The sequence below is a fragment of the Candidatus Saccharimonadales bacterium genome (assembly GCA_035758565.1).
GTDB lineage: Bacteria > Patescibacteriota > Saccharimonadia > Saccharimonadales > UBA10212 > DASTXL01.
Genome location: DASTXL010000002.1, coordinates 1 through 115343, shown reverse-complemented (window position 1 = coordinate 115343; position 115343 = coordinate 1). Strand labels below are relative to the sequence as shown.

Below are 115343 nucleotides of genomic sequence, written 5' to 3'. Positions count from 1 at the left end.
GAAAGCTGAAGACAAGAAGGCCGCGCCCAAGCGGACCAACAAAACTTATGATAAAGAAATTACCCAGTTGCTCGAGCAGGGTAAGAAAGACGGTAAACTCGATCAGCGCGATATTTTCGCATTGATTCCAGACGCTCCGGCAAATATCGATGTGCTGGAACGCCTATATGCCGAAATGACCGAAAACGACATCGAACTGCTGCCGGCTACCGAACCTGACGCCGTAGAACTGAGCGATTGGGAAGAAGAGGAAGCCGAAGAAGAACTTCTAAAAGAGGACAACTCTTATATAGACGATATTGCCGATGACAGCGTGCGTCTTTACTTGCGCGAAATCGGTAAAATCCCGCTTTTGTCCGCCGAAGAAGAGTTGGCGCTGGCTAAAAGGGTCGTGTCCGGCGACAAACGGGCCAAAGACCAAATGGCCGAAGCCAACATGCGTTTGGTAGTCTCTATTGCTAAGCGTTATGTAGGCCGTGGCTTAGACCTGCTTGATTTAATCCAAGAAGGCAACACTGGTTTGTTGCGCGCAGTAGAAAAATTCGATCCAGAACGCGGTTTCAAATTTTCTACTTATGCAACTTGGTGGATTCGCCAAGCTATCACCCGGGCCATTGCCGACCAGGCCCGCACCATCCGTATTCCGGTGCACATGGTCGAAACTATCAATAAGCTGCTGCGCACCCAGCGCCGCCTGACTCAGGAGTTAAACCGCGAACCGACCAACGAAGAAATTGCCGTTGCTATGGAGATGGATGTCGACAAGGTCGAGCACATCATGAAAATTAAACAAGATATCAGTTCGCTCGATGCTTCGGTCCGCGACGACGAAGAAGATAGCGTTTTGGGCGATTTTATCGAGGACGAAGACCAAAAAAGTCCTACCGAGTCTGCCAGCGAACAGCTGCTCAAAGAACAAGTTCGTCAAATCTTAGGCACACTAACCGAGCGCGAACAAAAGATCTTAAAGCTACGTTTTGGCCTAGAGGACGGCAAAAGCCACACTCTAGAAGAAGTCGGTCAGGAGTTCAGCGTTACCCGCGAGCGCATCCGTCAGATCGAAGCCAAAGCCCTGGCTAAACTGCGCAAGAACAAAGAAACCCGCCGTCTGCACGAATACCTGCAGTAAATGCTCATGGTTAGCTGCAAAAGCTGTAGTATAGTGAGCCTAAATGGAATTCGGGCCAAGTTTTAATACTAGTATTGCTCCGGAAGAAGACGGACCTGCCGCCTACTATTCGCAGCCACACCTAGAAGTGGTAGGTGGCGGTTATGAATCAGGAATCGACAATTATGCGGATCTTTTAAGTCAGCCAGAGATAAGCTCTTTACTCGAGTCGGCCCAGAACCACGGCCTTATTGATCTAGAATCAATTACCAGTGCCTGTGACGGCTTAGGTTTAGAGGATCACGATGTTAGCCGGGTGATTCACATGATCGAACAATCGGGGGTGACTATCAACGGCGACCACGAGGGTGAGGAGCAGGAAATTGATGAGCTGATTAGGAGCGGCTCGCTGGATAGTTTACAGCTTTTCTTAAGAGAGGTAGGTAAACACCCTTTACTGACTGCGGATCAAGAGGTGACTCTGGCCAAAAGAATTGAGAGAGGCGATGCGGCGGCCAAGGAAAAAATGGTAGAGAGTAACCTGCGCTTAGTGGTTTCTATTGCCAAGCGTTATCGAAACCAAGGCCTGCCCTTTTTGGATTTAATTCAAGAGGGATGCATCGGGTTAAATCGAGCCACTGAAAAGTTCGACTGGCGCAAAGGTTTCAAATTCTCTACTTACGCTACCTGGTGGATTCGCCAAGCTGTAGCCCGGGCCCTGGCCGACAAGGCCCGCACCATCCGTATTCCGGTGCACATGGTTGAAAAACTCAACAAAGTTGTGAAAGCCGAACGCGACTTGGTTGTGGAGCTAGGGCGCGAACCGACTAACGAAGAAATTGCCGACAAAGCCGTTCTGTCGGTTCAGGATGTCGAGGAAGTTAAGTCTCTGGTAAGAGCTTCTGTATCTTTGAACATGACCGTTGGCGAAGAAGACGATGCTGAGCTTGGCGACATGATAGAAAACGATTCCGAACCCCCTGTCGAAGAAACCGTTCACGAGGATATTCGCCGTGAGCGTATCCGCGAACTCGTAGACAGCTTGCCCTATATGGAAAGAAAAGTTATATCAGCCCGCTACGGGTTTGAGGGCGAGCCTCAAACTTTGGACGAAATCGGAAGAAGCTGGGGAATGGCCAGAGAAAGAATTCGAAAAATAGAAAGAGATGCCCTGAATCATCTAGAGGGTATGCAAGAAGCACAAGAGCTCAAGGATGCGTAAGCCGCTCCAGTTAATTGGTATTTCTGGTACAAACGGCTCTGGCAAAGATACTCTGGGTCAAATTCTCGCCGAAGATTATGACTGGCTGTTTGTTTCTGTGTCGGATTTGCTGCGTGACGAAGCCAGGCGTCGGAATTTGCCAATCGAGCGCCAGAATTTAAGGAAAATTAGCGCCGAGTGGCGCCGGGAATTTGGCCTAGGAATCCTCATGGATAAAGCGGTTGAAGTTTTTAAAGCAACAGACGGCAAATACGCTGGCTTGGTTATCTCTAATCTTAGAAACGCCGGCGAAGCCGATGAAATCCACCAATTGGGCGGCAAAGTAGTTTGGGTTGATGCCGATCCTAAACTGCGTTACCAGCGCGTTTCTTCTAGGTCGCGCAGCGCCGAAGACCAAAAAACGTTTGATCAATTCCTGAAAGAAGAAGAGGACGAAATGCACGAAGGCGGCGATGCGGCTACCTTGAGTATGTCGGCTGTCAAAGCCAAGTCTGATATTTTTTTAACCAACAACGACAATGATTTAGAGGGTTTTAAATTACAGATTAAATCAACTCTGAACTTATAATTTAAATATGGCAGAAGATTTGCCCACACCAATTGACGGCGAAGTGCAAAGTCAACTCGAGCGGCTTAGGCAGCAGCAAACTGCTAACGAGAGAGATATCTGGACGCTCGAGGACCAAACTAAACTCGAACAAGAACTGGCTCAAATCACTCCCAATCCTCTATACGTTAACGAAGATTTTCCTGATATAGAAGTTGCGCTTGGTGGTGGCCAAAAAACTATGGTTCACGACGTCAATAATTTTCCAATGATCTTAGCGGCTATAGATACTCTGCGCCGTGGAGAAGTTCCAGAGGATGTGTTTAGCCGAATGTTCGCTCACCTGGCGTCGGAGCGTAAGTATGTGGAGATATTTGAAACTTTAGAGGCAAGGTTCCCGGCGGGCTATAAAAGAATTAGACTTTTGGAAGCCGCTCGCATGAAAAAAGATTCCGCAGAACTTCAAAAGACCAAGGAGGAATTAGACGAAGAGCGGTATCAAAGATCTCAAATTTACACAGCCGCCGCCGATATTGCCCGAGAACTAGACCCGAACTATAATCTGGCTCTATTAACGCGCACTTAAATCATAAGCAATCGCGTGCTTATATCCGAAGGTATATAATCTAGCCTAATGGCGGAGACCCCGGCACTAAAAACTTGAGACTTCATAATCTGATTACAAACTACTCCGCTCAGGTTTTAGTGCGGGGCAAGGGCGAGGTAATATGGCGCAAAGAAAAAAGCTAGCAATTATTGACGGTAAAAGCGTGTTTTACCGTGGTTATTACGCCATGCCGAATTTATCTACCAAAGAGGGTATTCCGACCGGCGGTGTATTCGGTTTTGTGACCATGGCGCTAGAGCTTATCAAGAAACTCCGGCCGGATTATGTCTGTGTTGCCTGGGACAAACCAAAAACCAATATCCGAAAACGCCTGGAAATCTATCCGGACTACAAGGCCGGGCGCAAGCCGGCGCCGCCCGACTTTTATACGCAGATTCCAATCCTCCACGACGTGCTGGCCGCGCTCGGCTGGCCGCTTTACGAACTCGATGATTACGAGGCCGACGACATCATGGGCACGCTGGCCGCCCAGGCCAAGACCAAAAATATCGAAACCATGCTTATAACATCCGATCTCGACGCGCTGCAACTGATTAACGGCCACGTGAACGTTTATGCCTTGAAGCGCGGTTTTTCCAATATAGAAGAATTCCATCCCGAAAGTTTCGAAGCTAAATACGGGCTAAAGCCCGAACAATTCCTGGACTTAAAGGCGCTAAAAGGCGATAGTTCCGATAATATCCCCGGCGTGCCGGGCGTTGGCGAAAAAACGGCCATCCAACTGCTGCAGGAATACAAGACTCTCGACGGCGTCTACAAACATCTGCCGGATATTAAGGAGTCATTGCGCAAGAAACTTGAAGCCGGCAAGGATTCGGCCTATATGAGCAAGACAGTGGCAGCCATTTGGTGCGACGCGCCGATGAAGTTGAATCTTAGCGAGATGGACGGTACGAAAATCGACACCGCCAAACTGCGCAACCTGCTGGAAGACCTGGAGTTTCGGAGCTTGCTGCGTAATTTGCCAGACAATATGCAGGATACAAAAAAGGCCGATAATACTGGTGCCAAGCTGGATTTGCCCAAGAATCTAATTATCAATAAGGACGAAAAACTGGCTAGTTTAAAGCTGAATAATTCAGAGCCGATCTTCGTTTATTCTCGGGCCGCCGGGCCGCATGGCAGCCAGCCTAGGGTGCTAATTGTCGGCGATAATAATTCCGCCTATACGCTTGATTTACCGAGGCTAGACAAAGCTAAGGTTGCCTCCGTGTTGAAAGATTTGTTCGGCAAGGCTGACAAAGGCATCGTTGGCTACGACACTAAAAGCACACTAAAATTGCTCGCTCATCTCGGCGTTGAATTTCCACCAGTTTGCCATGATATTTTGGTCGGAGCCTTTCTAATTAACCCGCTAGTTCGCTCACAAAGTTTGAATGATCTCGCTACCGCCGAAATGGCTTACAATTTGCCGAGTTTTGACGACGTGCCGACAGAAGAGCTTATCGAACGGGCCAACGAGTTTATTGCTGTAATGCGCGCGCTTTACCATGGCCAAGTTGAAGCGCTCGAGCAAGTGCCTAAACTCTATGATTTAGCCCAAAATATCGAATGGCCACTAACGCCGGTGCTGGCCGACATGGAACTGACCGGCATCAAACTGAATACCAAATATCTTAAAAAGTTCTCCGCTCGTCTCGAAGGCAGCATTAGTGACCTGGAACAGCAGATTTATGGCTACGCCGATCAGGAGTTTAATATCAGCAGTCCGAGTCAGCTGGCCGACATCTTATTCGAAAAATTAAACTTGCCGAAGCAGGGAATTAAAAAGGGTAAGACAGGATTCTCGACTGCTGCTAGCGAGCTAGCCAAACTGCGGGGAATGCACCCGATCATTGATTTAATTGGCCAGTACCGTGAGGTCACCAAATTAAAGAATACGTATGTTGATACTTTGCCGAAGCAAGTCGACGAGCGCAGTCGCTTACACACAACTTTTAACCTGACAATTGCGCCGACTGGCAGGCTGTCTAGCGCCGATCCGAACTTGCAAAACATTCCGGTCAAAACGGACTTAGGCAAAAATATTCGCACGGCGTTCGTGGCCAATGAGGGCAATTTGCTGGTCAGCGCCGACTACAGCCAGCAGGAACTGCGTTTAGCGGCCTCGCTGGCCAACGATCAAAACATGATCGACGCCTTTAACAAAGACCGCGACATTCATGCCGAAACAGCCAGCGAACTTTACGGAATTCCGGCGGATAAAGTTACCAAGGCCCAACGCTCCAGCGTTAAAGCCGTAAATTTTGGCATTTTGTACGGTCTAGGCCCACATGCATTATCCGAACAAACCGGCATGAGCTTTGGTGAAGCACGCGACTTTATTAAAAAGTATTTTGAAATCCGACCGAAGCTCAAAGAATACATTGAAAAAACTCGTAAACAGGCAGAAGAGCAGGGTTACGTAGAAACATTGCTGGGCCGACGCCGCCCCACGCCAGATGTAAAATCGAGCAATTTTGTAGTGCGCGAAGCCGCTTACCGCGCGGCGATTAACATGCCTTTGCAGGGTAGCGCTGCCGACATTACCAAAATGGCCATGATTGAGGTTTATAAGAACCTCAACAAGCTGAAAGCTGAAAGCTCAAAGCTGAAAGCCGAGCCAAAAATCTTGCTACAAATTCATGACTCCATACTCCTGGAGTGCGCTAAGGAAGATGCTGAAGAGGTTGGCAAAATGGCCAAAGAAACCATGGAAAACGTCTACACTGACCTGCCGGTGCACCTTAAAACCGATGTTTCCATTGGCAAAAACTGGGGCGAGCTATGAGCTTAGGTGTTCATCGGGAAAAAGTCCGACTCGAACCGCATGATCCAAATTGGGCGCTCGCGTTTGACAAAGAAAAGGATGAACTTCAGAAACTTTTAAAAAATTCTTCTAACATTGAAGAAATCATGCACGTGGGTAGCACCAGCATCCCTGACATTATGGCTAAGCCTCTGTTAGATATCTTGATGGTTGTGAAAGATTTAGATGAAGCCCGCAGCTGGGTGCCAGTTTTGGAGGCTGCGGATTATCACCTAAGGGATGATATGTCAGATCATTTAATGTTCGCCAAAGGACCCGAAGATAACCGAACAGTCCATTTGCATGTTGGCCAAAAAGGGGAAGAATACATCGACGTGACAACCCTATTCAAAGAATATTTATTAAAAAACCCAGCCGCCGCCAAGGATTATGAAAAGTTAAAGATAAAGCTGGCCGCTAAATATCCTAACGACCGAAAATCTTACTCACCGGCAAAAAAAGATTTTATTCAAAATGTTTTAAAAGCCGCCAAAGCTGGTAGAGACTGGAGTTAACTTAATGGAGCGGGATTTGTATTTTGTGGCAGTCAAATTGTTGCTAAGAGATGGCGGTAAGCTGCTAATTACGCATGATGTGTTTGGCGATTGGGATATTCCGGGCGGACGGATTCGAGAAAACGAGTTCGACGCTTCACTAGAATCTGTGATTGAGCGCAAAATCAAAGAAGAACTCGGACCCGAAGTTAAATACAAACTCGGCGAGCCAAAAGTCTTCTTCCGACATGAGCGCAAAGAAATGAAATTGGGCGAAATGGTCCGAATTTTTGCCATTGGCTACGAAGGCAAATACATAAGTGGCGATATAAAACTCGGCGATCATCACGATAAATACGAATGGGTAGATGTAAAGACTTTCCAGCCGGAAGATTATTTCACCGGCGGCTGGCTCAAAGGCATTAAAGAATATTTATCGAGAATAACTCATGACTAAACTTACGCCTCAGGAAGAAATTACAAAACAAAGTTACGATTCTGTTGCCGCTGATTGGGCAGACACTCACAAAACTGTTAAGTTTTGGCAGGATAATTTTGATGAATTTTTCCGGCTATTGCCATCAGGACGTCTTTTAGAAATCGGCTGCGGGTCTGGCCGCGATGCCCGGGAATTAATTGGCCAAGGCTACGACTACGTGGGTACCGATATCTCGGGTCCGCAATTGGAGCAGGCCAGAAAAAATAATCCTGGCGCAGATTTTAAGCAGGTAAGTCTATATGATCTAGACTTTGATAAACCTTTTGATGGTTTTTGGGCGGCGGCGGTATTAATACATGTGCCAAAAAGCCGTATAGACGAAGCTCTAAGCTCGATTACCAAAAATATGAAAGCTAAAGCCATCGGCTTTATTGCCATGAAAGAAGGTGAAGGCGAGGAGCTTCAAACCAAAGATTATCTAAAGAACACGCCATACTTTTTTGCTTTTTGGCAACGGGGAGAGTTCAGAGAGGTTCTGACTCGCCACGGCATGACTACCCTCCACGAAGACTACATTCCTATGAGTCACGGTACAAAATGGTTAACTTATATCGTAAGATTTGACGGTTCGCCAGAAGAATAAGTTTTAGCGGCCGGTTCTAATAACTAAACGTTTTTTAATGCCACACTCTCGGGCAACTTTATCGCGCTCCAGCTGAAGCGTGGCCGCCAGGGCAGAGCTCGGCACGCTTAAAATCACATTATTATCATCGACTTTTATGCGGCCCTCGGTGTTGTATTTGCGCAACAAATAATCCTTGAGCGCTTTGGCTTCGTCCGGCGCCTCAAAATGGTGGTTGGCCATAATATTTTGCAAACTGTCCATGTAAGACAAGGATAACATTTTACGGATAAGAATTATCGTTATAGAGTTAGCCTATGAGTTATCAAGAGAGGTTAAGGCCGCAAGCTTTTAACATGCAAGATGCTTTGCGCGGCCAGCTGCCGACGGTTGACGTAATCGAGCAGAACTTTGCCGATCTAGCGAGCCGCAGCGCCAACCCGCAACAACGGGCAGAGATGCTCATTAGGGCCACTCAGCGCTACGGCCTAGACAGCCTTTCGATTGACCCTATGTCGGAAACTTATGGCTCGGATGTGGTCTCTTCTTTGTTTATCGATGCGGTTGCTTTACTAGCGTATTCTCAGCTTGCCGATCTGGCCATCCCCAGCGAAGAAAGCAAGTTTAAGGGTAGGCGCAAATCTCGTTTTATAGGCCATGTGCTCAAAAAAATAGAATCAAAGAAAAACTTTCTGCAGCATCTCCAAGACTATGTCGGCGCCTTTGAGGGCGCGGGCGACCCTCTGCTGTTGGAAGGCTTAAGAACAGTAATGTATGAAGCCAAGTGTTTATTAGAGGACGACTTAGATATAACTTATAGTCGAATCAACCAAACTAACGGCGAGTTGATAGGTATGCTAGCCGAGCATAAAATTTTGATGGCGTTAAGGGCCAGCGGCTGGGAACTTGCTACCTATGCGTCGGCCGAAGAAGATCTGGCTCAGACTGACATAAAATTGCCGTTTGTCACTAATCGAAGATTAGAGAGCTTAGCCGTTCAGGTTAAGGCTAAAAAGGGCGCGGACCCAGGATTGGACATAGTTCATACCCCTGACGGATTTATCGTACGGGTTCCTATGTCTAGATCGAGTTTGAATTTGCCCTCTGACGAAGCTGGTCAACTAGAGCAGGCTGTCCTAGCTAAGTTAGATATTTTGGCCGGCGTCGCGCTTTAGCTTGCCTATATTTGAAAAATGATGTAAAAATTGTAAAATTAGGCCAAATTTGGATTATTTATGAAAAAGTCAGGCCAATTTGATCCCGGGCTTCCAACCCCTAAACCAGAGGTTTCTGAAACATGGGGTGTTCTTTTGAACAATCTTGGCTATGGCATAAGACCCACCGAAAGAGCGACCAGAGCCGCATCCCTTGCGCGAAAGCTTTTTGAGTACCCAAGTTTTGAGCTTCCAGTAGTGGCCAGAAGTTACGAATCAACCATGACGGACTTTCATAACCGATTTATGGTGGCGGGAGTGTTATACCTCAGCAACTCGGATATATATGAATCTGGTGGCCACAGCGACCACCTAACAGAGTTGAATACGGGTAAGGTTAGCTTTCAATATCTTATGCGCGAATATTGCGAGACCTTTCCGCTCAAAAGCAGCCGCGACACCTACGATATGCTTAAGGCAATTTTGAGCAACGCCAGAACGCTAGTTTCGGGCATTCCACCAAATGAAACTCCGCTACAAAGGGCCGCCAGAGGTGCCAGCGTTAGCCGAATTTTGTCAGGAATAGTGGCCGAATACATCGGTTGCGAAGGGTTTAAAAAGATTGGCTTTCCGCTAACAACATATTCACCGTCTAGACACGACATAGATTTTGCTGAAGATATAATGGTTCGCGCACAAGACGGAGCCACGAGGTCGTTCCAGATCAAAACCAGCCAAACTCCTCTTGAAATTGATCGTCAAAAGCGGCCAACAATTCTTCGAATTCCCTTAGATATTGATGCGCGCAAGCCAGGCTTTGCCTTGCATCCTCACGAAGCCGCGGCCTTCAGAGATGAAGTACTGCAGCAAGCCGCCTAGTATAATAATTAGCGCATGCCGGAGTTACCCGAAGCCTGTCCCGCGCTAAGTCCTGAAATGGAGCAGTCTGTAATCAGATTGCGGAATATCAAGATTTTAGTGCTGGGATTGAAACAGAAGAAGAGGTCAAGGTTATAATGCCTGAATTGCCAGAAGTGGAGACTATCCGCATAGGCTTAAGCCGCCTTTTGCCAGGCTTGAAAATTAAAACTGTCGAGCACGATTGGCCGAAGTCTTTTCCGAATGCGCCAGCCGATGTAGCGCGTTTTTTGGTCGGCGCCGAAGTAGTTGGCGTTAGGCGCAGAGCAAAGGTTTTGATCATCGATCTTTCTAGTCAATACTCTCTGATAATCCACTTAAAAATGACCGGCCAGCTGGTTTTTGTCGGCCAACAAAGGTTTGGAGCCGGGCATCCGAACGCCGACTTAGTGAACGACCTGCCCGCGAAATCTACGCGTGTAATTATTACATTTGAGCCTAGAAAAGCGGAAATAACCGATGGGCTTGAGCCGAGTGCTAGGAAGCGACGAAGCGCGGAGCAAATCGTACAAAAAGTACGAAGCGTGAGCACTGGAGTCGCTGACGAGGCAATCGGCCAAGAGCGTGGGCGGAGTTTTGGGCTTCGCCCAAAAGTAGGCCCACACGGCCCGCAGTTGTTTTTCAACGATCAGCGCAAGTTCGGCTGGATGCGCCTGATGCCGACTATCGAAATCCCAGAAATAGATTTCTTTAAAAAGGTTGGCCCGGAACCGCTAGAAGACGACTTTACGGTTGATATGTTTATTGAGCGTATTATGCGGCGCAAGAACAGCAACATTAAAGCCGTTTTGCTGGATCAAACAGTGCTTGCCGGCGTGGGTAACATTTATGCCGACGAATCGCTGTGGCTGGCCAAAATTCACCCGGCAACCATAGTTAGCCAAATCCCTAAAACCAAGCTCATGGCTCTTTATAACGGATTGCTGCAAGTGCTAAGACTATCTATAGAAAAAGGCGGCAGCACTGATAAAAACTATGTCGATGCCGAAGGCAACAAAGGTAGCTACCTAAGCTTTGCCAATGTGTTTAGAAAAGAAGGCCAGCCGTGTCCGCGCTGCGGCACGATTATCGAAAAAACCCGTGTAGCTGGCCGAGGTACACACTTTTGCCCGCACGACCAAATCTTGCCTTAGTTAACGGCCGGTTGAGCCGTAAGCGCCGTCGCCGCGGTGAGAGCTGTTTAGCTCGTCGGTTTTTATAAGCTCCGCGTCTTCGACCTTCATAATCACTAGCTGGCCAATACGGTCGCCAATTTGATAAGCCGTTTCGACAATATTTTCCGGATTCAAAATTCTGAACATAAACATAATTTCGCCGCGGTAATCAGAATCTATTACTCCTGTAGTGTTAGCCATAATCAGCGGCATTTTAGCAATGCTTGAACGGGCAAAAGCCAGCGCCACACAACCTTCAGGCAACTCTATAAAAATGCCCGTCCTATAGCGCACCAAGTCGAATTGCCTAGCTTCGGTTGGTTCTATATTTTTAAATTCGCCGTTTTCAACTTTAAAAAACTCTCTTTTAATAGCCACAAAATCTAAACCGGCTGCTCCTGGTGTTGCTTTTTTGGGCAGCACTGTACCGCTAGTTAGCTTAGCCGGAATTTTATGTTTGTTCGCTCCCATAATCTCTCCAATGATATCATTTCTAAAGATGATAATTTCTTTGTGCGGGAGCAATAGCTTTGAATTAAGCCGCCGACTCAACCAGTTGGTTGACGACTTTATTGCTGAACACGGCGATTTGGCCGTAGAGCGTATCGACGGCGAAGAAGTTAGCGCCCAAAACGTAATTGACGCTGTGCAAAGTTTACCTTTTTTGGCAGCTAAGAAATTAGTTGTTTTAAGAAACTTCGCCGCCAACAAATTGGCTAGCGAGACCATTGAACAAATTATTGAGTCAGCGGCCGATTCTACTAACCTTGTTTTTTACGAGCCGGCAATTGATAAGCGCTCCAGTTATTATAAAACCTTAAAATCCAAGACGGCACTTGAAGAATTTAATTTGCCAGACAGCCGTAGTTTGGCCAAGTGGCTAGTGGATTATGCCAAAGAACAAGGCGGCTCGATTAGTTTAAGTGACGCTAATTATTTGGTTGGCCGGGTAGGCGACAACCAACAAATTCTAGCTAGAGAAGTAGAAAAATTAGTAACCTACGACCCCGCGATTAGCCGGCAGACAATTGATCTATTGACTGAAAAAACACCTCAAAGCAAAGTTTTTGATTTGCTAGATGCGGCCTTTGGCGGTGATAAAAAGCGGGCGCTGGAACTGTACGACGAACAACGAAGCATGCGCGTAGAACCGCAAGAAATTATGGCCATGTTAGCTTGGCAGTTGCGAATTTTGGCGCTGGCCAAATTAGGACAGCAAAAGTCAGCCGCCGAGATCGCAGCCGATGCCGGTCTTGGCCAGTTTCCGGTGAGCAAAGCTCAGCCGCTGGCCAAAAAAATAACTGTTCACAAACTGCAAGAGCTAGCTTCCGAGGCCGAAAAAATCGACCGGCTAGGAAAATCCAAACCGGTCGATCTCGACGAAGCAATTCGTACTTATATCACCGCTATTTAGCGGCTTTTTTGGCAGCTGGCTTTTTAGCAGCAGCCTTCTTGGCGGCCGGCTTTTTGGCAGTGGTTTTCTTAGCGCCGGCAGCCTTGGCTTTAGCAGACAATGCGGCCTTTTGGCGAGCAGCCTTGTTTTTGTGAATAACGGCCTTTTTGGCAGCCTGGTCAATGGCGCTGACAGCCTTGCGCTCAGCCTCAGAAATTTCGGCCGGGGTACCGCTAGCCAACACCTTAGCAAAAGCTTTCAAAGCCTCACGCATTGAACGCTTAGTTTTTACGTTGCGCAAGTTAGCTTTCTGGGCAACCTTTACGCGTTTTTTCGCTGATTTAATAATAGGCACTTAAACTTAACTCCTTAACGAGTGATTAAACTTGATACAAGCAATGACTATACCTTTAAGGTGTTAATTTGTAAACCCAGCACTTAGCTTCAAATCTTTCATAATAGCCGCTTTAAGCGGCTGTCTTGAAGCTAAGTGCTGGGTAAAGAAAATAGCTTGCTTATGCTTAACTTCGGTGATAATCTGACTACAGAAGATTCTAAAATAAAAACGTAAACTACTTATATGGATCCGGCAGCCGCAAAACAACAGATTGTAGAAAGAGTCCGCCAGGCGACTAATGTTTTAGTAACTGTCAGCACTAACCCCACTGTTGACCAGTTGGCTGCGTGCATTGGTTTGACACTGTTGCTCAACAAAATGCAAAAACACGCCACAGCTGTTTTTTCGGGGCAAGTGCCCTCGACCCTAGAATTTTTACAACCCGAACGAACAATCGAAACAAATACGGACAGTCTACGCGATTTTATAATCAGCCTCGATAAAGAAAAGGCCGACAAGCTGCGTTATAAGGTCGAGGACCAAGTAGTCAAAATCTTTATAACTCCTTATAGAACCAGCCTGACCGAAAAAGACCTAATGTTCGGCCAAGGTGACTTTAATGTCGAGGTGGTTATGGCGCTTGGCATCAAAGACCGTAATCAAATTGACGCTGCTATTTCGGCTCACGGTCGAATTTTGCACGACGCCACGGTTATTTCGTTGAACGCCGGACAGGGCAAGGCGCCGGATGTTGGACAGATTAACTGGCAGGATACTTCGGCCAGCAGCTTGTCCGAAATGCTGGTCAGTATCTCGGAAGCATTTGGCGGGGGCTTGATTGACGGCCAAATAGCTACGGCTTTCTTAACCGGTATCGTTGCCGAGACTGCCAGATTCGGGAACGCCAAGACTTCGCCAAAAGTTATGACAATGAGCGCCCAGTTAATGGCGGCGGGCGCTAACCAGCAGCTCATTGTCAGCAAGCTCGACCAAGCCGCACCGCCTCAAGCTGCTAAACCGGTTGCCGAAAAAACCGAAGAATCAGAAGTAGACGAAGACGGCACCCTGAGCGTCAAACACGATCTTGAGGCCAAACTCAAAGAATCCGAAAGAAAACAAAAAGAAGAAAAAGCCAAAGCCGCCGAATCCGACGAGATCCACATAGACGAACAGGGAAATCTAAAAACAGCCGGCGAACTCATAAAACCTATTGAGAGCGAAAAAAAAGAAGATGACGACGACGATAGCGACAAAGGTCCAAAGTCGCCGCTAGAAGCCGTAACTTCAACAGCCGAAGAGTCTAAAAAATCTGAAGAGAAAGAAGCCGAGCCCGATCCTTCGGAAATGCCCGGTTCGCATACTTTATTAAACCCTGCCACTAAGCATCCGTTCTTAGAAAGTCCATTAACGGCCTCTACTATGCCAGAATGGCAGGATCCTTATGACAGTGTGCCGATTGATCCCCTGAGTGGTGACGGCCCCGGCAAAGAACAGATTTTCGAGCATAAAACCGTTATTAAGCCACTCAGTGAACAGACAGCCGCCAAGGCCGAAAAGACCGAGGATAAACCAGCTGCTCAAGCCCCGGCCACCGATGTTAATGCCGCTCGTAATGCTGTAGAAAGTGCTCTATCGAGCGTGCCATTTGACCCAGCTAATAATCCTGTAGAGAGCTTGGGCGCTACCGAGTTGGCCGAGCCTGCCCACGAACAGCCCGCCGCAAAGCCAGAGCCTAACGGTACGCCTAGTTTGCCGATCCCAGGCTCGACTACGCCAACTCCTACAGATAAAGCAGACAATAAGCCTACCAATTCAACTGCCCCGCCACCAGTACCGCCACCGTTTATGCCGATGAGCACGCCACCTTTTGGTAACCACGCTGGCTAGATAAGAAGTAAATCTTTATACTCTTAGCCATCATGGACGGCTTTTTGTTAGTTAATAAACCTGCTGGAATCTCAAGCTTTGGTGTGGTTGCTCGCGTGCGGCGCGCTTTAAGTGAAGCCGCTGGGTATAAAGTAAAGGTTGGGCATACTGGCACGCTGGATCCGGCCGCCTCCGGCTTAATGGTTTTAGTTATTGGTAAGTATTGCAAACGGGCCAACGAATTTTCTAAGCTCGATAAAACATATGAAGTAGAAGCAGCTCTTGGCGCTACAAGCTCAACAGGAGATATCGAGGGTGAAATAACCAAAAAAAGTACTCAGCGCCCAGATGAAACCGAGGTGCGCATGGTATTGAGCAAATTTGTGGGCAATATTTACCAGACGCCCCCGATTTATTCGGCTATCAAAGTCAACGGCCAGCGGGCCTACAAACTAGCCAGGGTGGGCAAAGAGGTGAAAATTGAGCCGCGTCAAGTCACGATTAATTCCATAGAAAACATTGAATACAAATATCCAAAATTAAGCTTCACCACCTCTGTTAGCAGCGGTACTTACATCCGCAGCTTAGTAGAAGATATCGGCGCAAACTTAGGTACCGGCGCCTATATGTCTGCACTCAAACGAACAAAAATTGCAGACTATAAAATAGACGATGCGCTCGAGATTGAGCCACTGAACGCAGAAATTATTCAAAGGAGTGTTCAGACCTTGCCAAAACACCTTTAATTTGCTAAAATGACCCCAAGAATGATAACTAGTGAGAAGAAAGCCGCGGTCGCGAGTGACCACAAGGCTCACGATAAAGACACCGGTAGCCCTGCTGTGCAGGTAGCTACTTTGACTGCCCGGATTGCCGAACTAACAGATCACATGAAGCGCAATAAGCACGATTTTGCGGCTCGCCGCGCGCTTCTGCAGATGGTTGGTAAGCGCAAGCGTTTGCTTAAATACATTGCCGCTCGTGACGGCGAAGCCTACCTTGCTTTGATTAAAAAGCTCGGCATTCGCCGCTAAAGTGCCCAGACTCTAATCCGCCAGTTGGCGGACAAGCTTGTGCACATTAAGTAACCCCACAAGTTAAAATCTGTGAGGACCAATAAAGTAAGTTTCGCGGCAGAGATTCAGATATATGACAGGATCTGCACAAGCAGCCATATATTTGCCCTCTGAACGCGAAGCCAGAAAGGAAACTCTCTAATTTATGGGTGAAATAATCAACCCGTATGGTAAAAAAATAACTAAAGTCAGTACCGATTTTTGCGGTCGTGAACTCAGCCTTGAAGTAAACCGCGTGGGTTTTAGAACTTCCGCCAGTGTACTGGTGACTTATGGCGACACTGTCGTACTTGGCACAGCTATGGTCAGCCCGGAAAAAGTCCAAGGACTGGATTTCTTCCCGCTAAGCATTGATTACGAAGAAAAATTTTATGCCGCTGGCAAAATCAGCGGCAGCCGCTTTATTAAGCGCGAGGGCAGGCCAAGCGACGAAGCCGTTTTGATTGGCCGCCTGATTGACCGCCCAGTCCGTCCGTTGTGGCCGAAAGGCTACCGTCACGAAGTTCAGGGCGTGGCCACCGTACTTTCTATGGATCCGAACTTTCGCCCGGACGTTATTGCCATGATTGCCGTGAGCACCGCCTTTATGCTGACTGGCGCGCCGTTTGACGGCCCGGTAGCCGGTGTACGCGTTGGTTTGAAAGGCGGCAAGCCGCAAGCCTTCTTGTCTAGTGAAGAGCTTGATAACGGCGATCTCGATCTAGTTGTTGCCGGTACCAAGGATGCCATCATGATGGTGGAGGCAGGGGCCCGCGAAGTTAGCGAAGAGCAGATCGTAGAGGCTCTGACTTACGCTCACGCTGCTATCCAGCCAGCTATTGAACTGCAAAACAAACTTTGCCAAGCAGTCGGTGTGCAGCCACAGGAATATGAGCTTCTAAAGCCCGATGAAGAGGTCCAAAAAGCCGTTGATAAGTGGGTCGAAGGCAAATTAGGCCACCCGCTGCGAGCACCTTATCCGGAGCGCAATGAGTTGGTCAACGACCTGCGCGAGCAAATGCGCGAATACTTTGCCGAGAAACTAGGTGAAGAATTTGAGGATCAAAAGAGCGACTACGACGAAGCCTTGCAGATGGCCATTCATAAGGATGTTCGTCAAGGTATCGTAGAAGATGGCATTCGTCCGGATGGCCGTAAGCTTGCCGAAATTCGCCCGTTATCCAGCGAGGTGGGTCTATTGCCCCGAGCTCACGGTTCTAGCATATTTACTCGCGGCATGACGCAGGGTATGAACATTGTTACCTTGGCGCCATTAAGCTACGCTCAGCTGGTAGACACCATGGAAGTAAGCGACGGTGAACGTCGTTACATGCACCACTACAACGCTCCCGGCTATACGGTTGGCGAAGTTCGCCGCCTTGGCAGCCCGGGCCGCCGCGAAATCGGTCACGGTTATTTGGCGGAGCGCGCTCTATCGGCCGTACTGCCAAGCGAAGCCGAATTTCCATATGCTATTCGTTCTGTAACCGAAATTATGAGCCAGAACGGCTCAACATCTATGGCGGCTACCTGTTCGTCTTGCTTGGCTTTGATGGATGCTGGCGTGCCTATTAAAGCGCCAGTTAGCGGCATTGCTATGGGCTTAATGCTCGAAGACGGTAAGGCCTACATTTTGAGCGACATTGCCGATGCCGAAGACTTTGCCGGCGACATGGACTTTAAGGTCACCGGTACTTCAAAGGGCATCACCGCTCTACAGATGGACATGAAGGTTCACGGCTTGCCCGTAGAAGTACTCAAAGACGCCCTAGAGCAGGGCAAGGAAGGCCGAGCTAAAATCTTAGAGCATATGCTTGAGACCCTGCCAGAACCTCGTAAAGAACTGAGCCCGTACGCTCCGCGGGTAGAAACTATGACTATTAACCCGGATAAAATTCGCGAAGTGATCGGCAAGGGCGGTGAAACCATCCAGAAAATAACCGGTGAAACCGGCGCTGAAATCGATATTAAAGACGACGGCACGGTTATGATAGCTAGCCCCGACAAAAAAAGCATTGATGCTGCCCGCCAGTGGATTGAATCCATTACCGCCGAGCCGGAAGTCGGCCATATATACAAAGACGTTCCAGTGGTGAATGTTATGGACTTTGGTGCCTTTGTTCAGATACTGCCGGGTAAAGACGGCTTGGTGCACGTAAGCGAGATTCGCGAAGAGCGCGTCGAAAAACCAAGTGATGTTTTGAAAGAAGGCGATAAAGTTACTGTTAAACTAGTAGCTATAGATGATCGTGGTCGTTTGCAGCTTTCCATGAAGGCCGCTGCCCGCGAGCTAAGCAAAGACAAGTAGGGAGGTAGAATGGGTATTTCAAGGGAAAAGAGTAGCACCGATCCGGCAATTGCCGGATTTGGATTTATTCCAAAAGGTGCGTTGAGGAAAACCGGGGTCCCTGCAAAGTTTACTTTGTGGGGTGATGGTACCGTAGGTTGTCCTCAAAAGCCGGAGGCGCAGTAAAGTGGCACGAAGAGTTAGCCGTCGTTCGCAAAACGAGCTAATAGTTCATAAATTGTGGTTTAACATTGTAGCGGCAATCGTCATCCTGTTAATCGGCTACGGATTCGCTTCCTGGGCAATTAATACCGGCAACCTGCTGCTTTACGCCATTACATTGTTTTGCTTGACCTTGGCCGTTCGGCGAGTGGAGCTCGGTATCCGTTATTCAACAAATCGTTAAAATGTCATCCAAACAGCAAGAGCTAGATAAGATCAAAGCAGAAATCCTGGCCAACAACATTTGTCCGGAACTAGCGGCTACAGCTACTCAGTTGGTGTTTGGCGATGGCAACCCGGATGCCGAGATCGTTTTTATCGGCGAGGCACCGGGCAAGAACGAAGACGAGCAAGGCAAACCTTTCGTAGGCGCCGCTGGCAAGTTCTTAAACGAAATGCTTGAAAGCATAGGATTAGAAAGATCAGACGTGTACATTACCAACATAGTTAAGTACCGGCCACCGAACAATCGGGATCCATTGCCGGAAGAAAAGAAAGCATTTCTGCCTTACTTGCAGGCCCAGCTAGACGCTATCAAGCCCAAGCTGGTGGTCACCCTTGGCCGCCACAGCATGGATAGCCTCTTGCCGGGACTTGTAATAAGCCGCTGTCATGGCCAGCCCAAAAGGTTCAACGGCCAAGTGTATATGCCGCTTTTTCACCCCGCCGCCGCTCTTTATAACGGCGGTATGCGCCAGACGCTGTTAACCGATTTCTCTCGTATCCCACGCGTCCTGGCCGCCATTAATTAAAGAAATTCATTTTAAAAATCTTAAAGAAAAGAAAGGACAACAAATGAATCCAAAAAGTAACAATAAGCCCAAACCGGGCAACCAGCGTTCTGGCAACAACCGCCCGCCACGTAACAATAACGGCGGCGTAACGGCCACTGGCCGCAGTGTTAGCCGCGGTGCCGCGCTGCGCGCCCAAAAGCAAGCCGTACAAGACGCTAACCGCATTGCCAACCAGTATTCTGACGCCAGCAACATGCAGAGCGATCAGCCTAAGCGCCGGGCTAACTTTATCGACGATAGTCCCCGGCTCAAGATTATCGGCCTGGGCGGTTTCGACGCCGGTGGGTCTAAGAATATGCTGGTTATCGAATATCAAAATGACGCCATCGTTATCGACTGTGGCAACGACCTCGGCGTTGATCTGCCGGGCATCAATTACGGTATTGCTGACACCACCTACCTAGACCAAATCAAATCCAAGTTGCGCGGTTTCGTGATCAGCCACGGCCACCTAGATCATATGGGCGGTATGCCGCACATTTTGCCAAAATACCCGGGCGTACCGGTTTACGGCAGCCGTTTTACCATTGGCCGAGTTGAGGAAATCTTCCAGAACTTTGGCTTGCCGATGCCAGAAGGCTTTGAACTTAAAACCGTTGCCATGAACGAAGACACTCACGAGCGCCTAAAACTCGGTGAATTTTATATCGAGCTGGTGCGTGTCACGCACTCTATCCCAGGCAGTACCATGATTGTGGTCGATACGCCGGTTGGCCGTTTGGTGAACACCGGCGACTTCCGCCTAGACCCAAATCCGCTTGATCACGAGCGCACTGACACCGAACGCCTGCAAGAACTGGCCCGTGAGGGCGTGTTGGTCTTGATGAGCGAATCAACCACCACCGAACGCCCCGGCCGCACGCCGAGTGAATCAACTATCGAACAGAGCTTCGTAGATATTATGGAACAAGCGCCGGGCCGCATCTTTGTGGCTATCTTCTCGACCAACGTCAACCGTATTCAGATGATTGTTAACGCCGCAGTGAAGCATAATCGCAAGATCGCGCTTGATGGTCGCAGTATGATTTCTACGCTAGAAATGGCGGTGCGCAATGGTTTCATGAAGATTCCAAAAGGCACTTTTGTGCCGATTGCCAGTGTGCCGAACCTCAAAGACAACGAAGTTGTCGTAGTTTGTACTGGCGGGCAGGGCGAGCCCAACTCAGCCTTGAACCGCATGAGCTTGGGCGAACACAAGTATGTCAGCCTGAAAGAACAAGACACGGTTGTGCTGTCTAGCACGCCAATTCCAGAATCTGGTAACGATGCCTTAATTGGCGTTATGGTCGATGATTTAATGCGCAAAGGCGTGCATGTCTTTGAGCACCGTAATCACGACATCGACCACATTGGTCCGCTGCATGTTTCTGGTCACTCTAGTCAAGAAGAATACGGCGACATTATCGAGATGCTAAAGCCCAAGTTCTTTATTCCGATCTGGGGACCATATCGCTCTAAGAAGCGTCACATCGATATTGCCGTAGAGCGTGGTATGCAAAGAGCCAACTGCGTAAATGCCGAAAACGGCGATGTTATTTGCATAACTCGCGACAAAATGGAAATCGACGGCCAGGTGCCCCGCGGCACTGTGTTGGTCGATCAAACCGGCTCAATTGTCTCTAGCGTGGTAGTAAAAGACCGCGTGCTTCTAAGCGAAGAAGGTTTGGTAGCCGTGGTTCTAACGATAGATAAAAAGACCGGCGCATTGCTGACTAGCCCAGACATCATCAGTCGCGGCTTCATTTACATGAAGGACTCTGAGGAGCTGATGAACGCTTTTAGAGCCGAGCTAAGAAGGGCAGTGCAGCAACGCTATAAACGCGTTGATCTAGATCGCTTTAAGGCTGAGCTCAAAGATTACGTTACCCATTTCTTGTACGAGCAAACTCAACGTAGCCCAATTGTAATTCCGGTGGTCAACGTCATAGGTGGCCGATCAGAAAAGGTCAATAACGACATGCACAAGCCAGGTAACGACAATGCTGAACCTCAGCGCGAGAAGACGCCGGAAGAGATTGCATTAGAGCAACAGCGCCGATTTGCAGCTATGCGCCAACGCTTGCTCAACCAAGACGCCCGCGTCGATTAAAGAGCTATCGTCGCTTCTGTCGCAGGGTTGAAGTATAATCTTCGGCAGAAGAGGAGTGCTTTATGGGTCGACAGATAATTTTACGCGGCGAAGGCGTAGATAATACACCCGAGGAAGAAATGCCCGAGTTTCTTCGTAATTTGGGTTGCACCGCGGGTTCTGATGTCGAGATAATCGTCGTGGAGACTGAGGACGATTCTGACAGATCATTGACAGAATAAGCGTAAACATGTTATAATTACAACAACGTTAGGATCTATAATCCCCTAACGCTTAAGGGTATAATGGTTTAAAGATGGCTAAAAAATCAAAACGCGGTCGGCCCAAAGGTAGTGGCGCCAAAAAGAAAGCAGAGAAGAAGAACTCTGGTTTTTGGCGCGGCGTTGGTGCTGTTGCCTTAATAGTTGCTGCTATTGTGCTAGCCTTTGGGGCTTTTGTCAGTGCTCCGTTACCGCATAGCTTATGGCACGGGGCCTGGTGGGCCTTTGGCATCGCCGCTATTATTTTGCCCTTGGCTTTGCTTTATCTTGGATCACTGAAGTTTTTGAGCGAAGACCAGCGCATACCCCTGCCTAACATGGTGGGTACAATAGCGCTGTTGGTTTTTACAGCTAGTTTTTTCAACACCTTATTTATTAGTCATGCAGCCCTTAATGCCCCTGATCCCAGCGCTTGGGTCGGCGGTCACGGTGGCCAGGTGGGACAAGCTGTTGGCGAATCTCTAGCCGGAGCGCTTGGCAAGTTCTTGGCAAGTCTGGTGTTCTTTATTTTGAGTATTTTTGCCGTGTTCTTTACGTTTTCTATCGAACCAAAAGCAATTCTTAAGCTGGCCGAACTATTTAAGCGTGAACCTAAAGAAGCCGAAGAAGATCTGGCTCAGCTCAAGAAGAAAATGGAACCGAGCTTCGAGCTTCATGAAGGAGTGCCGGTTGAGCACCACGCTGCCGTAGCCGGGGCGCCACGTATGTCTTCTTTGCGTAACACCGCCGAAAAGTTGGCGCCAACCCAAGACCACGCTGCTTTAACTACGGCCAGCGACCCTGATTGGAAATTCCCGGGCCTAGAATTGCTTAACTCTAAACAAGACAAAGCCGATGCTGGCGACGTTAAAGGTAACGCCGAGATTATTAAAGAAACCTACGCCAACTTTAACATCGACGTAGAGGTTGAGGGCGCCAATGTGGGCCCGCGCGTTACCCAATACACGCTCAAACCGCCCACAGGCGTTAAGCTGACCCGCATGACAGCCTTAGAGAATAACCTGGCGTTGGATCTAGCGGCTACTAGCATTCGAATGGAAGCACCAATCCCGGGTAAAAGGGCAGTGGGTATTGAGGTGCCGAACGTCAAGGCGGCTACCGTTACCTTGCACGGCCTGCTTTCTAGCAGTGAATGGCATGGCTCCAAGGGGTCTTTAAGTTTTGTAATTGGCAAAGACATTACCGGCCTGCCGGTCGTTGGCGACCTGGAACGTATGCCGCACCTTCTTATTGCCGGCCAGACTGGCTCGGGTAAGTCTGTTATGATCAATGCGCTTCTAACCAGTTTGCTGTACCGCAACTCGCCGTCTGATATGAAACTAATCTTGGTTGACCCTAAACAGGTAGAAATGGCGCCTTACCGGGATATTCCACATCTGCTGGCACCTGTGATTACCGAGCCAGAGAAATGTATCAGTGCTCTTAAGTGGGCTGTGGCCGAAATGGAGCGCCGACTTAAAGCCTTTTCTGAAGTTGGCAAGCGCAATATCGGCGAGTACAACGACCTCAAAAAAGAGGAAGGCATGCCTTATATAGTGATAGTTATTGATGAGCTGGCTGATCTAATGATGATGGCTGCCCGAGATGTGGAAGCCTTGATTGTGCGTTTGGCGCAAAAAGCCCGTGCTGCCGGAATCCACTTGGTTGTGGCCACCCAGCGCCCGAGTGTGGACGTGATTACCGGTTTGATCAAGGCTAACGTGCCGGCGCGCATCGCCTTTACTACGGTTAGCCAAGTCGATAGCCGGACGATTATCGACCAAGTTGGTGCCGAAAAGCTGCTTGGCCGAGGTGATGCCTTGTTTAACATTCCGGAATTCACTAAACCTAAGCGTGTACAGGGTGCTTTGATTAGCGACTCCGAGACGAGCAAGATTTGTGACTTTTTGCGAGCTCAGCGTCCGCCGCAGTATGACGACGAAGTTATCTCTCAACCAGTGCAGCTCAACGGCAAGGGCAGCGTGGTGGCGAGCATGGACGGCGGCGACGATGACGATATGCTCAAAGACGCCGTGGGCGTTGTAGCCACCGCTGGTAAGGCCAGCACCAGCCTGCTACAGCGCAAACTGCGCATTGGCTATGGCCGGGCTTCGCGCCTGATGGACATCATGGAAGAGCGGGGCATAATTGCTCCAAGCGACGGCACTAACCGACCGCGTGAAGTATTGGTGTCGGGTGCTGATGATGTATTTGGCAGCAGCGAACCAGAGCCTGCCGGTATAGCTCCGGCCGGCGAAGGCGATGTCTATGACGACCTCGACACTGATTCTTGATATTTCGAAATAGAATTATTCATTCTCTTCTACATTCAGGAATCGCTGCGGGGCAAGCATGTCAGACGAATAATAAAGGACTAGGATTTATAAAACAGGGGTGAGACGTGGCCCGGATCGCTTGCGAGCGACCCGGGCTCACGCCACGGTCTTGAACAGGATTTGCCGGAACTCCGCGAATACCTCTTGGATCTTCTCCGGGCTGAAGACCAGCCGGTCACGGACGGTGAAGATCACCGGGTTGGCTACGAAGCCCACGGCGCCGAGGATGTAGCGGGCGTGCATGGTGCCGACGCCAGCCGGATGCATCAACATCCAGGCCAGTGCGGCGTTGAAGGCGAAGAACGCTGCCCACGCGCTGAAATTGCGTTTGCAGCTCTTCTTGATGCCGACATTGCGCTTGCGCCAGATCCAGAGCTTGTTGATGGCGTACGTAACGCTGTCCATCCCCAAGCTGACGCCGACGCTCACGTACCAGCCGTGACCGAGCTGGTGCAGCAGACGGGAGATGACCAAAGTGGCCAGCACCCAGAAGGCGGCACTCTGCAATGCGCTCTTCTGCCACTCCCGGTTGTGAAACATGCGCCACAGCCAGCCGATCAGGTCTTTGCGCGGGCGAAGCCGACTGTCCAGCCAGGTATGCAGCCGTCCGAGCGGACGACGTGCAGGTGTTGCTCGCGACCAGAGAAGGCCGGCGAATTCTGTCATTGCGCTCAAAGCCGAGCCTCCTTCTGTGCCTAGTTGTTTAAGACCGATAGCTCCTCCGCTAAAAAACTCCAGCGACCAGGAACCTAAGCTCACAATACTCCTAAAACAGGTTAGTAACAATTGTAAATTTTATAATTGTCAAATAAGCACGAGCTTAATAGAATTAAGTCGTAGAGGTAAAACAAATATGGTAGAAAGTTCATGTCCGAGCAATTAAAGCTCACCACTGCCATGTCGCCGGCCATAGAGCCGGTTCAATTTGAGCCCATTTTTTCAACTTCACCAGAAGAGCCCCCGCGGGCTCTTTTTAGTGACGATGATAGCTTGATAGTCAGAGAGTTAACACAGGCAGAGATTGATTCAAAACTTTTCCCGGTGGATAGCCTCGGAATGCCTTTGGTTTTGTTTGTGCCAGCTAGCCATAGGACAGAATTTCAAAATGAAATGCTGGTTAAAGATGAAGAAGGTACCAGTCGTGAAGAACAAGGAGAGGATGATAGTCAAGACAGACACCACCTTTACGGCCCCGAAAACGAACTCCGGAAAAAGGGCGACAACTTAAACAAAGCGCTCCGATACTCCAGGGTGCAGCGCGTACCTGTAAAACTGCATAAAAGATTTACTAAAGATTTCGAACGGACGCCGCTCCCAAAGACTAGGATTGCGCGAATAGGCAAACTTCTCCTTATGGCAGCCAGGTACATCGGTCCAGAAGCAGTGGATGTCAGACCGTCTATACCAGTAATAAGGCGGCTCACCTTAGCCGAGCGGCAATATATGTGGGCTCACAACGAAGTCTGGGTAGAAAATGTTAAAAAAGTCCAAGACATAATTATTAACCAAGTGGTTAAACAAAAAATTCCAGACATTCATAAATACCAAGACGAGGTGCTCGATTTCCTTACCTGTACTAATGAGGAAGACAAGATTAAGCTAGGCCGGAGACTGTTCAGAGTCGCGGCCAAAGCCGCAGTAGAACCTATTGAGATTGATTACTTGCGGGCCTGGGACGGCGGCTTATTGCCCCGACAACGGTTAGATCCTCCAAAAAAATCTGAACCGGCAGCTACCGGCAAGCGGAAGAAAAAGAACAATAAAAAACAGGGGATTTCTACGCCAAGAGCATACCCCAAACAAGCTCATATTTTTATAGCTCGCCACGTAGTTCAGGATCCATACAAAGAAAAAGAGGTAATCAAATCTCTTAGCAACGAGCTTGATAAACGCCTAGGGCACAGACTGGCCGTTTAGCAGTTGATTTATAAGGGGTAAAGTGCTACAATTTGCCTACTAAAAACTAATTCAGGTTGGGACAACTTAATTAGGTGCTCAGCCGAAGCCAAGGTTTTAGTTTTGGATGAAATGCTAGGAGCTAGCGAGGAGTGAGCGAAGCGTATAGAAATACGTTGAGCGAACGACTGAGCATAAGCGACAACGCAATTCGCCAAAAGCATCAGCGGAGCTGCTGGCTTTGCTAGCAGACAGGCTGATGCGAACTGAAAGCTTGGAGCCAAAGGAAGGAGTTCGTTATTAACACATACGAAATTGCTGTGCTTTATCATCCTGATCTAGAAATTGATCTAGAAAAGGCCGAGACCCGCATCAAAAAAATCATCACCGACAATGGCGGTAAGATCGAAAAAACCGACAATTGGGGCAAACGTAAGTTAGCCTACCCAATTAAAAAACAAGACTTCGCCGTATACGTTTTTTATACGGTTGAGATGCCGGCCGAGAACGTCGCCCGTGTTGAACAAGTTTTCAACATTACCGACGAGATCATTCGCTTTTTGATCACCAAGCCAGATCTGAAAGCTATCGCCAAAGCCGAAGCCGCCAAAGCCGATAAGGCTAAGAAGGCAGCTGAGCGCGGTTCTAACGATGACGACGATAACGATAACGAAGAAGAGTAGAATAGGGATAAGTAAAGAAAAGGAGGATGTTTAGGCGACAAAGTACAAGGAAAGCCCGAGTAGCGGACTAAGACGTAGGAACTCTACTTCGCAGGAGCAACGGAAGGCTTGACGCCGTAATTTGGAAGCATAAACATGCGAACCATGGCAAGAAGTTTTAATCAAGTAATTCTAATGGGCAACCTAACGCGCGATCCAGAACTGCGTACTACGCCAAATGGCAATAACGTTTGCAGTTTTAGTCTGGCGCTGAACCGCAGCTATAAAAATAGCGATGGCGGCTGGACCGAAGCGACCGATTATATCGACATCGTGGCTTGGGGGCCTTTGGGCGAACGCGTTGCCCAGTATCTGACCAAGGGCCGCCCGGCGTTAGTTAATGGCCGTTTGCAAAGCCGTAGCTGGGAGCAAGATGGTCAAAAACGTAGCAAAGTTGAAGTTGTAGCCCAGGACGTTACATTCTTGGGTGGTCCTGGCGGCAGCGACGGTGGTGGCTCAAGCGCGCCTGCAAGTTCCAGCAAATCAAGCAGCAAAGCTAAGGATGACGAGGAAGTAGTTATCGAGGATATTGGCGATGAGCCGATCAACCTCGACGACATCCCATTTTAAGGAGATTTATGGAAGGAATATTAACGCCCGCCGAAGCTAAAAGCGTGCCTTTATCTCGTAGGCCTATCAAGAGATATGGTCAGGTGCTCAGAGGACTGGCAGAGCTCGAGTCGAGTTCGGGCGTACATATAGCGAGAATAAGAACACTCATGCCTTTTAGCAGAGAAACTCTTGTCCTGGCGGCTAGTGGCGTTGAGAGTGCACTAGAAAACGGACTTACTGAAGTAGATTTACCTACAGAATTTGATATTAAAATAGCCTCAATAGTTAACGGAGAATAATTTTTAATGGCAAAGATTTTTAAACACCGAACTGACGTAGCATTTTTTGACTACAAGGATTTTAAAACCTTGCAGCGCTACATCAACCAGTACGGCCAGATAGAACAGCGCAAAAAGACTGGTCTGACTGAGTCTAAACAACGCCAATTAGCTCGTGCAATAAAGCGCGCTCGGCATATCGCGTTGCTACCATTCGTCGCAACCAACTAAAGCTAAATTATTCGTGGCGAATTACGGCGTCAAAACCTGCGCGTTTCACTCACCGTATGTTAAATACGGCTCATTCCAATGCTCGCTTTTTCCTTGTACTTCATTCACGAATGAATTTACCATGGGAGTATATGGAGAGTAGTCAATCGCTATCGGTTTTGGTCAAGCGCTTGGATAGCGACGTGCGGCAGATTTTGCGTAAGGTTAATTTTGGGGAGTTAAGTTCTAAGAACCGCGAACTTCTTTCGGACCTGCAGCAAGATTTAGTAGATGCTCGGATTTACTCTAATGCCTATGAGCTTAGCGAAACCAGGGAAGATCAGCTCGATAACGCCAAGCGAGCAAAATCTTGGCTTAACAAAGCTAAGAAATGTATTTTGACCGCCAGTGAACACAATATTTTTGAAGCGATCGACGTGGCGCATTTGTCGGCAAACATTGAACAAATAATTGATAAATTGGAGTAGAAATCATGACATTATCTATAACAAATTTGCGTAAGGGCACGGTTTTCCAGCTAGATGGAATACCCTATCGCGTGACTGAATATAGTCAAAAAGTTATGGGCCGAGGCGGCTCAACGGTTAATGTTAAGATCAAAAGCCTGATCGACGGCAAGGTTCTGTCTAAAACCTTTCACGGCAACGACACTGTTGATAGCGCCGAAGTAGAGAACCGACCGGTTCAATACCTATATAATGACGGTGCCATTTTTTTCTTTATGGATAATGACAGTTTTGAGCAATTCGAAGTACCAGCCAGCGACATGGAAGATAAAGCTGGCTTTATGCGTGAAGGCGACCAAGTCACCGCTCAATTATTCGAGGGGCGGGTAATCAATATTGAACTACCAAAGAATTTGCCCTTAAAAGTTACCTACACCGAAAACGCGGTGAAGGGCGATACCTCGAGCGCCATTACCAAAGACGCCACGCTGGAAACCGGCATAACGATCAAAGTGCCGGCATTTATTAAAACCGGCGACTTAATCAGCGTAAATACTGAAACCGGCGAATACCGCGAGAGGGTAAAATAGGAAACTTAAAATGTCGGCGCCACTCGAGCATACTCTGGTTGCCGTGACGTTTGAGCGCTACTTCAGTGGCGAGACTTTCGACAAGGTGCCTCCACACATAACAATTTTGCCGTGGTTTGATGCTCGTGGCAGGATGTGCGTTATTGATGAAGTAGTAAAAGAAACCGAGCCTTTTAGCATAGTTCGAGACGGCCCGATGACTGTAGGGGGTCAAGGTCATGAAAAAAAGGCGGTGAGTGTTAAATCACCGGCCTTGATCAAGCTCCACGAAGAATTATTCAAAAGGCTAGTGGAAAATGGTGTAGAATTTTCTCACCCGCTGTGGCTGGGCAGTCAGTATACTCCACACTATCGAAAGCTTGAGGATCGGGACCCGTTTGACGAGCATCCAGAGATGGTAATAAATGAGATTGCTATCTTTGACAATATTGCTGTTCGAGGCTTATCCAAGGGCAAAAAGATAGTCACGTATTTGAGGATGGGTGATGCCTAAGCGCAACGAGCATCTTGTGGTTATTTTGTTAGAACCTGCCAGATTTAATGTAGAATTCGAAGTTTGGCCGCAGCACATAACAATCGTACCCTGGTTCCCGTGCGACGATGAAGATCGTCTTGATAAGATCCTTCAGGCCGTTGCGGTTCGCCACAAAAGTTTTGAAGTAACGGCCGGCAAAACCGAAGACTGGGGCAGAGAAGACAGGCTCCAAGTCATAACCGTCAATGATTACCTGGAGCAACTTAAAAAACTACATCTGGATATCTTTGAAAGCTTAGAAAACAACGGTTTCCCAATTCATCAAAAAGATTTTTTGGGCGAAAAGTATCGACCGCACGTTACCTTACGTAATAATCTTCAGAAAAATGAGCGGCAAATATGGGAAGGGCAATCTATTAAGGTAGTAGAATTTTCGTTAATAAGCCAGGTGAGGTTAAAAAGATCAGGCCGCATGATTAAGAGGGTAAAGAAAAATTATGAACTCGCGCAGTAGATTAGACAAAGAATTAGTAGCTCGCGGTTTAGTTACTAGCCGTTCGCAGGCTGAAAGCTACATTAAGCTCGGCAAGGTAAAAGTTAACGATCAAATCCAAGATAAAGCCGGGCTTTTAGTTGGCCAAAAAGACAGAATAAAACTGATCGCAGAGGAACAATATGTCAGCCGGGCAGGTTTGAAGCTGGCTAGCGTGGCTCAAAAATTAAATATAGATTTTAAAGACAAAGTTGTTCTGGATGTGGGTAGCAGCACCGGCGGATTCACGGATTATGCGCTCAAACACGGGGCAAAAAAAGTTATCGCCGTAGACGTTGGCACCGACCAACTACACCCGAGTTTAAGAAGTGACGAACGAATAGAGCTACACGAAAAAACTGATATTCGTGACCTTAAATCGCTGAGCAGCCCGGTGGATATTGCGGTAATAGACGTGAGTTTTATTTCTTTGCGTGACATTTTGCCAGCAGTTGCCAAGCTGGCTAACAAAAATACTCAAATTGTGGCCATGGTAAAGCCGCAGTTCGAAGCCGGCGCTAACCAAGTAAATAAAGGTGTAATTAAAAACGATAAAATCCGGCGGCAAATTCTAAAAGATTTTGAGAGTTGGAGCCGAAAGTATTTTGCAACTGTCGATAAAGCCGACAGCGAAGTTGCAGGTGCTAAAGGCAACTTAGAGCGATTTTATTTACTAAAAACATTCAAATAAAAATATTCAAGTCTTGAAATAACAGATATAAAACGATACCCTAACAGTGGCGGTTGTTAGACCGATGCGACGAATAATATTTATCATGGAGCGGGTAAACCTCCCGCGCAAACTTGATAAGTTCGCATCTTAAGCCTAGCCGTTAGGGAATTTAGAGTTGTTTTGCTAAAAGACATTTCTAAATTCTCTAGCGACAATGATGGCTTACAAACTAGTAACCAGAACAAAGCGTGGGCTAGTTTTTCATAGCCTCGAGAACCTGAAAAATCGACCGAAGGGAGACGACGTGGTTCGTCGGTTCATTCTGATCTTGGCTGCGGCTATTGCCGCGGCAGCGCTCGCTGCCTTCACCTCGGTGGAGCAAGCGGATGCCCAGAGTTCCGTGGCCGCGGCGGCGGTCCACCATTGCAGCCAGGTCAAGGCTGCCTCTAGCCATAGGGACAAGAGCCTGCGGGTTCTTAGCTCCGCTAAGCTCAGCAAGGCTCGGCGCATGTGCGCTGAGGTGCGTCGTCGAGTGGGCACTGTCCACTACTGGAACAACCCTCAGCGTCGCTGGACGCTGTACCGGCACTACCAGCGCTACACCTGCTGGGATCTGCGTCGCAAGCATCTGCTCGAGGGCCCGGAAGGGCTCTGCGCAGTTGCCCGCGGTGCGGTGCGAGTAAGCACGGAGCGACTGGTCAAGCTGGACAAGCAGATCAAGCCGCTCCTGCCACAACCGAAGATCAAGCACGATTGGCTGTATCACGGCTTCGTTTGCATCCACGGCTTCGAAGGAGCATGGAACGCAAACACCGGCAACGGTTACTACGGCGGTCTGCAGATGGATCTGCCGTTCCAGAACCGTTACGGAGCTGACTTCATGGCGCGATGGGGTACGGCCAACAACTGGCCGGCCTGGGCGCAGATGATCGCCGCTTCGCGAGCCTACTACTCGGGCAGAGGGTTTGACCCTTGGCCCAACACGGCTCGTGCCTGCGGCTACTCGACAGCGCCAATTTCGTCTCGATCGGTGTAGACGGTGGCGCCCCACAACCGGGGCGCCACCTCCACCACCTAGTTGTTTAATAACCGCCAATTTAACCATAAGAGTATTGATTTTTATTTTGCGCTAGTCTATCTTAAAACTAGACGTACCTTTAGAGACAAAAACAATTTAAAACAAAACAAAGTGAAAAAATTAGCCCCGGCTAGGTGGAGTAGTCCATCTTATAGTTATAGCTTACGGCGGGGTATAGTCCGTCGGCGCTCCATACCGGTCATCTTATATTTAATGGCCGTTAGTATTCCTATGGCCGCCGCAGTATTTTTTGCCCACTTGCAGGTGAGAACCGATGCTCACGGATCTAAAGCGGGTTTGGCCGCAAGCGCGCAGGTCAAAACACCGGCTATTCAATCGAAAATCGATACCTCGCCGGTAGTCTCTGTTAACGACCAAGACAACAAGCTGCAAAACATCATTAATCAATTCGTTGATTCGCATCCGGGCCACAAGTGGTCGGTGCAAGTTCAGGGTCTGGGCGATGATGAGCGTACTGCTAGCTACAGTTCAACGCATAGTTATCGTTCGGCTAGCATGTTCAAATTGCTTTTGATGTACCCGTTAATCCAGAAAACACCCATGAGCCAATGGTCGTCGACTGATGTTCAGGTCAACGGCCAAAGCCGAACATTGAGCGACTGCGTGAGCGCTATGCTCAAGGTATCGGACAATCCTTGCGGCGCTGCTGTTGGCGATTATGTGGGCTGGGAAGATGCCGACGTGCAGTTAAATTCAATCGGTCTACAAAACACAGATTTAAATAACCCTCAGGGTCCAACTACCTCTGCGGCCGACATTAGCTATTATCTTCAGGGTTTGTATAACGGCAAGTGGTTTGATGGCGCCACCAGGAGTTTTATTATTAATATTTTGCAGCAGCAGGTTCTTAGGAGTGGCATTCCGACCGGTTGCGGCAGTCAGTGTAAGGTAGCCGACAAAACTGGCGACCTAGGCTATGTACGCCACGACGCGGGCATTGTGCGTTATCCTGGCGGGCAATATGTGCTGTCGATTTTTACCGACGGAGCCAGTTACTCTCAAATCGCGCAATTAGCCGGTCAGCTTCAAACCGCAATGCTTAGCCACTAGCCCAAATAGGCTTCCAAGGCCGCCTTGTCTTTGAGTGTGATGTAAAACTGCTTACTGCCGACCAAGCCTTTGCGCTCGAGTATTGATAGCTGTCGGCTAGCAGTTTCCCGCGTAGAGTTGATGGAGCTAGCTATGTCTTGATGGCGAAGTGGCACATTGATCCTGACGCCGTCAGAGACCTCGCTGCCAAAGCGTGCCGCCATAGTCAGCAGGAATGAAATTAGGCGCTCGCGAACTGTTCGATATTCAAGATTTAAAATTCGTTCCGAGTGAATCCTATACATTTCGGTAACCATATCCAGGATCGGAGGCAGGGCGCTAGGGTGGCTGCGCAGAAAGTCTAAATATGTCTGTTGATCGAGCCGCCTTATAACGCTTTGGGTCATGGCCTGATAAATAATGTCGCGCTCCTGGCCGGTAATAGCCCAAATCAGCGGAAAAATCTCGTGGCTTTTGCGAATAATAAGCAGATTTTCTTCGCCGTACTTACTAATGTTATAGGCCTTCACTAGGCCGCTTTCGATAAAAAAGACATTGCTTGGTGATTCGCCCGGACGGATGATAAATTCACCTTTTTTATAAACGAGTTTAGTCCCACCCTGAAACAGGTTAACGAGTGCTGCGAACTGTCTTTTAGTCGCTAGCATACCTTTATTGTGGCACAATAACTCCTTATGTTGAAATTTTCGTGATAAAAATCATAATTCTCAAGTGCTTAAAATTACTGAGAAGGCGTTAATAAACAGGCATCATATAGTTACTTAAGTCGAGGAGGCGGATATGGTGCACGCGAGTATTATAGAGGCCCGGTTATCCAAACTGGGAGTGAGAATTTCTCGTTGGTTTCGAGCAGAAATAAAAGAACTTCAAAATATATTAATGGACGGTGAGGAAATTATAAGCGTAGTTCCTGGTAGATACTTTGGCGGCTACGCTATTTTAATCGCTACTGACCAGCGCCTGCTTTTGATCGATAAAAAGACCTTCTTTATGAACCTAGAAGATATCCGCTACGACATGATCAGTGAGGTGGACTATAGTAGCCGCATGTTCGACGCAACCATTACGATCTTTACCCTTAACAAGCAGCACAAATTTACCAGCACAAAATATAAGAGACATCTGCGCCAACTGACTGGCTTTGTGCAGCGACAGGTGATGGCCATCAGGCAGTCGTACCAGCAGCCAAACCCGGCAAGTATTGTCAGCGCTGGCCAAAATCAGCCGCCCTCTACCACTCAAATGCCTGCTGATCAGGCAACGGCTACAGCCGATAACTCGCATCCGTCATTGCACCAGCATCACTTGCACCGGCCGGCCTTCTTGCGATCGCCACACACCCCTAAACTGGTGGGCGCCACTGCGATGTTGGCAGCCCGGCGGGCACCGACGCCGTATACCATGGGTTCGCTCAGTACGCATAACGCGTCTGGTTTTGGCAGTAGCAACTTAGTACACGATTTTTAGAAAGCTTAAAAACCGTACTCCAAAAGAGTCTCTAAAACGGGACTCTTTTTATACGTTAAAACGGAATTCAACTACGTCATTTGGCTGCATAACGCTGAATAAGACACCCCTCCAGGGTTTCTTATCGCGCCGGGCAAATTGTGTGAAATTTGCTCGGGCTATCTTCCCGAGAAACTATACATTAAAACGGAATTCAACTACATCGTTAGGCTGCATAACGTAATTTTTGCCTTCGGTTCGTAGTTTGCCGGCTGCTCGCGCCGCTGTTTCTGATCCGGCAGCCATCAAGTCGTTATAATCGATTACTTGGGCGGCAATAAACCCTCTTTCGAAATCGCTATGGATAACGCCGGCTGCTTGAGGAGCTGTGGCGCCAACTGGCACGGTCCAGGCGCGAACTTCTTTCTCGCCGGCTGTTAGGTAGCTTTGCAAGCCTAATGCCTGATAGGCGGCGTGGATAAGCAAGTTCAAGCCGCTTTCATCTTGTCCGTAGCTGGCCAAAAGTTCGGCCTGGTCGCTGGTATCTAAACCCCGGAGTTCGCTTTCTAGTTTGGCACTAACAAACACGGTCGGACAGGGAGCGACTATTGCCCTTAAATTTTCTTTAAGCTTTTGATCATTCAACTGCTGTTCGTCCAAATTATAAACAATGATAAAAGGCTTAGCAGAAAGAAGCTGCAGGTCGGCAATAGCCTCTAACTCTTCTTTGTCTAAAAATGACCCGGCAAGCTTGCCCTCGCTAAGGCCCGCCTTGAGCTTTTCTAATGTGGCGACCAAAGGCCTAAGCTTAAGATCAGCGCGGGCTTCTTTTTCGAGTTTAGGCAGGCGTCGCTCCACGGTTTGTAGATCGGCTAGAATTAACTCGGTATTAACTACTTCAATATCACGCTTGGGGTCGGCCTGGCCGGCTACGTGCTGAATATTTGGGTCATCGAAAGCTCTGACTACTTGGCAAATAGCATTACAGCTTCTGATATGGCTCAAGAACTGGTTGCCCAAACCTTCGCCTTGACTAGCCCCAGCCACTAGACCAGCGATGTCGGTAAATGTAACAGTAGCCGGAGCAATTTTTTGAGAGTGGTAAAGTTTAGCCAGCTTCTCTAGCCTTGAGTCAGGGATTGGAACAATCCCTGTGTTCGGTTCGATTGTGGCGAATGGATAATTAGCTGCCAGCGCCTCGGCGTCGGTTAGTGCGTTAAAAAGAGTGGACTTGCCGACGTTAGGCAGGCCTACAATCCCAATAGATAAAGCCATATCAGCTATTTTAACAGATATGCAAGTTATGGTGGCGTGGTAAGATAAAAGAATGTTTGGGGGTAGAAAAAAAGGCCCGGTTTATCGTGATCAGCCAAAGGTCTGGGTGCCTGCTTGGTTTAAAAAATCAATGGTGGCGGCGAGTGCATTGATGCTTTTGGCTACCGTTGGTGGCATTGGCTATACTTATTACTCCGATCAAAACTCAACCACAAAGCCAATTGCTACGGCCGCTGCCGCACCGGAAATACAAGAGCCAACAATTACGCGCGCGGCTCCGACTCCAAATACACCGGTTGGAGTTTCGATTGAAGCCATAGATTCCATGGTGGTGGTTAATACTCAGGCTTCGGTTAGCGTTAGAACCACTCGTGGTGCCGCCTGCATGATCAAGGTGCTCTATAACAAAGTTCCGGCCCACGATTCCGGACTTGTTCCAAAAACAGCTGATGATTTCGGCAACGTTACTTGGACTTGGTTAGTGGGTGCGGATACGCCGCCGGGTATGTGGCCGGTCACCATAACTTGTGCTCTGAACGGCAAGAGCGGTGTGGTGCAGGGCAATTTAGACGTGACGGCTAGCGGCGGTCTGCAATCGACTACTGCAGGGAATTAACGTAACTTATCCATTGCTCGTTAGTAATAAACGACGTGGACTTTATAAGAATTAACAACTTCTTTTTAGTTAAAATAACTGACTGCGGACCTTCGGCCGAGGTGCCGATATAAACGGCTGTATCACCGGCCATTACTTTATCGTTGGCGCTAAAGTTTTGGGCCAGCTGAGCAATCTGACCGTCTGTATTATTTTTGAAGTTGGCCGGCAGCGGTTGTTCGCTAACGTCAACTCGAACGTCGCCGATCTTATCGACGTAAGCATAAACCGGACTGCGCCCAGGCGGGCTAACGCGTGCCCAACCACCAAGCTGCTGAATTGTTTTACCAGTCGGTAGGGCGGTCGAATATTTAGGCGTCCCGCGGGTTAGGGTGGGTTGATCTTGACCACTGCTAGCGGCAACCGGCTGATTATTATTCCCCCCAAATATCGTTAAGATAGTCACTAAAGCTATCAGGGCCAAGCAGACCGCTAGACTCAAAATTTTCTTACGCTTTGGCAGCGCCCTGAATCCAGAAAAGATTTTTTTAAGAGGGTTTTTAGACAGCGAGGGCAGGCTGATATTTATCTCAACGGTTTTAACCTGGCCTAAAGCCTTATCCTTCTTTTTTGATTCGTTGGGTGCGTGGGCAAACCTTAGAATGACTTTGTCTAAGACACGTTTCCACGCTGAATTATTTTGCTGAGCCACTTCGCTCTCGCCAAGATCAACAACTTTGATCTGAATAGCGCCTAGCGGCTTACCCGTATCATCCCGAACTTGTATTCTCATCTCTATCTACTATATCAGTGAGTGTAATATGGCGTATCGTCGGGCATCTGCAAACCACCGGTGAAGGTACGGCCATGCATTAAGTGTTTAGACGGGTCGGCAGTAAATTGTAGTGTTAGGTCTGTAATAGTCGGCCCACGCGTAACGTCGTCCGGATAACCATAAGCCTGCGAGCTGTCAACGGTAACGACCATATCGAAGAATCTGGCGCAGTTAGTGTTCGTGCCGCTGCCATTTTTGGGTATGTAAGCTCCTGGCGTGCCAAGTGTCACATTGCCAAAATTAGTAACTTGCCCCCATGTGGTCATTGCCGGTGAAGTACAGAAAGTAGTGGTGTTAGTCATAGATCGGTAGCTAAGCTGCCACTTGGCGCCAATTGAGTTGTCTACGCCGTTAAGCAGCCAGGTGCTAGGGAAAACATCAGAATCGGTATCGAACATAATCGAGTATTTTGCCACTTGAGGCTGGGATAGCAAGGCCGTTTGCTGAGTTACGGGACTGGCATAGGAAAGGGTGCTGCCACAGGCGCCGCCCAGCACATATGCCTTGCCTTGATAATATTCCGCATTATTGCCATAGCGGTTACCAGTATATTTCTGATTGGTCGAGAACCAAGTACCGATACCGGTCGGATGGTTACCAGTAGCGACAGGTGTATTGGCACTGATTGGGGCCACCAGAGTTGTAGGCGTGCATGATGTCGCCGACGAGCGTCCGCCGAACAGATACATATAACCATTGGCGGCAAAACCGTCGCCTTGGGCGAGCGGCGTCGGCAGGGTGGTGGAGTAAGACCAGGAGCCAACCGATCCGTCACTGGAATTAAGTTGGGCATACTGGCTGTCGCTGTAATAATTTGTTCCGTCAGTGCCCCCGAAGATATAAAGATTGTTGGCGTAGGCCACGGCCGTCAGGCCGCTGCGCGGAGTATTAAACGAACTGCTGCTGGTTGTCCAGGCCGAGGTTATATCGCCACCGGCATTAAGCTGCGGGCTGATATAAAGAGACGCCGTGCTGCCGTAAGATATCACGACTAACCCGGCATTACCGGCCGAGCCAGTTTGGCCGGCATTGCCGCCGTTACCACCGTTGCCAGCCGAGCCGCGCGAAGCATCGCCGGAATTACCAGGTGTCTGCCCGCTGCCCGCTTGGGCGGTTTGATTAATGCCGCTCAAATACTCAGAGCCGCTACCGCCACCACCAGCAGCATAGAAGTAGCTACCAAAGCCGTAGTATCCACCGCCCGATCCACCGCCACCACCGAAGTAACCAGCACCACCGCCACCACCACCGGCGTAGCCATTTGTAGCGTCGTGTGAGCCACCAGCGGCACCACCCTCAGTACCACCAGCAGCGCCGCTACCATCGGCTCCTTCGGCGCTACGGCCGTCAGCACCAGCACCACCAGCTAAAGAACTACCATTCGAGCCGCTGTTGCCACCGCCCGATCCACCACTACCACCGGCTGTCGTACTTGCCCCACTACCACCATTGGCACTCCCGCTGCCTGAACCATCTTGACCGCCGCTATCATCGCCACCGGCTGCACCAGCACCACCAGCTTGGGTAAAGCTACCACCGTTACCACCGCCACCACCAGCACCACCAGAAGCTATCAATAACTGGGTGCTGCCACGGGCAACGCTGGAATATCCGCCGCCACCACCGCCACCGCCGGTGTTGTTGCCGCCAGAGCTGCCCGTGCCACCACCGCCACCACCACCGACGTAGACATTCAAACTTTCGCCTGGCGTGACGGTTAGAGTTGAACTTGCATAGCCACCAGCTCCACCATCACCACCGCCTCCACGGGCACCACCGCCTCCACCGCCACCACCGCCGCCCCAGGCTTTGACAGTGATGGCGCTGATGCCGTTAGGTACACTAAAGGTATGAGAGCCAGAGGTGGAATAACTTGCTGAACCGGCAGTCGAGTTAACCCCGCCCACCACATAAATACGGTTATTCCAGACAGTCGCCCCGAAATTTGCCCTGGCTGCCGGCAAGCCATTGCTGGCTGCCCCCCACGACGTGACGTTGCCGGATGACGGCGTGGCGTAATAAACCGTCGATTGCGGCGCGCCGGAACTATCCTGGCCGCCGACAAAATATAATGATCCGCCGGCAGTAACCAATTTGCCCCAAGTGCGGGCCGCCGGTAGAGCAGCGGAAGTGCTGGCCCAGGCACCAATGGCACCCTGAGCATCAATTTGGGCGTAAGAAACATTAGTCGTAGCGGTGGTGCAGTCAGTAGTGCTAGTACAGCCGCCGGCCACGTATATGTAGCCATTTAATACAGTAGAACCCGCCCCGAGTCGGTTGGCGCTGGTTGTATAGGTATGCGAAGCCGTTGAAAAGCCGGCCGCCGCGCCGCTGTCGTTATTATAGATCTCAATCTTATCCACGCTGGGTTCCATGCTGGTGCAACCGGTTGGCGCCGATCCGGTTCGGCAGCCCCCGACAACGTAGGCGTAGGAGCTGGAAACCGGAACCTTCAACCCCCAGCGCGGATTGATAGTCTCGGCCGAGGTGCTGAACGGATTGATGCTGCCATCGCTGACATTGATCTTAGAAAAGTTAATGTCGTTGAGCACGCCGCTACTACTGTTATAACCGCCCATAACGTAAATGTAGCCGTTATATCCAAAGCCCGCGGAGAGTTGTCTGGCGCTCGGCAACTGGTTGGGGTCCTCCGTCCAGCTGCTGCCGTTGACCGCCACGACATTGTTGCTGTCATCGAGCTGAGCGTAACGTATAGTGGCTAGACCGCCAGTCTGACCGGGAGCAATGCCGCCGATCAAATAAATTCGACTAGCGTAGATGGTACCACCCATGGCGGCCAGTCCGGCGCCACTGGCACCGCTGACCGTGCCGATCTGCAGCTGACCGCTGGTGGTACAGTTGGCGATAGCGCCGTTCGCCTGGATGTCGCATTTATAAACAGCATCAGTATAAGCCGTACAGGAGGCATTGGTCGTACTGGTACAGCCGCCGAATATGAACAGGTTGGCCGGAGCCGTTGAGGCCGATCCGGGGTTAGAGCGGGCATAAGCGTATTCGTAAGATACGCCGGTAGCACCGGCAGAGGTCATGCTTTCGGTCGTCCAGGTGTTGATGCTGCCGTCGGTATTAACGGTCGTGTAGAAAATCAGGTTGTTGTTACCGGTACCATCCATGCCGCCGATGATATATACGTAATTGCCATAGACAGCAGTGGCTGCCGCCGCCACGCCGCTAACTTGCCGCCCCGAAGAGATAGAGTGCGTATTATCGACGCACCAAGCACCAACCAACGTATTACCGTCAGAAGTACAAGCCGATGGTGCCGTTAGTTCGCCAGTACTATTGATGGCCGCGTAAGTCGTGTTATTGGAGGTGTTGCGGCAGCTAGTGCTCGTACAACCCCCCGAGATGTAGAGGTAACCATTGACAATGACTGTAGCATTTAACATCTGACCATTCTGACCGCTGCCAGCACCGGCCGGCGGCAAGTCGCATTGATAGGGATTAGCGCCGGAACAGGGCGATGTGCCGTTAGGGACCGAAGTACTGACAAGGTTCACGTCCCCGGCTTGGTTGATGACCCCGTATTTGATTGTACCAATGGAAGCAGTGCAAGCGCCGGTGGATGTATCCTGAGCGGTACAGCCGCCAATCTCATATATATAATTGCGCCAGGCAACAATGTTATGGCCCATCCTGCCATCGGCTACCGCTGCATCGGTGTCCCAGTTGTCCAGGCTACCATCGGCGTTAATGCTGGCCAGCTGGGTGTCTGAAGCAAATGCCGTACAATAACCACCCGTCGAAGTGGTGGCCGTGCAGCCACCACTGACATATATATAACCGCCCCAAATAGCCGAAAAATCCCCGCCCATTGTAAGCTTACCGGTAGCCATACTAGTGGTCTGGACCCAGCTATTAAGCGTACCGTCACTGTTAATATGGTTGTAATAAACGCTGGCAAGAGGACTTCCGCCGACTGAGCTGGCACCGCCTATAAGATAAAGGTAGTCGTTATAAGCATGCGCTCCATAAGCGTAGTCGGCATAGGGAAGATTGGTTTGAGTTGACCAACTGCTTAATCGTCCGGTAGCAGTGATGTCGGCGACTTGGGCGCTGTTACTGACTGAAACCACTCCGCCACTGCTAGTCTTTCCGCCCATAAGATACATGTGCGAGTTATAGGCAACCGCGACAATCATACTGCGCGGAGTTGTCAGGTCTGTATCGCGGTACCAGTAAGTCCAGGTTGACTTATCGGTACTAACAGGACTCCATAGCTGAGGCTCGCCGTTAGCCCCTATCTTAGCTATATAAACAGTCTTGCAGATACCGCCGTCACCGGTGCCATTGCCACTAGTGCAGGTTGAATCTTCGCCGCCTATGGCGTAGAGGAAGCCATTGTAGGCGACCAGTGATAAAGCGCTTCTAGCTGCCGGCAAACTATATGCGGTAGTAGTGCACCAGCCGCCGCAGGTGCCGTTGCCCGGGTTGGCGCTGTCGATAGCTCCACTATCAGTATTGAATTGTGCCCAGGTGACATCCGAAGTATTAACCGAACCTGTACCGGCGTTGATAATAACCAAACCATTGCTACCACCGGAACCATTGTTGCCACTGCCATTGCCGCCAGTACCGGCGCCATTGTTAGCAGGATCGCTACCGTTGCCCGGTGTCTGGCCGCTGCCTGCTGTATCAGTTGTGTTACTGCCACTGGAATAGCTGGAACCACCACCACCGCCACCTGCGCCATTCCTACTGGTTGAACCGGAGCCACCACCACCGCCGTAATATCCACCACCACCACCACCGCCACCAGCGTAGTTGTTACTGACGCTGCCTAGTCCGCCGGAACCACCTGCGCCATTTCCGGCACCATTGCTGGTGCTACCGTCACTGCCTTGTCCGCTGCGACCGTCTCCACCATCACCACCGTTCAAGGAGGATCCAGCCGACCCGCTATTGTTTCCTCCGGTGCCGCCCGAGCCTCCAGATGATGATGAACCACCGCCACCACCCCCAGCCGACCCGGAGGCGCTACCATTAACACCGGAAGTGCCGCCACCGGCACCACCGGAACCACCATTGGTGCCGCTGTTGTATCCGCCACCACCCCCTCCGGCGCCACCGGCTGCTAAAGCAAGAGTGGTGCTACCACGTGCAATACGCGAGTAACCGCCACCTCCACCGCCATCACCGCTATCGCCTCGACCGGTTCCGCCTCCGCCTCCGCCTCCAACAAGTACGCTCAAGGTTTCTCCGGGCGTAACCGAAAGGGTGGTCTTGATATAGCCACCACCACCACCATCTCCACCATTACCACTACGACCGCCACCACCGCCACCACCGCCACCACCCCACATACTGACAGTGATAGTGCTATAACCCGAAGGCACAACATAATTGGCGCCGCCTTGAGTACTAAAAGTCGTAGCCAAACCGTTAGCATAGTTGCCGCCGACCGTATAAATATAGCCACCGGCCGCAGCCACACCTTGTTGCCAGATCGGGTTGTTCAGGCTGCGAGTAGAATTCCAAGAGTCAAAGCGGGCGCCGGTAGTTTCTCCTTTTTCGATCAGTTTATCGGCTACGTCAAAGTCGATATTGGTTTCGTTATTGCCGTTCATGAATTGCTGAGTCGTCACGACAAAAATGCTAGGGTCGATAGTTATAGGGTAATGGGCTTTGGTAAGGCCGCTGACCTTTATGCTTAAGTGATTGCCGTGGAGTTCGTAGCTGGCACTGGCGGCCGACTGCTTCTGCTTAAGTTCCATAATCACCGGTTTCGGAATACTGAAAAGATAAGTGTTTTTGGGTGCATTTTTGCGAGCTTTTTCCAGCAAAGCAGCGTCTTTTTTAGTGCCGGTAGTTATATTGCCGCTGAACAAAGTGTTACCGTAGACGCCAATACTGCCGTCTTTTTCGAGCCGCGCCTGCAGACCGTTGCCAAGATTTAAATCGTAGTTAAAGGTAGCGGTGTCTCCGGGTGAACTTGTCAGTACCAAGTCTTCTTTTATACCTATGGAGTGCATAGTATAGACCGCCCAGCCGTTGCCATCGCCAAGAGGGTAAATAACTCTGTTGCCGTCTTGGCGCCCGGCGCCTATGCTGAATTTTGGCGTCATAGAAAAGTCAATCTTATTAACTGGATCAGTAACGCTTATGCCGTTTCTTGGATTGGCGTAGGCTTTAGCACTAACTTCCTTGCCGCTAGTCCCTAGCGATCCAGGATCTGCGGCCGGTTGGTTTTGGTTAAAATTAAAAACTTGCGATTCGGGATCGTATTTAAGTTTGTCTGCCATAGGCTGGTTTATTGGCGACAGCAAACCCTCGGCGGGCCCCAGCGCGTAAGAATAAGAAGGGGCGATAAAAGGTTCAACCGCGCTAAAAACTAGCACAATGGCCATTAAAGCTAAGCCAGTACGAGCTTTGAGAGTATCAAGAAAAGGCCAGCGCTTGACTAGCTCGCGGTATCTTAGGCTTTTAATAGTTGCAGTTATAGACGGCTTAGTTCGGACGCTTTTTTTTGCGCCGGCAAAAGTTACTGGAATAGAAATACGAGCCCCGGCCACACGTGGCAGAGGTTGCTCCAGCCTTGAGTTTTTAGCTCTCCCCATAACTCTTTCTGGCGCCCCTTCTAGGGTTCTTGTTTATACCTGTTATTTTAGCATAAACGGCATGTAAAGTTGCCACGCAAAACACTACTTGTTGCTGAAGGTGAAGTTGAGGTTGCCCACGTAAGCATCGGCGTTTTGACTGGCTACTACATCGATCTTAAATACAATGCTGTCGCTCGGGGCAAATCCACAGGTCGATGGGTCAGCGGCACCGCTGGCTACGCCTACTTTCCACGAAGATACCGACCCGGTAGAGACCGATACAGTAGGACCACACTGCGAGAGACCAGTGGTTGAATCCTCTTTGTAAACACTGTACTGAACAGTGGCATTGCTACTATCGGTGCGGCCCATAATCGAGGTCTGGCCAGAAGCAAAGGTCTTAAAGGTGTCTGGCAGCTGATAGGTAACGTAAATACTGTAGGTTTGAGCACTGGCTTGCGGCGAGGTCCACTTGTAGAAGTTGTAAGTTTCGTTGGTGCCGCAGATAGTTGGTTGGCCAGAAGTGCCGTCATTGACGTGCAAAGTATCCGAACAAATATCAGAAGTCATAGTACCAATACCGGTTCCGTGCATAACGGCATTGGTGTATTCCGGCGAGATGGTCACGATATTATCGGGGCTGGAACCACAAGCGCCCCAACCATCGGCTTCATAGCACTGCAGTTTGCCGAGCGTAGTATCGTAGTACATCGAGCCCAAGAAGGCGTCGTTGTTAGAGGCAATTGGCGCAGAAGCGGCTCGGTCGAGAGTTAGAAGGGTGACTGGGCCGCCGTCGTTGCCGCCACCGATTTGAACGTTCGGCGTACTGTCGGTAGACAACGTCATCGAAAAGGTGTCTACGTAGAAGGTGCGGGTAGCTGTATCGGACTGGGTAAAGTAGACATCCGGATCGGTAACGGCTGTGCCGCTGGTATTTATATAGCAGGTTACTTTGGTAAACGCGTTAGCCGTATCCGAAATAGATTGAGTATTATAGTCGGCGCAGTTAACAAAGTTGGTGCCGCCATTTGGCGAATAGCGAACGGTAAAACTATTAAAACCGGAGGCAGTACTCGAAACGTACACGGTTATTCGATACAGAGTGTTTGGCAATGGGTTGATAGATAGTTCGTTGCGCACACCCTGACCAGTTGTAGTGGCATCTACCTCCGCACTATCGCTGGCGTCATTACCAACGCCAGTATTGCGGCTGACAGTAGCGCTAGCTACACTGGTCCAATTAGTAGAAAAGTTCGCGTTATCGTCAACGCCTCCATCAGTAGCGTAGTTAAAGTCGGCGGCGATGGTTACCGACAGATTGTCGATATAGAAGCTGCGGGCTGTGCCGCTTGATGCCTGCCTGATCAAAATGGCATTACTCGATGTGATTCCACTCGCCGGCGCCGCAAAAGTACAGTTAATCTTAGTCCAAATACTTATGGTAGCGGCTTTGCCGGTAGTACAGACAACAGAAGCGGTGGTACCATCACTAGAGTAATAGACATTCAAATCGGTAAAGGTGCCGGAAAGCAAGCGGACGGCAAACGAGACGTTGTAGTTCATGTTGGCGGTGAGCGCGGTGTCGAGAGTGTTTTTAACTCCATCGTTAGCAGCCGTAGTAGTGCCGACAGAAACCGAAGCCTGACCAGTATCAACGTAATTGCCAACAGTTGTATAGCGACTAACCGAACTGGAGCCAACGGTCGACCAAGTGCCGGCCGGGAAGGTGTTCGTAGTATTGCCGGCCGTTTCAGCGCCAGCATCGCTGGCGTATTCCGTAACATTGCCATTGACGGAAATAAGCGTAGCGGCTGAAGAAGTCTGAACGCTTAACAAAGTACCGTTAACTGGGTTAATTGAACTATCACGAATGGTTAAGCCGTTGGTTGCCGAGGTATGGCTAACTACAAGTTCGGCACCACCGGCGCTCTGCAGGGTATTGTCGTAGGCTGCCTGCAGGGTAGTGGAACTAGAGGCGCCGGCAGCCGTCCATTTGGAGCCGCTCCAGACCATGGTGGCTGTGGTGTTTTGGCGCATAGCTATGTCGTTTCCGGTGCCACCACCATTAACTTCCAGCGTGAAGTCAGACGAACCATTGGCGGCAGTTACGTAAACAACTCGCCCCGGTATGTTAATTGTTGGACTGGGCAAAGTGGCGATCTGGCCAACATTAAAGAAGCCGACAATTATTCCGGCAGAGTCGTCAACGGACGCTTGGGCAATGGTACAGCTGGTTGATACCAAACTTCCGCCGGTATAACAGTTCGGATCGTTAGTGGTGGTAGAGAAAGTCGGAGTTGATATCAAGACCAAGCCAGCTACGCCGGTACCTGTACCGCTGCCTCCGCTAATACTTACATTGCCGCCGTTGGCGCTGCCAACTGTAGCGTTGCCACCCTGCAAATAAACAGTTGCGCCAGCCACGCCAGTTGCGCTGCTGTTCGTTCCTAAGATAGTGAAGTTGTTGGGCGAGGCTGCCGACGTACCATTCCCGAGGTATAAATGGTTAGATGTGTCAAAGGTAGCTCGGGTGGTGCTGTTCGTGGCAATAGTTGTGTTGCCGGTCGAGCTAATGTTGGTAGTCCCAGTTGAAGAAACGTTGGTTGTAGCGCCCGAAACAGTGGTTGTGCCAGTAGAGCTAATATTAGTGGTGCCACCAGATAAGCTAGCGGTGCCGGTAGCCGATACACTGGTGGTTGATCCCGACAAAACTGCGGTGCCGCTAGATCTTACGGTGATTGAACCGCCAGACGCCGAACCGCCGTCACCGATTACAATGTTGGTTGTGCCGCCAGAAGAAGTGTTATTGCCTATATAAATATTTTGGGTGCCACTGGATAAACTGGCAGAGCCGATCTGAACAGTAGAGGCCGCATTGTTGCCCAAAGAAATATTGGCCGCCTCTACGCTAATAGAAGAGGCACCACCATTGCCGATATTTATAGTGCCATTAGCACTAGAGCCAGCGTCTAGGGTTAGGGTTGAATTAGCGGCCGAAGTTTGCAAAGTTAAATTGCCGGCATCAAGTGACCAAGTGGAGTCGGTATGACCAGTGATATTTAATGCCTGCGAAGCGGCGGACTGGATCAGCGCAGCACTGGCGCCACCAAAGGTGAGGGCATTGCCGCTTAAGGTATCGCTGTTAATTATTCCGGTTGAGCTGGTTATATCGCCGGCGCTGGTTAGTGTGCCGGCATTGTTAACATTGCCGGCTGCGTCAACGCTAAACATGCTAGTGGGCACAGTGCCTGATTCAAGATCAATTAGGTTGCCGGTTGGGGCAGCGTTTTTATTCTCGGCGTAAATCACAGCCTTGCCCGCACCTGGATTGCCGGTTGTAGTGGCGTCTAAAGTAGAGCCAGTATTGTTATTGTTATTAAGTTTAAGCACATTGCCTGAACCGGCGCTGCCGGAGTTGGTTAGGGTTAGCAGGGCACCGGCACCGGAGTCGGCACTAGAGGTGTCAACGGCGTCTTTAGCTATAAAGTTACCAGCCGTACCACCACCATAAACCGCCAAACAAGCGGCCGAGCCGGCCGTCGTACAAAGCGTGCCGTTCTCTGACGGTAATTGCAGGGTAAAGGTACTCGAGCCGGGGCTGCCACTAGGAGTCAGAATAATTTTGCCACTGGCTCCGGTGTAGCTAAAGGCTAATTTGCCAGTAATGCCAGAGGCGCTACCATCACCAACTACTACTTGGTTATTGCTGTTATCAACAGACATTACGGACTTGCTGCTGCTAGAGTTTTGGACCTGAAATGCCAGAGTACTGGCATTGGTTGGCTTAATAACCACGCCTGTGTTACCGGTGCCAACAGGGATAAAATTAATATTGCCGCTACCAGCCTTGATATTAACGGCCGTAGCGCCCGTTTGATTGCCTATATTAACTGTTTTAGCTAGTGCGCCGGTGCCAATATTTAAATTGGCGCTCGCACCAGTCACATCGAGCGTCAAATCGCCGTTATCAAGAGTCCAGCTAGAGCTGGTATGGCCAGTTATGGTTACGGCTTGTCCGGAGCCGGCCGTTAATAAGGTAGGTACGCTGCCGCCGCCGAACTGAGCAGTGCCGGCAGAGGCTGTAAAAATAGCCGAACTGGTGCCGTCATTGTAAGAAATATCAGCATAAGCACCTGTGGCAGTGCCGTCATAAACTTTAAGGTGGGCAGGAGTAGTCGAAGTGTCGAGTACTAAGGCGTTGTAACCAGCCGAAGTTTGCACCTGAAGGGCTTTAGCAGAGGTGCCCTTAAGATAAGCAACCGGCCCGGTGTTATTGCCGTTATCTAGGCTCAAAACGCCACCACTACCGGCATTACCAGAGTTAGTGAAGGTATATAGGTAGCCGGTACCAGCATCGGCGCTAGAGCTATCAACAGCGTTTTTGGCCAAACCGCCGCTACCCGTGCCACCACCGGAACATAAACCGTTGGCCGTGGTACAAATGGTGCCGCCACCGGAAGGAATAGTCAGGTTGTAGTTATTAGATCCAGGATCTTGTGGTATCAAAGTAATACTACCGGTGCTGCCAGCAAAGTAGAGCTTGATTTGTCCGCTCAGGCCGCCCGCTCCGGGAGAGCCCAGCACAATTTGATTATTGGTAGTATCCACAGCCAAAACAGCCTTGCTGTTAGTAGAGTTTTGCACTTGAAAAGCTGTGGTAGAGTTGGCTGGGTTCTTTACGATTACCGAACCAACTGTGCCAGCCGTGCCTATTCCGGTTCCGGCTGCACCGGAAGATATAGTAACGTCGCCGCCGTTACCATTGGTTGCGGTGCCGTTACCGCCAGCACCAGCTGTGATGCTGACACCACCGCCACTACCGCCGGTTAAGCCACTAGTACCAGCACCACCTTGAAAGGCCACAGCGGCCGAGCCGGTTATATTACCAATGTTAACTAGGTTGCCGCTACCGTCGATGCGCTCAGTACCGCCACTGGCCCCAGTGTAAACTCCGGTTGTAGCTATCACGCTAGGGGCCGTTAAGGAGGTGCCGGCACTTAAGGTAGTGCTGACTTGAACTAAAGCACCGCCTGCTGTCGGTGCGGCGCCTAAGCCAATCAGACCGTTTTTGGTATCGACAGTTAGCATTGCGGTTACGCCGTCTGACTTTTGTACTTGAAAGGCCGTGGTGCTGTCTGAGCCGTTGGGCTTAACAATTACACTGCCGCTTGTTCCAGTCCCAGCCCCAGCGCCAGCAGTCAAGATCAAATTGCCGCCATTAGTATTACCGGTGGAGGAGTCACCACCTTTTACAGTTAGAGTGCCCCCGGCCGTACCAGATGTGCTGCTAGCCGTTCCGGTAATAGCGAAGTTACTCGGGGCGCTATTACTCGTACCGTTGCCCAGATAAAGATTATTTAAGTTATCAAAAGTTGCCCGTAAGGTACCGTTTGTAGCTATCGTGGTGTTGCCTTTAGATTGAATGGCTGTTGTACCGCCGGCCGCTGAACCGCCGGCCCCGATCGTAACATTGGTTGTGCCGCCAGAGGTGTTATTGTTGCCCACGTTAACTGTCTGCGTGCCCGAAGACAGCGAAGTGCTGCCAATCTGGATGGTGTTAGCAATGTTATTTGAGCCGACACCTATAGTGCCGGCGGCTAATGTCTGGATACTTACGGCGGTTGAGCCGTTGCCGCCCTGAACGGTGATATTGCTGGCCGAGGCAGCCTTGCCAATATTTACAGTGCCAACATTATTGGTAGCAATATTTATAGTGCCATTGAAGCCAGCGCCGTTGGCCAGGCCGCCGTCAATATTAACGTTGCCACCAGCGCCACCAGAACCGCCACCAGCTCCACCGTTAAGCGTTAAGGCACCACCGGCTAGGGCACCCGTGCCGGTGCCGGCCGCGCCGCCGGCTACCGTTAGGCCCTTGCCGCCGCTCGAGGCGGCTGCCGTAGCAATCGAAATACTGTGGTTAGCGCTATTGCCAAAGCTGACGTCACCAGTATTGCCGATTACAAAGGCGTCCGAACCGCCTTTTTGCAGCTCGACTATATTGCCGCTAGAGCCAGTCTTGTTGATAAAGATACTGCTGGCGCTGGTGGCATCTGTCTGGACACCTTGGGCTAGCTGCACAAAAGCGGCGCTTGTTAAACCGTTTAACATGCCGGCATCCAGGGCGTACGGGGTAGAAGACAGGCGTTTCATGGGGGTCATTTCGCCGTCTCCGCCACAATCCGTTTGGAAACCGGTGCTGATTGTACAGTTGCTGGTGTTGCCGACCTGCATAGACAGCCACAAAGTATCGGAGTTCCAGTTAACGCTGCTACCAAAAGCGGTGCGGGAACCTAGCTGGACCGATAGATAGCCATTTACGACTTTAACACCTTGGGTGGAGCCGGTATTGAGCCAGTCTTCGGTCCACTTTAAGCTTCCGGTTGGGGATCCGGTGGTGTCTCCGGCGCTTTGGCCATCGCCATCCTGGTAGATCTTAAATTCCATATTGTAATAACCATCAGGTACGACCGCCCCTTGCGAGTTAAGCAAACGGCCCTGAAAGTTCAATTGTTGGTTGATGCCGCTAGCCGCTTCGGCCGGGCTAAAAATCATTAACGGAGCAATAACAAAGAGACCTGCCAACAGGGTATAAGAAACTACCTTTCGTCGGAAACTCAACAAGACTAACCCCTAATCCCTAACGCCCCATTCGTTAGTAATAAACGAGATAGGTATCTGCCCCCAAACAAGCTTTTTACCTACTTAAAGCATAATCTCAATAGGCGATTTGCACAAGCATTTTACTAGAGTAAAAATGACAATTCTCGGCTTAATTAAATATGAGTCTGAAAATTAAATCCGCGGTGAGCCAAAACCTTTTTTTCACGCCTCTCACCCAGCCAGAAAGTCACCACCATAGCGACCGAGCTGGCCCACAGCGGCCATAAAACTGTTAGTTTGCTGGCAGAAGAGCCAGAAGAGCCGCCGGAGCCGGTAGATGCGCTTACTAGTGGCTGGCCGTTTACGATGGCGGCTACGGCCAAGAAAGCAACGCGGCCCTGACCGTCAGTGCCTTGCATGGATATTTGATAGTTGCCAGGCTTGGAATAGGTGTGCTGGACATTAAAAGTCTGGTTATCATTTCTAGGAACTATCTTGTTACTTGAGTCGCCCCACTGAATATCAACGGCATAAGGAGCGCTGCCGCCCAATATATCAACCGGTATGCTAAATGACTGGTTAGGGAACACTCCGCGGTAAACAGCATCGGAGTTAAGGAGTAGCTGGGCGCCGCCGAGGTCTAAGGGAGCTAAGGCTGCGCTCTGGGCCGGTGCCTCGTCGTTAAAAACTATTACGCTGTTAGAGTCCGGCCCGGCCTCGTTCAACGCGTTAAAGTCGCGGGCTACCAAGGTGTTCTGGCCGTAAATAAGGTCAACTTTTAGAGAGTAAGTGCCGTCATTGCCACAAGTTGCCGAACCGCCAAAGATCTCGTTCTTGTAGATTTGAACTACGGTGTTTTCTGGGCAGGTACCGCTGACAGTAACCGGCGAGGTGCTGAAATGTTGCTGGCCGCTTGGCGACTTGATAGTGGCGGCTACTTTGGGCGGTGGTCCGGGCATAGTTCCAGAAAGACCCACGTAGCCCGATTCCGGGCCGTCATAAGGCGTTTTGGCCGAAACCGTGCACACAGTCAGGGCGAAACCAACCACGAATAACATCAAAAACAGGGGAGGATAAGATGTGAATTCATGGGCCCTGAGCCGACCGCTGTGGCGCCAATGACTAATTTTCAGCCAGTTGTTCATTTTGTTTTTAGTAATTTTTGTTTAGGTATAGTTACCCTAAAAATACTATATAACACTTATGCTTTAAGATAAATAGGGCTAAAACTTGCTATTATTTTTTGTTTTGAAACTTCTGAGACTGCATTTTATGCATGCGCCTCATAACCTTTTCGTCATGGCGGCGGACCAGATAGCGCACAAAGAAGAAGCCGGCGATCAAAAGAATAATTATTATGAAGATAAGCTTATAAGGAATAACCCAGAATGACACCGATGAGGTTAAGGTTTGGTTATTGGCGTAGGTCAGCTTCATGGTAGCGGTGTAGCGGCCAAAGAACCTATGAGAGCCATAAGCCGTTTTATCTAATGGCTCGACAAATTTACGAGAGCTACCCGGCAATACGTTACGTTTGGCATAGTTAACAGAAACACCAGCCAGTGTTCGGCCAAAGAAATCTTTAACAGTTATAACAGCCGTTGGTTCCTCGTGTACATTACCGGTGTTTTTGATAACTTCTGTTAAGGTAAGTGGCGTGGATTGGAATAAGTGGCCGGCTTTGCCGTTTTTGCTTACAGAAAACTGTTGAATAGCTAGTTTATGCTGAATATTTCCGTTAACGGTTAGTAATACCAAAGACCCTAAACTGGCCGACAGGGAAACGCCGGTACCTTTTAGCTCTGGCGGTACCGCAGAGAAACGTATAACACCGTAGTGACCGCCCGGCGAGGCATTAGCCGGTACGTTGATGGTAATTGGCAGAGTCTTGATTTGTTTAGGCTGCAAAGTCAGGGCAGCTGGCGGGGTAATCCAATCTTTTAGCGAATAGGGATCGTTTTCATTGTTGTTTAAGAGGATTTTAGGCGTACCGTCCTCGCCGGCGGCTACAAAGTCGTTGGTTTGGCCGGTAACATACAAATCGCCGCTAGCTATATCGCGCAGCTGCAGTTGCGTATGAACCACCTGGCCGGGGTTTACAGTCATGGTAATGACCGGCGGGGCGATTTCTAGGGCCTGGCCGCTCGTAGCGGCATTAGACGTGGCAGCAGCAGCCAATATAGCGGGCGTAGAGCTGCTTAAAACGGTTGTTATGGCTATTAAGCTTGCAGCAGCTAAAGCGAGTCTCTTCATGCGCTAGAACTGAGCTGTGCAGATGTAGCTTAAGGTGGTGGTATACGTACCAGCCTGTTGAGCGCCGTCTACGTTAACAATATAAGAAACTGTATACATCTGCATGTCGGTACCACCGGCGCCACCGTGAGAGCTATCGGCTATGGCGTCACCGTCTATGTACTTAAAGCTACCATTTGATGCATAGTCAGTTTTTGGTTCACCGCGCAGGGTAGAAGTAGATGAGGCAGGGGTGATATCGGCACTACCAGTGATAACCGGTGCGCCAGTATAAGGCGAGCTATCATTAACTACAAGGTTTAAGCCAAATTGACTAGTACCTTTTACGCTGGTTGGACCATTGGTTGTGCCGTCCATGGGCGAGATAGTGTTAGAGCCAGAAGTGAGCGTTGGTCCGTTCACAGTAATTGAGTAGCCGTTGCCGGCATTGGTAGAAGCTGCTAACTGTGAAGTGGCGAAGGATGTATCACTAGGAGAAAATAGCTGGTTAAAGTCAACTACAGCGTTGTTAGCCTGCGTGCAATCGGGCAGGCTATTAGTATCTAAACCAATAGTGCTGCCGGCACAGAAAACTAGGCTTTCGGGCATAGTTCCAGATAATTGGATCTGATTAGCCGTGGCGGCCGCTACCCAACCATCATCTGTTGCGCCAGTAGTGGCGTCGGTGGATGTATAAGTGGTTATATCTACATAAAAGGCTGTATTAGCATCAGTAGTGTTTTTTACGCCGTCCAAAGTAATTTCTGCGCCTGCGCTCACATCTACCGCGGCAGCGTTAGTTAAGGTATAGCTATTTGCGCTCGATGCTTGCTTAGTCCAGCCAGTAGTGCCCGTTAATGTGCCAACGGTGGCATTGGTAGCATCCATGTTTGTAGGTGTAGTACAGGGAAGGGCAACACGCGCTTGGGTACAATAAGTAAATTTAATCGATTGAATAGCAGTGCTACCCGGCGCCGTAAAGACAAAGTGATGGTTGACGGTGCCGCCTGGCGTAGATCCGCCCACGGCCCCAATACCTTCTAGGATGAGTTTTCGCGGAGTTATTTGAGCAGCCGATGCCGTTTTATTAGGCAGGGCTGACCCCAGAATTGTCGATGTTAAAACTAATCCTAAGACAACAGGTAATATCCGCTTTCCACTCACGGTCATGCAGAAATATTAGCATGAGCACTAAAGCAGCGTCAAAGAAAATAGCTAATGGTTGTGGATTATTTTAAATAATTTTCTAAGTTGTGCTACGCATTTGTCTTACTTTTGTTTCTCCCTTTTTATTTTTCTCACTTTTTCGAACACTTGAACCAGGGTTGAACTAGAAGGTCGGTGTGCAGATGTAGGTCAGGGTAGTGGTGTAGCTACCAGCGGGCTGGCTACCAGGAACGTTGACTATGTAGCTGACAGTGTAGATCTGGGCGTCGGTGCCGCCGGGGGCGTTTAGGGTGTAGCCGCTACCGCTATCGGCAACTACGCTACCGTCGTTATAGCGGAAGTAACCGGCTACATCGTAGCCAGAAGCTGGTGCGGCCTCGCCGTGGTAGTTGCCACTGCCAGAGGCTGGAGAAATCTCTGCGCTATCTGGTTCGGTGCCGTTGGCCGAAATGTTTGGAGCGTTAGTATACTCGGTACCTGTATTCTGTTTGAGATTTAGGCCGAACTGGCTGTTGCCAAACTTACTTTGGTCGGAGTTAGGCGAAGTACCCGTATTGATTGGGTTTATAGTGTTAGAACCAGAGGTCATAGTGGGGCCATTTACGGTGATGGCGTAGCCTTGACCAGCGTTGGTAGAGGCAGCCATCTGAGAGGTGGCAAAGGATGTTGCGGTTGGCGAGAACAGAGAGTTGAAGTTAATAGTGTCGGTACCAGCGGTAGTACAGTCAGGCACGCCGTTAGTTAAACCAATAGTGCTGCCTGCGCAGAACACTAGGGATTCGGGCATCGTTCCGGATAGGTTTACCTGTTCGGAGGTGGCGGCGGCTACAGTGCCACTATCTTTAATATTACCCGTTCCATCAGTTCCATCTAATGTCGAAATCCGGACGAAGAATGTCTGAGCACTAGTGGGGTTGACAACGCCGCTCAATTCAAACGTAAGAACTGTGCCGGTGGCGATTGGAGCTGCAGAAGTTTTTTCGAGGATCACTTCATTAATAGTAGTGTCGCTGGCATCATCGACAGTGGTCTTTTGCATACCAGTCCAAGTGTTATCGGAGCTGCCGCCTGACGTAGCTCCTGTCAACGTAACGCCGTTAACACTCATGCCAGTTGGGGCGACACAATGCACCCCGGCAGCTACTGGAGCGGCGGTGGTGCAATACTGGAAGACCATTGAACCGATGCTGGCGCCACTATTTACGGTGAATTTGAATAAATGCTTTACTGTAGCGCCTGGCATGTTGCCGCCGTCTGGCACCCCGTTGCTGTCAATGTCTGATACGCCTGTATCTCCGCTGCTTTCTAAGGTTAAGCTGCGGTCAGTAATTTGTACGCCATCGGCTAGAGCATAGTGAGCAGGCAGGGCAGACAAAAGTGCTCCCGCCATTAAAACTAAGCCAAGGATTGCTGGTAAAACGTTTTTATTTATCTTCATCTTTTTTGTTTTTTAAGCTTTTAATTTTCGTGCTTTAACTGGAGTCTAGCATAAGCAAAATCACCAAGTCAACAAAAGCGAACAGGAAGTTATCCACAATTTTATATCTATATATAAAGGAGTGAGATTAAAATGTGCCGGTACAGATGACTGATTGGGCGCTGGTGTACTGGCCGGCAGGGGTAAGGTGAGTCACATTAACCACATAGCTAATGGTAAATATAGTTACGCCCGAACTTTTTGGAGCCGTGGCAATAGTTTCACCCTCTACATACCTATATTTATTAGCAGTGCTGTAGTTGCTGGCAGCCACACCTTCGCCGAATTGACCTTTATCGGGGTTGGCGCCAAAACTCACCGGGCTGGTGTTGGCTACCAGGTTAATGCCGAACTGCTCAATACCGGTTTGTGGAGACTGCGGTCCGCCTTGAGCGTCGGTGCCCATGGCGGCAATGGCGTGGCCATTATAAGAAGGCGGACTGCCAACAATCTGAACGGCATAGCCAAAGCTGGTGTAGTCCGAAACGGTAAAGGTGGCAGTAGCGGTGGAAGTAGAGTTGGCATCAAAGTTGCCAAAAGTAGCGTTGGGGCTGGTTACGCCAAAAGCCAAGGTGGGATCCGGCGTGGTTTTGTTGCCGGCATTGATCTGAAAGTTAGACGAGCTGGAGTTGCCAATGGCGGTATCGCCAATAGCTTCGTTGGATTGATAATTGGGCGAGCTAGAATTTATTAAACCGCCGCTGCCAACAATGCTTTCTTCTAGCTGATAATGCGGCGATTGCAGCGTGTCGTCGGCCAGGGCCACGCCCATGAACAATCCAGCAACCACAAATGCAGCCACTATGAAACCACCAAGCCTCCCCAAAAGCTTTGAACTCACTTCACGTACCTTTCGCATAGTGAAAGCCAATTTGGCGAGTGCCAGCTAGTGATTCTTGTAAGGAAGCGTGGTTGCCACCACGTTGACGAACAAAATTACTGGCTGGTGGCGCCAAACTGGGTTGTAGCGTGAAAGATGTGTGAAGTGAGTTCACCATAAGCTTCATTCTGGTAAAAATTAGCTAAATTTGCAACCACCTAGGCGTTGGCCGGGCAAGAGCTTAAGCGTTATAATAAGGAAAGAAGCCAGGGGGTTTATATATAAAGATGGCCGACGAACCATCCAATTTGCCACAAGCCGAAGAATTGAAGCCGCAGAACGAAAACGCCGCTGCGGGCGCGGAGGCGCCAACAGCAGCAGCTGCGCCAAAGTCTGGCGCTAAGACTTATCGCCGCGGTTCTTACCGGCCGAGCCACAAAGGTACCTTTATAGGACTGGCTGTGGTTGTAGCTATATTGGCCGTCAACGCCGGAATCATTGCCTTTGTACTAAAAAGCCAGGGCAAAGCAGCTGCTTCTAACCAAGGCCAGGTGACAATTAACCAGGATGCATTGAGCAAGCTGGGTGTTAACCGTACGGCTATTGGTGATTCTGGAATCGAGCTTACCGTTAACCCGGATGCTAAATTCGACGGCAAGTTGCAGGTGGGCGGTGATGTGAGTATTGCCGGCCAGCTTAAGCTCAACAGCAAATTCGTAGCTGCTGACGCCAGCCTGACACAGCTTGAGGCTGGCAAAACATCGTTAAGCGACCTGAATGTCAATGGCGATGGAACCTTATCTAACCTGGCTCTGCGCAATGGTTTGACGGTTACCGGCTCTACCAAGCTGCAAGGTGCCACTACTATTGCTCAGCTTCTAACTGTTAATAATAGTGCGAATATTTCTGGCAACTTGGCGGTAGGCGGCACGCTGGCTATAGGCTCGTTTCAAACGGGCAATATAACTGTGGCTGGTCACGTGCTTACAAGTGGAAGCACGCCCGGCTTCAGTCCCGGTAATCTGGGTTCTGGCGGTACGGGCACAGTGGGCGGAAACGATGCGGCGGGAACCGTTAACGTTAATGCTGGCGGCGGCGGGGCAAGTGGCACACTGGGAACCGTAAGCTTCAGGACTCATTATAATAGCACTCCACACGTGGTGATCTCTGGGATTGGCAGCTCTTCTTGCAATAACGTTTATATAGCCAGCAGAACAACGAGCGGCTTTACCATAGCGGGCTCAGTTCCAGCAGGAATTAGCTGTAGCTTTGATTACGTAGTAGAACAATAGCATTCGTTCCATTTTTGACTGCCAAAAACGGAACCCAAAAACCGGCAGGCATTCAAAAACAAGATGGTCGCTCACTCATAAAAACTGGTGAATCTGCGGAACTCGCTGTCGCTCAGACAATCCTCGATTCTGCCTGTTTTTAATCGCTTTCTCCCTCTGTTTTTTCGAGCCTGAATCAGTCAGCAGGAGGAAAAAGAGGAGGCTTGTTTGAGAGCTCTCGCACCCAAGGACGCCTGATTCTCACAACGCCAAATCAGGGCACGAAAGATGCCGAAGTTTTAGAGAGGCCAAAGTTCGCCCAGGCTCGAGGAAACTGATGAATTTTGGCGTTCTGAAAGTGAGTAAAGCCAAAACTATAGCCAAGTCCGCCCGCCGTTTCGCAGGTTCACTGGCTTTTTGTACGTTCTGTCCCTCTTAAGAAAAAGCCGATGCCCGGACCCATGAGGAATAATCGAGGCTCGAGCCTGGATCAACCAGTAGGGGAAAAGAGAGATCCTTTCTCGGGAAGAGAAGGGGCGGTTCGCCGAAGGCGAAGGCGGATTAACTCCGCCAGATCCGATGAGAAACCCCGAAGGGGTGTCTCATTAATGCTACATATTGCAAAAAAGCATCACGTTGTCGTCGCGGACAGTAATAATGCCATTATTTATAGGAAAGGTGACTGGTTCGCCGCTGCCGGTATTAATACTGACTTCTCCAGGACTCAAAACAGAGAAAAAATCGGCGTGGCCGGGCAGCACATCAAACTGACCAATTTTATTGGCTGCCGACAGGGTTTGGGCCGGACCTTCGTAATAAACGTTAAAGGGCGCCCGGGCAACAACCTGCAGCTCACCGCCTGTGGAACGCTTTAGTAAGCCCACTTAAGGCCCCTTTCTTCTTTTTAGACTCTTCTTCGGTCTTATTGTCCGGTGTCTTAGCTTGGCCTTCGGCTGGTTTTTGGCCTTCGGCTGGTTTTTGGCCCTCGGCCGGAGCCGGAGTTTGTCCCTGGGCTGGTGCGGCCGGAGCTCCGTCGGCTGGCTTATCTGTTGCTTTAGCATCCGCCGGTTTAGCGCCGGGAACTTCTTTGCCTTGCAGAATAGCCTCAATACCGTCCAGAGTTTGCTCGAGTGTAAAGTACTGGCCTGGACGGCCGCTGAACTTCTCGGCAACCGAGAAGTCTTGGTTAAAGAATTCAATCAGTTTTTTGGCGTTTTGGTAATCGGCGCGGTCCACTGGACTAAGTTCGTTTTCGCCAACGATGGCGATGATGTTCTTGAGCGAGTCATACTTTTGCATGATGGCTTGAACTTTGCCGGCCAGCTGGTAATGGCGCTCGCCAACAATGGCCGGCGTCAGCAGGGAAGAAGTAGTCTTGAGCAAGTTAACGGCCGGGCGGATGCCTTGCTCGGCAATGGAGCGGTCGAGCACCAGCACCGAGTCGAGCTGCTGGCTGATTGCCTGCACAGCTGGGTCGGAAAGGTCGTCCGCCGGAATAAAAACAGCCTGCACGCTAGTGATGGTGCCTTGTTCGGTAGAGCTCAAGCGGTCCTGCAAACGACGCAGCTCTGCAAAAACTAGCGGCGAATAACCACCCTCGGATGGGATTAAACCGAGGTTGGTAGATAGCTCGGTTAGAGCCTGAATATGGCGGTAAATATTGTCAACAAAGAACAGGATATCTTTGCCTTCTTCGTCGCGGAAGTACTCGGCGGCTGTGGCGGCAGCCGGCGCCACCATTGAGCGAATAGTCGGTGTGGAGTCCATCTGGCCAAAAAACATCACCGTGTTTTTGAGCACATCGGTGTCTTTTAAAGTTTCGTAAAGTTCGTTGCCTTCGCGAATACGCTCGCCAACACCGCAGTAAATAGCTAGGCTTTTACTACTACGGCTAACGTTATGGATCATCTCGGTTGTTAACACCGTTTTGCCCACACCGGCACCGCCCACAATGCCAATTTTGCGCCCCTTAACAAACGGCGTTAAAAAGTCGATAACTTTTAGCCCGGTTTCAAGCAACTCCAGCTTTTGGCTATTGCGATAGCTGCGGGTGCCGGTAGGTTCAGAAATTGGCCGGCGGTTTTCGGTAACGGCTTGGCCTTTATCAAGCGGTTCGCCCAGCGCGTTAAAGACCCGGCCCAAGCTTTTTGGCCCAACCGGCACCGAAACTTTGCTGCGGGTGCGGGTAATTTTTTGGCCGCAGGCCATGACCTGCGAGTTGCTCAAGTTTAGGCACACGGCCGAGCCGGCCTTAAAGAAGTTTACTTCCAAAAATACTTCCGGATGACCCTCGACGTTGAGCAACTCTTTTTCTTCTGGGCGCTCGCCCAAAATTTCAACCTCAACCATCAGACCGCGCAAAGATTTGATGATGCCCACAAAAGCACCGCCGGCTTGCGGTTCGGCAACTTTGCTGGGTGCTGCCTTTCTAGCCTTGCTAGCCGATTTGGCCGTCATTTTTTTGGGCGCGGCCCTTTTGCCAGCTGGTTTAGTTTTTGCTTTTGTTGCCATCTTATCTCGCGTCCACCCGATGCTTTTTCTTCTTTAAACTTACCATAACTTCGCGCAGGGCGCGGTCGCTTTCGCCGCGTTTAGCCCGGTGAAATTCCATCTGGTATTGCATTAGCAGCTCAAGGGCGCGCTTTTTGGCAACGGCCATGGCGTTAAAGCGGCTGGCGGCTTGGGCCAGACTGGATTCCAAAATAGCCTCAGACAGCGCCAGAGTCATCATAGTCATTTCCATTTGCTCGGCAATTTCGTCGAGCGACGGTTCGAAGATGGTATCAAAGGGCGTCATAACCTCTTCGTCGGCCTGCTCGCTCATATCGCGCATGCTGGAGATTAGATCGATGGTTTTGACTTCCTGGACACCCAAGCTTACATATTCTTCGTAATAAACAATGATGCGCGAATAGGGCAGCACGATGTTGATCACCGGGCTTACATCAATATATTTATCGGTTTCTGGTACCTTAAAAAATTTGATATAAGGTACGCCGCGCTGCTTTAGCTGAGTGGCGCCGTGGGTGCCAAGCACGACGATATCGCAAGTCTTAGCGTCGTAGCTTTGCAGCATTGATTCAATCAAGCGTTGGTCGATGTCGCCTGACAAACCGGCTTCGCCAGAGATAACAATAAAAGCGGTTTTGTCTGTGGTGCCAATATCGCGGTTGGTTATGCGCATTGATGGGTCAAAACGAACAGCCGTATAACGAGCCCAGATCAACTGAAAGAATTGCTTAGAAAGCTCAACTTTGTTTTTGACTTTGGCAACCTGGGTCGAGGCAATACTTTCAAAAACACCGGTCAGGTCTTCGACGGTTTCAATCTGCTCGCTGTCTTTTTCGATTTGGTTAGCGCGTCTCATGCGGTTCCGCTCCGCTCTGCCTTTTGAGGACAACCTACGGTACCATCACCCCACAAAGTAAACTTTGCAGGGACCCCGGTTTTCCTCAACGCACCTTTTGGAATAAATCCAAATCCGGCAATTGCCGGACCGGTGCTACTCTTTTCCCTTATTAATTTAACGCGCACGAGATTTCTCTTTCTTGCGTTTTAGTTGGGCGTGCGGTTTGATGCGGGATTTCTTGGGTGGCTCTGATTGAATCTTCTTTTTGCGGTGACGGACACTAGCCTTGATTAGCGGACGCTTAGGTTTCGGCTGCGGTGTCTCCTCTGGTTTAGGCGGTTCAGTCGAAAGCGTCTGGGCTGCTTCTGGTTTAGATTCCGATACGGCCTCATCTGGCTTAGGCTCGGCTGCTTCTGTTTTTTGCTCAGCGCTTGGCTCGGACTTTGGTTCTGAGCCCTGCTGGGTGCTTTGATCGGATCTCGGTTCGGTTTGAATGGGCGCTTGGGTTTCTGGCTCAGACGGTTTAGCTTCGGCTCCGGCCTCTGCTGGCGCCACCTCGGCCTGATTTTCTTCTGGCTTCTGTTGCGGGGCTGGTGGCTGCTCTGGTTTTTCTTCCGTCTTTTGCTCGGGCGCTTTGGACTTATCAGACTCTTTAGATTCTTCTTTTTTATTGTCTTTATCTTTGTCTTCGGTTTTTACATCGATCTTGTTGTCTTTATTATCGCTAGGCTGACCTGGGGCGGGCGGTTGGCCCGGGGCTTGCGTAGCTGGAGCCGCGGCGCCGGCCGGCTGAACAGTGAATTTCTTAAGCAAATCGGCTTCGATGCGGTCAAAATCTTTTTCGTCTTTGGGCTTAGGCGTTACTTTTTTGACAGCCTCTTTTAAGCCAGCTGTGTTGATATCTACCTGTCCGCCTCCCAAAAGAACCGTTTCTAACATTAATTCTTGATCAACCAGCGAGTGTAATTCAGAAGGTGGCTGCTGCAAAATACTATAGATTTGCTTGCCGAGGCGCAAATCAATAGTAGCGTCTTTGCTTAGGCTGGAGCCGAAGTGCGAGAACTCCTCGGCCTGGGTATATTTGGCAAGCTTTTGAAATAAGGTGCTGGTAACGCCTTTTTGGCGGTGAGTTTGCGCTTGGCCACCAACGCGCGAAACGGACAGGCCGGCATTAACGGCCGGGCGGATACCTTCACGGAACAAGCCAAGATCGAAAACAATCTGACCATCCGTAATAGACATGATCGAGGTAGAAAGATAGCCTGTAATGTCGTCGTTCGGTGTCATGACCACTGGCAGGGCGGTTAGCGTCTTCATGTTGGTTAAAAGTTTGCCGGCGCGCTCCAGCAAAGATGAGTGGGCATAAAAAATATCGCCCGGGAAAGAATCGCGACCTGGGTCGACCTCTTGCAGTAAAGACAGCTGGCGGTAGGCCTCGGCGTGGCTGGAAAGGTCATCGTAAATAACAATTACGTCTTCGCCGCCGTACCATAATTCTTCGGCCATGGCACAGGCGGCGTATGGCGCCAAGTATGATTGAGTCAAAGAATCGAAGATATCGGCCATCACCACGATGGTGTGCTTCATGGCACCGGATTCGCGCAAGTTGGACAGTAGGCGCTCCACGTCGACTTTGCGTTTGCCGATCAAAACGTAAATAACTATGCGATTGGTGCCTTCCTGGTTGGCCGATAGCTGCGACAAAAAAGTACTTTTACCGGCTTTGGAGTCGCCCAAGATAGCGATACGTTGGCCGAGTACAACAGGGAAGAACATGTCGACGGCCGTGACGCCGCTGACCAGCTGTTCGTTGAGCACGCTGCGGTCCATAATGCCGGGTGCTTGGTTAAAAATACCGGCCATTTTAGTAGCGGCCACGGCGCCCTTGCCGTCGCGGGCTTCGCCCAAAGGGCTAATAACCCGTCCAACCAGATTTTTGCCGACTGGTACGCTTAATGTATCGTTTTCGACCACTGCCAGAGTGCCGGGTTCGATACGCTCGGAGTCAATGTTAAATAAAATTACGCGGTCGCCGTAAGCTTCGCGCACCAGCCCGCGCTGGCCGTCTTCGAACAAGACCTGGGCACCCAGTCGTACACCCTCCAGACCCTTGACTTCGACAATAAAACTATTGGTAGCTACAACTTCACCGGTTAGATTGTCGGCCTCAACTAATTTCTGGAATTTTGGATTATCAAACATGGCGGCTCCACTGGCGTTTCGCCTTATGAGGACAACCTACGGTTTTCCTCATCGCGCCGGGCAAAAAGTGTGATTTTTGCTCGGGCTGCTCTTTTCCCTTAGCTAACAGCTTAGGCATTGCGGAGGATCTCCGGGAATTTATTGCGGCCGGCTAAGATTTGTTTTCTAAACGACCAGTCGTAAACGTGGCTGCCGGAACGCAAAACCATACCTCCCAAAATCGTAGAATTGAACTGGAAGTTCACCAGCACATTATGGCTAAGATTTTTGCGGCACCACGCAACCAGTGTTTTTTTAAGGCTGGCCGGCGGCGGGGCAGCTAGCGTGATGCTGATTTGCGGCGCGGTGTTGGTATAGCTTTCTAACGTAGAGATTAACTCGTCTAGGCTGGTAACGGTTGGTTTGCCGCCCGTCCACTGGCGAAGAATTGTGTCTGCCGGTGTCGAGAGAGTCGGAGCCGGCTTTTTGCCGCCCTTAGCCTTGACCTGCTTTTTGATAGAGTCATGGGCAAACCAGCGGGCGTATTCTCGCAATTCCATAATGGCGGCCCGAAGATCTTGAACCGAACTAATGGCTTCGTCTAGAACTAATTTATTGTTCGTTTTGCTCACTGGCAAACTCCTGGGCTAGTTCATCTTTATGCTGGTCAAGCATCTTTGTTAGGTAGGCGCTTTGGGCGCCAAGATCGACTTCAGCGCCTAGGGTTTCGGTCAAGAAGGAAGCGATAGCATCAGCGAGTTTAGTATTCATTTGATCAACCAATTGTTTCTTTTCGGCGGCCATTTCTTCAGCTAACTTGGTCTTCATTTCAGCTTTCTGGGCAGCTAGTTCTTTGTCGGTCCCGGCAATGTCGTTCTTGGTTTGGGCTTGCAGTTCAGCCACTGTGGCTTTGTAGTGTTCCAACTCTTCATTCTTGGCTTGCTCGCCAAGTTTGGCGATTTCTTGCTTGATGTCTTCGGCAGTTGCGGCTAAGTCTTTCTGCAAATCACGGGCGGCCGAATGCATCACAGTCTCGAAGTTGGCTTGGGCGTCTTCAAGCAACTTTTCGCGCATGGCTGGAGTTAGGTGGGCGCCTGGGGGCAAATCGTGTTCGGCATCATGCTTATGCGGCCGATAGTGAGCCAGGGCATGACGCAAGGCTTCGGCAGCCACCGCGCCAGCCAAAAATATGTCGAACACCAAAAAAGCTTCTAACATTACGTGACTACTCATAATCAAAACTTAGATAACACCATATAAATTGCCGCTACGGCCACAGCCAAAATGCCAACCACCAGTGCCGACATCTGAATCAGATCCCGGTAAATGGCGGACTGGCTCATGGGGTTGCGGCCAACCGAAATTATGCTGCTCTTAATCATCGAATAAACGATGCTGGCAACTACAACAACAGTGATAATAAAAATACCCATACTGATCAAGATCGGCAGGGCGCTAACGTTTTTGCCGGCAAAGGCATTGGCAACGTTTTGAAGCGCTGACGGGATCAAAGTTTTGTCTGGCTGCTTATAGTAATAAGACACATTAATCAACACCGGTATCGAACCGACGTGGACGCTGTGTTTGCCGGATTTATCGGTATATGTTTCTGGGCTGGCGTTGGAGCTGTTCAACGGCCCTTGAGCGATACCGATAACCTTGGAGTTGCTGGTAGCCTTCATGCCAACACCGTTGATGGGCGAAGCAGTTACTTCATCACCAGTGTTAAGACTGCCATTAATGTCTGACACTAAAACCTGGACCACACCGCTAGTAGCCACCTGGATTTGACTGCCTTGTTCGCTCGATAGAGCCAGCAGAGCGTTGTCTTGGTTGATAACCACACCATAAATGCCGCTAGCATTATCGGTGTTGGCGGCTTTGACTTCATCGGTAGTGTTGTTCTTAATGCTGACAATCGAGCCAACAGCGACCTTGTCGGTAGTAGTAAAGCCCTGCGAAATGGTAGTGATAGCCATGGCACTGGCTGGGATAGCTAGTGCCGACAGCGTTAAAATGGCCAGCCAAAACTTCTTTGACCTAAGCCAAGTACGTTCGCTTGCAAGCATAATTCCACCCAGGCTTTTTGTTACCATTTCTAGCCAATAATCCTCTTATGCATAAGTATAACAAAATCTTAATGGTTATTAGGCCATATCGGTAATGCTATTATTGAGATAAGAAGGCAGAGAAAATGAGGAAACCGACCCTCCCGCAAGATGGATTTACGCTACTAGAACTAGCGGTTGTTATAGTCTGTGTAGTTATTCTGCTTGAGCTGATAATTTTGCTAAAAGGCTAGTAAACGGTCTTGGCTGAGCCGCCAGAGCAGCTAAAGAAAATCTCAAAGGGTTTGAGTGATTGATCGCGCCAAGTTAGATCAACCTCATCGAGAGTATCGAACGAATACTTTACGCTGCAATCGATGCCATGCGGGCCGCGGTAGGTGTCCTCGGCATCATGATAATACGTATCGTAGACAAGGTCGTTGCTTAAAGCCTTTGATAGTTTATGGCTAGGTTTAAAGTGGTGGCTGGCAGCTATGGCTTGCTGGATTTTGCCCATTAGAGTATTGGCTTGATTCTGATTGGCGCTGCTGTAAATAAAATCGGTTTCTACAGCGCAGGTAACATGGTCTCTAAGTAGGCCCGAATCTTTGAAGCAACTGCTTTGGCGTTTTATATCGTCGGCCTCGCCGATGCTCGAAGAAATTTTAGAATAGGCATCATCAATTGCTGATCGGCTTTGAGAGAACTTGTGCTCATCGGCGTAGATTCGGTAGGCGTGAAGCGGGAAATAACAGAGTATCAAAATAGCGATTACCAGCGTCAAACTAAGCCGCCGGTGAGCTTTTAAGTAGTTCAAAGCTTTTTCAGAAGCGGATAATTTTTTTCGCCGGGGCATAGCTAATTCTAAGCATAAGAATTACTTGCCAACAAGGATTATTTGCTAGCGGAAGTGGCCTAGAGGTATACTGCTTACGTATATTATGAGCAAGCGCCAAATAGTGGGATTAAATAGACTTTTGCTCTCGGGCCTCGCTAGTTTGTTGCTGGTCGCAACTATGTCGTTTGGCGCCACGGCTTCGGCCGATACGGTCACAAAATCTTATTTCAAATCCTTTGGCAGCGATGTATTTATTGGCGGAGCGTTTAATACCTCAACAAAAGGCAACAGCTGCAACGCAAATTATCAGTACGCCACAGCCAGCAATCCCAACGACGGCGGCGTGTTTGCTTTTGCTAAAGATAATGGCGGCAAGGCTGCCGGCGGTGCCTCCAGCCAATACGGAGCTATTGCTCTGGGTCCGGTGCAGGGCAATGCCGGCTCCAGCATTGGTTTTTATAGCGGCGGTGCGCAAGCCGGCTCGGTTAGCCACAGCTACACAACTTTTGCTAACACGGCTTCCGGTTCGAGTTGGGGTGGTGGGTTTGAAGGCAACGTGCCTCAATCTAGCTGTATTCCAGATTATTACGATCTGAAAATTCCAAAGAGCCCAACAGCGCTTGGTGCTGGCGGCCTACCAGGGGCTCCGACCACTGGTAGCTACAGTGCCACCGGTTCGCCTTACCATTTGGACGATGGCGGTGCGGTAAATATAGCAGCCGGGGTTCAAGTAACGGTATTCGTGAACGGTCCGGTATACATTACTCACAACATTACATACACGCTCGACAAAGTTGATAATGTTCCCAAGTTTGCACTGATTGCCAAAGGCAGTATTTATATTGATCCTTCGGTTAGTGAGCTGGACGGGGTTTATATCTCCCAGCCGGCTACCAGCAACTTTGCCTCCGATGACGGCAATATTTGGACATGCCACGGCGCAACTAGCGATCAAGTGTTGTATTCGTACCCAGCCTTTTTGACGGCTTGCTCCAACAAGCTAACCGTTAACGGCGCCTTCATCGCCAAACAGGTTATTTTGACCCGTATAAATGGCGACGTGACCGGTGCCTCGACAGGAGAAGACAACCTTGGTGGAGCTTTGGGCAGCGGCAACATCGGCGAGGTTATAAATTACTCCCCAGCCATGATAATGGGCGGGCCGTTCTTTAATCCGTCGACAACCAATACCTACAAGGTAGAAAGTGTTACCAGTCTCCCGCCAATCTTTTAGCCGACGTTTACTTGTGGCGTACTGCGGCGTCAGACGCTCCACTACTCACTCACTGTATTGAAATACAGTGCGCTCCAGTGCTCGCCGCCGCCTAGCACCGCACTCAGCCAATAGAAGTCTTTCAAGATCCTCTAGCGTCATCCGATCCTTTCTTTGCACTAAACTCAAATAAGAAGGATTTTGGAGTCGGATCGGACTCGCAACTTGTTTAGATGAGATACCCCTTATGCTATAATTTAGTAAGTTATGAGCATATTTAGCGGTGGGCAACCGGACTTCTTCGGGCTTGACATCGGTACTACGGCCTTAAGAGTCGTCCAACTCAAGTCCGCCAAAGACAAAAAAGAACTGGTTAAGTACGGCCAAGCGCCTTTGAGCGCCAATGCCGGCAACCCGGCTACGCCGGCTGATTTTCAAGCCCTGACACAGGCAATTGCTGCGCTGGTCAAGCAAGTCGGCTTGTCTACTAAAGACGTGGCCGCCAATCTACCTTCCAACAAGGTTTTCACTTCGGTGATTGACCTGGATAAGCTAGCTCCAGACGAACTGGCGAAAACCATCACCTATCAGGCAGAATCTTTCATACCAACGCCTTTGGCCAAATCCAAAATCGATTGGACGGTATTGGGCGATTCGCCCGCCAATTCTAAGAAGGTTGAAGTTTTGTTATCAAGTGTTGAGAATTCGTTGGCCGAAAGCCGCCTCAAAGCCATCGAAGACGCTGGTTTAAACGTAATAGCCCTGGAGCCGGATAGCCTGGCGTTGGTCCGGGCGCTAGTGCCGGCTGGAGAACCTCAACCACAAATGGTGCTCGATATCGGCAACTTATCAACCGATTTGATTATTACCACCAACGGCGGGCCTAGATTGGTGCGGACTATCCAAATTGGCACCCAAACCTTAGTAAGAGCGGCCGCCCAGAACATGGGTATTGCCGACGCCCAAGCTCAGGACTATGTCTTCAAGTTTGGCCTTAACAAAGATAATTTAGAAGGGCGAGTCTATAACGCTATTATCGGCACAGTTGATGTTTTAATAGGCGAAATCCAAAAATCAATCCAATTCTTTCAGACGCGTTACACCGGTGTTAGCGTGTCTAAAATTATTGTTACGGGCGGGGCCAGCACCTTGCCTCTATTTCCGCTTTATGTAGCCAATAAGTTTAGTTTAAATGTCGAGATTGGCAACAGCTGGCGCAACATCACCTATCCAGCTAATTTGCAAAATGACCTGTTGGCTGTATCGAATCATTTTAGCGTGGCCGCCGGCCTAGCGGAGAGGGCATAATGGCAAACGTTCAGTTTAATTTACTGCCGCCATCCAAATATCAGGCCATGAGCAATGAGGCCCGCGAGGCTCAAATTGTCCGTAAAGCGATAATGGCAGCTCTAGCTTGCGCCGCTCTGTTCGTTCTACTTCTGGCTTACACCGAGGGTGTACAAAAAGCTCAGATTAGCAGCTCGAAGAGCGCAGTGGATTCTAAGTCTTCTAAGCTCGAAAAGGTTAGCAACATCAGCACGATTATAACCGTCCAGAATCAGCTGGCCGCCGCCTCCAGTCTGCATTCGTCCCAGCACGACACCTCACGTATTTTTGGCTATCTGTCCAAAATAACTCCACCAACGGCCAGTGTTAACAATCTGTCGCTTGATACTAAGACTAACTTGTTGAAAATTGACGGCTCGGCCGATTCGGCCACTACGGTTAACGCTCTTGTCGATACGCTTAAATATACCCAGTACAAGGTTGGCACCTCGGACGCCAAAGCAGCTTTTTCATCTGTAGTTGAGACTAATTTTGCCATTAGCCAAGTAGGCGTTACCTATTCAATAACTGCCAATTTTGATCCGACTCTGTTTGCTAACGATCTAACCGATGCTAACGGCAAAGCCATTGCGCCGCAGCTAATCGTGCCCAACTCGACCACCACGCGCGGCGGCAACGATCCGGGTAGTTTATTTGGGGGAGGCCGCTAAATGAAAATTCAGCTAAGCAAAAAAAGCACTATTACGCTGAGTAACAAAGAAGTCCAGAACCTGGCTAGTTTTACCGTGGCTGTGCTGGTGGCTGTTTTTTGTCTGCTGGGCTCTAAAACCCTACTTTCTAAAGCCTTGTACCAGCAGCGAGCCATCTCGGCTGGTAATAAGGCTAGCAAACAGCTCGATGCAAACCTTACGCGGGCGGCACTTTTAAGTACTCAATACAGCAGCCTGTTCGAAAATACTGATCCGCAGAATGTGCTCGGCGGCAAAAACGACTCCAGCGCCCAAGCAATCCCGCCAAATATTGATAACGCTCGCATTGCTATTGATGCCTTGCCGACTATGTACGACTATCCAGCTACGCTTGCCAGCATTACCAAGATTTTGACCGACGATGGCATAGGCTCGCCGAACATTACCGGCACTGACCAAACCAGCACAATCAAAAACGATCCACTAGCCAATCCGCAGCCAGTAGCTATCAGTCTTGGCATAACAGGCAGCGGTAATTACGCTTCAATTCAAAACGTGCTAAAAGATCTGGAGCGCTCAATCAGGCCCTTTGATGTCACCAGTCTGCAGCTGGCCGGAACAGAGAATAACTTATCGCTTAACGCCAATGTGACTACTTATTTCCAACCAGCTAAAACTCTAGGCATAACTCCGGAGGCAATCAAATGAAAACCAACGAAAAGGACTCATTGTTCGTACTGGCCGGCGTAATTGCGTTTTTTGTCGGTTTGGTTTTGGCCGGCATGTTTGTTCACGGTCCTAAGCGGGGCAGTATAACTATTAATTCTGTGCCGGCACTGCCGACCTCTTTCCCCGACGTTAAAAACGACTCGGCCTATAAAAACTTTCTCAACAGTAACGCGCTTGACCCAACTCAGGCTATTCAGTTAGGCAATTCTAACAGTTCGCCGTTTAGCTCATCGCAGTAGGTAGATATGACGATACTATCACCCGATACAGAGAAAAATGTCGAAAAATCCTTAGTAAGTGACGGCCTTTTAACGGCTGTTGAACTAGATGAATACAAAAACAAGGCCAAAGCAAGCGGGCAACCTATCTTTGCTCTATTGATGCAGGAAGGCCGTATTAATGATGAGCAGCTCACCAAAGCCTTGGCTGATGCCAACAATTTGCCCTATGTAAATCTCACCACCGTCCAAGTTAACCCAGACGTTTTAGGACTCTTGCCGCACGACATTGCCGAACATTACATGGCGGTTCCTTTAGGTGAAATGCAAACCCGCCTAGTTGTCGCCATGCTTGACGCGGGCAACGTTCAAGCAGTCGATTTTCTGAGTAATAAAATTGGTCGGCCACTTAAGGTTTATGCCGCAAGCGAGGCCGGCGTCAAGCATGTACTAGGTCAGTATTCTAGTAAAAGCTTAGAGCAGGGTGTTAACTCGATGCTGTCGGCAGAATTAGCGCCACAGCCTACCGAAAACGCCGATATGGTGCCGGTTGGTACGGCCGAGAAAAAGGTTCAAACAATTGTTCAGGATTCACCGGTTAGTAAGGCTTTGAGCGCCATTTTAGATTACGCCGGCAAGAACCGCGCTAGCGACGTGCACATCGAGCCGTTAGAAAACGAAATCAAGGTTCGCTGTCGGGTAGACGGTGTTTTGCTAGAAGTTATGAAGCTGCCAAAAAGCGCTGAAGCGCCCTTAATCAGCCGTATAAAAATTTTAGCCAACTTAAAGATTGATGAACACCGCATCCCGCAAGACGGCCAGTTTACAGTTAAGATCGCCGGCAAAGCTGTTGACCTGCGCGTGGCCGTCAGTCCGGTTATTTGGGGCGAGCAAGTAGTCTTGCGTTTGCTAGATAAAGACGGCACCAAGGTTGAGCTTGAGGCCATGGGTTATACCGGCCGGGCGCTTAAAACTATTCGCAAAGGTCTGCAGCTGCCGCACGGCATGATCCTGACATCTGGCCCGACTGGTTCCGGTAAGAGCACCAGCATGTACGCTATGATCCAAGAAATCAAGCGCGACTCTATCAATATTGTTACCCTCGAAGATCCGGTGGAATATAAAATTGACGGGGTCAACCAAATTCAAATTAATCCCGACGTAGGTCTGACCTTTGCTAACGGTCTGCGCTCGATTTTGCGCCAAGACCCCGACGTAATCATGGTAGGCGAAATCCGCGACAAAGAAACAGCCAGCTTGGCCGTGCAGGCGGCCCTAACCGGACACTTAGTTTTCTCAACCTTGCACACCAATAGTGCGGCCGGTATTTTGCCGCGCCTACTAGACATGGGCGTTGAACCCTTTTTGATCGCCAGTACCGTGCACACAGTGATTGGCCAACGCCTGGTGCGCCGCGCTGTGCCCGGAGGCGAAACTTACCCTTCTAGCCAGGCCGAGACCAAAGCTATCCAGGCGACACTTGCCGGGCTGCTGCCCAAGACCCACGAAGAGATGCCACGGGTGGCTGCTGATCTGGGTTATCAAACCTTGCCACTGGCTGGCCAAAACGCTTATACTTTGGTCAAGGGTAAGGTAACACCCGAGAACCCAACGGGTTTTAAAGGTCGCATCGGCCTATATGAGGTCTTCGAAGTTTCGGAAACTATTCAGGATTTAATCCTAAAGCATGCGCCGAGCTCGAGTATTCAAAAAGCCGCCATTGCCCAAGGGATGGTCGCTATGCGCCAAGACGGTTACCTGAAATCGTTGGCCGGTCTAACAACACTGCTTGAAGTCGATAGGGTGGCCACCGGTGATAGCTAAGGCCGGGAAGGGATTATAATGCAGCCGCAGCCAAAAATAGAAATTCTGCTGGAACAAGTTATTAAACGCAAGGCGTCAGACCTGCATTTGCAAGTTGGTTTGCCGCCGATGTTACGTGTTAACGGCGCGCTTGGCCCCGTTCCGCAAAGTGAACCGCTTAAAGAAGACGCGGTTGAGCAGTTGCTTTTTAGCCTGATGGATGAAGACCAGAAGAAAATTTTACTGCGCGACAAAGAACTCGATTTTTCTTTCGCTTTCGGTGATCTGGGCCGCTTCCGTGTTAATGCCTTTCACGAGCGCGGCAACTTGGCCGCCGCCATGCGCTTGATTCCTAACGAAATCCCAGCGATCGACCAGCTTGGTTTACCGCCCATTGTGGCTAATTTTGCCAATTTCCCTAGGGGTTTGGTCTTGGTTACTGGTCCGACGGGATCTGGCAAATCGACCACGCTGGCGGCTCTTATAGAGAAAATCAACAATGAACGGCCGGCACACATCATTACTGTTGAGGATCCAATCGAATATACTCACCAATCCAAAAAAGCCGCTATTGTTCAGCGCGAAGTGCACTACGACACCTATAGCTTTAGTGCTGCCTTGCGCTCTACGCTGCGTGAAGATCCAGATGTGGTTCTTATCGGCGAAATGCGCGATCTTGAGACAATCGCCGCCGCCGTTACCATTGCCGAAACCGGACACCTAGTGCTGGCCACCCTGCACACCAACTCGGCCAGTCAATCTATCGACCGTATGATCGACGTTTTTCCGCCGCACCAACAGCCCCAAGTAAAAAGCCAGATTGGCAACGTGCTCCAGGCCATTTGCTCGCAACGTCTGGTGCCCTCTTTGCAGGGCGGCCGCGTGCCGGCTACAGAGGTGCTGATTGCTACACCGGCAGTGCGCAACATCATTCGCGAGGGCAAGAATTATCAGCTAGATGCGGTTATTCAGACGGGCACGCAGTACGGCATGCAGGCTATGGATGCTAACTTGGCCGCGTTAATTCAGCGCGGGATCATAAGCTACGACGAGGCCCGGAATTTCGCTGTTGATGTCACCGAGTTAGATAGAATAATGCGCGAGGAGCAGGCTAAGTAATGCTGACCTATATTTATACGGCGCGTGACCCTAAAAGCGGCCAGAAAATAACTGCTGAGGTAGAAGCCGAGAATGAAGCTACCGCCACCCGCTTATTAGTAGAGCGTGGTTGGGCGCCGCTTGAACTAAAAGTCAAAGGCGAAGAAAACGGTCTGCGCTCTATTTTTAATAGAATTCCTGGCAAACAGAGGATTATTTTCTCGCGTCAGCTCGCTACGCTGGTAAATGCCGGCTTGCCACTAGTGCAGAGTTTAAGCTCGGTTGAGACTCAAATGACCAATAAACCTCTTAAAGAGATAATTGGTAAGGTTATTAAAGATGTCGAGGCTGGATCGAGCTTGGCCAATGCCATGGCCAAACACCCCAAGATCTTTAATGACGTTTACGTTAGCTTAGTAGCTGCCGGTGAAGCTTCGGGTACATTAGATACCAGCTTGGAACGCTTAGCCAATCAGCAAGAAAAAGACGCCGAGATCATGTCTCGGGTTCGCTCGGCTTTTATATATCCGATTATCGTTATTTTTGTACTGATTGCCGTGGTGTTATTCATGATGACCAGCGTTTTGCCGCAGGTTCAAAATCTATACTCCTCGATTCCTGGGGCTGAGCTACCGTTTATGACGCGCATACTTCTGGGACTAACCCATGCGGTGACGCATTTTTGGTGGATTACCATAGTAATCGTAGTGGGAGCGGCGTTTTTTGGTACGCGTTATGCCAGAACCGGCCCCGGCAAGCAGTTAGTTGACCGGATCAAGCTGCGGATGTGGCCAGCCTCTAATCTGTTTACCGAACTTTATATGGCTCGTTTTGCTCGGGCAGCGGCCACTTTGGTGGCTAGCGGCGTTCCAATTATAAAGATGCTTTCAACTAGTGCCCAAGCGGTTGGTAACGTGCAAATAGAAAACGCTATCAATAAGGCTGCAGAAGATGTTAAGGGCGGTAAACCCCTAAGCGATAGTCTAGCCAAAGATCCCAATTTCCCCGATCTAGTGTCTGGTATGATCCGGGTTGGCGAGCAATCCGGCCAGCTCGAGGGCATGTTCACCAAACTGGCCGATTACTACGAAAAAGAAGTTGATAATCAGGTTAAATCTATATCTACCATCATCGAACCGGCCTTGATGGTAGTGGTCGGCGTAATCGCGCTTGTGGTGGTAGCGGCCGTATTGTTGCCAATCTATAGTTTGGCTGGCAAGAACCTACAGATTTAAGGCTTGACCCCTAGTGAGCTTTCGATATTATTCACCGTCGGTGAATAATAGTCCTGCTAGCCGGACGAATCGAAAGTCTACTACGGGGCTTGACTATCAAACCTGTTATGCTTAAATGAGTGCATAAGCAATAAAAACAATTTCAACTAAAATAGGGGGCTAAAAGAAGGGCACAATGAAAAATTTATTGAGGAAAAAGGGTCAATCAGGCTTCACTATCATCGAAGTTACGATTGTTTTGGCTATTGCCGGCTTGATCATGGCCATCGTGTTCGTAGCCGTACCCGCGCTTGAACGTAGTGCCCGAAATACCCAGCGCAAGAACGACGCTAGCAACCTATCAGGCCTAGTCAGTGAATATGCCTCTAATCACGCCGGAGTTTTGCCAGCTCAGTATAGCGACATGTCTTCTCTAACTAGCGGCCAACACTGGTCTATTATGGATACCACACCTACCCTAACTTCGACCATCCCGGGTAGCGGCGGAGCTTACGGAAGCACCACCCAGCTAGTGATCTATAAAGGCGCCACTTGTGATCCGCAGACTGGGGCTATAACTTCCAATCCATCCGATCGTTCATTCGCCATTGGCTACCAAATAGAAACCACCGGCGATCCAGAGAACGCCTGCGCCGGCGACTAACGCTCGCACTTGTTTAAAAAGTGTGCGTTTCGCGCGGAGCCGCCCGCAGGTCGGGCAGGCTCCGGCTGCACTAGGCTTAACCCACTTTTTTAAACAAGTACTCGCTCGCTCAAATTAACCTGTTTTCTTAAGCCTGGAAAACTCCAGACCCAACGTTGGTTATAAATAATTCGAGCCCTCAAAAACAGGGTGAATGAATAGCCAAAATTAGGCAGAACCGAGGACTGTTTGAACGTTAGTGAGTTCCGCAAGGTTCACTTAATTTTGGTGCCTGAATGAACGCCTGGTTTTTGAACCAGGCTCGAGAGTTTTGTCCAACTTTGTCGGCACAAAGTTGGAATAGCTTGGTACTTTTTAAAAGTACATATTTTGTCCATATAAAAGTAGGAGTAGTTTGGCTCTTCATCAAAGTGCGTTTTTGTCAGCCTTAAAGCAGTAAATCTGTTAGCATAAGAGTAATGATTTTGGTGGCACTACTTATTTTAGGGTTAATCTTGGGCAGTTTTATAAACGTTTTAGTCGAGCGTATGCATGCCGGTCAAGATTTTGTGCACGGTCGCAGTCACTGCGACCATTGCGGTCACGAACTGGCAGTATGGGATCTGGTGCCGGTATTAAGTTGGCTGTCTTTAGCTGGCCGCTGTCGTTATTGCAAAGCTAAGGTTTCTTGGCAGCATCCGGCGGTCGAGATAATCGCAGGGCTGTTATTTGCCGCTTCTTATTACTGGTGGCCGCTTGGCTTTAGCAACCTCGGCAGCAAAGCACTTTTTGCAGCTTGGCTCATTTCGCTGGTCGGTCTGACAGCCCTGGCTATTTACGATTTAAAATGGATGCTTTTGCCCAGTAAAATCATTTATCCAACGTTTGCAGTGGCAGCAGCGGGCAGGCTGATTTACCTAGTTACGGTAGAGGATCACAAACCGCATGCTCTGCTACTTTGGGCAGGATCTATTGTGGTAGCCAGTGGGTTTTTTCTGGTGCTCTACATAATTAGCCAGGGTAAATGGATTGGTTACGGCGACGTGCGACTTGGTTTAGTAACCGGCACGTTGCTGGCCGCGCCGGCCTTAAGCTTTTTAATGATTTTCTTGGCTTCGGTAGCTGGAACGCTCATCGCGGTGCCGCTATTAACACTTCAGAAAAAAAATCTTAGCTCAAGATTACCCTACGGACCGTTTTTGATTATGGCTACAGCCGTGGTTATGATTTTCGGCCAATCTCTCTTGGATTGGTACAACCGCGTGCTTGGTGGTTAAGGGGTTAGACCCTTAGCGCTTATGCTATAATCGCTAGTAAGATGAAGTGGGCTCGCTACTCTCAAGGTCAGACCTTGCAAAAAGCAAAGAGATTTTTACCAAAATCAATATATTTTTCATCTCTTTTTGCAAGGTCTGACCTTGAGAACAAGTCGCGCGGTTACACGATAATAGAGGTTATGATCGTTTTGGCCGTAACCGGTATCTTATTTTCGAGCGCGGTACTGATGTTCCACGGCTCGCAGGGCAGAACAGCCTTATCGCAGAATATGTACGACTTTGCCTCTAAACTGGAATCTTATGCCAACGAGGTAAATTCCGGAGTTTATTCCGGCGCCAAAACCTACAGCTGCTCAATATCGGGCGGCAAAGCTAGTTTGAGCCCATCGGCCGGCGGTTCTCAAGGCAGCAATTTTGATTGTTTATTCCTGGGCAGAGTTATCCAACTTATCCCGGGGAGCAGCAAAGTCTATGTTTATACGGTTATCGGTAACCGTAATATTTATAGCGGCGGAACCGATACCGGCAAGACGGCTAAAATCCTAGAAGAAACTAATCCGCAAATTGCATCCAACAACGGCGCAATGGTGATGGTAGATGTCTATAATCTGCCTACTGATGTTAGTTTTTTGAGTGCCAAAGCTACATCGATAACAGATGGTAGCGTTTTGGATGGCTACGGCGATTTAGTCGGAATTTATGCCGATTTGTCTGATTCGGGCGGGGCGCAGTCCAATCTAGAAAGCGTGGCCTTTCCGTTTTCTGGTGGCGGCAACACGCCATATTCAACTTCTATGGCCGAATGCGTCTCACTTAACAGCTCCTGCGCATCGGCTAACGACGGCTATAGTGGCAGCGGCTATCGTCGAATAGGTAGCTGGAATATCTGTGTACAAAGCGGCGGCGACCGAGCAGAGGTCAAGGTCAAAAACACCGCCCAAGGTATTAGTACGGAGGTCGATAGCTTGTCATGCTCCTAGACCAAATCAAAAAAATCAAGCAGCAACGTGGCGATACGATCATTGAGGTTTTATTGTCGGTTTCTATCCTTGGTCTAGTGCTAGCCATGTCATTTACTTCGTCGTCACGAAGTCTTAATGCTGGTACCGATGCGGCTAACCGCAATCAAGCTTTGGCTTATGCTCAGGAACAAGTAGAGCTTCTTAGAACTGCGGCCAATGACGGCGCTATCAAAGATTTTCCAACTAACGGCAGCGCCTTTTGCATCGATCCTTCAACTGGCGGCCAACAAAATGTCGGCAGCGACGGCCTTTGCCACCTCAACGGTGAGAGTATTTTTGGAGTAGCTATAAAGTATGACTCGTCTAACCAGGTCTATAACGTGGCTGCGCAGTGGCAGGGAATAAATATCGAGGATCAAGTCAGCCTTTATTACCAAGTGCCGGCCGACCCGATTACTACTACACCCAATGTCAACGTCTCAATTTCTGCTTCACCAGCCGTTATTTCTTACGGTGAGTCTAGCCAGCTATCTTGGAATGTGACAACTAATACGGCCAGCGCTACCTGCAACGCTTCTGGCGCCTGGTCGGGGCCCAAAGCTAACTCGGGCACGCTAAACCTTAACAATATTACAACTTCACAAACTTATAGTCTGACATGCGTAGCAGCCGATGGCTCGTCAATGACCCGCAGTGCTAAGATCTATGTTTCACCCTTGCCGGCCCCTACTATCAATTTTTCTGCCTCGCCCAATCCCGTTACTCGGGGTAATAGGGTAACGCTGACTTGGACAACCTCCAACGCTACTGATTGCCGGGCCGATGGCGGACCGTGGGGTGGCGATAAAGGTACCAGGGGCAGCGAGGCAAGCGTACCTTTAAACTCCGACACAACCTTCGCCTTAAATTGCACTGGCCAACCCGGTGCTCCGTCAAAACGCGTGACGCAATCGGTAACCACTGTGGATGTCGCCCCGGTCGTCACTACTTTGACGCCCATTGTCTATGGCAATGGCAATGTTTATTTCAGGAGCAATATCAACCCGAATGGTTATGCCACTACCGCCTGGTATGAATGGAGTATTAATTCCAATATGAGCGGCTGCACTCTAACTACCTCGGCTTTTAGCGAGCCAGCAGTCAATTACGCTATCACCGATACGCGCTACGGTTCTTACTGGGGCAATGGCACACCTGTGAATTACTACAACTGTAATAGTTACGAGTATTTTTACAGGGTTTGCGCCTATAACAATTACAATCCAAGCAATATTGTCTGTGGCGACCCGGTACTATTTGGCATGCTGGCCCCAAGTGTAACTACCGGCGGAGCAACGCACGATGTTAAGGCTGGCGTATCAAATTCTTCTGGTTGGGAGCTGGCCGGCACCGTCAACCCTAACGCCACTAATGTGGACAGCTGTTACTTCAAGTGGGATAACGACAGCGATTTAAATAACGGCGAGCAAATTACTAACTGTAGCTCACTGCCTGGTGGTGGTGCCGGTAATGTTGGCGTCGGTACGCATATTGACCTAGACTGGGCCTACCGCGGCGAAGAAGATAATCGCAATTTCTACTACCAACTATGTGCCCACAACAGTGTTGGCACTAGCTGCGGGAGCGTGCAATCCTTCCACACCCAATAAGCTCTATATAGGAGAAGCGCTAGCAAAAGACTGTTTTAGCTCGGTAGTTAGCTGATTGCCCAAGGCATCTAGCTGACTTCTTGTTTGAGCGTCCTTACAGGCTACGGTCGGCGGCACGGACGAACCGCTATTAACAATTACCGAGCCGTTGACCCTAGCTACGATGCTGCTATCCGGCTGGCTGGCAGCAGATCCGGTGACTTTTGAGAGGTTGGCAAAAGCATGGTTGGTGCCAGAGGTGGTTCCGGCGCACTGGTTGGCCAAATCTGAGTAACTCTTTAAATAGAGTTGTATGGTTATCAGATCTCCCTGGCTGCTCGGCGCGGTCGTGACGGTGTAGGTTAGGCCGTTGAGCTTAGAAGATAGCTTAAACTTAACACCCAATTCGCTAAGCGTCATTTCTGAGTTTGAGGCGGCCTGCTGTTTTGATACGGTTGGAGTCGTCGGTTTCTTAGTATTTTGAGATGTCTTTTGGCTGATAGGAGTTTTTGTTGGTCGAAACTGGAAATAGGCAGCTACGCCCACGGCAATCGCTAGCAAAACCGCTAAAGCGATAACTCCACGAACGGGCAGCGATCCACTATTCTTGTCAGAAGCCATAGCATTAGCATAATCAAGCAAGTCACCGCCAGTCAAACCAGAGTGGCAAACTGTTGGCAAATAGCTTATGATTATAAGATGAAGAGGGCACCGCGACCGACCGGGAGTTGGGGCAACCAAAATGAGGCGCTTGCATAAAAATAAAACGCTATCTAAAAGAAGCCTTTTAAATCATACAGGCGACACGCTTATAGAAGTTCTGTTGAGCGTGACCGCTCTAGGCTTGGTGTTGGCGCTATCATTCACAGCGGCTACCCGCAGCCTGAATGCTGGTACCGATGCCGCCAACCGTAACCGGGCTTTGGCTTTCGCTAAAGAGCAGGTTGAACTGCTGCGCGACGCCGCTAACTCCGGCAATTTGTCCGACTACCCTACTAACGGCACAAGTTTTTGTGTTGATCCAACTACCAAAGATAGTTCGTCTCCCGATTCTAGCGGCTACTGTCACCTGGATGGTCAGGATCCTTTTGGGGTGATTATAAAATTTAACTCGTCTAACCAAACCTATGCCGTAACTAGTGAATGGCAAGGCATGTCTACTCAGGATTCGGTGGTTTTGTATTACCAAGTGCCGCTAGGGCCGATCACTACGTCGCCGATCGGACTGACCTTGACTCCAGAAACGGCGGCTATAGCTTCTGGCGGCCAGGTAACCATTAAATGGTCAACTAAGTCAGGGGGAGCCTTGAGCTGCCAAGCCTCTGGCGACTGGAGCGGCAGCCAGCCTACTTCTGGCCAGCAGACGTTTACCAACCTAACCGCCAGCAAAACCTATACCTTAACCTGCACAGGTACCGACGGAGTTTCTACCGAGACACGTAGTGCAACTATTACCGTAGCGTCGGCTGCAGCGCCCGATATAATCTTCAAAGCCGCGCCAGCGTCGGTTGCTAGCGGCGGGACTACCACTTTAATTTGGCAAGCAACCGATGCCGCCGACTGCTATCCATCGGCTGGCCCGTCTGACTGGATGAGTAACCCAGACCGGAGAGTCTCAAGCAGTTTCAATACAGCTGCCATTAACTCGGACACCACCTACGCAATCACTTGTGACAGCAATCAACCGGGGGGTTCATCAAGCCAGGCTAGCGTAACCGTGCCAATTGCCGATGCTCCAAAAGTCAGCTTAACTTCTAGCAAAGACTCCATTGAATATTACCAAGGCACCACTCTTAAGTGGACGGTTTCTAATGTAACTTCCTGTACGGCTTCCAGCTCGGATGCTAGTTGGAGCGGTAGTATTCGGCCTAAAGATGGCCAGCAGACTCTCGACCATTTGAGTTCGGGTACCAAAAGGTACACCTTAGATTGCACTGGCCCTGGCGGTTCCAAGTCTGCTCAGACCACGGTATTTGTGAATAACAACCCGGGCTTTTGCATAGATGCTAATTTCCAAAACTGCACTTATTTCAGTAGCAACGAATCTAATCTTAGCTCTCAGGGCTTAAACGACACTATATCATCGGTGTTGGTTCCGCCTGGTCGTCGCGAAATTTTGTATAAGGATGCCAATTTCCAGGGCGCTTGTTACGTGGCCGCTTCTAATGTGGCGAATATGGGATCAACCAATGTCGGCAACGACGAGCTGTCTTCGTTTAAGAATGCCAGTAGTGGAGGCTGTTAACTTTAGGGCAAATAGCTTATGATTAAAGAGATGAAGAGGGCACCGCAATCCTGGCATCAGCGTTTGAGCCAAGTGCAAGGAAACCAGGAGAAACGAGCGAAGCGTATATGCAATACGTTGAGCGAGTATCGTACACAGTTGACGCCGCAATTGGCCAAAAGTTCTACCAGAGTGACTAGCTCTGCTAGTCAGCAGGGTAGAACGGCGCTGGCGCCAGGAGGTTTCACGATCATTGAATTAATGATCGCCACATCTGTCTTTAGCCTCGTTTTACTAGTAGCGCTAGCCGGCTTTACCTCAATCGGCCGCATTTTTTACAAAGGCGTAACCATTAATCAAACACAGAACATAACCAGCCAGGTAATGAACGACGTTACTAGCAATATCGAGAATGCTGCCAGTGTTTCCACCCTGCAAAAAGGTGCCAGCTATAACTATTATTACTACTGTATTGGCGGCGTGCGCTACACCTTTAATGTTTCGCCCAAAGAGCTAGACACCAGCCAGCCAGAAGATTATTCACCAGGCGGCAACTTCGGCCTGGTTAAGGATATTTTGCCAGGCGCTACAGCCTGTGCCGAGCCTTGTCCCACATCAACCGGCTGCGCGTCGGGCACTTTGCCATTTAATAAGCCGGCCGAAATGCTTGGTAATCACATGCGCCTAATGAAGCTCGATATTGCTAGTGCTAATGGTGAACTTTATAATGTAAACATAACCATTGCATTCGGGGCGGACAGTGCGTTTTCTGATCTCAACGATCCAGACAAAATAGCTTGCACGGGCGGACAGCAAGACCAAGCATTTTGTTCCGTCACCCGTTTGAGCACAGGGGTTTACGAGGGGTTACATTCATGAGACGCACACACAATCAAGACGGCCTAGCCTCCATCGTCATTGTAGGCGTACTGGTGGTTCTTTTGGCGTTGATTACCCTGGGCTTCAGCCGCATCATGGACCGGGCTGTGACCAACTCGCTCAATAATCAATTGAGTGCAGCCGCTTCTTATGCTGCTCAATCAGCCGTTAATGACGCCATGGCTTATATCAAAGGGCAGTCCGACCCCACTACTGTTTCTTCCAACGACTGCACCTCTCTGCTTAAAGAGCCGGGCCTTTCTAATCTGGTAGATCTTTCCGGCGACGGCAACACCAAAATTACTTGTTTGATGGTCAATCCCACGCCAACTGATCTTTTGTACCAGCAATTACCGCCTAATGGCTCGCAGATCATCAAGGCTACAACTTCCGATGCCGTAGACAAGGTCATGGTTTCTTGGCAGGCGACGGATCGCACCAAGAACGCCTTCCCGAGCAGTTTATCCTTCTCCGATTTGCCAACCTGGAATAATAACAACTATGCGCCGGTCTTAAGAATAGGTCTCTACCCGGTACCTCCCAGTGGTCAAATTTCAGGCATCCAGTCTAACTCCAAAACTTTTTTCCTTGTGCCTGGTTCTGGCGGTGGTAACGTTACTACTTTCCCATACTCCACAGCTGATGGGTCAGTGGAGCAAGTGGCCTGCAATGCCAAGAACGTCGTCGGTTTCGATTCAGACACCACAACTTCTGGCTATGACTGCAACGCTATAATCAACGGTCTTTACGCCAACATAGCTCCTGATTCCTACTACTACGTTACCTTGACTCCAATGTATAACCAGGCAGATGTTCGGATTAAAGCCGACAACAGTGCTCAGCAGGCCGTAGAGTTTGAGCAGGTTCAAACTGTTATTGACGCCACGGCTACAGCCAACAACGCCGCCAAGCGTTTACAAGAAAGGGTAGATAGCAACACCACCGGTGATAACATAGCAGCTTCGGCCGATGCCGCGCCGGACTTTGCCATTCGATCGGCTATAGCTTTGTGTAAGCAACTTGAGCTTCACAAGAGCTACTACAACTATATTCTCAATGACGCTCCAAGTACCTGTAGCGGTAACTCCAGTGGGATCCCAACCGTCCCGCCAACGCTAACGCTTAGCATAACTGGCAACAATGGCAACGACGGCGGCGTGACGCGCGACAGCGGCGACGCTACGCCAGGCGGCTCCGGATATAGCGGTGTTGTTTATGTAGATAGTGCGGCGACTGTTAACTGGAAGAGCACAGACTCAGCTACTTCGTGCAATGCCAGCGGCGGTTGGAGTGGTGATAAAAACCCAGCCTCTAGCTGGAGCGGAGTGACCGGTACTGGCAACCAAGCCTTTGGCGGAATCTCTAATTACACAACCTATAGCATGCAGTGCAAGGGTCCGGGCGGCACAACGGCTACCAAAACCGTCACGGCCTGGCCTCCGCCTCGCGTCAGTTTGTCTGGGCCGGGGTCATACCAAGCCGGCTCTTCGTACACCATCAGCTGGTCGTCGGTTAACGCTTCAAAATGTACTATTTCGAGCTCTGGCAACGAGCCTTGGAACCAAACCTATAATGGCCTAAACCCATCTGGAGCGTCAGATAGCAGGGGCTTTGGCACCAACTGGAACGATGATAGCGGCAAATCTTATTCAATAACCTGCTGGGATCCTATTGGCCGGCAGTCATCCACGGCTGTCTGGAATGTCGGCCGTGGTGGCGGCAATACTCGAATAAATCCGCCGAGCTGTGACGCCAACACTAATGTTTGGAATAATGGTGATGGCACGGCCAGCTTCTCTTGGAGCGGCAATTGTCCCACCGTTAGTCCAGGGTCCGGATATTACTGCATCTACAGCACTACAGACTCTGATCCATCGGTGAATAGTTGCGGAGTTTACTATAACGGCGGACCTTTCCGCACAGGCGTAAGAGCTAGTTCTTATGGCAATCAAACATTTTGTCTAGGAATCCGCGCCAGCGCTGGTGTCTGGGGCCAGCTAGTGGATAGGAATAACTGCTACACCGTTCCGCCACCTCCTGTGACAGCAATATCATCGATAGCTGCTGAATACACTGATTGGCCTCTGGTTAAAAGTGGGTGGTGTCGCGATGGAGTGCACTCATATGTAATTTGCGTTAGTTGGAATGCAAGTCAGCCAAACGGATATATTGACTATTGCCAAGCAAGTGGTAAATCCACTAATGACGGAGATATACCTACTGGCACCTACTGGGGAGTTCCTCAATACAACAAAACTTTTGGTTGGCCCTTCTGGCCCGGCTTTGTCACGATAAATATAGTTTGTCATAGCGCAGTTTTTGGTAACACAGGCAATACTTCCGTATCAGATTCATACAGTCCGCCGCCGCCACCTCCTCCTCCGCCTCCTAGTGGCGGTGGTAGCTCCGGCGGCGGCGGATCCTCTGGTGGAGGAGGAGGGTCCTCTGGCGGTGGCGGAGGCTGTGGCTTAAATACAAGCGCACCATTCCTCCCAGATTTTGGAATAATTTACTTCGGTAGATTGGTGCCGATTTGCTAAAGGAACGAAATGAATAAGAAAACACTAACAATATTAGTTTTGGCTATAGTCATCTTAGGGGCTGGGGCAGGGCTATATGTCCTGAATTCCAAAAATAAGGCTACATTTGAGTATGAACAGTACTCTAGTTTTAAGCTATCGGGCCCAGAACAAGGCGCAGGTCTCGCTTTCGACAAACCTGTAGAACTTACCAAATATAGTAGCTCCAACGATCAGGTGGAGTTACTTCATCAATGGAAGAGTGGTGGCAAAAATGGAGAAACTTATATGGCTGCCGCTTCAGTTACTGGCACTTATACTCTGCCTAAAAATTCTATCGTATCTCTGGATAGTCAAACCATCACCAACATTAAAAAATTTGTTACGGATAGAATGCCATTAGGGTGGGAAACAAAACTTGGTACGCAAGAAACTTTTAAAAATAATTACATTAAAGATAATGCCTGGTTTTTTACTTTTTCTTCGTCAAAGAATCAAAACTTGTTCGAGGGCGAGGTCATATATGTCATTAGTGGCTCAGAATACTATTTTTTTCTAACCTCCTCTAATAAAGATAACTGGCAAGCCAATACAGTTGTTTGGGATCATATTACGCAAAGTTTAAAAATTGACCAATAGCCTCTAGCATTATCTAGTATTATATGATATAATATGGTCGTCCTAGCTTAGATTGACAACGTCAACCTCGATACCGCTATAGGACAGCGGTGAAGGGATGTGAAACGAATGAGCAAAAGGCTGCTGGTGGCGGGATTCGTTCTCGCCATGGCGGTGGCTCTGGCCGCAAACGCGGCCGCAGCCAAGGGGAAGCCGTCGTCGGCAGCCCTGCGGGTGCAGAAGAGCCTCACCGTCACCATCAACAAGACGACGAACTACGTGACTGCCTCCGGCTGGATCAAGCGCGGAGGCAAGAAGATCGCCGTCAAGTCGCCGGCCTATGTGGTCACGAGGAGCGACTCCTCGGGCAACACCTGCGGTTCAGCGCAGACGGGCTCCGGCTCGAAGCTCAAGCTGCAGGTTCCAGGTGCGTTCAAGGCCGCGGTCACCCTGCGGTCGAAGCTGAAGTACAACGGCAAGTACCTGAGCATCACCAAGATGGTCTCGGCCGATCTCGGTGGTGACCAGCTCGAGTGCGCCAAGCTGACCACTGCGCCTTCCGCCTCGGCGGTTTGCGCATGGGGCGTTGCTGACCCCGTGCAGCCCTGCGGCGTCCCGGTCTTGGGGAGGCCTGCATGGCTAACTCCTCCGCAGATGGAGGGCGGCTCGGTGTACGACGGTTCGTTCGCCAGTTCGTCGACCTTCTGCTGGAAGTACACGAAGCCGGCAAGCGGCGTCACGTGGATGGGTCTTCCGATCCAGCCCATGGAGTGGAAGTGCGCTGACGGAGAGGTCGTCGCGCCGTTCGTCTACGTGTGGCTCACCCACCCCAATTCCACGGACAGGTGCAGCGAGACGGGAACGCCGCTGGGTCAGGTGGAGAACTTCCAGGTCCCTCCGGACCTTGGCGGCACTCTCTATGTGACCTTCGAGCTCGTGTTCCCGGACAGGAGCATGGAGCTGTCGAACGCCGTCTTCAAGCTCAACGGCAAAGAAGACGGCTGCGCACAGCTCACGTCACACGGCTAGGACGAAGTCCCGAGGGGCGCGCAAATCCGTGCGCGCCCCTCGGGCAGAACAACTTTTATAATTTTTACTTATCAATTTATAACCCTCCCCCAAACCCCCCCTCAGAACTCTCGCAGGGTGTAACCTTGCGAAGACATAACAAAGCACTGTATAGTACATTTATGCCTTCCAGGAACATAGTCAAACAATATATCCCTGAAAGCTATTACCACATCTATAACCGTGGGGTGGATAGACAAGCAATTTTCAAATCACCAGAAGATTTTGCCGTCTTTCTTAGCATTATTAAAAGGCATCTCAGTAATGAACCGGCAGTAAGTAAATATGGACATCCACACCCTCACTATAAAGACCATATTGAATTGCTAGCATTTTGCTTAATGCCTAATCACTTTCACCTGCTGGTCTATCAATTTCAGGACGGTAAGGCCATAAGCAAATTAGTTCAATCGATCCTGACAGCTTACACCATGTACTTTAATAACAAGTACAGAAGGACAGGGCGGTTGTTCCAAGGAACCTTTAAGGCTTCTCGCATAAGCCAAGACAAGTACTTGCAGCATATTTCTCGCTATATTCACTTGAACCCAAGAGATTATCGCCGTTATAAATGGTCTAGCCTGCCTTATTATTTAGATGGTTATGAAGCCGAATGGATTAAACCGCAGCGTATTCTAGACATCTTCGAAGGCGATAACTATGAGAACTTCTTAAAAGATTACCAGGATCATAAAGCTATGTTAGACGAAATTAAGCACGAATTAGCCGACTACTCTTCGCGGGGTGTAACCTTGCGAAGATAATTTACTTCGGGTTGGAGCGGCGCTGTGTTTAAAAGCCGCCGCCCCAACCCTTATCTCCCTCGATCTCAGCACTACCAGTACAAGCCGTTTGCTCCGTAGGCATTCGAACCATAGATGTCTACCCGGAGCCAGCGATCACTGGCTTTCTTCGAGTAGCTGGCGTTCGTTGCGCCGGGGATGTCGCTGCAGTCCTCGCCAGGAGTTGTGCAGCTCTGCCACTGGTAATGGAAGGTGATGGCCGCTGACCCGCCTTGGCCGTCCCAGCTGCCTGGGTGGGCGGTGACCACGTCGCCAGGATTCATCGTGCAAGCACCTGTGCACCTTGTGCCATTGATGTCGGCCCAGAAGTCGTCAGCAATTGGGTTTGGTGCACCAACGTTACCGAACAGCCCGGGGGTCTGGGTGTAGTTTGTATGGGTGTAGCCATAGGTTGCAGTAGACCCGCTAGCGTTCTTGGCCACGACTTTGACCTGGATTGTGTGCCCTAGGTCAGCGGTCGCCAGGGTGTAATTCGCAGCTAGCGCTTTGTCGATCGGCCGGCAGTTGTCGAACTCCCGCTGGTCGGCCGGGCTGTCACAGCGGTACCACTGGTAGCTGAACGACGTCGGGTTGCCGTTCCAGGCACCGTCGTTGACACTGAGCTGGTTACCGACAAGAGCCAGCGGGATGCCTTGAAGGCTCCGTGTCCCGCTGATCTGCGGTGCGGTTACCAGTACCGGCGCTAAACCACCCGAGCTGGGCGAGGGCGACTTGCTCATCAGCTGGTCGGCGGCCTCTTCGGGTTCGTGAGTTTTAGCGTAGGTTTTGTGTGCACCAGATCCGTGCAACACGAACTGTCCCAGACCCTGACATACAGGATCTTGTGCGTGGCAGTACGACAGTACCTTGCCGCGGCTGTCGCGGGGAAATTTATCCCTGACGGGCAAGATGCCGTTGTTGTCGCGCTTCGCCATGTCGGTGACCGAGGAGTGGTTGTATCTCGGGTCGCCAAAGAGCACAACGCCGAAGATGTGTCGCCGCTGAGAGAACGTTAGCGACTGGTAAACGTCCCCAGTTACCTGAGCCCCCTGCGAGTAACCATCGAGCACGATCCTTGTCGATGGGCACGAGCTGATCTCGCCTTCAATCATCTTCTTGAGGTTCTTTTCACCCTCAAGAACCGAATCGTGGTAAGCACCGATTTGTTTGATGCGGGTCAGCGCGCCGAGGCCGTTCAGTCCATCGCGGATGGCATCGGCGTAGGCCAGGATCTTGGCTGAACTGACCGACAGTTGGGTCATCTCCCGCTTGAACGTCGGTAGGATGCCAACGGCAGGATAGGGGTTGGCCACTGCTTGGATCGTCGTCTGGCGGGCCAATACCTTGAACTCGCCGATGAACACCCTCCCTGGCGAACTGATTTGGTACAGGTTCTTTACCCCTGAGCCACGCGAATCGATGATGTAGTAGCTAGAGCAGGTTCTCTTACTGGACGCGGCGTTGGCGGTTGCGACCGCCACGCAGACAGCTACCAACAGCAGGCCGCTCAGGGTAAAGTGAGTTCCGCGCAAGGCGGATCACCACCTTTAGTTTTGAAGGAACGGGTATTTACACCTTAGACCAATCAAAGGAAGATCTGGCTAATTTTTACAATAGATTCTTATAAAAAGCTAGCTTCGCTTGTGATGAAACTGCTCATGCACGGCCTTTAAGTGCGGGTCAGTAACGTGCGTATAGATCTGAGTAGTGGAAATATTGCTATGGCCAAGCATGGCCTGAACACTGCGCAAATCTGCGCCGTTCATTAGTAAATCGGTAGCAAATGAGTGCCTGAGCGTATGCGGACTAACGTGTTTGGTTATGCCGGCCAGTTTGGCGTAGCGGGCTACCATGCGCTGCACGCTCCTGGCAGTTAGTCTTTGAAAGTTGCCGCTTGTGTCTGCTTTTTTAATACCGCTATAGCGGATGAACAGGGGATTAGCGTTATCTTGCCGCATGCTTAAGTACTTTTCTATCCAATCGGCGGCTTCTTGGCTAATAAATATTGGTCGGTCTTTTTGACCTTTACCACGGACCATGAATTCTCGCCTTTTAAGGTTGATGTGGTCGCGGTCTAAGCCAACTAGTTCACTCACGCGTAAGCCGCTAGAAAACAGTAGTTCAATAATAGCTCTATCTCTGGCACCTACCAATTTAGATATTTCGGGCTGGGCGGCTAAGCGCTCTAATTCCTCTGGCGTTAAAAAGGTGACCTGGGGGCGTTTGGTTCTGGCTAGTTCAATCTTATCCGCCGGCATAGCTTCCCATCCCCGACGGGCGCAGAATCGCAAAAAACCGCGCAGGGCAATAAGGTGATAGTTTTGAGTTATTTTAGATAGTTCATCACTACTGTTAGTGCCCAGGCGGTTAAGCCATAACCGCCATTTGCGTATAAGCTCTGGGTCTATGTCTTTAAGCTTAATATCACCGGCATAGTCGGAAAGGCGCATCAAGTAATGACTATAATTTTCTATGGTCTTTTTAGAGCGATTTTGTTCTAGCTCTAAGTATTCCAGAAAATCAGTGACAGCGTTTTCATATCGCATAAGCTTATTGTAACAGACGTTAGTAAACGAACATTTTTATTGTTCAATTTGGCCAACAGGCTCTTTCTCTGTTAAAATAGTCTAAAATAAACGGAAAGATATATGGAACGAACACTCATAATCCTAAAGCCAGACGCAGTTCAACGCGGCCTAATGGGCGAAATCATAGCCAGATTCGAGCGAGTCGGATTGAAGTTTATTGGCATGAAAATGGTTTTCCCAGACGAAGATCACTATCATTACCACTACGAAGAAATCAGCAAGATTATTTCCCGAAGAGGCGAAGAAGTCTATCGCCGAAATGCCGACGCCATGATGACTGGTCCCGTAGTGGCAGCGGTTTTAGAGGGCGTAGAGGCCGTTGACCTAGTTCGAAAGCTTGTAGGTGACACTGAGCCAAAGTCGGCTCAGCCAGGTACCATTCGTGGGGATTACGCACACCTTAGCTATACGCATGTGAATGAACGCACAATGACTGGTATGCCCAACTTGATTCACGCCTCTGGCGACGCCCAAGAAGCCAAGAAAGAAATAGCCCACTGGTTTAAAGCAGAAGAGCTATTTGACTACAAACTAGTTAACGAGCATTTTACTCAGCAAACAGACAAACTCAAGTAATGGTGCCCCCGAGAGGATTCGAACCTCTAGCTTCTCCTTAGGACGGAGTTGTTTTATCCATTGAACTACAGGGGCTTCCTGTCTGATACCACTAGGTCTTCGCCAAATCGCACGATTTTGCAGGGTGATTTAACGGAGTTGTTTTATCCATTGAACTACCAGACCTCGTAGTCTGTTTAATTCTATATCTTTTGAGTTAAAATACTAAACATGAGCGTTAAGGAAGGTGAAGAGACACATCCTAAGTCCCAAAAATCACGTTATTTTAGCGAGCAGTTCGACGACGAAGATGTTATGCTGGTTTTTCGCAAGCATCCAATCGTTATGCGCAAGGGGTTGCTCTTTGCTTCGCTGGCAGTACTAGTTGGGCCGCTGTACACATTGATACTTACATACGTAGATAAGAATAACCCGCCAACTATAACGTTCTTTTTTTTGAGCTTCTTGTTGAGCCTTGCTTTGGCGGCCGTGGTGATTTTTCCGTGGTGGGTGCGCTGGTATTTTAGTGTTTACATAATGACTACCCAGCGGTTCATCCAACAAACCAGAAGCCTATTGCAGGTTGATGTAGTAGACATTGGCTTAGAACAAATTCAAATGATTAACTACCAGATCTCGGGGCTCGAACAAACAGTCCTAAGATTTGGTACAATAGTCGTGCAAACGTACGTGGGGGATCTTGTTATCCATAGTGTCCATCACCCGGGGCGTGTACAAAAGAAGATGGTGGAGATTTTGCGAGAGCTGGGCATTCATCCTACCCAACGGTTGGGGTTGGCAGAGGAGCCAAAAATTATTGAGTCATGATCAAAAAATTTAAGAAGGTTAAAAAAGTAAGGGAGTTAGTGCCTGAGGTGGTTGCTGAAAAGGCAGCTACCCTTAATCCGCTGGCGCCACCAAAGCCAGAAGAGCCACCTCAGTTAGGGCCGGTCCAGCGGATTACTAACGAGAACATTACCGAGCACCGCGAGGAGGTTCTTAAGGGCGCTCGTAAGTATATCTATCCTCTGCAGCACTCTAAGCGCCGCATAGTTACGGTCACCTTGTCTATTGTTATCGGTGCATTGGTGGCTTTTATGATTTACTGCGGCTTGGCCCTATATAAGTTTTATCAATACAACACCTTTGTTTATAGGGCTACGCAAGTTGTGCCGTTCCCGATAGCTAAAACAGGCGGGAACTACGTAGATTACGAAAATTACCTCTTCGAACTGCGCCACTATATTCACTACTATCAAACACAGCAGCAAAAGGACTTCAGTGGCAGTGGCCAGCAGCAACTTTTGCAGTTTCGCAAGCAGGCATTGAACGATGTGATAAATAATTCTTACGTAAAGATTTTAGCGCGCCAAAATCGAGTGAGCGTGTCTAACAAAGAAGTGGATGATCGTATAGCCGAAGTTAGGGCTCAAAACCGACTGGGTAGTAATAACAAGGTATTTGCCGACGTGCTGCGTGATTATTGGGGTTGGTCAGTCAATGACTTCAAGCGGAGTCTCAAAGACCAAATATTGGCAGAGAAGGTGGTCGCTAAACTAGACACCGCTACCAACAGCCGCGCGCAGCAAGCTTTGGCCCAAGTGAACAGTGGTACGAACTTTACCGATGTGGCCAAGAAATTTTCAGATGATCCTTCGGCTAAGGATAACGGTGGTGATTATGGCATCTCTATAACTAAAGAGAATCCTAACATTCCGCCTCAGGTAACAGAAGAGCTATTTAAGCTTAAACAAGGGCAGGTGTCTGGCATAATAGACGCCGGACCTACTCTCGAGATAGTTAAAGTAAATAAAACTAATGGAGCTAGCGTCACGGCTCAGCACATCTCATTCAAGCTAAAAGATATTCAAAGCTATATTAACGCCGAGAAGGCCAAAGAGCCCGTTAAAACATACGTTCATTTTTAGGCCGCTCGAATTGCTTTTTTATCTGTAAATTGATAGACTAGCAGCTGTTCAATAAGATACGCGGGCTCGTGGTGTAGAGGCCTAACATGCCTCCCTGTCACGGAGGAGATCGCCGGTTCGAATCCGGTCGGGCCCGCCATAAATAAAACTGCCACCTGCAAAGTGGTTGTTTTAATTTTGGGCAGACCTTGTCTGCGATGCGAACCGAAGTCGGCGTAGACGCGGTTCGATGACAAGCCATACGCGCAGGAGTTTACTCCGAGCATATGGTGCAGGCAGTAGCTCAAGCGTTCATCCGGTCGGGCCCGCCATAAATAAAACTGCCACCTGGGAGGTGGTTGTTTTACTTTCGAACAAAAAATGTAGCCAGTTTTTGTGAATTCATAACAACAGCTAACACCTTAGAAACTTGTTGTTATTGCAACAAAACATTGACTTACCTCTTAAGCGCGAGCACCATGAAAATATAAGAGGGGATAGTTATGAATGAAACAAAAATACTGCCGAGTAAGGCTGAGCGCATCGAGACACAACTCTTAAGAGTCGTTCAGGCATCGGGTGCTGCGGCTGCCTGCGATATTTACATAAAATTTTTAGCTGAACGAGAAAGTGCTCGAACAGACAAAGCGCTTACCTACCAACGAGTAGCTCTTGTCTAACATCTGTTATACTAACTCTCAGGTTTTTTACTTTGGTGCCGATATAGCTCAGCTGGTAGAGCAGCACTTTCGTAAAGTGAAGGTCGGCGGTTCGAATCCGCCTATCGGCTCCACTATGGAGCTTTGCAAGAGGGCGGGCGGGTGTCGTATAACGGCTATTATATGGCCTTCCCAAGGCCGAGACGCGGGTTCGACTCCCGCCACCCGCACCAAAATTCGAAAACCTGTAATAAAAAAAGTGTAAACTTAAATAAGTGGAAATCTCTAAGAAATTTTTACATGACAGGCTAGTACTGTTGCTTATAACCGCTCTTGCAACGCTAACAGCTATTGGGGTGAGTACGGTTCTGATACGTTTTGACGTATCTAAAAACCCCACCACCACAGCCGCTTATCGTCAAAATCTCGTAGGAATTTATTATCAAAGTGGCAAGCCTATTGATATATACGCTCTAGCTATTTTTATGATTTTTAGTGCCGCCGCGGCTGTTGTGTTGGCTTACCGAACCTATAATTTGCGTAAGCAAATATCTGTTATGCTGCTTGCGATGTCTAATTTTCTGGTAGTCCTGGCCATTATTGTCGCTAACGCTTTGATTTCTATACAATAAGCATATGCGCTCCATTGAGATTCCCCAGCCCGAAGATAGAGATTGGCGATATCGAGCTTTTGAAATCCTACCGGGCGCTTTAACCTGGATTGTACTTATCTTGCCGGTGATCTTTAGTATCGTGAGTCCCAGACTAGCCACTTATTTTATTATTGCCTATCTTCTTCTATGGTTTGTGCGAGCCGTTGGCTTGAATGTTCGATCCTTTCAGGGTTGGCGGCAAATGAAAAGCCACCGCAATATGCCGTGGCAAAAACTTAATGCCGACCTAGAGATCCTCGAACTAAAGACCAAGAACCTGCCCAAATGGCACGAGCGAAACTTAGCCCGGGTTAAGCAATACATGCCCGAGAGAATGAAACCCAGCGAAATTTATCACGCTGTTTTCATTGCTTTTTACAATGAACCGCAAGAAATTGTCGAGTCAACCGTGCAGTCAGTGCTAGCTTCTGACTATGACATGAAAAAAATAATGCTGGTGTTGGCCTACGAAGAACGGGGCGGCAAGGCCGCCGATGATCTGGCTAAATATCTCATCAAGAAATATGGTTCAAAATTCTATTCTGCGGTTGCCAGTAAGCACCCGGCAGATATTCCCGGAGAAGTAATAGGCAAGGGCGGCAACATCACTTACGCGGGATTTGTCTTTCAAAAATTTATTGAAAAGCAGAAGATTGATCCGCTGCGCGTTATGGTCACCACGCTCGATGCCGATAACCGGCCCGACCCGCAGTACTTTGCCGCACTGACCTACACATATTGTTCTACTGAAGAGCCTAAATACTCCTCGTATCAGCCCATACCGATGTATACCAATAATATTTGGGATGCCCCAGCCCCAATGAGGGTAATAGCCACCGGTAACTCATTCTGGAATGTGGTGCTATCTATGCGCCCGCACATGCTGCGTAATTTTAGTTCGCACGCTCAACCGCTGGCGGCCTTAATCGACACAGATTTTTGGAGCGTTAGGACTATAGTCGAAGACGGGCACCAGTACTGGCGTACCTATTTTCGCTATGATGGCAAACACGATGTATACCCCATATTTGTTCCTATTTATCAGGATGCCGTTTTAACAGACAGCTATAAACGCACACTAAAGATGCAGTTTATACAAATTCAGCGTTGGGCCTGGGGCGCTTCTGATGTCGCTTATGTCGCTTATAATGGTTTCTTAAAACCCAATAGAATTCCAAAGACTAAGGTTTTAGCTAAGTTCTGGCGCCTGTTAGAGGGACACCTAAGCTGGTCTACCGCGCCGCTAATAATAGCTCTGGCCGCTCTAGTGCCTTTCTTCCTTAATCCTCAGAGCTATATAGCTAACCAATTACCACAAGTAGCCAGCAAGCTTCAAACCGTAGCAATGGTTGGAATTCTAATGACTCTTTACTTGAGTTTTCAAGCCCTGCCGCCAAAGCCGGCCCGCTATAAGCGTCGACGAACTCTGTGGATGATGGTTCAGTGGATTTATCTACCAGTTACCACAATCTTGTACAACGGTTTTGCGGCCGTCAATGCTCAGACTCGCTTAATGTTCGGCTGGTACATTAGCAAATTTAACGTTACTGAAAAAGCCATCAAGAGCGAACGCGCCGACGTCGCCAATATGTAATCATTTCACCAAGGAGGGGTGCTCTGACAAGAATCTAAGATAGGCCTGGTGGTCAAATCTTTTTAGTACGGCGGCGGTCTCATTAGTGATGCTACGAGCTAATATCAAGCCGTTTGAGGCATTTTTAAGAACATTTTGCGTTATTACCGCGTTTAACTCCTGAGCGGCCATATGAACACCTTTACGGTCGCGTAGACAACTTACTAATTCACTTAATAAAATAGCCGGGTTATATGGTTCGGTCCTCGCACCTTTTTGAACTACAAATGTCGAGGACGCATCTATAGATTCGTGCGTAGTAAAGATTGCTAAACAGACAGAGCATTGTCGGCGGCGCCAAATCTGATTGTTGCGCTTTTGGTGGCGGCTATTCTTAACGCTTGTTGCGGAGCCACAATATGGACAAACCATGTCAACATATTGTCATAACGCTGGTAAGAATACCAGTGGAAAACTTATCTAAGATTATGGAAAACTAAAAACCCCGGCCTTAGACCGGGGTTTGCTTCTCTGTTTTAAGCGCTTAGGCTCGGGCTTGCCTGGTACGGCGAATCCGGGGCTGAGCTGGTTTTACGTTAATAATTTCTTCGTAAAAAAGCTTGAATCCTTCAAGCGGGTTACCAACATTCGTGGTACTCAAAACTTACCTCACTATTAACAGTAGACAAAGTTATCATCTGGGCAATTTGCTGTCAATGCCTGCTACAATAGACCAAGTGTCTAAAAACACCTTTCAACAGATACAAACGTCAAGCAAATTTGCCCGCAGTGGAATTCTCAACACTAGGCGGGGTTCTGTAATCACACCCCTCTTTATGCCGGTAGCCACCAGAGCGGCGGTTAAAGGAGTTGATCCCGTTCAGGTCAAGAATACGGGCGCTCAAATTTTACTGAGCAACACCTATCATTTGCACCTTCAGCCTGGAGAGGCACTTATTAAGAAGTTTGGCGGACTGCACCAATTCAATAAGTGGGAGGGCCCGATACTAACGGATTCTGGTGGCTTTCAGGTGTTTTCGCTGGCCAAAGTTAGAAAAATAACAGAGGAAGGGGTTGAATTTAAAGATCCAAAAACGGGAGATAAAGTTTTTATTTCGCCAGAAAAATCGATGCAGATTCAATTCGCACTTGGCTCGGACATCATTATGGCCTTTGATGATTTAACTGGACTAAGCCTAAGCGATCGGCATCGAACAAGCGAGGCGCTGGAGCGTACTCACCGCTGGCTGGAGCGCTGTGTAGCTGAATTTAAGAGACTAACTGTTGGTATGGCTACCAACAAGCGACCTCTGTTATTCGGCATTTCTCAAGGTGGGCTGGACAAAAAACTGCGGGCCCGCAGCCTTGATTTTGTCCAGGCTCAAGATGTGGATGGCGTGGCCGTTGGAGGATTGTCAGTTGGTGAAAGTAGAGAAGAAATGCATGGCATGTTAGAGTATCTGGCTGCATTGTACGACCCTACGAAAGTCCGATACCTCATGGGCGTTGGTGACCCAATCGACTTAAGGTTTGGACTTAATCACGGAATCGACATGATGGATTGCGTACTCCCAACTCGTAACGCACGTCACGGTAGTGTTTGGGTGAGCGGCGACCAAAAGCTCAATCTTAAGAATGCGACCTTTGCAGCTGATAAATCTGTCATAGAACAGGGGTGTGATTGCCAGGCTTGTCAAACTGGCTACAGTCGAGCCTTCCTTAGACAACTTTATAAAACAGATAATCCACTAGCCGGAACCTTGGCTTCGGTTCACAATCTTCGCTACCTGCAGCGAATTTGTGAACAATATAGAAAATAAAAAACTCTGCTCCTGAAAGCAAAGTTTTCGTGGTGGGCACGGAGGGGCTCGAACCCCCGACATCCACAACGTCAATGTGACGCTCTAGCCAACTGAGCTACGTGCCCGGGACGTTAAATATACTAGCTTACCAGGGGTGGTTTAGCAAGTTCTCATATATGACGTTAAGATAGAGCACAGTACTTATGCACACTTGTGGATAAGGCGAGTAAAAAAGTACTAGCATTAAAGTGCTAGTGCCTATATAGTTAAAGCAGGTTGAGTTTTGCCGAAGTGTTAATGAAAAACCGGCTTGAGTGTAATTGCGAGGACACTCAGAGCCGTTTTTCATATTCACTATCTTTTTATAGTCTGCTTAAGGTGTTATGATGAACTTCATGAATGAGGAAAATAGGTTAGACGAAGACGACCACCGTCGTCTTGGCCAAGAGCTAGATCTTTTTGTAATGTCGCCACTGGTGGGCTCGGGTTTACCTTTATTTACGCCAAGAGGTGTCATATTAAGAGATGAGCTTGCCGGGTACTCTAACGAGCTGCGAGAGGCGAGGGGCTTTCGCAAGGTGTGGACACCACACATTACAAAAAATGATCTATATAAAGCCAGCGGCCATTGGGATAAATTTGGGAATGAACTCTTTCTGGTAAAAAGTCAGGAAACTTCGGATCAAATGGTCCTTAAACCTATGAACTGCCCTCATCATATCCAGATTTATGCCTCTCGTCCTCGAAGCTATCGTGAACTACCAATTAAGTTTATAGAGACTACAACTGACTACCGAGACGAAAAGACCGGCGAGCTACAAGGTCTTAGCCGTGTGAGGTCCCTAACTCAAGACGATAGTCACGCCTTTTGTCGAGAAGATCAAATAGAAGAGATAGTGGAAGATCTTATTGACGCGACCAAAGAGCTCTATAAGACCATAGGTATGGGTCTTAAGGTGAGATTGTCTTTCAAAGACGACGGACCCGGTTACCTTGGTTCTGATGATCTATGGCAGCACGCCCAGGCTATTATGGAAGAACAAGCTAAAAAGTCTGGCCTGGAATACTTCGTGGGTGAGGGAGAAGCGGCCTTTTATGGCCCAAAGATAGATTTTATGGCCCAAGATGTTCTTGGGCGTTCATGGCAGGTTGCTACCGTTCAGCTGGATTTCGTGATGCCTGGAAGATTCAAACTCGAATATGTTGACGAAGAAGGGGTGGGCAAGACACCTGTGATGGTTCACTGCGCGCTTCTAGGCTCGATCGAAAGATTCCTGTCTGTCTATATTGAGCATACGGCAGGGCGTTTTCCAGTATGGCTTGCTCCGGAACAGCTGAGAATTGCGACTCTGAATCAGGACGATAAGATAGTCGCTCACGCGAACGAACTTTGCAAGCAGGCTATAAAAGCGGGCTTACGAGCAGAAGTTGATGATAGCAACGATACTGTCGGCAAAAAAATCCGCGATGCCGAAACAGCAAAAGTGCCGTTTACTGTAGTAATTGGTAATAAAGAAATAGAAAACAGCCACTTAACCGCCAGGTCTCGTTCGGACCTCAAAGAGCTTCCATCTATGCAGGCCGATGAACTGTTCGCCAAAATCTCTGACCTAGCTAAAAATAGGGAGTAGACTATGCAGCGAGTTGACGCCGATTTTAAAGAGAGAGTTTACGAAATTGTCGGACGAATACCTCAAGGAAAAGTGGCTACCTATGGTCAGGTAGCGGCTTTGGCTGGTGCTGCTTGGGCAGCTTGGGAGGTTGGCCAGATTGCTCACACGGGTCCCAAGAATCTGCCCTGGCAAAGAGTTGTCAATAAACAAGGTGGCATGGCCCGAGGATATCCTGGTGGAATGGAGGGCCATAAGCAGGCATTATTGGCAGAAGGGGTTGAGGTGAGTGACGATTATAAGGTTAAAATCGATCAAATTCTATGGCAACCAGTAAACCCAAACCAAAACTCCTTGTTATAGTCGGGCCGACGGCTAGCGGTAAGTCCGATCTTGCTTTTAAAGTAGCCAAGGAGTTTAACGGCGAGATCATTGCTGCTGATTCACGGACTATTTATAAAGATCTAGATGTTGGTACGGCTAAGCCGACTATGAAAGAGCGGGCGGCAGTGGCGCACTGGGGACTGGATCTGGTGGAGCCGGGTGGTAGTTTTACGGTCGCAGATTTCAAGAAGTATGCACAGGCTAAAATTCAAGAGATACAAACAAGGGGCCGTCTACCCATATTGGTTGGTGGAACTGGACTTTACATAGATAGCGTATTATTTGATTTTGACTTCCGATCAAAGGGTAGTAAAGAACAAAGAGATGATTTAGAAAAACTTGGCATAGATCAACTGCATGACATTATTAATAAAAATAATTATCCTTGGCCAGAGAATCTTCAAAATAAGCGTCATCTTATTAGGATTATAGAGACCGCCGGAGCGCTTTCAACAAAAGCGGCTATTCGCCCCGACGCACTAGTAATTGGACTGCTACCATCAGACAAAGCTCTGCAGAGTAGAATAGACAAGCGTGCAGATAAAATATTCTCGAATGGGGTGATGAAGGAGTACAAATCTTTAGTTCGAAAGTGGCCCGGAGTTCCAGCTCAAAATGTCGGTATTGTGTATAAACTTTGTTCGCAGATTCTAGCCGGAGGGCTAACAGAAGAAGAAGCGAAGCAAAAGTTTAAAAAACTAGACTGGCAATATGCTAGACGTCAACGCACATGGTTCAGAAGAAATGACCATATTCATTGGTTTGAGAACGGCTTGGCGGCCAAAACCTTTCTAAAGAATCGTCTGAACACATAAGTTATTGTAAGTTAGTTAATTCTGTTACAATAACTCCGAGAGGGAAGTTATGTTCGAGCAACTATTTGGATCAAAAACTAGGGTTAAGCTTCTTCAGCTTTTTTTTACCAATCCCAACCGTTCATTTTATGTGCGCGAAATTACCCGTAAAGTTGATGAACAGATCAACTCTGTTAGGCGTGAGCTTTCTAACCTACTAAGCATTGGCATTATTAAGTCAGATGCCAATAATAACCGGCTTTATTATGAAGTAGATCAGAGCTACGAATTTTATTCACCTCTGTCTATGATTTTCGGTGGCGTACCTATTGAGGCTGCCAAACCGGCGAAGAAATCAAAAGAAAAAAATAAAACCGAGGCTGAACCTAGGGAAGAAGCACCAAAGAAAGCCGCTTCAGCGACCGATCATCCTTTAGCCAAGGATCTCAGAAGTCTTGGACGGGTTGAGCTTGTTGTATTTACGGGCCAGTTTACCAGGGATGAAGCAAGTGGCATCGATGTGCTGTTGGTCGGAGATATCAACCAGACAAAAGTCGTCAAGTTTATGAGCGAGCTGGAAAAGACAGAGAATAAGGAACTTAGGTATGTAGTAATGACGCCCAGCAACTACCAATACCGTGTACAAATCAACGATCGATTTATCAATAATCTGTTAGGTTCTAAGAAACAAGTTATAATTGATACTCAGAATCTAGTAAACAACTAAAAGGAGTAGCTGTGGACGTACAGTATTACGGTGGAAATTGCGTTAAAATATCATCTAAGAAATTTAGTATTGTGGTTGATGATAATTTGCAAGCATTGGGCGCTAAAAGCGTAACTAAATCAACCGATATTAGCCTGCGTACATCTACACTTACGCCAGAGCATTCCGAAGCTTTATTCTCGGCAGAAATGCCAGGTGAGTATGAAATATCAGGAGCTATTATTCGCGGCACAGCCGCCAGGGCTCATATGGATGAAGAAGGACAACACTCGGCAGTTATCTATACTATCGAAGCAGAAGAGGCCAGAATTGGCGTTATTGGCCATATATTTCCCCAATTGAGCGAAGATCAGCTAGAGAATATCGGTCTTTTAGATATTGTTATTATTCCGGTGGGTGGCAATGGCTATACGCTTGATGGCGTGGGCGCTTTGTCTATCATTAAGCAGATCGAACCCAAGTTTGTTATACCTACACACTATGCCGACAAAGACTTAAAGTATGAAGTTCCACAGCAAGAGTTGAGCGAAGCTATAAAGGGCCTAGGCATGGAGCCCTCCGAAACGACCTCTAAATATAAAGTACGGCCAGGCGAGCCGGCCGATACTACAAAGCTGGTTATTTTAGAGCGTCAGTAAGTTACAGCAGACCCTTCTTCTTAAGGCTACGTATAGCTTGGGTGCTGACTTTCATCTTAACTTTTTTACCGTCAACTACCAGGGTCTTAGTCTGCAGGTTAGGCTTCCACACTTTCTTGGTGTGGCGCTGAGAAAAGCTGACATTGTTGCCATACTGCTTGCCTTTACCGGTGATTTCGCATTTTTGCATAACAAATCCTTAAAGAGTTTCAACGCTTAATTCTAGCGTTCGTAAAAGAGAAAGTCAAGCCAGTGTAAGGTATAATCTTAGAGATGGACTCCTTAACACAAGAGCTTTTAATAGTATTGCCGGTACTTTTGGTGTCAATGTCTCTGCACGAAATGATGCACGCACTTGTTAGTTACTGGCTGGGGGATGATCTAGCCTACCTTCAAGGCAGAATATCAATAAACCCCATTAAGCATATTGACCCGGTAATGACGCTGGCTCTCCCGCTGCTACTTGTCTTAAGTCACAGCCCAGTGCTCTTCGGGGCCGCCAAGCCCGTCCAGGTGAACTTTAATCGTGTACGCTACGGTGAATACGGCGCAGCTATAGTTGGCATGGTTGGGCCTCTGACCAACCTAGTCTTGGCCATCTTGGCTGCTATTGTACTAAGAGTAGTAAATCCTACATCGACAGTATTTTATGACATCTTAGGCTACACCGTTATTGTGAATATTGGTTTTTTTGTATTTAACACAATACCTTGGCCGCCCCTAGATGGATCTAGGCTGTTGTACGCTTTTGCTCCCAGACCCCTTCAAGAAATAATGGAGTCAATTGAGCGAATGGGCCTAGCGGGCCTCGTAATTTTCATTCTGATTTTCTATCAATTCATAGGCCCCTTAGTGACCACCGTGGTTGATAAATTAGTTAGTGGATTAGCTCCGGGCCTGCTCTAGCTGTTATAATAGAAAACAGGTCGGGAAGGGCACATTAATTTTCTGAACACCAATTTTTAGGGAGTTCAACTACCAATTTGATCTGTGGATCAAGTGTGAGAACACCCACTTTGCGCATTAGGGCAGAGTAAATTGAGTGCTAACGTACCGACCATGTAAAAAGTCCTGGTTCGTCCAGGACTTTTTACATGGTCGGGGTGACAGGACTTGAACCTGCGACCTCACGGCCCCCAGCCGTACGCGCTAGCCAACTGCGCTACACCCCGCTAAAAGACCAACTATTAGCTTTCCTTCAAGTATTATAAGATAGAAATAGCGTAAAAGAAGACCAGACATAGTGAAAACACTTAAATTCAACCACGAGACGGCCAAACTAATTGAGGAAGGTCAGAAGATATCCACCTGGCGCATGTTCGACGATAAGGACCTAAGCGTTAACGATGAAATAAGGATTATTGATAAGGTTGAAGATAGTAACCCTCAGACTTGGAAAATTATAGGCACGGCTAAAATAACAGAAATAGTCGAAAAAAGACTCGAGGACATAACCGAAGAAAATATCCACGACGACAACGCCTATGCTTCAAAAAGGGATATGCTAGAGGTGTATAGAGGCTACTACGGTAGCAAAGTCACAGGCTCAACTCCAGTCAAAATCATTTATTTTGATTTTGAAAAATCTAAGCCTACCACTCCAGCTGAGGTGGCGGCCCTCGATGTTGCTAAACTTTACACCGATGGAGGTTCGCGCGGTAATCCAGGTCCGTCGGCTGCTGCGTTTGTGATCTGTAATCTGGATGATAGTGTTGTAGAAAAATCAGGAATTTATCTAGGAGTTACCACTAACAATAAAGCAGAATACCAGGGTCTTCGTCTAGGATTAGAGCGGGCACGTGAGCTAGGGGTTGAAGATGTACGAGTTTTTATGGATAGCCAACTGGTAATTAACCAGGTCAATGGCGCCTACAAGGTCAAAAACCCAGACCTACTGCCAGCCTATCAAGAGGTAATAGCTTTATCGAAGCTTTTTAATAAAACGGTCTTTACGTATGTTCCTCGCGAGCTTAACAAGCTAGCCGACAAGGAAGTCAACCGCATTCTAGATGAGCAAAAATAGGCTATAATAATTATTGTGCCGGCTGACGGTTGGTCGCCCGCGCTTAAAGCGCGAGAGGAAAGTCCGGGCAGCACAGGGCAAGGCAGTTGCTAACGGCAACCGGAAGTAATTCTAGGGAAAGTGCCACAGAAACGACACAACCGGGTTCGTACTAGCGGGCCTGGAAATGGTGAAAAGAGTGGGGTAAAAGCCCACAGTCCTATGCGGTGACGCATTAGGAGAGGTAAACCCTGCCTGCTGCAAGGAGATAGCCTAAAAAGATCGCCCGTCTGGCTGTCGATAACCGCTTGAGCCTGGTGGCAACATCGGGACTAGATAGATGACCAACTAAAACAGAACCCGGCTTACGGTCAGCCGACACACAAAAAACCCTTCTTTAAAGAAGGGTTTTTTGTTTTCAAAGGCTAGTTATTTTTGGTGACAGATTTAACAACTGCTTCAAAGGCTTTTGGTTCGCTAACGGCAAGTTCCGCTAACACTTTACGATCTAGACCAATGCCGGTATTTTTTAATCCGGCTATAAGGCGGCTATAAGTAGTGCCGTTCAGGCGAGCAGCGGCATTAATGCGAGAATTCCAGGTAGCCCGAAAAGTGCGCTTGCGGTTGCGTCTATCTCGGTAGGCAAACTGCAGAGCCCTGGTAGTTGCTTGCTTTCCGCGCTTAACACTAGAGCGATTGGACTTAGTATAGCCCTTTGTAGCTTTTCTAATTTTTTGATGACGGCTGTGGGAGCCAGTACCTCTTTTAACGCGCATTGATTAAACTCCTAGTTTGCGGCGGATATTTTTAACCTGTTTGCCCTGAAGCTCTTCAACTCCAGCAAAATTTCGCTTGCGCGAATTGCTTTTCTTCTGAAGAAAGTGATTAGAACCAGCTCTCCGGCGTAAAACTTTACCGTTTTTACTGAGCGCTATTCGCTTCTTAGTACCGCTATGAGTTTTTAGCTTTGGCATTCTTACTCCTTACGACAAAACTTAGCTGCCGGCCAGCAAACTGAGGCTCTTGGTCGACGCTGATATCCTCGCCAAGTTCACTTACAATTCTGTCAGCTAGCTTAAAGCCCAAATCCTTATGGGCTAGTTCTCGTCCCCGATAGATTACAGCAATTTTCACCTTATGTCCAGCCTCTAAAAAGCCGCTGACCTTGCGAAGCTTAACCGCTAGGTCGTTGTCGCCAATTTTTAGGCCCACTCGCATTTGCTTCATCTCCACAGCACGAGCATTTTTACGACTCTTTTGAAGCTGCTTGGTGCGTTGATAATTATATTTACCCCAGTCAATAATTCGGGCAACAGGGGGATCAGCTTCAGGAGATACTTCGACTAGATCTAATCCGGCTTGGTCGGCAGCTAACAGGGCTTCGTTACGGTTTAAAACTCCTAGCTGACGTCCATCTTCGCCAATCACTCTAAGCTGGGCTGACCTTATAGCCTGATTTATACGGGGATCTTTGCTTATTTTAATTGCTCCATGAATTTAGAAATATAGTAGCAGAACAGGGAAGAAGTCTCAAGTTAGTGACGGCTGATAACGATACTGCAGAGCCTCGCTGATATGGGTTGCAGCTATTGACTCCTCGTTACTGAGGTCGGCTATTGTTCGGGCTACTTTAACTGTACGCACGTAGGCTCTAGCCGAGATCCCAAGTTTTGGTGCCGCGTTATCTAGAAAGTCTTTAGCACTAGGTGAAAGTCGAGCTAGTTCGCGAACTTCTTTATTAGACATAAGAGAGTTGAATTTCATTTTGCCGAATCTCTTGTTCTGTTTCTGATATGCTAGTTCTACTCTACCTCTTATAATTTTGGATTCAGGCTCTCGGTTTGTGTTGACTAGCAGGTTTTTGTGGTCGATGTCGTGAACTGGCAGATGCAGATCGACTCGATCCAAGATAGGTCCAGAAACCTTCTTTTGGTATTTAGCAATTGCGCTAGCACTGCAAACACACGGTTTACTAGTGCCGAAAAAACCACATGGACAAGGATTTTGAGTAGCAACCAATATGAACTCCGCTGGATAGGTAACACTGTCTTTAACTCGGGCAATAGAAACAGTTCCGTCTTCTAGGGGTTGGCGGAGAGCTTCCAGAGCTCCGTGGTTGAACTCTGGCAATTCGTCTAGAAAAAGAATACCCCTGTGGGCTAGCGTCGCTTCTCCTGGCTTGGGGTTGCTACCACCGCCGACTAAGGCAGTGGTGCTAGCTGTGTGATGAGGAGATCTGAATGGTCGGTCAACGACAATATGATTAAAATCACCAGCGCCCAAGCTATAAAGTTGCGTAACTTCTAACACTTCTTCGTAACTGAGCCTAGGCAGGATACTGCGCATAGCTCTAGCGAGCATAGTCTTACCTGTCCCAGGCGGCCCGTGTAAAAGAATGTTATGGTGGCCGGCTGCAGCTATTTCCAGAGCCCGCTTGGCTATGGGTTGGCCTGTTATTTCTGAAAAGTCGATGCTATCGGTAGTGGCGCTCGAGCGGGGAAGCTGTCCTGCCTTTGTTTGAACTGTCTTGGCTGGGAGGGAGCCGCTAAGATCAAGGAAAACGTCTCTTAAGCTATCTACCACCTTTAGAGTTAGCCCAGGAACGAGCAACGCCTGTTCTAGATTGGGGGTCGGAATGAAGAAATTGTTAAAACCTTGCTTTTTAGCTTCAAGAAGGCGACCAATTAAGCCCCTCACGGGGTTAAGAGAGCCATTTAAGCTAAGTTCACCTAAAAATATTGTCTGCTCTCGCCCCTGAATCTTTATTTGTCCTGACTCCGCAAGAATCGCTACAGCCATTGCCAAATCTAGACTAGTGGAGTCTTTAGGCAGGTCAGCAGGCGAAAGATTAATAGTGATTCGTTTTCGTGGCAGCTGAAGCGAGCTGTTAGCAAAGCTCGCTCTAAGACGCTCTTTAGCCTCATCAACGCTTTTTGAGGCGTGACCAATTATAACTACTGCAGGCAAGCCGTTGGTTATATGACACTCCGCGTTTATCAGCGCGGCACTGGTGCCTGAATAATCTACAATGCTCTTAACACCAGCGTCCATAATTTTTTCATTATGGCACGTTAATTTATAAATAAAAGCTTTAAAACTAGTTCACCCGGCCAGAAGCCGGGTGAAATGTTTGGGGAGATTTGTTAGCCTGTTTGTTTCAACTTGGTGGAACAACGGCTTGCGAGAAGCCGTTGTTACAAGTCGTTTTTGTTTTTGAGCACTTTTTTTATTCAAGTGCTACGTTCATCTTATAAATAGCAAAATCTACTGTCAATACGTTTATGCATAAAAAGTGCCTAAACATGTGTATAACTTTTAGTTGGTTTGCTATCATTTTGTCGGCCTTACTCACAAAAAGCCGACACTGGTGCGCTTAAAAAACTACTTTTTAGCAGGCTTCGTGGGTTCAAGAATATATAAATGCCGCAGCAATTTTTTAGCCAATAATTATAAACAGCACCTTCAACTAAGTGGCATGGTTGGCGAGATTCCAGAATCCGTAGCTTCATGGCAGAGATCTAGTTGAACCATGTTTTTTCTAGCAATCTTTCTAGCAGTCTAATAACAAGCAAATATAGTGCGGCTTCCATATTTTGTGGTTTCGACTGACACTTTCATAGGTCCGGGATGACTTTCAGGAATTTGTAAGTATGTTGTTCCGCTTTTGAGAATCAGGGTCTCATTTTAGGGTTGTGCGCAAAGTCTTGTGTCAAAGTCGGACAAACCGCCAAAGATTTTAGTAAAACGGCTGGCTACTAATTAGATTCATATTAAATTTTTTGGCCAAACCAAAGCTGCCAAGCAAGGCTGAGAAATGATCACTTTGTGCCTAAATAACTTTTTAACAACAGCCATTAGATGCATAATTTACTACAGTAAGTAAATCAACTCGCAATCTGTTAAAAGTTTTTACGACAACGTAACTGTCTTGACTATCTTTAGACTTTGTGCTAATTTGAGAGAGTAAGTAAAAAAACAAAAACTTACAAACACAGCGCCAGGAGTTTGCGTATGGATAGCGCTCTCTAAAAGAGAGCGGTCAGTCACTAAGCCGGTGGACGGTAAGCGCTATTTAGTAATTTAATCATGGGCGCATTTACCGCCCCGGCTCCACGTTTTACAATGAGGAGGTGAAAATAATTACTCAACCCATGAAATTGCCAGTAATCTTTCTTGCTGGTAGTCTCATGGGTTTATTAATGATAGCTGCCTACACTACACCATCAAGCAACATAGCGATGGTAGTTGTATTCTTCTTTCTTCTTTTAGTCTTTTTAATGAGCCTGGGGTTTGGGTTGGGAGCTCTCAGATCTGGCAGGGTAACGCCAAGGTGGCGCCACAGAACGATCCTAGTAAGCCTGCTCGTAGTGCTGCTATTTATGTTCAGAAGCAGTCAATCGCTCAACTGGGTCGACGGTGTAATTCTACTACTGACAATAGGTGGAATTAGTTTTTACACCGACCGACGATTTTACTAGTTTTACGGTCGCCGGCTAAAGTATAATAGTTGTTATGAGTCCCAATACCGGGGGAGAAAAACCGCAGTCGAATCAGGAAGCTCCGGCTTTCAACTCGGAGCAGTATGTTAGTAGTGGCGAAAAACAGGAAGCGATCCCAGCTGCTCAGGAATCGACAAGCCAGCCAACAGCTCCAGTTATAGTTGTTCCTGTAACCCCCACGGTAGTCATACCAGATGATTCTACTACGGACGACTCTACTTCTCAGGCCCCAATCTCTGCGCCAACTAAAGATAGCGATACTATAGAAAAAATTTGGGTAGACAGGGCAAAGGCCGTAATCTCGCAAACCAGAGATGACCCCTTTATACAGAAGAATGAGATGAATAAGGTTAAGGCTCAGTATATACAAAAGCGCTTTAATAAAAAGCTTAAAACAGATGACGCGGTAGCATAATGGGCGTAATTATACTTTTGTTATTGTTGCTGATTCTGGTTGGCGGGGGCAGTTTGGTCAGTTTTTACTATCTGCGAAAGATATACCGCGAACAAAAGAACTATGAGCGCGGACTAAAAATGGTCCCGGTGCTGATTCACTTGCCGCCCTTGAGCGAAGATACTGAGGCCAAAGGAAGGGACGTGCGAGACGTTGTTGATGAGAATATATCGCGAGCTCAAGTTTTATACAGTATTCTAGCGAGCACTTTCCAAAAAGGCTTTAAAGCTAAGTTCTATGGCCAAAGGCATGTGGCCTTTGAAATTGTAGCCAACAAGGGCACAGTAAATTTTTACGCTGCCGTGCCTGTGCCATTACTAAGTGTAGTCGAGCAGGCAATAGTAAGTGCTTACCCTGCAGCCAGACTAGAAGAAGCTCCTGAGCATAACATCTTTAATCCCGTAGGTAGAATATCGGGTACGGTAGGAGGTGAAATGACCCTTAAAGAAACATTCGCCTACCCAATAGCCACTTATCAGGACCTCAAGCGTGATAGCATGCAAGCTCTGTTGAACGCCATGTCTACCTTAACCAAAGAGGACGGAGCCGGCATACAGATTCTATTGCGGCCGGCCCAGACAACATGGCGCAAGATGGCAACCGCTGAGGCGGATAAAAAACGCAAGGGTAAATCAAAGAACAAAGGCTTTAGCCTTTTGATGTCTGGTGCCAGCGACCTAATGAAGGCTCCAATTAAGCCGCCCGAGACTAAAGAAGATAAAGACAAGCCAGCCGAGATATCCTCGCTGGATCAATCTATTATTCAGGCCATAGAGGAAAAAACAAAACAACCTGGTTTCGAGGTACTTATAAGAGTAGTGGCCTCTTCTAATATTTCACACAGGGCTCAGACTATTCTTAATAATTTGGTAGCCACCTTTTCTTTATTTGACTCGCCAGGCAAGAACGGCTTTAAATTTGTTCCGTCTAGAGACATAGAGTCTTTTGTAACGTCATATATATTACGTTTCTTTCCGGCCGAAAAAGACCATAACGTTCTAAACACTACAGAAATCGCTACGCTATTTCACTTCCCAGATCAAGAAAATATTCCAACCAGTCAGCTGGAGAGACAGGCTTCGAAGCAAGTTGATGGACCCCGCAATGTGCCGGAAAAGGGTTTGCTGCTTGGCTACAACATGTTCCGTGGCGCCAAGAAGGCCATTAGGCTATCCGAGCAAGATCGGGCACGCCACATGTATGCCGTTGGTCAGACGGGTACCGGTAAATCTACTTATCTGGAAAACCTTGCTTTGCAAGATATGCTGGAGGGTCGTGGATTTGCTTTTGTCGACCCACACGGTGACACAGCTGAAAAGCTTTTGGCTATGGTACCCAAGGAACGCACGGAAGACGTTATTTATTTCTGTCCGGCGGATATGGATTATCCACTTGGTCTGAATATGTTTGAGTACCATTCTCCAGACCAAAAAGACTTCTTGATTCAAGAGGCTATAAACATGCTTTATAAACTGTATGATCCACAGCACCAAGGAATCATAGGCCCTCGTTATGAGCATCTTTTCCGTAATGCAGCTCTAGCCATCATGGCTGATCCAGAAGGCGGAACCTTTATTGATATTCCTAAACTTTTCCGCGATCCGCAATATGTGGAACAGAAACTAAAATACGTGACTGATCAGAATGTTTTGGAGTTTTGGCGCAAGGAGATGCCTCAGAGCCAGCGGAGTAATGAGTTCGGTGAAGTCACCAGTTGGTTTGTCAGTAAGTTCGGCGCTTTCATGAGTAACGAGATGATGCGTAATATCATTGGCCAGACGAAGAGCTCTTTTGACCTGAGACAGATAATGGACGAGGGTAAGATTCTGCTTGTTAACCTCAGTCGCGGTCGAACCGGTGATTTGAACTCCAAATTACTAGGCATGATATTTGTGATGAAGTTTGAAGCGGCAGCTATGAGCCGAGCCGATATACCAGAAGAATATCGACGAGATTTTTGTTTATATGTGGATGAGTTTCAGAATTTCTCTACTGATTCCTTTGCCGATATCCTGAGTCAGGCGCGCAAATATCACCTAAATCTGATAGTTGCTAACCAGTTTACAACCCAGCTAAGCGAAGAAATTAGAGATGCAGTATTTGGTAACGTTGGCTCAGTTGTTTGTTTCCGTGTAGGTACGAATGATGCAGAATTCCTGGCAAAGCAATTCGCGCCTGTCTTTGATATTGATGATCTGCAATTCTTGCCCAACGCGAATACGGCCGTACGTATGATGATTGGTGGGGTGCCGGTTCAGCCATTCTCGATGGCCACCTTGCCGCCGCTAGGTAACCCCAATCCACAACTTGCCGATGCCCTAAAACAGCTATCAGCGGCTAAGTATGGGCGTCCAAAAGCCGAAGTTGAAGCCGGAATTTTTAAGCGCTTGGCTACAGCAGCCCCAGCTAAACCCGCGCTGCCATCGGCATTTGGTTCTAGTCCCTTTGCTGGTGGCGCCCCGTCGTCCGCTAGTTTGCCGCAGTGGGTCTCTGGTGCTGCGGCCAGACCGCTTGGTCCGCCGACTTCTGCCGCTATGCCTTCTGCGAGCTCGTTGCCGAAGTCGAGCTCCTCGTCTTTCCTAGACGAGTGGCTCGCAAAAAGAAAAGTCGCGGCGCCAACGATCGCTACCAAGACAGCGCCGGGCACGACTACAACTCCCGCAATCAGCAAGGCTACAGGCGAGGCAGCACCCCCACAAACACCAACAGAGAACCCGAATTCCCCTCTAGATGCTACTCCAGCACCGGTCACAAATACCGGAGAATTCAAAATAAGCCGTGACGGCCAGCCCCAGGACGACCACATGGTGCATATCGATAAAGATGGAAACTTATCTTTTGGTGGATAGTGGTGCGTATTGTTTTTGGCGACGATTTCTTCTATAATTATTAGTTGATAGGAGTGGGCAATAGGCCTCTAAAAGGTAGTTGCCCATTTTAAAAATCTAAGAGTATTAACAGAGGGTATAAGTGAGTAAACAAAAAGCAGATTCTTATGGCGCCGATCAAATTCAGGTGCTAGAAGGTCTTGAGCCAGTTCGCAAGCGTCCAGGCATGTATATCGGAAGCACAGGCTACGAAGGCCTGCATCACATGATTAAAGAGATCGCTGATAACTCTATTGACGAAGTTATTGCTGGCTTTGCTACCAGACTAGACGTTGTCATTAACGAAGATGGTAGTGTAACGGTTAGCGATGATGGCCGTGGTATTCCAGTCGCTAAACATCCTAAAACTGGGGTAAGTACGCTAGAAACAGTCTTAACGGTTCTGCACGCCGGTGGCAAGTTCGGCGGCGGCGGCTATAAAGTTAGTAGCGGTCTGCATGGTGTTGGTTCTAGCGTAGTTAATGCCTTATCTACTAAGCTAATTGCCGAGGTAAAGACTGACGGTTTTGTTTGGCGCCAAGAGTATGAAATAGGCGTACCAAAAACCCCGATCAAGAAAGGTGAAGCTACCACGGAAACAGGCACCACCATAACTTTCTATCCAGATGGTTCTATATTCAACGAGACTAACTTTGACTACAAGTGGGTAGTAAACTACCTAAGGCATCAATCGTACTTAACTAAAGGTGTTAAGGCTACGATCAGAGATAATCGTAGTGGCGAATCCTATGGTTTCTATTTCGAGGGCGGCATCGAGTCTTATGTCCGCCACCTCAACTACGGCAAAGAGCCAATTGATGACGATATTTTCTATATAGAAAAAGAAGTTAAAGAAGCCATGGTAGAGGTGGCTTTGCAGTATAACGATACCTTTAGCGAGACGGTTATGGCCTTTGCTAATAACGTTTTCAATCCGGATGGGGGTACTCATCTTACAGGTTTTCGCACCTCACTAACCAGAGTATTGAACGATTATGCCCGAAAGAATGGACTGCTTAAGGAAAAAGAAGAGAACCTAACAGGCGATGATGTCAGGGAAGGGCTAACAGCTGTTATCTTGGTTAAAATTCCAGATCCGCAATTCGAAGGCCAGACTAAAAATAAGCTGGGCAATCCAGAAGTGCGAGGCTACGTTGAGCAAGTTATGAATGAGTGGTTCGCCTACTATCTAGAAGAGCATCCTAACGTTGCTCGCAAGATGGTGAATAAATCTCTCTTGGCCGCTCGTGCCCGTAAAGCCGCTCGTGCTGCTCGTGACAATATCATTCGAAAAGGTGCGCTAGAAGGCGCCACATTGCCGGGTAAGTTGGCCGACTGCGCAACCAAAGACCGCTCGCAGGCCGAGTTGTTTATCGTTGAGGGTAACTCTGCCGGAGGTTCTGCTAAAGACGGTCGCAACAGCTACTATCAGGCTATTTTGCCTCTGCGTGGCAAAGTTCTAAATGTGGAACGTGCTCGATTGGATAAGATGTTGGCCAATCAAGAGATTCTTAATCTAATCAAGGCAATGGGTGTCGGAATCGAAGATCAGTTTGACATTAATGGCTTGCGCTATGAAAGAATCATAATGATGACCGATGCAGATGTTGACGGTTCGCATATCGGAACACTGCTAATGACTCTATTCTTCCGTCATATGCGGCCTATTATCGAGGGTGGCCACTTGTATGCGGCTAAGCCGCCTCTATATGCCATTACCGCCGGCAAAAAGAAACAATACGCCTATAGCCCTGAAGAGCTAGATGAAGTTATAGATAAAATTATTGAGGAGCGCAAAGTCAAAGGCGTGAAGGTTGACCCCAAAGAAGACCGGATCAAGCAGGCCGGCGTCAGCGTTTCTCGCTATAAGGGCCTAGGTGAAATGGATGCCGATCAGCTGTGGGAGACTACTATGGATCCCGAGAATCGCATACTTATACAGGTCAAGATTGAAGACGCCGAAAAAGCCGATGCTATTTTTAGCAAGCTGATGGGCACAGAGGTAGAAATGCGCAAGAACTTTATTCAAAGTCGTGCTAAATTTGCAAAGGATCTGGATATTTAAGATGGACGAAAGAGCAAAACAGGCACTTCCTTCAGCTGAACAACATTCTAAAATAGTCTTAAATCAATCAGTTGAAGACAGGATGGAGGATGACTATCTTAACTATTCTATGAGCGTCATTATATCCAGAGCCTTGCCCGACGTAAGGGACGGCTTAAAACCGGTTCATCGACGCATATTGTACGTTATGGATAAGGGCAACTTGAGAGCGGGCTCAAAGCATACTAAGAGCGCTCAGATAGTAGGTGAAGTAATGGGTAAGTACCACCCCCATGGCGATACCGCTATTTACGATGCCATGGTGCGCCTGGCTCAACCCTTTTCGACCCGCTATCCGTTAGTGGATGGCCAAGGCAACTTTGGCTCTATGGATGGTGATCCACCGGCGGCTTACCGCTATACCGAAGCGCGCATGACCCGAGCGGCGGAAGCCATGGTAGAAGACCTGGATAAAGAAACGGTTAATTTTGTTGACAACTTCGATGGCTCCCTCCAGCAACCAGAGGTTCTGCCGGCAAAACTACCGAACTTGCTTCTCAACGGACAGGTCGGTATTGCGGTTGGAATGGCGACTAATATTCCGCCACACAACCTCAATGAGCTGGTAGACGCCACTTTAGTCCAGATAGATAATCCCGACGCGACTCTTGACGATTTGATGGAGCACGTTAAGGGGCCCGACTTTCCGACGGGCGCTATTGTTTACGGCCACGAATCAATCCGCACAGCCTTTGCCACCGGTCGTGGCGGAGTGGTCGTAAGAGGCGTTGCCGACATAGAAGAGGGTGCCAAGGGTCGCCATCGAATCATAATTACCGAGATCCCTTATGCGGTTAACAAAGCTGGCTTGGTCGAGAAGATTGCTGACCTCGTACGCGATAAAAAGATTAGCGGTATTAGCGATCTTCGCGATGAAAGTTCCAGAGGGTCGGTCAGGGTGGTCATAGACCTCAAGAAAGACGCCTATCCTAAGAAGCTATTAAATCAACTCTATAAACTAACACCGCTGCAGACTACTTTTCACTACAACATGCTGGCGCTCGTAGACGGGATACAGCCACGAGTCCTGGGCCTCCAGGACATTATAGTCGAGTACATCAAACACAGGCAGTCTGTAGTGCGTCGCAGAACCGAATACGAACTCCGTAAGGCGCAAGAGCGCGCACACGTCCTAGAGGGCCTTAAAACAGCCCTCGATCATATAGATGAAGTCATTGCGACTATACGCGCCAGCCAAACTACAGAAGAAGCTCAAGAGAACTTAATTAAAAAGTTTAAGCTCACCGAAATCCAGGCCAGAGCAATCCTAGCTATGCAACTCCGTACTCTGGCCGGCTTGGAAAGGAAAAAAATTGAGGATGAGTTAGCTAGTCTGCTGGCTTTAATCGATAAACTCAATAGCATATTGGCTGATGAGAAGAAGATTCTAAAGATCATCAAGGATGAAATGCTGGAAATGAAGAAGCAGTTTGGCGATGATCGCAAGACCAAAATAGTTGCTCAAGAGCTAGGCAAGCTTAGTGATGAAGATCTTGTGCCGGACGAGCAAGTAGTTGTCACTCTTACATCAGCTAATTACATAAAGCGCACCCCGATCGCTGACTACAAGAGACAGGGTCGTGGTGGCAAAGGCAGACGTGGAATGGCTACCAGAGAGGAAGATGTCATTGAGCATGTTGTAAATGCCTCAACGCACGACTTCCTTCTATTCTTCACTAACAAAGGAAGGGTGTTCAGGATTAAGACCTATGAGGTTCCGGCGGTTGGACTTAACGCCAAGGGAGTAGCTTTAGTTAATTTACTCCAGCTTCAGCCTGAGGAAATTGTTAGTTCAGTCATAAACGTCAGTAAGCAAGGGGCCGAGGGTCATTTACTCATGTGTACCGTGAAGGGAGTGGTAAAAAAGACGCCCTTTGAGCAATACAGGAATGTTCGTAGCTCAGGTTTGATTGCTATTCGTCTAGATGAAGGGGACGAGCTTAGATGGATACGCATGACGACAGGAGAGGACGAGGTTGTTATTTCGACTAGCCAAGGCCAGGCTATTCGCTTCCATGAAAAGGATGTCAGGCCGATGGGGCGAGCCAGTAGAGGTGTTCGTGGCATCCGTCTGCGAGCAGGTGATCAAGTAATAGGTATGGACATTGTTGACGATGATTCCTACGTGTTTGTTATCAGCGAGTTTGGCTACGGTAAGAGAACCAAGGTTAATCAGTTTACGGCTCATAAACGTGGCGGAGTCGGTATTCGTTCCGCTGTGGTTAATAAAAAAACCGGCCCGCTAGTAGGGGTCAAGACACTCAAGGGTGACGATCAAGAAGTCATAATCATCTCGGCCCATGGACAGACTATTCGTCTCGGACTTAAGAACATTCCAAGTCTGGGGCGAGCAACTCAAGGTGTTAGGATTATGCGCTTGAATGATGGCGACCATGTAGTATCACTAGCCCTCGTAGATAGGCAGGCCGAAGTAGAAGACGACACACCGGATGGCGTCATCCCTGAAGAAGTTATCGAAAAGACAACAACCTAGAGGATTTTTATCTGTTGACAGCTACACGATAAACGGGTTATTATCTAGTTAAGTTTTTCTGGGGCCTTATTTAATGTGCTCTCAAAAAACGCTCATTGAAAACTGAATAGTGCAAATCAACGTCAGTTCATGTGGCTTACGAGCCACAAAGAACTATGTTTTAAACACGAGAACCTTCCAAGGTTCTCAACAGTAAGTCAGATTCTGACTGAAGTTTGGACAAGTTCTCTTTTATGGAGAGTTTGATCCTGGCTCAGGATGAACGCTGGCGGCGTGCCTAATACATGCAAGTCGAGCGGTAAGGCTCTCACAGTTTGCTGGATTGAGACAGGTCGCGGTTCCGCAAGGATAAACCGCATCTAAAACGAAGCGACAAAACTTCGGCCTTCTTCATAAAAATCAAGCAAAGTGTGAGAGTACACGAGCGGCGGACGGCAGAGTAACGCGTAGGAACGTACCCCAAAGTGAGGGATAAGCACCGGAAACGGTGTCTAATACCGCATGTGATCTTCGGATTAAAGCTTTAAGCGCTTTGGGAGCGGCCTGCGTATGATTAGTTAGTTGGTGAGGTAATGGCTCACCAAGACGACGATCATTAGCTGGTCTGAGAGGATGATCAGCCTGACTGGGACTGAGAACGGCCCAGACTCCTACGGGAGGCAGCAGTAGGGAATTTTCCACAATGGACGAAAGTCTGATGGAGCAACGCCGCGTGCAGGAGGAAGGCCTTCGGGTTGTAAACTGCTTTTATCTGTGACGATTATGACGGTAGCAGATGAATAAGGATCGGCTAACTCCGTGCCAGCAGCCGCGGTCATACGGAGGATCCAAGCGTTATCCGGAATTACTGGGCGTAAAGAGTTGCGTAGGTGGCATAGTAAGCAGACAGTGAAAGGTCACGGCTCAACCGTGGATACATTGCCTGAACTGCTAAGCTTGAGCACGAGAGAGGTACCTGGAATTCCTAGTGTAGGAGTGAAATCCGTAGATATTAGGAGGAACACCGATGGCGTAGGCAGGGTACTGGCTCGTTGCTGACACTAAGGCACGAAAGCGTGGGGAGCGAACGGGATTAGATACCCCGGTAGTCCACGCCGTAAACGATGGATGCTAGCTGTTAGGAGTATCGACCCTTCTAGTAGCGAAGCTAACGCGTTAAGCATCCCGCCTGTGGAGTACGGTCGCAAGACTAAAACATAAAGGAATTGACGGGGACCCGCACAAGCGGTGGAGCGTGTTGTTTAATTCGATG

105 protein-coding genes, 6 tRNA genes, 1 rRNA gene, 1 other RNA gene and 1 pseudogene (1 of these 114 running past the window's edge) are annotated in these 115343 nt (G+C 48.9%); 80 read left to right on the top strand and 34 right to left on the bottom strand.

The features are described from left to right. The 8 genes from rpoD to VFT49_03085 all read left to right on the top strand — a co-directional run. Window positions 1-1129 carry the 3' portion of an RNA polymerase sigma factor RpoD gene (gene rpoD / locus VFT49_03120; protein ID HEU5005050.1) on the top strand. 11 nt of this gene lie to the left of the window's left edge, so the window shows 1129 of its 1140 coding nt (coding positions 12-1140); its start codon lies off the left edge, out of view; the stop codon is at window positions 1127-1129. A 43-nt stretch (window positions 1130-1172) separates the two neighbouring features. Then, the gene (locus VFT49_03115; protein ID HEU5005049.1) at window positions 1173-2330 is read left to right on the top strand and encodes a sigma-70 family RNA polymerase sigma factor; all 1158 of its coding nucleotides are present in this window, start codon (window positions 1173-1175) and stop codon (window positions 2328-2330) included. Next, window positions 2323-2898: an AAA family ATPase gene (locus VFT49_03110; GenBank protein HEU5005048.1), complete on the top strand. Its 576-nt coding sequence runs from the start codon at window positions 2323-2325 to the stop codon at window positions 2896-2898. Before VFT49_03115 ends, VFT49_03110 begins: the two co-directional genes overlap by 8 nt. Window positions 2899-2905: 7 nt before the next feature. Beyond that, entirely contained in the window at window positions 2906-3463 is a 558-nt protein-coding gene (locus VFT49_03105) for a hypothetical protein (protein ID HEU5005047.1), read from the top strand. A gap of 142 nt (window positions 3464-3605) precedes the next feature. Then, complete coding sequence (polA, locus tag VFT49_03100) at window positions 3606-6275, top strand: DNA polymerase I (GenBank protein ID HEU5005046.1); 2670 nt, start codon at window positions 3606-3608, stop codon at window positions 6273-6275. Further along, window positions 6272-6808 (top strand): GrpB family protein, encoded by a 537-nt coding sequence (locus VFT49_03095; protein HEU5005045.1) that lies wholly within the window; start codon window positions 6272-6274, stop codon window positions 6806-6808. Before polA ends, VFT49_03095 begins: the two co-directional genes overlap by 4 nt. Window positions 6809-6812: 4 nt before the next feature. Beyond that, window positions 6813-7244 (top strand): NUDIX domain-containing protein, encoded by a 432-nt coding sequence (locus VFT49_03090; protein HEU5005044.1) that lies wholly within the window; start codon window positions 6813-6815, stop codon window positions 7242-7244. Then, window positions 7237-7869, top strand: a complete 633-nt coding sequence (locus VFT49_03085; GenBank protein HEU5005043.1) for a class I SAM-dependent methyltransferase — start codon at window positions 7237-7239, stop codon at window positions 7867-7869. Before VFT49_03090 ends, VFT49_03085 begins: the two co-directional genes overlap by 8 nt. A 3-nt stretch (window positions 7870-7872) precedes the next feature. Here the strand turns inward: VFT49_03085 and VFT49_03080 are convergent, their stop codons facing one another. Next, complete coding sequence (locus VFT49_03080) at window positions 7873-8112, bottom strand: hypothetical protein (protein HEU5005042.1); 240 nt, start codon at window positions 8110-8112, stop codon at window positions 7873-7875. Window positions 8113-8165: 53 nt separating this feature from the next. Between VFT49_03080 and VFT49_03075 the strand changes: the two genes are divergently transcribed. The 3 genes from VFT49_03075 (at window position 8166) to VFT49_03065 (ending at window position 11053) form a co-directional block, all read left to right on the top strand. Then, entirely contained in the window at window positions 8166-9023 is an 858-nt protein-coding gene (locus tag VFT49_03075) for a hypothetical protein (protein ID HEU5005041.1), read from the top strand. 60 nt (window positions 9024-9083) lie between these two features. Next, window positions 9084-9881 carry a hypothetical protein gene (locus tag VFT49_03070; protein HEU5005040.1) on the top strand — a complete coding sequence of 266 codons (798 nt, stop codon included), beginning with the start codon at window positions 9084-9086 and terminating at the stop codon, window positions 9879-9881. Between the two features lie 137 nt (window positions 9882-10018). Further along, window positions 10019-11053 (top strand): DNA-formamidopyrimidine glycosylase family protein, encoded by a 1035-nt coding sequence (locus tag VFT49_03065; protein HEU5005039.1) that lies wholly within the window; start codon window positions 10019-10021, stop codon window positions 11051-11053. On the opposite strand, the gene VFT49_03060 is transcribed toward VFT49_03065, so the two are convergent. After that, complete coding sequence (locus VFT49_03060) at window positions 11054-11545, bottom strand: hypothetical protein (protein HEU5005038.1); 492 nt, start codon at window positions 11543-11545, stop codon at window positions 11054-11056. 28 nt (window positions 11546-11573) lie between these two features. Between VFT49_03060 and holA the strand changes: the two genes are divergently transcribed. Continuing rightward, window positions 11574-12488, top strand: coding sequence for a DNA polymerase III subunit delta (holA, locus tag VFT49_03055; protein ID HEU5005037.1), 915 nt, complete (start codon window positions 11574-11576; stop codon window positions 12486-12488). Here the strand turns inward: holA and rpsT are convergent. Then, on the bottom strand, window positions 12481-12822 hold the full coding sequence (rpsT, locus tag VFT49_03050) for a 30S ribosomal protein S20 (protein HEU5005036.1): 342 nt from the start codon (window positions 12820-12822) through the stop codon (window positions 12481-12483). The two genes, holA and rpsT, sit on opposite strands and share 8 nt — an antisense overlap. A 225-nt stretch (window positions 12823-13047) precedes the next feature. On the opposite strand from rpsT, the gene VFT49_03045 reads away from it, so the two are divergent. The 10 genes from VFT49_03045 (at window position 13048) to VFT49_03000 (ending at window position 23650) form a co-directional block, all read left to right on the top strand. Further along, window positions 13048-14691: a hypothetical protein gene (locus VFT49_03045; GenBank protein ID HEU5005035.1), complete on the top strand. Its 1644-nt coding sequence runs from the start codon at window positions 13048-13050 to the stop codon at window positions 14689-14691. A 32-nt stretch (window positions 14692-14723) separates the two neighbouring features. Continuing rightward, window positions 14724-15416 carry a tRNA pseudouridine(55) synthase TruB gene (gene truB / locus VFT49_03040; protein HEU5005034.1) on the top strand — a complete coding sequence of 231 codons (693 nt, stop codon included), beginning with the start codon at window positions 14724-14726 and terminating at the stop codon, window positions 15414-15416. Between the two features lie 21 nt (window positions 15417-15437). After that, complete coding sequence (gene rpsO / locus VFT49_03035; GenBank protein HEU5005033.1) at window positions 15438-15704, top strand: 30S ribosomal protein S15; 267 nt, start codon at window positions 15438-15440, stop codon at window positions 15702-15704. Window positions 15705-15891: 187 nt separating this feature from the next. Then, window positions 15892-18033, top strand: a complete 2142-nt coding sequence (pnp, locus tag VFT49_03030) for a polyribonucleotide nucleotidyltransferase (protein ID HEU5005032.1) — start codon at window positions 15892-15894, stop codon at window positions 18031-18033. 9 nt (window positions 18034-18042) lie between these two features. Further along, window positions 18043-18198, top strand: coding sequence for a hypothetical protein (locus VFT49_03025; protein ID HEU5005031.1), 156 nt, complete (start codon window positions 18043-18045; stop codon window positions 18196-18198). A gap of 1 nt (window position 18199) precedes the next feature. Continuing rightward, window positions 18200-18418 carry a hypothetical protein gene (locus VFT49_03020; protein ID HEU5005030.1) on the top strand — a complete coding sequence of 73 codons (219 nt, stop codon included), beginning with the start codon at window positions 18200-18202 and terminating at the stop codon, window positions 18416-18418. Window position 18419: 1 nt separating this feature from the next. Further along, window positions 18420-18986 carry a uracil-DNA glycosylase gene (locus VFT49_03015; protein HEU5005029.1) on the top strand — a complete coding sequence of 189 codons (567 nt, stop codon included), beginning with the start codon at window positions 18420-18422 and terminating at the stop codon, window positions 18984-18986. Between the two features lie 43 nt (window positions 18987-19029). Then, window positions 19030-21117 (top strand): ribonuclease J, encoded by a 2088-nt coding sequence (locus tag VFT49_03010; GenBank protein ID HEU5005028.1) that lies wholly within the window; start codon window positions 19030-19032, stop codon window positions 21115-21117. 62 nt (window positions 21118-21179) lie between these two features. Next, window positions 21180-21338 carry a hypothetical protein gene (locus VFT49_03005; GenBank protein ID HEU5005027.1) on the top strand — a complete coding sequence of 53 codons (159 nt, stop codon included), beginning with the start codon at window positions 21180-21182 and terminating at the stop codon, window positions 21336-21338. A 74-nt stretch (window positions 21339-21412) separates the two neighbouring features. Then, window positions 21413-23650, top strand: a complete 2238-nt coding sequence (locus VFT49_03000) for a DNA translocase FtsK 4TM domain-containing protein (protein ID HEU5005026.1) — start codon at window positions 21413-21415, stop codon at window positions 23648-23650. Between the two features lie 138 nt (window positions 23651-23788). On the opposite strand, the gene VFT49_02995 is transcribed toward VFT49_03000, so the two are convergent. Next, entirely contained in the window at window positions 23789-24358 is a 570-nt protein-coding gene (locus VFT49_02995; protein HEU5005025.1) for a hypothetical protein, read from the bottom strand. Between the two features lie 201 nt (window positions 24359-24559). Here VFT49_02995 and VFT49_02990 point away from each other — a divergent pair, with 201 nt between their 5' ends. The 12 genes from VFT49_02990 (at window position 24560) to VFT49_02935 (ending at window position 32236) form a co-directional block, all read left to right on the top strand. Continuing rightward, complete coding sequence (locus VFT49_02990) at window positions 24560-25609, top strand: hypothetical protein (protein HEU5005024.1); 1050 nt, start codon at window positions 24560-24562, stop codon at window positions 25607-25609. Between the two features lie 245 nt (window positions 25610-25854). Beyond that, window positions 25855-26271 carry a 30S ribosomal protein S6 gene (gene rpsF, locus VFT49_02985; GenBank protein ID HEU5005023.1) on the top strand — a complete coding sequence of 139 codons (417 nt, stop codon included), beginning with the start codon at window positions 25855-25857 and terminating at the stop codon, window positions 26269-26271. Between the two features lie 144 nt (window positions 26272-26415). Continuing rightward, a complete protein-coding gene (gene ssb / locus VFT49_02980) occupies window positions 26416-26880 on the top strand; it encodes a single-stranded DNA-binding protein (protein HEU5005022.1) in 465 nt (154 codons plus the stop codon). A gap of 8 nt (window positions 26881-26888) precedes the next feature. Continuing rightward, the gene (locus tag VFT49_02975; protein HEU5005021.1) at window positions 26889-27161 is read left to right on the top strand and encodes a hypothetical protein; all 273 of its coding nucleotides are present in this window, start codon (window positions 26889-26891) and stop codon (window positions 27159-27161) included. A gap of 6 nt (window positions 27162-27167) precedes the next feature. Further along, on the top strand, window positions 27168-27371 hold the full coding sequence (gene rpsR / locus VFT49_02970; protein HEU5005020.1) for a 30S ribosomal protein S18: 204 nt from the start codon (window positions 27168-27170) through the stop codon (window positions 27369-27371). A 110-nt stretch (window positions 27372-27481) separates the two neighbouring features. Next, window positions 27482-27838, top strand: a complete 357-nt coding sequence (locus VFT49_02965; GenBank protein ID HEU5005019.1) for a hypothetical protein — start codon at window positions 27482-27484, stop codon at window positions 27836-27838. Between the two features lie 5 nt (window positions 27839-27843). Next, complete coding sequence (efp, locus tag VFT49_02960) at window positions 27844-28407, top strand: elongation factor P (protein ID HEU5005018.1); 564 nt, start codon at window positions 27844-27846, stop codon at window positions 28405-28407. A 10-nt stretch (window positions 28408-28417) separates the two neighbouring features. Continuing rightward, a complete protein-coding gene (locus VFT49_02955; GenBank protein HEU5005017.1) occupies window positions 28418-28900 on the top strand; it encodes a 2'-5' RNA ligase family protein in 483 nt (160 codons plus the stop codon). Then, window positions 28893-29396 (top strand): 2'-5' RNA ligase family protein, encoded by a 504-nt coding sequence (locus VFT49_02950; protein HEU5005016.1) that lies wholly within the window; start codon window positions 28893-28895, stop codon window positions 29394-29396. Before VFT49_02955 ends, VFT49_02950 begins: the two co-directional genes overlap by 8 nt. Beyond that, window positions 29380-30105: a TlyA family RNA methyltransferase gene (locus VFT49_02945; GenBank protein ID HEU5005015.1), complete on the top strand. Its 726-nt coding sequence runs from the start codon at window positions 29380-29382 to the stop codon at window positions 30103-30105. The genes VFT49_02950 and VFT49_02945 overlap by 17 nt, the downstream gene beginning before the upstream one ends. A 196-nt stretch (window positions 30106-30301) precedes the next feature. Further along, window positions 30302-31123, top strand: coding sequence for a hypothetical protein (locus VFT49_02940; protein HEU5005014.1), 822 nt, complete (start codon window positions 30302-30304; stop codon window positions 31121-31123). A gap of 255 nt (window positions 31124-31378) precedes the next feature. Further along, window positions 31379-32236 (top strand): serine hydrolase, encoded by an 858-nt coding sequence (locus VFT49_02935; GenBank protein HEU5005013.1) that lies wholly within the window; start codon window positions 31379-31381, stop codon window positions 32234-32236. Here VFT49_02935 and VFT49_02930 read toward each other — a convergent pair. Further along, a complete protein-coding gene (locus VFT49_02930) occupies window positions 32233-32883 on the bottom strand; it encodes a Crp/Fnr family transcriptional regulator (GenBank protein ID HEU5005012.1) in 651 nt (216 codons plus the stop codon). The genes VFT49_02935 and VFT49_02930 overlap by 4 nt on opposite strands. Before the next feature lie 232 nt (window positions 32884-33115). Between VFT49_02930 and VFT49_02925 the strand changes: the two genes are divergently transcribed. Beyond that, on the top strand, window positions 33116-33703 hold the full coding sequence (locus tag VFT49_02925) for a PH domain-containing protein (protein HEU5005011.1): 588 nt from the start codon (window positions 33116-33118) through the stop codon (window positions 33701-33703). Window positions 33704-33877: 174 nt separating this feature from the next. Here the strand turns inward: VFT49_02925 and ychF are convergent, their stop codons facing one another. Further along, the gene (ychF, locus tag VFT49_02920) at window positions 33878-34957 is read right to left on the bottom strand and encodes a redox-regulated ATPase YchF (protein HEU5005010.1); all 1080 of its coding nucleotides are present in this window, start codon (window positions 34955-34957) and stop codon (window positions 33878-33880) included. Window positions 34958-35009: 52 nt separating this feature from the next. Here ychF and VFT49_02915 point away from each other — a divergent pair, with 52 nt between their 5' ends. Beyond that, the gene (locus tag VFT49_02915; protein HEU5005009.1) at window positions 35010-35573 is read left to right on the top strand and encodes a hypothetical protein; all 564 of its coding nucleotides are present in this window, start codon (window positions 35010-35012) and stop codon (window positions 35571-35573) included. Here the strand turns inward: VFT49_02915 and VFT49_02910 are convergent. The 9 genes from VFT49_02910 to VFT49_02870 all read right to left on the bottom strand — a co-directional run bounded on the left by VFT49_02910 (window position 35557) and on the right by VFT49_02870 (window position 55421). Continuing rightward, on the bottom strand, window positions 35557-36345 hold the full coding sequence (locus VFT49_02910) for a hypothetical protein (GenBank protein ID HEU5005008.1): 789 nt from the start codon (window positions 36343-36345) through the stop codon (window positions 35557-35559). The two genes, VFT49_02915 and VFT49_02910, sit on opposite strands and share 17 nt — an antisense overlap. A gap of 14 nt (window positions 36346-36359) precedes the next feature. Beyond that, window positions 36360-42965 (bottom strand): hypothetical protein, encoded by a 6606-nt coding sequence (locus VFT49_02905; protein ID HEU5005007.1) that lies wholly within the window; start codon window positions 42963-42965, stop codon window positions 36360-36362. 84 nt (window positions 42966-43049) lie between these two features. After that, complete coding sequence (locus tag VFT49_02900; GenBank protein HEU5005006.1) at window positions 43050-49499, bottom strand: carbohydrate binding domain-containing protein; 6450 nt, start codon at window positions 49497-49499, stop codon at window positions 43050-43052. A 221-nt stretch (window positions 49500-49720) separates the two neighbouring features. Next, a complete protein-coding gene (locus tag VFT49_02895; protein HEU5005005.1) occupies window positions 49721-50692 on the bottom strand; it encodes a hypothetical protein in 972 nt (323 codons plus the stop codon). Window positions 50693-50783: 91 nt separating this feature from the next. Beyond that, a complete protein-coding gene (locus tag VFT49_02890; GenBank protein ID HEU5005004.1) occupies window positions 50784-51800 on the bottom strand; it encodes a hypothetical protein in 1017 nt (338 codons plus the stop codon). 3 nt (window positions 51801-51803) lie between these two features. Continuing rightward, complete coding sequence (locus VFT49_02885) at window positions 51804-52949, bottom strand: hypothetical protein (protein ID HEU5005003.1); 1146 nt, start codon at window positions 52947-52949, stop codon at window positions 51804-51806. Window positions 52950-53109: 160 nt separating this feature from the next. After that, window positions 53110-54384, bottom strand: a complete 1275-nt coding sequence (locus VFT49_02880; protein ID HEU5005002.1) for a hypothetical protein — start codon at window positions 54382-54384, stop codon at window positions 53110-53112. A gap of 127 nt (window positions 54385-54511) precedes the next feature. Further along, the gene (locus VFT49_02875; GenBank protein ID HEU5005001.1) at window positions 54512-55264 is read right to left on the bottom strand and encodes a hypothetical protein; all 753 of its coding nucleotides are present in this window, start codon (window positions 55262-55264) and stop codon (window positions 54512-54514) included. A 1-nt stretch (window position 55265) separates the two neighbouring features. Further along, complete coding sequence (locus VFT49_02870) at window positions 55266-55421, bottom strand: hypothetical protein (GenBank protein HEU5005000.1); 156 nt, start codon at window positions 55419-55421, stop codon at window positions 55266-55268. A gap of 109 nt (window positions 55422-55530) precedes the next feature. Between VFT49_02870 and VFT49_02865 the strand changes: the two genes are divergently transcribed. After that, on the top strand, window positions 55531-56535 hold the full coding sequence (locus VFT49_02865; GenBank protein HEU5004999.1) for a hypothetical protein: 1005 nt from the start codon (window positions 55531-55533) through the stop codon (window positions 56533-56535). 590 nt (window positions 56536-57125) lie between these two features. Here the strand turns inward: VFT49_02865 and VFT49_02860 are convergent. The 7 genes from VFT49_02860 to VFT49_02830 all read right to left on the bottom strand — a co-directional run bounded on the left by VFT49_02860 (window position 57126) and on the right by VFT49_02830 (window position 64140). After that, on the bottom strand, window positions 57126-57398 hold the full coding sequence (locus VFT49_02860; GenBank protein ID HEU5004998.1) for a hypothetical protein: 273 nt from the start codon (window positions 57396-57398) through the stop codon (window positions 57126-57128). Then, window positions 57367-59025 (bottom strand): F0F1 ATP synthase subunit beta, encoded by a 1659-nt coding sequence (locus VFT49_02855; protein ID HEU5004997.1) that lies wholly within the window; start codon window positions 59023-59025, stop codon window positions 57367-57369. The genes VFT49_02860 and VFT49_02855 overlap by 32 nt, the downstream gene beginning before the upstream one ends. Before the next feature lies 1 nt (window position 59026). Further along, window positions 59027-59881: a F0F1 ATP synthase subunit gamma gene (locus tag VFT49_02850; protein ID HEU5004996.1), complete on the bottom strand. Its 855-nt coding sequence runs from the start codon at window positions 59879-59881 to the stop codon at window positions 59027-59029. A 156-nt stretch (window positions 59882-60037) separates the two neighbouring features. Beyond that, window positions 60038-62065 carry a sodium-transporting two-sector ATPase gene (locus VFT49_02845; GenBank protein HEU5004995.1) on the bottom strand — a complete coding sequence of 676 codons (2028 nt, stop codon included), beginning with the start codon at window positions 62063-62065 and terminating at the stop codon, window positions 60038-60040. 110 nt (window positions 62066-62175) lie between these two features. Then, complete coding sequence (locus tag VFT49_02840; protein ID HEU5004994.1) at window positions 62176-62676, bottom strand: F0F1 ATP synthase subunit delta; 501 nt, start codon at window positions 62674-62676, stop codon at window positions 62176-62178. Beyond that, window positions 62657-63277 (bottom strand): hypothetical protein, encoded by a 621-nt coding sequence (locus VFT49_02835; GenBank protein HEU5004993.1) that lies wholly within the window; start codon window positions 63275-63277, stop codon window positions 62657-62659. Before VFT49_02835 ends, VFT49_02840 begins: the two co-directional genes overlap by 20 nt. A 2-nt stretch (window positions 63278-63279) precedes the next feature. Next, window positions 63280-64140 carry a hypothetical protein gene (locus VFT49_02830; protein ID HEU5004992.1) on the bottom strand — a complete coding sequence of 287 codons (861 nt, stop codon included), beginning with the start codon at window positions 64138-64140 and terminating at the stop codon, window positions 63280-63282. 98 nt (window positions 64141-64238) lie between these two features. Here VFT49_02830 and VFT49_02825 point away from each other — a divergent pair, with 98 nt between their 5' ends. Next, a complete protein-coding gene (locus tag VFT49_02825; protein HEU5004991.1) occupies window positions 64239-64346 on the top strand; it encodes a prepilin-type N-terminal cleavage/methylation domain-containing protein in 108 nt (35 codons plus the stop codon). On the opposite strand, the gene VFT49_02820 is transcribed toward VFT49_02825, so the two are convergent. Beyond that, on the bottom strand, window positions 64343-64948 hold the full coding sequence (locus VFT49_02820; GenBank protein ID HEU5004990.1) for a hypothetical protein: 606 nt from the start codon (window positions 64946-64948) through the stop codon (window positions 64343-64345). The genes VFT49_02825 and VFT49_02820 overlap by 4 nt on opposite strands. An 85-nt stretch (window positions 64949-65033) precedes the next feature. On the opposite strand from VFT49_02820, the gene VFT49_02815 reads away from it, so the two are divergent. The 12 genes from VFT49_02815 (at window position 65034) to VFT49_02760 (ending at window position 77712) form a co-directional block, all read left to right on the top strand. After that, a complete protein-coding gene (locus VFT49_02815) occupies window positions 65034-66164 on the top strand; it encodes a hypothetical protein (GenBank protein HEU5004989.1) in 1131 nt (376 codons plus the stop codon). A 246-nt stretch (window positions 66165-66410) separates the two neighbouring features. Beyond that, a complete protein-coding gene (gene pilM, locus VFT49_02810) occupies window positions 66411-67451 on the top strand; it encodes a type IV pilus assembly protein PilM (GenBank protein ID HEU5004988.1) in 1041 nt (346 codons plus the stop codon). Continuing rightward, the gene (locus VFT49_02805; protein HEU5004987.1) at window positions 67451-68140 is read left to right on the top strand and encodes a hypothetical protein; all 690 of its coding nucleotides are present in this window, start codon (window positions 67451-67453) and stop codon (window positions 68138-68140) included. The genes pilM and VFT49_02805 overlap by 1 nt, the downstream gene beginning before the upstream one ends. After that, complete coding sequence (locus tag VFT49_02800) at window positions 68141-68827, top strand: hypothetical protein (protein ID HEU5004986.1); 687 nt, start codon at window positions 68141-68143, stop codon at window positions 68825-68827. Continuing rightward, window positions 68824-69087, top strand: coding sequence for a hypothetical protein (locus VFT49_02795; GenBank protein ID HEU5004985.1), 264 nt, complete (start codon window positions 68824-68826; stop codon window positions 69085-69087). The genes VFT49_02800 and VFT49_02795 overlap by 4 nt, the downstream gene beginning before the upstream one ends. 6 nt (window positions 69088-69093) lie before the next feature. Further along, window positions 69094-70890, top strand: a complete 1797-nt coding sequence (locus tag VFT49_02790) for a GspE/PulE family protein (GenBank protein HEU5004984.1) — start codon at window positions 69094-69096, stop codon at window positions 70888-70890. 18 nt (window positions 70891-70908) lie between these two features. Then, window positions 70909-71988: a type IV pilus twitching motility protein PilT gene (locus VFT49_02785; protein ID HEU5004983.1), complete on the top strand. Its 1080-nt coding sequence runs from the start codon at window positions 70909-70911 to the stop codon at window positions 71986-71988. Further along, on the top strand, window positions 71988-73202 hold the full coding sequence (locus VFT49_02780) for a type II secretion system F family protein (protein HEU5004982.1): 1215 nt from the start codon (window positions 71988-71990) through the stop codon (window positions 73200-73202). The genes VFT49_02785 and VFT49_02780 overlap by 1 nt, the downstream gene beginning before the upstream one ends. A 175-nt stretch (window positions 73203-73377) precedes the next feature. Continuing rightward, on the top strand, window positions 73378-73845 hold the full coding sequence (locus tag VFT49_02775) for a type II secretion system protein (protein ID HEU5004981.1): 468 nt from the start codon (window positions 73378-73380) through the stop codon (window positions 73843-73845). A 458-nt stretch (window positions 73846-74303) separates the two neighbouring features. Next, window positions 74304-75101: a prepilin peptidase gene (locus tag VFT49_02770; GenBank protein HEU5004980.1), complete on the top strand. Its 798-nt coding sequence runs from the start codon at window positions 74304-74306 to the stop codon at window positions 75099-75101. A gap of 41 nt (window positions 75102-75142) precedes the next feature. After that, window positions 75143-76081 carry a prepilin-type N-terminal cleavage/methylation domain-containing protein gene (locus VFT49_02765; protein ID HEU5004979.1) on the top strand — a complete coding sequence of 313 codons (939 nt, stop codon included), beginning with the start codon at window positions 75143-75145 and terminating at the stop codon, window positions 76079-76081. Next, entirely contained in the window at window positions 76072-77712 is a 1641-nt protein-coding gene (locus VFT49_02760; protein ID HEU5004978.1) for a type II secretion system protein, read from the top strand. Before VFT49_02765 ends, VFT49_02760 begins: the two co-directional genes overlap by 10 nt. A gap of 3 nt (window positions 77713-77715) precedes the next feature. On the opposite strand, the gene VFT49_02755 is transcribed toward VFT49_02760, so the two are convergent. Next, entirely contained in the window at window positions 77716-78372 is a 657-nt protein-coding gene (locus VFT49_02755; protein ID HEU5004977.1) for a hypothetical protein, read from the bottom strand. A gap of 61 nt (window positions 78373-78433) precedes the next feature. On the opposite strand from VFT49_02755, the gene VFT49_02750 reads away from it, so the two are divergent. The 6 genes from VFT49_02750 to VFT49_02725 all read left to right on the top strand — a co-directional run bounded on the left by VFT49_02750 (window position 78434) and on the right by VFT49_02725 (window position 85763). Further along, on the top strand, window positions 78434-79936 hold the full coding sequence (locus VFT49_02750) for a hypothetical protein (GenBank protein HEU5004976.1): 1503 nt from the start codon (window positions 78434-78436) through the stop codon (window positions 79934-79936). Between the two features lie 30 nt (window positions 79937-79966). Then, window positions 79967-80794 (top strand): prepilin-type N-terminal cleavage/methylation domain-containing protein, encoded by an 828-nt coding sequence (locus tag VFT49_02745; protein HEU5004975.1) that lies wholly within the window; start codon window positions 79967-79969, stop codon window positions 80792-80794. Further along, window positions 80791-83334 (top strand): hypothetical protein, encoded by a 2544-nt coding sequence (locus VFT49_02740; protein HEU5004974.1) that lies wholly within the window; start codon window positions 80791-80793, stop codon window positions 83332-83334. Before VFT49_02745 ends, VFT49_02740 begins: the two co-directional genes overlap by 4 nt. 9 nt (window positions 83335-83343) lie before the next feature. Continuing rightward, window positions 83344-83952 carry a hypothetical protein gene (locus VFT49_02735; GenBank protein ID HEU5004973.1) on the top strand — a complete coding sequence of 203 codons (609 nt, stop codon included), beginning with the start codon at window positions 83344-83346 and terminating at the stop codon, window positions 83950-83952. A gap of 108 nt (window positions 83953-84060) precedes the next feature. Next, window positions 84061-84960, top strand: coding sequence for a hypothetical protein (locus tag VFT49_02730; GenBank protein ID HEU5004972.1), 900 nt, complete (start codon window positions 84061-84063; stop codon window positions 84958-84960). A 161-nt stretch (window positions 84961-85121) separates the two neighbouring features. After that, window positions 85122-85763: a transposase gene (locus tag VFT49_02725; GenBank protein HEU5004971.1), complete on the top strand. Its 642-nt coding sequence runs from the start codon at window positions 85122-85124 to the stop codon at window positions 85761-85763. Between the two features lie 71 nt (window positions 85764-85834). Here the strand turns inward: VFT49_02725 and VFT49_02720 are convergent, their stop codons facing one another. Continuing rightward, window positions 85835-86893 carry a cutinase family protein gene (locus tag VFT49_02720; protein HEU5004970.1) on the bottom strand — a complete coding sequence of 353 codons (1059 nt, stop codon included), beginning with the start codon at window positions 86891-86893 and terminating at the stop codon, window positions 85835-85837. A 519-nt stretch (window positions 86894-87412) separates the two neighbouring features. Continuing rightward, window positions 87413-88294, bottom strand: a pseudogene (xerA, locus tag VFT49_02715) (site-specific tyrosine recombinase/integron integrase). A 135-nt stretch (window positions 88295-88429) separates the two neighbouring features. Here xerA and VFT49_02710 point away from each other — a divergent pair. Beyond that, a complete protein-coding gene (locus tag VFT49_02710; GenBank protein ID HEU5004969.1) occupies window positions 88430-88945 on the top strand; it encodes a nucleoside-diphosphate kinase in 516 nt (171 codons plus the stop codon). Here VFT49_02710 and VFT49_02705 read toward each other — a convergent pair. Continuing rightward, a tRNA-Arg gene (locus tag VFT49_02705) sits at window positions 88946-89020 on the bottom strand. Between the two features lie 135 nt (window positions 89021-89155). Here VFT49_02705 and VFT49_02700 point away from each other — a divergent pair. From VFT49_02700 to tgt, 9 genes are all read left to right on the top strand, one after another. Further along, entirely contained in the window at window positions 89156-89752 is a 597-nt protein-coding gene (locus VFT49_02700; protein ID HEU5004968.1) for a hypothetical protein, read from the top strand. Beyond that, window positions 89749-90852, top strand: a complete 1104-nt coding sequence (locus VFT49_02695) for a peptidylprolyl isomerase (protein ID HEU5004967.1) — start codon at window positions 89749-89751, stop codon at window positions 90850-90852. Before VFT49_02700 ends, VFT49_02695 begins: the two co-directional genes overlap by 4 nt. Window positions 90853-90914: 62 nt before the next feature. Beyond that, window positions 90915-90991, top strand: a tRNA-Asp gene (locus VFT49_02690). 343 nt (window positions 90992-91334) lie between these two features. Beyond that, window positions 91335-91511, top strand: a complete 177-nt coding sequence (locus tag VFT49_02685) for a hypothetical protein (protein ID HEU5004966.1) — start codon at window positions 91335-91337, stop codon at window positions 91509-91511. 37 nt (window positions 91512-91548) lie between these two features. After that, window positions 91549-91624: transfer RNA gene (locus tag VFT49_02680), tRNA-Thr, on the top strand. 24 nt (window positions 91625-91648) lie between these two features. Then, window positions 91649-91723: transfer RNA gene (locus tag VFT49_02675), tRNA-Gly, on the top strand. Window positions 91724-91765: 42 nt separating this feature from the next. Continuing rightward, complete coding sequence (locus VFT49_02670; GenBank protein ID HEU5004965.1) at window positions 91766-92122, top strand: hypothetical protein; 357 nt, start codon at window positions 91766-91768, stop codon at window positions 92120-92122. A gap of 4 nt (window positions 92123-92126) precedes the next feature. Beyond that, on the top strand, window positions 92127-93737 hold the full coding sequence (locus VFT49_02665; protein HEU5004964.1) for a glycosyltransferase family 2 protein: 1611 nt from the start codon (window positions 92127-92129) through the stop codon (window positions 93735-93737). Between the two features lie 695 nt (window positions 93738-94432). Further along, the gene (gene tgt / locus VFT49_02660) at window positions 94433-95536 is read left to right on the top strand and encodes a tRNA guanosine(34) transglycosylase Tgt (protein ID HEU5004963.1); all 1104 of its coding nucleotides are present in this window, start codon (window positions 94433-94435) and stop codon (window positions 95534-95536) included. A gap of 30 nt (window positions 95537-95566) precedes the next feature. On the opposite strand, the gene VFT49_02655 is transcribed toward tgt, so the two are convergent. Next, window positions 95567-95643, bottom strand: a tRNA-Val gene (locus VFT49_02655). 270 nt (window positions 95644-95913) lie between these two features. Here VFT49_02655 and thrS point away from each other — a divergent pair. Genes thrS through VFT49_02630 form a run of 5 tightly spaced genes read left to right on the top strand, consistent with a single transcriptional unit; the run spans window position 95914 to window position 99671 of the window. Beyond that, entirely contained in the window at window positions 95914-97149 is a 1236-nt protein-coding gene (thrS, locus tag VFT49_02650) for a threonine--tRNA ligase (GenBank protein ID HEU5004962.1), read from the top strand. A gap of 3 nt (window positions 97150-97152) precedes the next feature. After that, entirely contained in the window at window positions 97153-97491 is a 339-nt protein-coding gene (locus VFT49_02645; protein ID HEU5004961.1) for an MGMT family protein, read from the top strand. Next, a complete protein-coding gene (locus VFT49_02640; GenBank protein HEU5004960.1) occupies window positions 97452-98327 on the top strand; it encodes a tRNA (adenosine(37)-N6)-dimethylallyltransferase MiaA in 876 nt (291 codons plus the stop codon). Before VFT49_02645 ends, VFT49_02640 begins: the two co-directional genes overlap by 40 nt. A 49-nt stretch (window positions 98328-98376) precedes the next feature. Beyond that, window positions 98377-99033: a transcriptional regulator gene (locus tag VFT49_02635; GenBank protein ID HEU5004959.1), complete on the top strand. Its 657-nt coding sequence runs from the start codon at window positions 98377-98379 to the stop codon at window positions 99031-99033. Between the two features lie 11 nt (window positions 99034-99044). After that, the gene (locus tag VFT49_02630) at window positions 99045-99671 is read left to right on the top strand and encodes an MBL fold metallo-hydrolase (GenBank protein HEU5004958.1); all 627 of its coding nucleotides are present in this window, start codon (window positions 99045-99047) and stop codon (window positions 99669-99671) included. A gap of 1 nt (window position 99672) precedes the next feature. Here VFT49_02630 and rpmB read toward each other — a convergent pair whose 3' ends face one another. Beyond that, a complete protein-coding gene (gene rpmB, locus VFT49_02625; GenBank protein ID HEU5004957.1) occupies window positions 99673-99861 on the bottom strand; it encodes a 50S ribosomal protein L28 in 189 nt (62 codons plus the stop codon). An 83-nt stretch (window positions 99862-99944) separates the two neighbouring features. Here rpmB and VFT49_02620 point away from each other — a divergent pair, with 83 nt between their 5' ends. Next, entirely contained in the window at window positions 99945-100577 is a 633-nt protein-coding gene (locus VFT49_02620) for a site-2 protease family protein (GenBank protein HEU5004956.1), read from the top strand. Between the two features lie 189 nt (window positions 100578-100766). On the opposite strand, the gene VFT49_02615 is transcribed toward VFT49_02620, so the two are convergent. Beyond that, window positions 100767-100843: transfer RNA gene (locus tag VFT49_02615), tRNA-Pro, on the bottom strand. Window positions 100844-100914: 71 nt separating this feature from the next. Here VFT49_02615 and VFT49_02610 point away from each other — a divergent pair. Further along, window positions 100915-101694 carry a reverse transcriptase-like protein gene (locus VFT49_02610; GenBank protein HEU5004955.1) on the top strand — a complete coding sequence of 260 codons (780 nt, stop codon included), beginning with the start codon at window positions 100915-100917 and terminating at the stop codon, window positions 101692-101694. A 17-nt stretch (window positions 101695-101711) separates the two neighbouring features. Continuing rightward, window positions 101712-102057: RNase P RNA component class A (gene rnpB, locus VFT49_02605), an RNA gene on the top strand. 41 nt (window positions 102058-102098) lie between these two features. Here the strand turns inward: rnpB and rplT are convergent. The 4 genes from rplT to VFT49_02585 form a co-directional block, all read right to left on the bottom strand. After that, window positions 102099-102449: a 50S ribosomal protein L20 gene (rplT, locus tag VFT49_02600; GenBank protein ID HEU5004954.1), complete on the bottom strand. Its 351-nt coding sequence runs from the start codon at window positions 102447-102449 to the stop codon at window positions 102099-102101. Between the two features lie 3 nt (window positions 102450-102452). After that, window positions 102453-102647, bottom strand: a complete 195-nt coding sequence (gene rpmI, locus VFT49_02595) for a 50S ribosomal protein L35 (protein ID HEU5004953.1) — start codon at window positions 102645-102647, stop codon at window positions 102453-102455. After that, window positions 102625-103134, bottom strand: a complete 510-nt coding sequence (gene infC / locus VFT49_02590) for a translation initiation factor IF-3 (GenBank protein HEU5004952.1) — start codon at window positions 103132-103134, stop codon at window positions 102625-102627. The genes rpmI and infC overlap by 23 nt, the downstream gene beginning before the upstream one ends. Window positions 103135-103203: 69 nt before the next feature. Next, a complete protein-coding gene (locus VFT49_02585; protein ID HEU5004951.1) occupies window positions 103204-104724 on the bottom strand; it encodes a YifB family Mg chelatase-like AAA ATPase in 1521 nt (506 codons plus the stop codon). A gap of 1079 nt (window positions 104725-105803) precedes the next feature. Between VFT49_02585 and VFT49_02580 the strand changes: the two genes are divergently transcribed. From VFT49_02580 to VFT49_02555, 6 genes are all read left to right on the top strand, one after another. Continuing rightward, on the top strand, window positions 105804-106151 hold the full coding sequence (locus VFT49_02580; GenBank protein HEU5004950.1) for a hypothetical protein: 348 nt from the start codon (window positions 105804-105806) through the stop codon (window positions 106149-106151). Window positions 106152-106185: 34 nt separating this feature from the next. Further along, window positions 106186-106587 (top strand): hypothetical protein, encoded by a 402-nt coding sequence (locus VFT49_02575; protein HEU5004949.1) that lies wholly within the window; start codon window positions 106186-106188, stop codon window positions 106585-106587. Continuing rightward, the gene (locus VFT49_02570) at window positions 106587-109475 is read left to right on the top strand and encodes an ATP-binding protein (protein ID HEU5004948.1); all 2889 of its coding nucleotides are present in this window, start codon (window positions 106587-106589) and stop codon (window positions 109473-109475) included. The genes VFT49_02575 and VFT49_02570 overlap by 1 nt, the downstream gene beginning before the upstream one ends. A gap of 121 nt (window positions 109476-109596) precedes the next feature. After that, window positions 109597-111558, top strand: a complete 1962-nt coding sequence (gyrB, locus tag VFT49_02565; GenBank protein ID HEU5004947.1) for a DNA topoisomerase (ATP-hydrolyzing) subunit B — start codon at window positions 109597-109599, stop codon at window positions 111556-111558. Window position 111559: 1 nt separating this feature from the next. Then, complete coding sequence (gene gyrA, locus VFT49_02560) at window positions 111560-114091, top strand: DNA gyrase subunit A (protein HEU5004946.1); 2532 nt, start codon at window positions 111560-111562, stop codon at window positions 114089-114091. A 230-nt stretch (window positions 114092-114321) separates the two neighbouring features. Then, a 16S ribosomal RNA gene (locus VFT49_02555) occupies window positions 114322-115343 on the top strand; the annotation flags it as partial.

Bases quoted from the DNA above. Each gene is read 5' to 3' on its own strand.
- VFT49_03115 (HEU5005049.1), top strand. From the start codon at position 1,173: ATGGAATTCGGGCCAAGTTTTAATACTAGTATTGCTCCGGAAGAAGAC.
- VFT49_03110 (HEU5005048.1), top strand. From the start codon at position 2,323: ATGCGTAAGCCGCTCCAGTTAATTGGTATTTCTGGTACAAACGGCTCT.
- VFT49_03105 (HEU5005047.1), top strand. From the start codon at position 2,906: ATGGCAGAAGATTTGCCCACACCAATTGACGGCGAAGTGCAAAGTCAA.
- polA (HEU5005046.1), top strand. From the start codon at position 3,606: ATGGCGCAAAGAAAAAAGCTAGCAATTATTGACGGTAAAAGCGTGTTT.
- VFT49_03095 (HEU5005045.1), top strand. From the start codon at position 6,272: ATGAGCTTAGGTGTTCATCGGGAAAAAGTCCGACTCGAACCGCATGAT.
- VFT49_03090 (HEU5005044.1), top strand. From the start codon at position 6,813: ATGGAGCGGGATTTGTATTTTGTGGCAGTCAAATTGTTGCTAAGAGAT.
- VFT49_03085 (HEU5005043.1), top strand. From the start codon at position 7,237: ATGACTAAACTTACGCCTCAGGAAGAAATTACAAAACAAAGTTACGAT.
- VFT49_03080 (HEU5005042.1), bottom strand. From the start codon at position 8,112: ATGGACAGTTTGCAAAATATTATGGCCAACCACCATTTTGAGGCGCCG.
- VFT49_03075 (HEU5005041.1), top strand. From the start codon at position 8,166: ATGAGTTATCAAGAGAGGTTAAGGCCGCAAGCTTTTAACATGCAAGAT.
- VFT49_03070 (HEU5005040.1), top strand. From the start codon at position 9,084: ATGAAAAAGTCAGGCCAATTTGATCCCGGGCTTCCAACCCCTAAACCA.
- VFT49_03065 (HEU5005039.1), top strand. From the start codon at position 10,019: ATGCCTGAATTGCCAGAAGTGGAGACTATCCGCATAGGCTTAAGCCGC.
- VFT49_03060 (HEU5005038.1), bottom strand. From the start codon at position 11,545: ATGGGAGCGAACAAACATAAAATTCCGGCTAAGCTAACTAGCGGTACA.
- holA (HEU5005037.1), top strand. From the start codon at position 11,574: ATGATAATTTCTTTGTGCGGGAGCAATAGCTTTGAATTAAGCCGCCGA.
- VFT49_03045 (HEU5005035.1), top strand. From the start codon at position 13,048: ATGGATCCGGCAGCCGCAAAACAACAGATTGTAGAAAGAGTCCGCCAG.
- truB (HEU5005034.1), top strand. From the start codon at position 14,724: ATGGACGGCTTTTTGTTAGTTAATAAACCTGCTGGAATCTCAAGCTTT.
- rpsO (HEU5005033.1), top strand. From the start codon at position 15,438: ATGATAACTAGTGAGAAGAAAGCCGCGGTCGCGAGTGACCACAAGGCT.
- pnp (HEU5005032.1), top strand. From the start codon at position 15,892: ATGGGTGAAATAATCAACCCGTATGGTAAAAAAATAACTAAAGTCAGT.
- VFT49_03025 (HEU5005031.1), top strand. From the start codon at position 18,043: ATGGGTATTTCAAGGGAAAAGAGTAGCACCGATCCGGCAATTGCCGGA.
- VFT49_03015 (HEU5005029.1), top strand. From the start codon at position 18,420: ATGTCATCCAAACAGCAAGAGCTAGATAAGATCAAAGCAGAAATCCTG.
- VFT49_03010 (HEU5005028.1), top strand. From the start codon at position 19,030: ATGAATCCAAAAAGTAACAATAAGCCCAAACCGGGCAACCAGCGTTCT.
- VFT49_03005 (HEU5005027.1), top strand. From the start codon at position 21,180: ATGGGTCGACAGATAATTTTACGCGGCGAAGGCGTAGATAATACACCC.
- VFT49_03000 (HEU5005026.1), top strand. From the start codon at position 21,413: ATGGCTAAAAAATCAAAACGCGGTCGGCCCAAAGGTAGTGGCGCCAAA.
- VFT49_02995 (HEU5005025.1), bottom strand. From the start codon at position 24,358: ATGACAGAATTCGCCGGCCTTCTCTGGTCGCGAGCAACACCTGCACGT.
- VFT49_02990 (HEU5005024.1), top strand. From the start codon at position 24,560: ATGTCCGAGCAATTAAAGCTCACCACTGCCATGTCGCCGGCCATAGAG.
- ssb (HEU5005022.1), top strand. From the start codon at position 26,416: ATGGCAAGAAGTTTTAATCAAGTAATTCTAATGGGCAACCTAACGCGC.
- VFT49_02975 (HEU5005021.1), top strand. From the start codon at position 26,889: ATGGAAGGAATATTAACGCCCGCCGAAGCTAAAAGCGTGCCTTTATCT.
- rpsR (HEU5005020.1), top strand. From the start codon at position 27,168: ATGGCAAAGATTTTTAAACACCGAACTGACGTAGCATTTTTTGACTAC.
- VFT49_02965 (HEU5005019.1), top strand. From the start codon at position 27,482: ATGAATTTACCATGGGAGTATATGGAGAGTAGTCAATCGCTATCGGTT.
- efp (HEU5005018.1), top strand. From the start codon at position 27,844: ATGACATTATCTATAACAAATTTGCGTAAGGGCACGGTTTTCCAGCTA.
- VFT49_02955 (HEU5005017.1), top strand. From the start codon at position 28,418: ATGTCGGCGCCACTCGAGCATACTCTGGTTGCCGTGACGTTTGAGCGC.
- VFT49_02950 (HEU5005016.1), top strand. From the start codon at position 28,893: ATGCCTAAGCGCAACGAGCATCTTGTGGTTATTTTGTTAGAACCTGCC.
- VFT49_02945 (HEU5005015.1), top strand. From the start codon at position 29,380: ATGAACTCGCGCAGTAGATTAGACAAAGAATTAGTAGCTCGCGGTTTA.
- VFT49_02940 (HEU5005014.1), top strand. From the start codon at position 30,302: ATGATGGCTTACAAACTAGTAACCAGAACAAAGCGTGGGCTAGTTTTT.
- VFT49_02935 (HEU5005013.1), top strand. From the start codon at position 31,379: ATGGCCGTTAGTATTCCTATGGCCGCCGCAGTATTTTTTGCCCACTTG.
- VFT49_02930 (HEU5005012.1), bottom strand. From the start codon at position 32,883: ATGCTAGCGACTAAAAGACAGTTCGCAGCACTCGTTAACCTGTTTCAG.
- VFT49_02925 (HEU5005011.1), top strand. From the start codon at position 33,116: ATGGACGGTGAGGAAATTATAAGCGTAGTTCCTGGTAGATACTTTGGC.
- ychF (HEU5005010.1), bottom strand. From the start codon at position 34,957: ATGGCTTTATCTATTGGGATTGTAGGCCTGCCTAACGTCGGCAAGTCC.
- VFT49_02915 (HEU5005009.1), top strand. From the start codon at position 35,010: ATGTTTGGGGGTAGAAAAAAAGGCCCGGTTTATCGTGATCAGCCAAAG.
- VFT49_02910 (HEU5005008.1), bottom strand. From the start codon at position 36,345: ATGAGAATACAAGTTCGGGATGATACGGGTAAGCCGCTAGGCGCTATT.
- VFT49_02905 (HEU5005007.1), bottom strand. From the start codon at position 42,965: ATGGGGAGAGCTAAAAACTCAAGGCTGGAGCAACCTCTGCCACGTGTG.
- VFT49_02900 (HEU5005006.1), bottom strand. From the start codon at position 49,499: ATGATTTTTAGCCCGGCCGAAGCGGCTAGCGGCATCAACCAACAATTG.
- VFT49_02895 (HEU5005005.1), bottom strand. From the start codon at position 50,692: ATGAACAACTGGCTGAAAATTAGTCATTGGCGCCACAGCGGTCGGCTC.
- VFT49_02890 (HEU5005004.1), bottom strand. From the start codon at position 51,800: ATGAAGAGACTCGCTTTAGCTGCTGCAAGCTTAATAGCCATAACAACC.
- VFT49_02885 (HEU5005003.1), bottom strand. From the start codon at position 52,949: ATGACCGTGAGTGGAAAGCGGATATTACCTGTTGTCTTAGGATTAGTT.
- VFT49_02880 (HEU5005002.1), bottom strand. From the start codon at position 54,384: ATGAAGATAAATAAAAACGTTTTACCAGCAATCCTTGGCTTAGTTTTA.
- VFT49_02870 (HEU5005000.1), bottom strand. From the start codon at position 55,421: ATGGTGAACTCACTTCACACATCTTTCACGCTACAACCCAGTTTGGCG.
- VFT49_02865 (HEU5004999.1), top strand. From the start codon at position 55,531: ATGGCCGACGAACCATCCAATTTGCCACAAGCCGAAGAATTGAAGCCG.
- VFT49_02855 (HEU5004997.1), bottom strand. From the start codon at position 59,025: ATGGCAACAAAAGCAAAAACTAAACCAGCTGGCAAAAGGGCCGCGCCC.
- VFT49_02850 (HEU5004996.1), bottom strand. From the start codon at position 59,881: ATGAGACGCGCTAACCAAATCGAAAAAGACAGCGAGCAGATTGAAACC.
- VFT49_02845 (HEU5004995.1), bottom strand. From the start codon at position 62,065: ATGTTTGATAATCCAAAATTCCAGAAATTAGTTGAGGCCGACAATCTA.
- VFT49_02835 (HEU5004993.1), bottom strand. From the start codon at position 63,277: ATGAGTAGTCACGTAATGTTAGAAGCTTTTTTGGTGTTCGACATATTT.
- VFT49_02830 (HEU5004992.1), bottom strand. From the start codon at position 64,140: ATGGTAACAAAAAGCCTGGGTGGAATTATGCTTGCAAGCGAACGTACT.
- VFT49_02825 (HEU5004991.1), top strand. From the start codon at position 64,239: ATGAGGAAACCGACCCTCCCGCAAGATGGATTTACGCTACTAGAACTA.
- VFT49_02820 (HEU5004990.1), bottom strand. From the start codon at position 64,948: ATGCCCCGGCGAAAAAAATTATCCGCTTCTGAAAAAGCTTTGAACTAC.
- VFT49_02815 (HEU5004989.1), top strand. From the start codon at position 65,034: ATGAGCAAGCGCCAAATAGTGGGATTAAATAGACTTTTGCTCTCGGGC.
- pilM (HEU5004988.1), top strand. From the start codon at position 66,411: ATGAGCATATTTAGCGGTGGGCAACCGGACTTCTTCGGGCTTGACATC.
- VFT49_02805 (HEU5004987.1), top strand. From the start codon at position 67,451: ATGGCAAACGTTCAGTTTAATTTACTGCCGCCATCCAAATATCAGGCC.
- VFT49_02800 (HEU5004986.1), top strand. From the start codon at position 68,141: ATGAAAATTCAGCTAAGCAAAAAAAGCACTATTACGCTGAGTAACAAA.
- VFT49_02795 (HEU5004985.1), top strand. From the start codon at position 68,824: ATGAAAACCAACGAAAAGGACTCATTGTTCGTACTGGCCGGCGTAATT.
- VFT49_02790 (HEU5004984.1), top strand. From the start codon at position 69,094: ATGACGATACTATCACCCGATACAGAGAAAAATGTCGAAAAATCCTTA.
- VFT49_02785 (HEU5004983.1), top strand. From the start codon at position 70,909: ATGCAGCCGCAGCCAAAAATAGAAATTCTGCTGGAACAAGTTATTAAA.
- VFT49_02780 (HEU5004982.1), top strand. From the start codon at position 71,988: ATGCTGACCTATATTTATACGGCGCGTGACCCTAAAAGCGGCCAGAAA.
- VFT49_02775 (HEU5004981.1), top strand. From the start codon at position 73,378: ATGAAAAATTTATTGAGGAAAAAGGGTCAATCAGGCTTCACTATCATC.
- VFT49_02770 (HEU5004980.1), top strand. From the start codon at position 74,304: ATGATTTTGGTGGCACTACTTATTTTAGGGTTAATCTTGGGCAGTTTT.
- VFT49_02765 (HEU5004979.1), top strand. From the start codon at position 75,143: ATGAAGTGGGCTCGCTACTCTCAAGGTCAGACCTTGCAAAAAGCAAAG.
- VFT49_02760 (HEU5004978.1), top strand. From the start codon at position 76,072: ATGCTCCTAGACCAAATCAAAAAAATCAAGCAGCAACGTGGCGATACG.
- VFT49_02750 (HEU5004976.1), top strand. From the start codon at position 78,434: ATGAGGCGCTTGCATAAAAATAAAACGCTATCTAAAAGAAGCCTTTTA.
- VFT49_02745 (HEU5004975.1), top strand. From the start codon at position 79,967: ATGAAGAGGGCACCGCAATCCTGGCATCAGCGTTTGAGCCAAGTGCAA.
- VFT49_02740 (HEU5004974.1), top strand. From the start codon at position 80,791: ATGAGACGCACACACAATCAAGACGGCCTAGCCTCCATCGTCATTGTA.
- VFT49_02735 (HEU5004973.1), top strand. From the start codon at position 83,344: ATGAATAAGAAAACACTAACAATATTAGTTTTGGCTATAGTCATCTTA.
- VFT49_02730 (HEU5004972.1), top strand. From the start codon at position 84,061: ATGAGCAAAAGGCTGCTGGTGGCGGGATTCGTTCTCGCCATGGCGGTG.
- VFT49_02725 (HEU5004971.1), top strand. From the start codon at position 85,122: ATGCCTTCCAGGAACATAGTCAAACAATATATCCCTGAAAGCTATTAC.
- VFT49_02720 (HEU5004970.1), bottom strand. From the start codon at position 86,893: ATGATTGAAGGCGAGATCAGCTCGTGCCCATCGACAAGGATCGTGCTC.
- VFT49_02710 (HEU5004969.1), top strand. From the start codon at position 88,430: ATGGAACGAACACTCATAATCCTAAAGCCAGACGCAGTTCAACGCGGC.
- VFT49_02700 (HEU5004968.1), top strand. From the start codon at position 89,156: ATGAGCGTTAAGGAAGGTGAAGAGACACATCCTAAGTCCCAAAAATCA.
- VFT49_02695 (HEU5004967.1), top strand. From the start codon at position 89,749: ATGATCAAAAAATTTAAGAAGGTTAAAAAAGTAAGGGAGTTAGTGCCT.
- VFT49_02685 (HEU5004966.1), top strand. From the start codon at position 91,335: ATGAATGAAACAAAAATACTGCCGAGTAAGGCTGAGCGCATCGAGACA.
- VFT49_02665 (HEU5004964.1), top strand. From the start codon at position 92,127: ATGCGCTCCATTGAGATTCCCCAGCCCGAAGATAGAGATTGGCGATAT.
- tgt (HEU5004963.1), top strand. From the start codon at position 94,433: ATGCCTGCTACAATAGACCAAGTGTCTAAAAACACCTTTCAACAGATA.
- thrS (HEU5004962.1), top strand. From the start codon at position 95,914: ATGAATGAGGAAAATAGGTTAGACGAAGACGACCACCGTCGTCTTGGC.
- VFT49_02645 (HEU5004961.1), top strand. From the start codon at position 97,153: ATGCAGCGAGTTGACGCCGATTTTAAAGAGAGAGTTTACGAAATTGTC.
- VFT49_02640 (HEU5004960.1), top strand. From the start codon at position 97,452: ATGGCAACCAGTAAACCCAAACCAAAACTCCTTGTTATAGTCGGGCCG.
- VFT49_02635 (HEU5004959.1), top strand. From the start codon at position 98,377: ATGTTCGAGCAACTATTTGGATCAAAAACTAGGGTTAAGCTTCTTCAG.
- rpmB (HEU5004957.1), bottom strand. From the start codon at position 99,861: ATGCAAAAATGCGAAATCACCGGTAAAGGCAAGCAGTATGGCAACAAT.
- VFT49_02620 (HEU5004956.1), top strand. From the start codon at position 99,945: ATGGACTCCTTAACACAAGAGCTTTTAATAGTATTGCCGGTACTTTTG.
- rplT (HEU5004954.1), bottom strand. From the start codon at position 102,449: ATGCGCGTTAAAAGAGGTACTGGCTCCCACAGCCGTCATCAAAAAATT.
- rpmI (HEU5004953.1), bottom strand. From the start codon at position 102,647: ATGCCAAAGCTAAAAACTCATAGCGGTACTAAGAAGCGAATAGCGCTC.
- VFT49_02585 (HEU5004951.1), bottom strand. From the start codon at position 104,724: ATGGACGCTGGTGTTAAGAGCATTGTAGATTATTCAGGCACCAGTGCC.
- VFT49_02575 (HEU5004949.1), top strand. From the start codon at position 106,186: ATGAGTCCCAATACCGGGGGAGAAAAACCGCAGTCGAATCAGGAAGCT.
- VFT49_02570 (HEU5004948.1), top strand. From the start codon at position 106,587: ATGGGCGTAATTATACTTTTGTTATTGTTGCTGATTCTGGTTGGCGGG.
- gyrA (HEU5004946.1), top strand. From the start codon at position 111,560: ATGGACGAAAGAGCAAAACAGGCACTTCCTTCAGCTGAACAACATTCT.